The 113,391-nt window shown below is 61.7% G+C and carries 105 protein-coding genes and 4 pseudogenes (1 of these 109 cut by a window edge); 59 read left to right on the forward strand and 50 right to left on the reverse strand.

All coding sequences use genetic code 11. The annotated features are described in order from the left end of the window. From B0G74_RS36755 to B0G74_RS36765, 3 genes and pseudogenes are all read left to right on the forward strand, one after another. On the forward strand, positions 1–1,075 hold the 3' portion of the coding sequence (locus B0G74_RS36755) for a 3-oxoacyl-[acyl-carrier-protein] synthase III C-terminal domain-containing protein (protein ID WP_243658503.1). It extends 68 nt beyond the left edge of the window; 1,075 of the gene's 1,143 nt are visible here — the last part of the coding sequence; the start codon falls outside the window, past its left edge; the stop codon is at positions 1,073–1,075. 28 nt (positions 1,076–1,103) lie between these two features. Further along, positions 1,104–3,678: pseudogene (locus tag B0G74_RS36760) on the forward strand (hybrid sensor histidine kinase/response regulator). Between the two features lie 119 nt (positions 3,679–3,797). Next, positions 3,798–4,265 (forward strand): annotated as a pseudogene (locus B0G74_RS36765) (SDR family oxidoreductase); the annotation flags it as partial. A 26-nt stretch (positions 4,266–4,291) separates the two neighbouring features. Here the strand turns inward: B0G74_RS36765 and B0G74_RS36770 are convergent. The 5 genes and pseudogenes from B0G74_RS36770 to B0G74_RS36790 form a co-directional block, all read right to left on the reverse strand. After that, positions 4,292–5,368: a LacI family DNA-binding transcriptional regulator gene (locus B0G74_RS36770; RefSeq protein WP_207915763.1), complete on the reverse strand. Its 1,077-nt coding sequence runs from the start codon at positions 5,366–5,368 to the stop codon at positions 4,292–4,294. Positions 5,369–5,498: 130 nt separating this feature from the next. Continuing rightward, positions 5,499–6,466 (reverse strand): annotated as a pseudogene (locus B0G74_RS36775) (dihydrodipicolinate synthase family protein). Between the two features lie 49 nt (positions 6,467–6,515). Continuing rightward, the gene (locus B0G74_RS36780) at positions 6,516–7,835 is read right to left on the reverse strand and encodes an MFS transporter (protein WP_132381549.1); all 1,320 of its coding nucleotides are present in this window, start codon (positions 7,833–7,835) and stop codon (positions 6,516–6,518) included. Positions 7,836–8,296: 461 nt separating this feature from the next. Beyond that, complete coding sequence (locus B0G74_RS36785; RefSeq protein ID WP_132381551.1) at positions 8,297–8,722, reverse strand: hypothetical protein; 426 nt, start codon at positions 8,720–8,722, stop codon at positions 8,297–8,299. 305 nt (positions 8,723–9,027) lie between these two features. Then, a complete protein-coding gene (locus B0G74_RS36790) occupies positions 9,028–9,741 on the reverse strand; it encodes a hypothetical protein (protein WP_342960062.1) in 714 nt (237 codons plus the stop codon). 472 nt (positions 9,742–10,213) lie between these two features. Here B0G74_RS36790 and B0G74_RS36795 point away from each other — a divergent pair, with 472 nt between their 5' ends. The 6 genes from B0G74_RS36795 to B0G74_RS36820 all read left to right on the forward strand — a co-directional run bounded on the left by B0G74_RS36795 (position 10,214) and on the right by B0G74_RS36820 (position 15,791). Next, a complete protein-coding gene (locus B0G74_RS36795) occupies positions 10,214–10,555 on the forward strand; it encodes a hypothetical protein (protein ID WP_132381553.1) in 342 nt (113 codons plus the stop codon). A 198-nt stretch (positions 10,556–10,753) separates the two neighbouring features. Further along, on the forward strand, positions 10,754–12,916 hold the full coding sequence (locus B0G74_RS36800) for an ATP-binding protein (RefSeq protein WP_132381555.1): 2,163 nt from the start codon (positions 10,754–10,756) through the stop codon (positions 12,914–12,916). Then, positions 12,913–14,562 carry a response regulator gene (locus B0G74_RS36805; RefSeq protein WP_132381556.1) on the forward strand — a complete coding sequence of 550 codons (1,650 nt, stop codon included), beginning with the start codon at positions 12,913–12,915 and terminating at the stop codon, positions 14,560–14,562. The genes B0G74_RS36800 and B0G74_RS36805 overlap by 4 nt, the downstream gene beginning before the upstream one ends. Then, positions 14,540–15,172: a response regulator transcription factor gene (locus B0G74_RS36810; RefSeq protein WP_132381558.1), complete on the forward strand. Its 633-nt coding sequence runs from the start codon at positions 14,540–14,542 to the stop codon at positions 15,170–15,172. Before B0G74_RS36805 ends, B0G74_RS36810 begins: the two co-directional genes overlap by 23 nt. A gap of 129 nt (positions 15,173–15,301) precedes the next feature. After that, a complete protein-coding gene (locus tag B0G74_RS36815) occupies positions 15,302–15,550 on the forward strand; it encodes a hypothetical protein (protein ID WP_132381559.1) in 249 nt (82 codons plus the stop codon). Positions 15,551–15,581: 31 nt separating this feature from the next. Next, positions 15,582–15,791 (forward strand): hypothetical protein, encoded by a 210-nt coding sequence (locus B0G74_RS36820; protein WP_132381561.1) that lies wholly within the window; start codon positions 15,582–15,584, stop codon positions 15,789–15,791. A gap of 42 nt (positions 15,792–15,833) precedes the next feature. Here the strand turns inward: B0G74_RS36820 and B0G74_RS36825 are convergent, their stop codons facing one another. The 4 genes and pseudogenes from B0G74_RS36825 to B0G74_RS36835 all read right to left on the reverse strand — a co-directional run bounded on the left by B0G74_RS36825 (position 15,834) and on the right by B0G74_RS36835 (position 18,206). Then, positions 15,834–16,442: a hypothetical protein gene (locus tag B0G74_RS36825; RefSeq protein WP_243658568.1), complete on the reverse strand. Its 609-nt coding sequence runs from the start codon at positions 16,440–16,442 to the stop codon at positions 15,834–15,836. Between the two features lie 9 nt (positions 16,443–16,451). Next, positions 16,452–16,694, reverse strand: a pseudogene (locus B0G74_RS47155) (transposase); the annotation flags it as partial. A gap of 13 nt (positions 16,695–16,707) precedes the next feature. Continuing rightward, positions 16,708–17,016, reverse strand: coding sequence for a hypothetical protein (locus tag B0G74_RS36830; protein WP_132381562.1), 309 nt, complete (start codon positions 17,014–17,016; stop codon positions 16,708–16,710). Positions 17,017–17,201: 185 nt separating this feature from the next. Beyond that, on the reverse strand, positions 17,202–18,206 hold the full coding sequence (locus B0G74_RS36835) for an aldo/keto reductase (protein ID WP_132381564.1): 1,005 nt from the start codon (positions 18,204–18,206) through the stop codon (positions 17,202–17,204). Between the two features lie 302 nt (positions 18,207–18,508). Here B0G74_RS36835 and B0G74_RS36840 point away from each other — a divergent pair, with 302 nt between their 5' ends. Further along, positions 18,509–19,411 (forward strand): LysR family transcriptional regulator, encoded by a 903-nt coding sequence (locus B0G74_RS36840; protein ID WP_132381566.1) that lies wholly within the window; start codon positions 18,509–18,511, stop codon positions 19,409–19,411. Between the two features lie 117 nt (positions 19,412–19,528). Continuing rightward, positions 19,529–21,154 (forward strand): D-alanyl-D-alanine carboxypeptidase, encoded by a 1,626-nt coding sequence (locus B0G74_RS36845; protein ID WP_132381568.1) that lies wholly within the window; start codon positions 19,529–19,531, stop codon positions 21,152–21,154. A 28-nt stretch (positions 21,155–21,182) separates the two neighbouring features. Here B0G74_RS36845 and B0G74_RS36850 read toward each other — a convergent pair whose 3' ends face one another. After that, positions 21,183–22,817 (reverse strand): D-alanyl-D-alanine carboxypeptidase, encoded by a 1,635-nt coding sequence (locus B0G74_RS36850; protein WP_132381570.1) that lies wholly within the window; start codon positions 22,815–22,817, stop codon positions 21,183–21,185. 429 nt (positions 22,818–23,246) lie between these two features. On the opposite strand from B0G74_RS36850, the gene B0G74_RS36855 reads away from it, so the two are divergent. Together B0G74_RS36855 and B0G74_RS36860 are read left to right on the forward strand one after the other, a co-directional pair. Next, a complete protein-coding gene (locus B0G74_RS36855) occupies positions 23,247–23,873 on the forward strand; it encodes a chromate transporter (protein WP_132381572.1) in 627 nt (208 codons plus the stop codon). A gap of 34 nt (positions 23,874–23,907) precedes the next feature. After that, positions 23,908–24,444, forward strand: a complete 537-nt coding sequence (locus B0G74_RS36860) for a chromate transporter (RefSeq protein ID WP_132381574.1) — start codon at positions 23,908–23,910, stop codon at positions 24,442–24,444. Here the strand turns inward: B0G74_RS36860 and B0G74_RS36865 are convergent. Next, a complete protein-coding gene (locus B0G74_RS36865) occupies positions 24,441–25,355 on the reverse strand; it encodes a LysR family transcriptional regulator (RefSeq protein ID WP_132381576.1) in 915 nt (304 codons plus the stop codon). The genes B0G74_RS36860 and B0G74_RS36865 overlap by 4 nt on opposite strands. 166 nt (positions 25,356–25,521) lie before the next feature. Here B0G74_RS36865 and B0G74_RS36870 point away from each other — a divergent pair, with 166 nt between their 5' ends. Genes B0G74_RS36870 through B0G74_RS36885 form a run of 4 tightly spaced genes read left to right on the forward strand, consistent with a single transcriptional unit; the run spans position 25,522 to position 29,285 of the window. Then, a complete protein-coding gene (locus B0G74_RS36870) occupies positions 25,522–26,865 on the forward strand; it encodes an MFS transporter (protein WP_132381578.1) in 1,344 nt (447 codons plus the stop codon). Between the two features lie 7 nt (positions 26,866–26,872). After that, positions 26,873–27,613: an SDR family NAD(P)-dependent oxidoreductase gene (locus B0G74_RS36875; protein ID WP_132381580.1), complete on the forward strand. Its 741-nt coding sequence runs from the start codon at positions 26,873–26,875 to the stop codon at positions 27,611–27,613. After that, positions 27,610–28,458, forward strand: a complete 849-nt coding sequence (locus tag B0G74_RS36880; protein WP_132381582.1) for a sugar phosphate isomerase/epimerase family protein — start codon at positions 27,610–27,612, stop codon at positions 28,456–28,458. Before B0G74_RS36875 ends, B0G74_RS36880 begins: the two co-directional genes overlap by 4 nt. Continuing rightward, on the forward strand, positions 28,455–29,285 hold the full coding sequence (locus B0G74_RS36885) for an amidohydrolase family protein (RefSeq protein ID WP_132381584.1): 831 nt from the start codon (positions 28,455–28,457) through the stop codon (positions 29,283–29,285). The genes B0G74_RS36880 and B0G74_RS36885 overlap by 4 nt, the downstream gene beginning before the upstream one ends. Positions 29,286–29,345: 60 nt before the next feature. On the opposite strand, the gene B0G74_RS36890 is transcribed toward B0G74_RS36885, so the two are convergent. The 3 genes from B0G74_RS36890 to B0G74_RS36900 are packed head-to-tail and all read right to left on the reverse strand — an operon-like array spanning position 29,346 to position 32,202. Next, the gene (locus B0G74_RS36890; protein WP_132381586.1) at positions 29,346–30,116 is read right to left on the reverse strand and encodes an ATP-binding cassette domain-containing protein; all 771 of its coding nucleotides are present in this window, start codon (positions 30,114–30,116) and stop codon (positions 29,346–29,348) included. Then, complete coding sequence (locus B0G74_RS36895) at positions 30,116–31,105, reverse strand: ABC transporter permease (RefSeq protein WP_243658504.1); 990 nt, start codon at positions 31,103–31,105, stop codon at positions 30,116–30,118. The genes B0G74_RS36890 and B0G74_RS36895 overlap by 1 nt, the downstream gene beginning before the upstream one ends. Before the next feature lie 8 nt (positions 31,106–31,113). Then, positions 31,114–32,202, reverse strand: coding sequence for a sugar ABC transporter substrate-binding protein (locus B0G74_RS36900; protein ID WP_132381590.1), 1,089 nt, complete (start codon positions 32,200–32,202; stop codon positions 31,114–31,116). 362 nt (positions 32,203–32,564) lie between these two features. Between B0G74_RS36900 and B0G74_RS36905 the strand changes: the two genes are divergently transcribed. Both B0G74_RS36905 and B0G74_RS36910 read left to right on the forward strand, forming a co-directional pair. Further along, positions 32,565–34,307: an IlvD/Edd family dehydratase gene (locus B0G74_RS36905; protein WP_132381592.1), complete on the forward strand. Its 1,743-nt coding sequence runs from the start codon at positions 32,565–32,567 to the stop codon at positions 34,305–34,307. Between the two features lie 195 nt (positions 34,308–34,502). After that, complete coding sequence (locus B0G74_RS36910) at positions 34,503–35,276, forward strand: enoyl-CoA hydratase (protein WP_132381594.1); 774 nt, start codon at positions 34,503–34,505, stop codon at positions 35,274–35,276. A 64-nt stretch (positions 35,277–35,340) separates the two neighbouring features. On the opposite strand, the gene B0G74_RS36915 is transcribed toward B0G74_RS36910, so the two are convergent. Then, positions 35,341–35,775, reverse strand: coding sequence for a MarR family winged helix-turn-helix transcriptional regulator (locus tag B0G74_RS36915; RefSeq protein ID WP_132381596.1), 435 nt, complete (start codon positions 35,773–35,775; stop codon positions 35,341–35,343). 297 nt (positions 35,776–36,072) lie between these two features. Here B0G74_RS36915 and B0G74_RS36920 point away from each other — a divergent pair, with 297 nt between their 5' ends. Both B0G74_RS36920 and B0G74_RS36925 read left to right on the forward strand, forming a co-directional pair. Beyond that, positions 36,073–36,546, forward strand: a complete 474-nt coding sequence (locus B0G74_RS36920) for a VOC family protein (protein ID WP_132381598.1) — start codon at positions 36,073–36,075, stop codon at positions 36,544–36,546. 201 nt (positions 36,547–36,747) lie between these two features. Further along, positions 36,748–37,236, forward strand: a complete 489-nt coding sequence (locus B0G74_RS36925; protein ID WP_132381600.1) for an SRPBCC family protein — start codon at positions 36,748–36,750, stop codon at positions 37,234–37,236. A gap of 74 nt (positions 37,237–37,310) precedes the next feature. On the opposite strand, the gene B0G74_RS36930 is transcribed toward B0G74_RS36925, so the two are convergent. The 5 genes from B0G74_RS36930 to B0G74_RS36950 form a co-directional block, all read right to left on the reverse strand. Next, positions 37,311–38,102 carry a molybdopterin-dependent oxidoreductase gene (locus B0G74_RS36930; protein WP_132381602.1) on the reverse strand — a complete coding sequence of 264 codons (792 nt, stop codon included), beginning with the start codon at positions 38,100–38,102 and terminating at the stop codon, positions 37,311–37,313. 2 nt (positions 38,103–38,104) lie between these two features. Beyond that, entirely contained in the window at positions 38,105–38,728 is a 624-nt protein-coding gene (locus tag B0G74_RS36935; RefSeq protein ID WP_132381604.1) for a cytochrome b/b6 domain-containing protein, read from the reverse strand. A gap of 43 nt (positions 38,729–38,771) precedes the next feature. Further along, on the reverse strand, positions 38,772–39,530 hold the full coding sequence (locus tag B0G74_RS36940) for an alpha/beta hydrolase (protein ID WP_165924008.1): 759 nt from the start codon (positions 39,528–39,530) through the stop codon (positions 38,772–38,774). Positions 39,531–39,749: 219 nt separating this feature from the next. After that, on the reverse strand, positions 39,750–40,364 hold the full coding sequence (locus B0G74_RS36945; protein ID WP_132381606.1) for a hypothetical protein: 615 nt from the start codon (positions 40,362–40,364) through the stop codon (positions 39,750–39,752). Between the two features lie 181 nt (positions 40,365–40,545). Continuing rightward, complete coding sequence (locus B0G74_RS36950; protein ID WP_132381608.1) at positions 40,546–40,851, reverse strand: antibiotic biosynthesis monooxygenase; 306 nt, start codon at positions 40,849–40,851, stop codon at positions 40,546–40,548. A gap of 110 nt (positions 40,852–40,961) precedes the next feature. Between B0G74_RS36950 and B0G74_RS36955 the strand changes: the two genes are divergently transcribed. Together B0G74_RS36955 and B0G74_RS36960 are read left to right on the forward strand one after the other, a co-directional pair. Beyond that, a complete protein-coding gene (locus B0G74_RS36955) occupies positions 40,962–41,921 on the forward strand; it encodes a helix-turn-helix domain-containing protein (RefSeq protein WP_132381610.1) in 960 nt (319 codons plus the stop codon). A gap of 164 nt (positions 41,922–42,085) precedes the next feature. Further along, the gene (locus tag B0G74_RS36960; RefSeq protein ID WP_132381612.1) at positions 42,086–43,297 is read left to right on the forward strand and encodes a mechanosensitive ion channel domain-containing protein; all 1,212 of its coding nucleotides are present in this window, start codon (positions 42,086–42,088) and stop codon (positions 43,295–43,297) included. Between the two features lie 118 nt (positions 43,298–43,415). Here the strand turns inward: B0G74_RS36960 and B0G74_RS47580 are convergent, their stop codons facing one another. After that, positions 43,416–43,538, reverse strand: a complete 123-nt coding sequence (locus tag B0G74_RS47580) for a hypothetical protein (RefSeq protein ID WP_279388640.1) — start codon at positions 43,536–43,538, stop codon at positions 43,416–43,418. On the opposite strand from B0G74_RS47580, the gene B0G74_RS36965 reads away from it, so the two are divergent. Then, positions 43,537–43,875: a DUF190 domain-containing protein gene (locus B0G74_RS36965; protein WP_132381614.1), complete on the forward strand. Its 339-nt coding sequence runs from the start codon at positions 43,537–43,539 to the stop codon at positions 43,873–43,875. The two genes, B0G74_RS47580 and B0G74_RS36965, sit on opposite strands and share 2 nt — an antisense overlap. Positions 43,876–43,957: 82 nt before the next feature. Here the strand turns inward: B0G74_RS36965 and B0G74_RS36970 are convergent, their stop codons facing one another. Together B0G74_RS36970 and B0G74_RS36975 are read right to left on the reverse strand one after the other, a co-directional pair. Then, the gene (locus tag B0G74_RS36970) at positions 43,958–45,271 is read right to left on the reverse strand and encodes an MFS transporter (protein ID WP_132381616.1); all 1,314 of its coding nucleotides are present in this window, start codon (positions 45,269–45,271) and stop codon (positions 43,958–43,960) included. 144 nt (positions 45,272–45,415) lie between these two features. After that, a complete protein-coding gene (locus tag B0G74_RS36975; protein ID WP_132381618.1) occupies positions 45,416–45,847 on the reverse strand; it encodes a VOC family protein in 432 nt (143 codons plus the stop codon). A gap of 333 nt (positions 45,848–46,180) precedes the next feature. Here B0G74_RS36975 and B0G74_RS36980 point away from each other — a divergent pair, with 333 nt between their 5' ends. Further along, complete coding sequence (locus tag B0G74_RS36980) at positions 46,181–46,921, forward strand: GntR family transcriptional regulator (RefSeq protein ID WP_132381620.1); 741 nt, start codon at positions 46,181–46,183, stop codon at positions 46,919–46,921. 143 nt (positions 46,922–47,064) lie between these two features. On the opposite strand, the gene B0G74_RS36985 is transcribed toward B0G74_RS36980, so the two are convergent. Further along, complete coding sequence (locus B0G74_RS36985) at positions 47,065–48,450, reverse strand: MmgE/PrpD family protein (protein ID WP_132381622.1); 1,386 nt, start codon at positions 48,448–48,450, stop codon at positions 47,065–47,067. Between the two features lie 84 nt (positions 48,451–48,534). Further along, a complete protein-coding gene (locus B0G74_RS36990; RefSeq protein WP_132381624.1) occupies positions 48,535–49,284 on the reverse strand; it encodes an FCD domain-containing protein in 750 nt (249 codons plus the stop codon). Between the two features lie 194 nt (positions 49,285–49,478). Between B0G74_RS36990 and B0G74_RS36995 the strand changes: the two genes are divergently transcribed. The 5 genes from B0G74_RS36995 (at position 49,479) to B0G74_RS37015 (ending at position 55,774) form a co-directional block, all read left to right on the forward strand. Further along, on the forward strand, positions 49,479–50,840 hold the full coding sequence (locus B0G74_RS36995) for an MmgE/PrpD family protein (RefSeq protein WP_132381626.1): 1,362 nt from the start codon (positions 49,479–49,481) through the stop codon (positions 50,838–50,840). Positions 50,841–50,971: 131 nt separating this feature from the next. Beyond that, positions 50,972–52,255 carry an MFS transporter gene (locus B0G74_RS37000; protein WP_132381628.1) on the forward strand — a complete coding sequence of 428 codons (1,284 nt, stop codon included), beginning with the start codon at positions 50,972–50,974 and terminating at the stop codon, positions 52,253–52,255. A gap of 117 nt (positions 52,256–52,372) precedes the next feature. Continuing rightward, a complete protein-coding gene (locus B0G74_RS37005) occupies positions 52,373–53,674 on the forward strand; it encodes an MFS transporter (protein WP_132381630.1) in 1,302 nt (433 codons plus the stop codon). Then, on the forward strand, positions 53,671–54,423 hold the full coding sequence (locus B0G74_RS37010) for an SDR family NAD(P)-dependent oxidoreductase (RefSeq protein WP_132381632.1): 753 nt from the start codon (positions 53,671–53,673) through the stop codon (positions 54,421–54,423). The genes B0G74_RS37005 and B0G74_RS37010 overlap by 4 nt, the downstream gene beginning before the upstream one ends. A gap of 181 nt (positions 54,424–54,604) precedes the next feature. Further along, a complete protein-coding gene (locus B0G74_RS37015; RefSeq protein ID WP_132381634.1) occupies positions 54,605–55,774 on the forward strand; it encodes a porin in 1,170 nt (389 codons plus the stop codon). 103 nt (positions 55,775–55,877) lie between these two features. On the opposite strand, the gene B0G74_RS37020 is transcribed toward B0G74_RS37015, so the two are convergent. The 7 genes from B0G74_RS37020 to B0G74_RS37050 all read right to left on the reverse strand — a co-directional run bounded on the left by B0G74_RS37020 (position 55,878) and on the right by B0G74_RS37050 (position 64,094). Beyond that, positions 55,878–57,224 carry a cytochrome c gene (locus B0G74_RS37020; RefSeq protein WP_132381636.1) on the reverse strand — a complete coding sequence of 449 codons (1,347 nt, stop codon included), beginning with the start codon at positions 57,222–57,224 and terminating at the stop codon, positions 55,878–55,880. Between the two features lie 9 nt (positions 57,225–57,233). Beyond that, positions 57,234–59,018 carry a GMC family oxidoreductase gene (locus tag B0G74_RS37025; RefSeq protein ID WP_132381638.1) on the reverse strand — a complete coding sequence of 595 codons (1,785 nt, stop codon included), beginning with the start codon at positions 59,016–59,018 and terminating at the stop codon, positions 57,234–57,236. 64 nt (positions 59,019–59,082) lie between these two features. Beyond that, positions 59,083–59,853 carry a gluconate 2-dehydrogenase subunit 3 family protein gene (locus B0G74_RS37030; protein WP_132381640.1) on the reverse strand — a complete coding sequence of 257 codons (771 nt, stop codon included), beginning with the start codon at positions 59,851–59,853 and terminating at the stop codon, positions 59,083–59,085. A gap of 99 nt (positions 59,854–59,952) precedes the next feature. Continuing rightward, positions 59,953–60,498 carry a heme-binding protein gene (locus B0G74_RS37035; RefSeq protein WP_132381642.1) on the reverse strand — a complete coding sequence of 182 codons (546 nt, stop codon included), beginning with the start codon at positions 60,496–60,498 and terminating at the stop codon, positions 59,953–59,955. 98 nt (positions 60,499–60,596) lie between these two features. Further along, positions 60,597–61,334, reverse strand: a complete 738-nt coding sequence (locus B0G74_RS37040) for an MmgE/PrpD family protein (protein WP_132381644.1) — start codon at positions 61,332–61,334, stop codon at positions 60,597–60,599. Further along, positions 61,327–62,682 carry an MmgE/PrpD family protein gene (locus B0G74_RS37045; RefSeq protein WP_132381646.1) on the reverse strand — a complete coding sequence of 452 codons (1,356 nt, stop codon included), beginning with the start codon at positions 62,680–62,682 and terminating at the stop codon, positions 61,327–61,329. The genes B0G74_RS37040 and B0G74_RS37045 overlap by 8 nt, the downstream gene beginning before the upstream one ends. After that, a complete protein-coding gene (locus B0G74_RS37050) occupies positions 62,679–64,094 on the reverse strand; it encodes an MFS transporter (protein WP_132381648.1) in 1,416 nt (471 codons plus the stop codon). Before B0G74_RS37050 ends, B0G74_RS37045 begins: the two co-directional genes overlap by 4 nt. Positions 64,095–64,312: 218 nt before the next feature. Here B0G74_RS37050 and B0G74_RS37055 point away from each other — a divergent pair, with 218 nt between their 5' ends. Continuing rightward, positions 64,313–65,005: a GntR family transcriptional regulator gene (locus B0G74_RS37055; RefSeq protein ID WP_132381650.1), complete on the forward strand. Its 693-nt coding sequence runs from the start codon at positions 64,313–64,315 to the stop codon at positions 65,003–65,005. A 153-nt stretch (positions 65,006–65,158) separates the two neighbouring features. Here the strand turns inward: B0G74_RS37055 and B0G74_RS37060 are convergent, their stop codons facing one another. Further along, the gene (locus B0G74_RS37060) at positions 65,159–65,506 is read right to left on the reverse strand and encodes a DUF4148 domain-containing protein (protein ID WP_132381652.1); all 348 of its coding nucleotides are present in this window, start codon (positions 65,504–65,506) and stop codon (positions 65,159–65,161) included. Positions 65,507–65,710: 204 nt separating this feature from the next. Beyond that, complete coding sequence (locus B0G74_RS37065; RefSeq protein ID WP_132381654.1) at positions 65,711–67,261, reverse strand: acetolactate synthase large subunit; 1,551 nt, start codon at positions 67,259–67,261, stop codon at positions 65,711–65,713. 131 nt (positions 67,262–67,392) lie between these two features. Here B0G74_RS37065 and B0G74_RS37070 point away from each other — a divergent pair, with 131 nt between their 5' ends. Next, positions 67,393–68,328, forward strand: coding sequence for a LysR family transcriptional regulator (locus B0G74_RS37070; RefSeq protein WP_132381656.1), 936 nt, complete (start codon positions 67,393–67,395; stop codon positions 68,326–68,328). 214 nt (positions 68,329–68,542) lie between these two features. Next, positions 68,543–69,529 (forward strand): zinc-dependent alcohol dehydrogenase family protein, encoded by a 987-nt coding sequence (locus B0G74_RS37075; protein ID WP_132381658.1) that lies wholly within the window; start codon positions 68,543–68,545, stop codon positions 69,527–69,529. A gap of 54 nt (positions 69,530–69,583) precedes the next feature. Here B0G74_RS37075 and B0G74_RS37080 read toward each other — a convergent pair whose 3' ends face one another. Continuing rightward, positions 69,584–70,453 carry a LysR family transcriptional regulator gene (locus B0G74_RS37080; RefSeq protein WP_132381659.1) on the reverse strand — a complete coding sequence of 290 codons (870 nt, stop codon included), beginning with the start codon at positions 70,451–70,453 and terminating at the stop codon, positions 69,584–69,586. Positions 70,454–70,554: 101 nt separating this feature from the next. Here B0G74_RS37080 and B0G74_RS37085 point away from each other — a divergent pair, with 101 nt between their 5' ends. Continuing rightward, positions 70,555–71,073, forward strand: a complete 519-nt coding sequence (locus B0G74_RS37085) for a cupin domain-containing protein (RefSeq protein WP_243658505.1) — start codon at positions 70,555–70,557, stop codon at positions 71,071–71,073. Between the two features lie 22 nt (positions 71,074–71,095). On the opposite strand, the gene B0G74_RS37090 is transcribed toward B0G74_RS37085, so the two are convergent. Beyond that, positions 71,096–72,322: an MFS transporter gene (locus tag B0G74_RS37090; RefSeq protein WP_132381660.1), complete on the reverse strand. Its 1,227-nt coding sequence runs from the start codon at positions 72,320–72,322 to the stop codon at positions 71,096–71,098. A gap of 94 nt (positions 72,323–72,416) precedes the next feature. Here B0G74_RS37090 and B0G74_RS37095 point away from each other — a divergent pair, with 94 nt between their 5' ends. Beyond that, positions 72,417–73,373 (forward strand): LysR family transcriptional regulator, encoded by a 957-nt coding sequence (locus B0G74_RS37095; RefSeq protein WP_243658506.1) that lies wholly within the window; start codon positions 72,417–72,419, stop codon positions 73,371–73,373. Positions 73,374–73,547: 174 nt separating this feature from the next. Beyond that, entirely contained in the window at positions 73,548–73,907 is a 360-nt protein-coding gene (locus tag B0G74_RS37100) for a host attachment protein (protein WP_243658507.1), read from the forward strand. Positions 73,908–73,967: 60 nt separating this feature from the next. On the opposite strand, the gene B0G74_RS37105 is transcribed toward B0G74_RS37100, so the two are convergent. Next, positions 73,968–74,285, reverse strand: coding sequence for a DUF6566 family protein (locus tag B0G74_RS37105; RefSeq protein ID WP_132381662.1), 318 nt, complete (start codon positions 74,283–74,285; stop codon positions 73,968–73,970). A gap of 247 nt (positions 74,286–74,532) precedes the next feature. Here B0G74_RS37105 and B0G74_RS37110 point away from each other — a divergent pair, with 247 nt between their 5' ends. Continuing rightward, positions 74,533–74,781 carry a hypothetical protein gene (locus B0G74_RS37110; protein WP_132381663.1) on the forward strand — a complete coding sequence of 83 codons (249 nt, stop codon included), beginning with the start codon at positions 74,533–74,535 and terminating at the stop codon, positions 74,779–74,781. Between the two features lie 49 nt (positions 74,782–74,830). On the opposite strand, the gene B0G74_RS37115 is transcribed toward B0G74_RS37110, so the two are convergent. Continuing rightward, positions 74,831–75,487: a DUF1345 domain-containing protein gene (locus B0G74_RS37115; RefSeq protein ID WP_132381665.1), complete on the reverse strand. Its 657-nt coding sequence runs from the start codon at positions 75,485–75,487 to the stop codon at positions 74,831–74,833. 77 nt (positions 75,488–75,564) lie between these two features. Here B0G74_RS37115 and B0G74_RS37120 point away from each other — a divergent pair, with 77 nt between their 5' ends. The 6 genes from B0G74_RS37120 to cydB all read left to right on the forward strand — a co-directional run bounded on the left by B0G74_RS37120 (position 75,565) and on the right by cydB (position 84,302). After that, positions 75,565–75,762, forward strand: a complete 198-nt coding sequence (locus tag B0G74_RS37120) for a hypothetical protein (protein WP_106313048.1) — start codon at positions 75,565–75,567, stop codon at positions 75,760–75,762. A gap of 48 nt (positions 75,763–75,810) precedes the next feature. Further along, the gene (locus B0G74_RS37125; RefSeq protein WP_132381667.1) at positions 75,811–76,191 is read left to right on the forward strand and encodes a TraR/DksA family transcriptional regulator; all 381 of its coding nucleotides are present in this window, start codon (positions 75,811–75,813) and stop codon (positions 76,189–76,191) included. Between the two features lie 393 nt (positions 76,192–76,584). Then, the gene (locus B0G74_RS37130) at positions 76,585–79,359 is read left to right on the forward strand and encodes an ATP-dependent Clp protease ATP-binding subunit (RefSeq protein ID WP_132381669.1); all 2,775 of its coding nucleotides are present in this window, start codon (positions 76,585–76,587) and stop codon (positions 79,357–79,359) included. A 157-nt stretch (positions 79,360–79,516) separates the two neighbouring features. Then, positions 79,517–81,796, forward strand: coding sequence for an FdhF/YdeP family oxidoreductase (locus tag B0G74_RS37135; RefSeq protein ID WP_132381671.1), 2,280 nt, complete (start codon positions 79,517–79,519; stop codon positions 81,794–81,796). A 105-nt stretch (positions 81,797–81,901) separates the two neighbouring features. Next, on the forward strand, positions 81,902–83,290 hold the full coding sequence (locus B0G74_RS37140) for a cytochrome ubiquinol oxidase subunit I (protein WP_132381673.1): 1,389 nt from the start codon (positions 81,902–81,904) through the stop codon (positions 83,288–83,290). A gap of 4 nt (positions 83,291–83,294) precedes the next feature. After that, positions 83,295–84,302, forward strand: coding sequence for a cytochrome d ubiquinol oxidase subunit II (cydB, locus tag B0G74_RS37145; RefSeq protein WP_132381675.1), 1,008 nt, complete (start codon positions 83,295–83,297; stop codon positions 84,300–84,302). 28 nt (positions 84,303–84,330) lie between these two features. Here cydB and B0G74_RS37150 read toward each other — a convergent pair whose 3' ends face one another. Next, entirely contained in the window at positions 84,331–85,758 is a 1,428-nt protein-coding gene (locus tag B0G74_RS37150; protein WP_132381677.1) for a PLP-dependent aminotransferase family protein, read from the reverse strand. A gap of 346 nt (positions 85,759–86,104) precedes the next feature. Here B0G74_RS37150 and B0G74_RS37155 point away from each other — a divergent pair, with 346 nt between their 5' ends. Beyond that, entirely contained in the window at positions 86,105–87,094 is a 990-nt protein-coding gene (locus tag B0G74_RS37155; protein ID WP_132383216.1) for a LysR family transcriptional regulator, read from the forward strand. A gap of 18 nt (positions 87,095–87,112) precedes the next feature. Here B0G74_RS37155 and B0G74_RS37160 read toward each other — a convergent pair whose 3' ends face one another. Beyond that, positions 87,113–87,916, reverse strand: a complete 804-nt coding sequence (locus B0G74_RS37160) for a family 1 encapsulin nanocompartment shell protein (protein ID WP_132381679.1) — start codon at positions 87,914–87,916, stop codon at positions 87,113–87,115. After that, positions 87,909–88,964: a Dyp-type peroxidase gene (locus tag B0G74_RS37165; RefSeq protein ID WP_132383218.1), complete on the reverse strand. Its 1,056-nt coding sequence runs from the start codon at positions 88,962–88,964 to the stop codon at positions 87,909–87,911. Before B0G74_RS37165 ends, B0G74_RS37160 begins: the two co-directional genes overlap by 8 nt. Before the next feature lie 522 nt (positions 88,965–89,486). Between B0G74_RS37165 and B0G74_RS47725 the strand changes: the two genes are divergently transcribed. Further along, entirely contained in the window at positions 89,487–90,734 is a 1,248-nt protein-coding gene (locus tag B0G74_RS47725) for a LysR substrate-binding domain-containing protein (protein WP_342960058.1), read from the forward strand. Positions 90,735–90,813: 79 nt separating this feature from the next. Further along, positions 90,814–91,278, forward strand: coding sequence for an ester cyclase (locus B0G74_RS37180; RefSeq protein WP_342960057.1), 465 nt, complete (start codon positions 90,814–90,816; stop codon positions 91,276–91,278). Positions 91,279–91,304: 26 nt separating this feature from the next. Here the strand turns inward: B0G74_RS37180 and B0G74_RS46020 are convergent, their stop codons facing one another. Continuing rightward, positions 91,305–91,454 (reverse strand): hypothetical protein, encoded by a 150-nt coding sequence (locus tag B0G74_RS46020; protein ID WP_165924002.1) that lies wholly within the window; start codon positions 91,452–91,454, stop codon positions 91,305–91,307. A gap of 129 nt (positions 91,455–91,583) precedes the next feature. On the opposite strand from B0G74_RS46020, the gene B0G74_RS37185 reads away from it, so the two are divergent. Together B0G74_RS37185 and B0G74_RS37190 are read left to right on the forward strand one after the other, a co-directional pair. Then, positions 91,584–92,444, forward strand: coding sequence for a class I SAM-dependent methyltransferase (locus tag B0G74_RS37185; RefSeq protein WP_132381681.1), 861 nt, complete (start codon positions 91,584–91,586; stop codon positions 92,442–92,444). Between the two features lie 334 nt (positions 92,445–92,778). Continuing rightward, a complete protein-coding gene (locus tag B0G74_RS37190) occupies positions 92,779–94,236 on the forward strand; it encodes an MEDS domain-containing protein (protein WP_132381683.1) in 1,458 nt (485 codons plus the stop codon). A gap of 68 nt (positions 94,237–94,304) precedes the next feature. Here the strand turns inward: B0G74_RS37190 and B0G74_RS37195 are convergent, their stop codons facing one another. Continuing rightward, a complete protein-coding gene (locus B0G74_RS37195) occupies positions 94,305–96,203 on the reverse strand; it encodes a diguanylate cyclase (RefSeq protein ID WP_165924010.1) in 1,899 nt (632 codons plus the stop codon). A gap of 155 nt (positions 96,204–96,358) precedes the next feature. Further along, complete coding sequence (locus tag B0G74_RS37200) at positions 96,359–97,072, reverse strand: hypothetical protein (RefSeq protein WP_132383224.1); 714 nt, start codon at positions 97,070–97,072, stop codon at positions 96,359–96,361. 229 nt (positions 97,073–97,301) lie between these two features. Between B0G74_RS37200 and B0G74_RS37205 the strand changes: the two genes are divergently transcribed. The 3 genes from B0G74_RS37205 to B0G74_RS37215 all read left to right on the forward strand — a co-directional run bounded on the left by B0G74_RS37205 (position 97,302) and on the right by B0G74_RS37215 (position 99,195). Further along, the gene (locus B0G74_RS37205) at positions 97,302–97,472 is read left to right on the forward strand and encodes a LuxR C-terminal-related transcriptional regulator (RefSeq protein ID WP_243658558.1); all 171 of its coding nucleotides are present in this window, start codon (positions 97,302–97,304) and stop codon (positions 97,470–97,472) included. 250 nt (positions 97,473–97,722) lie between these two features. Continuing rightward, on the forward strand, positions 97,723–98,037 hold the full coding sequence (locus tag B0G74_RS37210) for a DUF4148 domain-containing protein (RefSeq protein ID WP_132381687.1): 315 nt from the start codon (positions 97,723–97,725) through the stop codon (positions 98,035–98,037). A 126-nt stretch (positions 98,038–98,163) separates the two neighbouring features. Next, complete coding sequence (locus tag B0G74_RS37215) at positions 98,164–99,195, forward strand: alpha/beta hydrolase (RefSeq protein WP_132381689.1); 1,032 nt, start codon at positions 98,164–98,166, stop codon at positions 99,193–99,195. A gap of 118 nt (positions 99,196–99,313) precedes the next feature. Here the strand turns inward: B0G74_RS37215 and B0G74_RS37220 are convergent, their stop codons facing one another. Continuing rightward, complete coding sequence (locus B0G74_RS37220; RefSeq protein WP_132381691.1) at positions 99,314–100,276, reverse strand: LysR family transcriptional regulator; 963 nt, start codon at positions 100,274–100,276, stop codon at positions 99,314–99,316. A 141-nt stretch (positions 100,277–100,417) separates the two neighbouring features. On the opposite strand from B0G74_RS37220, the gene B0G74_RS37225 reads away from it, so the two are divergent. The 3 genes from B0G74_RS37225 (at position 100,418) to B0G74_RS37235 (ending at position 104,377) form a co-directional block, all read left to right on the forward strand. Beyond that, complete coding sequence (locus B0G74_RS37225; protein WP_132381693.1) at positions 100,418–101,707, forward strand: MFS transporter; 1,290 nt, start codon at positions 100,418–100,420, stop codon at positions 101,705–101,707. Positions 101,708–101,810: 103 nt separating this feature from the next. Beyond that, complete coding sequence (locus B0G74_RS37230; protein ID WP_132381695.1) at positions 101,811–103,328, forward strand: M81 family metallopeptidase; 1,518 nt, start codon at positions 101,811–101,813, stop codon at positions 103,326–103,328. 17 nt (positions 103,329–103,345) lie between these two features. After that, entirely contained in the window at positions 103,346–104,377 is a 1,032-nt protein-coding gene (locus B0G74_RS37235; RefSeq protein ID WP_132381697.1) for an alpha/beta hydrolase, read from the forward strand. A 30-nt stretch (positions 104,378–104,407) separates the two neighbouring features. Here the strand turns inward: B0G74_RS37235 and B0G74_RS37240 are convergent, their stop codons facing one another. The 4 genes from B0G74_RS37240 to B0G74_RS37255 form a co-directional block, all read right to left on the reverse strand. Next, entirely contained in the window at positions 104,408–104,887 is a 480-nt protein-coding gene (locus tag B0G74_RS37240) for a low affinity iron permease family protein (RefSeq protein WP_207915764.1), read from the reverse strand. Positions 104,888–104,967: 80 nt separating this feature from the next. Then, positions 104,968–106,527: an MlaD family protein gene (locus B0G74_RS37245; protein ID WP_132381701.1), complete on the reverse strand. Its 1,560-nt coding sequence runs from the start codon at positions 106,525–106,527 to the stop codon at positions 104,968–104,970. A gap of 227 nt (positions 106,528–106,754) precedes the next feature. Then, entirely contained in the window at positions 106,755–106,976 is a 222-nt protein-coding gene (locus tag B0G74_RS37250; RefSeq protein ID WP_132381703.1) for a hypothetical protein, read from the reverse strand. A 136-nt stretch (positions 106,977–107,112) separates the two neighbouring features. Further along, positions 107,113–107,775, reverse strand: coding sequence for a DUF3313 domain-containing protein (locus tag B0G74_RS37255; RefSeq protein ID WP_132381705.1), 663 nt, complete (start codon positions 107,773–107,775; stop codon positions 107,113–107,115). A 303-nt stretch (positions 107,776–108,078) separates the two neighbouring features. Between B0G74_RS37255 and B0G74_RS37260 the strand changes: the two genes are divergently transcribed. Next, positions 108,079–108,675, forward strand: a complete 597-nt coding sequence (locus B0G74_RS37260; protein ID WP_132383226.1) for a TetR/AcrR family transcriptional regulator — start codon at positions 108,079–108,081, stop codon at positions 108,673–108,675. Between the two features lie 11 nt (positions 108,676–108,686). On the opposite strand, the gene B0G74_RS37265 is transcribed toward B0G74_RS37260, so the two are convergent. Further along, positions 108,687–110,222, reverse strand: a complete 1,536-nt coding sequence (locus tag B0G74_RS37265; protein ID WP_132381707.1) for a PLP-dependent aminotransferase family protein — start codon at positions 110,220–110,222, stop codon at positions 108,687–108,689. 136 nt (positions 110,223–110,358) lie between these two features. Here B0G74_RS37265 and B0G74_RS37270 point away from each other — a divergent pair, with 136 nt between their 5' ends. The 4 genes from B0G74_RS37270 to B0G74_RS37285 all read left to right on the forward strand — a co-directional run bounded on the left by B0G74_RS37270 (position 110,359) and on the right by B0G74_RS37285 (position 113,360). Then, positions 110,359–111,096, forward strand: coding sequence for an NAD(P)-dependent oxidoreductase (locus tag B0G74_RS37270; RefSeq protein ID WP_132381709.1), 738 nt, complete (start codon positions 110,359–110,361; stop codon positions 111,094–111,096). Continuing rightward, the gene (locus tag B0G74_RS37275) at positions 111,093–111,611 is read left to right on the forward strand and encodes a cupin domain-containing protein (protein ID WP_132381711.1); all 519 of its coding nucleotides are present in this window, start codon (positions 111,093–111,095) and stop codon (positions 111,609–111,611) included. The genes B0G74_RS37270 and B0G74_RS37275 overlap by 4 nt, the downstream gene beginning before the upstream one ends. A 309-nt stretch (positions 111,612–111,920) precedes the next feature. Beyond that, positions 111,921–112,583 (forward strand): phasin family protein, encoded by a 663-nt coding sequence (locus B0G74_RS37280; RefSeq protein WP_243658509.1) that lies wholly within the window; start codon positions 111,921–111,923, stop codon positions 112,581–112,583. Positions 112,584–113,072: 489 nt separating this feature from the next. Next, on the forward strand, positions 113,073–113,360 hold the full coding sequence (locus tag B0G74_RS37285; protein WP_132381713.1) for a hypothetical protein: 288 nt from the start codon (positions 113,073–113,075) through the stop codon (positions 113,358–113,360). Positions 113,361–113,391 lie beyond the last annotated feature (31 nt).

Genomic DNA, 113,391 nt, shown 5'->3' on the forward strand with positions numbered 1-113,391 from the left:
TTCTACCCACCGCGTTAATTTTTTTCATGGATTCTTTATGCTTATTAAAAACGTAGCAGTCAGCTTGCCCTCCAGGATCGTTACGAACGAGGAAGTGATCGATATGATTCGATTCCATTCCAAGGAGTACGAGGGCGACATCGACAGGGGGATGCGCACCATCAAGACGTTGCTCGACAGAAGCGGACTGGTCAACCGGCGCTGGTGTGAAAGCCATGAGTCGCCTATCGATCATGTCGCGATGGCGACGCGCAAGGCGCTATCGGAAACATATCTGAAGCCCGAACATATCGAGCTGTTTATTTATGTCGGCATTGGAAGAGGGTTCCTCGAACCCGGCAACAGCCACATGATGGCCAGCACGCTTGGCTTCGTCAATGCGGAATGTTTCGATGTGGTCGACGCCTGCATGAGCTGGACCCGAGCCATGGCGATTATCGACAGCCTTTTCAAGTCGGGCCAGTACAGAAACGCTATGATTGTGAATGCCGAGTTCAATATGCTTGCAGGCGGTCCACTCTATCCGGGGAATTTTGCGTTGAAGAACCAGGCTCAGATTGAATACACCTTGCCGTCGTTCACGATAGGCGAGGCGGCGACCGCTACCTTGCTCGTCGCAAAAGAGCCGGATAACTTCAGCTTCGCTTTCCGCGCGAAGCCGGAAGTGTCGGACCTGTGCACCATCCCGATCCCCGGCTACGAAGGGTATTGCCACCCAACCGAGCGGATCGGGAAAAACGGCGACATGCGTTTCACATCATTCGGCCATGAGCTTCACAAGAATTCGGACGAACTGTCCGCGGTATTGACTAAACTGCCTGTTCCGAAGAAAGACATCGACATCGTCTTCACCCACGCATCCTCCAAGGCGGCGTGGCAGGGTTATGGCGCAAAGGTCGGAATCGACGACAAGATGTATCACATCTATCCGGAAACCGGAAACCTCGTGTCGGCTTCGATCCCGGCTGCGATTTCACTGGCAAAGGACGACGGGCAGTTGAAGAGAGGCGACCGGGTGCTGTGCTGGGTCGGCAGTGCCGGCATGTCATTCAACGTCAGCAGCTTCAAATTCTGAGGCTGGATAGATAAACATAAAGCACGACATGAGAGCCATTTCAGGGAGCATCCGTTACCTCAACCGAGTGGTTTACGACTCGGCCAAGGTGTCGGACTATAGCGTGTTGGCTGTTGGCGTAATCGGTACGATCGGACATCCGCTGTACTGGCTGTGGTGGACGTATATCGATCCTCAACCCAACGAAAGCCTGCAAATGCGCGCTTTCGGCACAGCCGCCTGTGCGCTGCTGCTCTTGCGCGGTTTCTGGCCCGCTTCGGCCGTGCGCTTCCTGCCGTGGTATTACTTCGTAACGGTAGCCTATACGCTACCGTTCTTTTTCACTTATTACCTGATTGCCGGTCACTATTCGATGCTCTGGTCAATGGCCGAGCTGGGCATGGTGTTTTTCCTGATCGCCATATTTCCGTCTTTCGTTGCGTTAGCACTCAATCTGATTCTGGGTATCGGCCTTGCCGTCCTGTGTGCCAGGATCGTGATTCCGCAATCCCTCCACGTGGATGGGCAGCTATTTCTCTACACGTATCTGCCAGTTTTTACATTCGGCATTTTCGCCGGCCTTACGTTCAGTTACAGCAACCTGAAGGGCATCGTCGCGCAGGCAAAAAATGTCGCGTTTCGCGCGCTCGCCGGCTCGATCGCTCATGAAATGCGCAATCCTCTCAGCCAACTGAGGCACGTACTGGATCGCATGGAAGAGGCGCTGCCCGCGGTGACGGATGCCAACCCGTCGCCGGCTTTGTCGCATGACAGGGCGGCGTTGCTTTATCGGCATCTCGCCCACGGCCAATTGTCGATTGATCGGGGCCTGCGCATTATTGCCATGACGCTGGACGAAGTCAGTGCGAAACCGATCCGCTCGGATCACTTCACCTATCTGAGCGCGGCGGCCACCACGCGTAAAGCGCTGGACGAATACGGCTTCGGCGATCAGAAGGAGCGCGCCAAAGTTCGACTTGCGGTGCTGGAAGATTTCATCTTCAAGGTCGACGAAAACCGTCTATCTGTTCACGCTATTCAATCTGATCAAGAACGCACTCCATCACATTGCCACGCATCCTTTGGCGACGCTTACGCTTACAGTCGACCGGCAAACGGTGCTGGTTCATGACACCGGCCCCGGCATTGCGCCCGACCTCCTGCCGCATCTGTTCGAGCCTTTCCGTACCGCGGGCAATTCGGCGGGTACGGGGCTCGGCCTTGCCTATTGCCAGCGCGCGATGCGCGCCTTCGGCGGCACGATTGCCTGCCGCTCGGAAGTCGGGAAATTTACTCAGTTCACGCTGCAATTCCCCGTCGTCTCCAGCAGAGAAGTTGGAGAGCATGAGCAGAAGATTTTCGAGCGCGCCACGCCGTTTTTCACCGGCAAACGCGTTCTCGTCGTGGACGACGATGCCACTCAGCGGGCGCGAAGCCGCCGTGCGTTGTCGAAGGTGGGTGCGGACGTGAACGAAGCGGAAAACGGCGAGGTGGCGTTGAGCGCGCTTCGGCTGTCAGCGCCGTACGACCTCGTGCTGATGGACATCAATATGCCGGTCATGGACGGCTACACCACCGCCGAGAAGATCCGCGCCGACCATCAAGACCCGAACTGGAACGTGCTGATCGCCGCCTATACGGCGGAGCCGGCCAATGTGACGCGTGTGCTCGCCCGCCGCGCCGGCATGGACGACATGATCAGCAAATCCGCCAGCGCGGTGGAACTGATCACCGCGCTTCAGACGCTCTTCGAAAGCGGCAATCGGCATGTTCACAGCCATCCGTTCGACGGCTTTGCCGGCAAAACGATTCTGGTGGCGGACGACGACACCTACAGCAGGCGGATTGCCAAAGGTTATCTGGAGCGATGCGGCGCACGCGTCGTCGAGGCCGAGCATGGGCCGGACGTGCTGGCGAGGTTGGAGGAGAAGGGCCCCATCGATGCCATCGTGATGGACATGAACATGCCAGGAATGGGCGGCGTGGAAACGACTGCGTCGATTCGCGCCCGTGCTGATTCATATGCCCAGGTTCCCATCATTGCATTGACCGGGCAATCCGATATGAAAGCCGTGCAGGCCTGTCTCGCCGCGGGCATGAACGAGGTCATGATCAAGCCCGTGCAGATCGGCGCTCTCTATGCTTCCCTTGCAAGACAGTTTGCCCAGCAACGTGCGTCGCATGCGCCGATCAAAGCGGAGCCGTTACAAAGGCCCGCCGTGCAAGCGGGCAGGCCTGCGCCGATCAAGGAAGGCCCCCTGCTCGACGAGAAACACCTCGAAGAACTGGTGGCGCTCGATTTGCTGGACCAGACGTTCCTCAACGGCATCGAGCAGATTCGCTCGACCGTGGCGCAACTCGCCGCCAGCGTGGCGGCCCGCGACCTCGAATCGACGCACGGAGCCTTACACGTCCTTCTTGGCATCAGCGGCAATATCGGCGCGAAGGCGCTGCATCAGTTCGTGCGGCAGATCTATCCGCGCGTGGTCGAAGGCGAATGGCCCGCCGAGGCCGACTGGCTGGCGCGAATCTGCTCGTTGAGCGACGACTCGGCGCCTGCCTTACAGACCTATTTCGCTTTGGCCAAAGCGCGTGGCGATCATGGGGACGCGCTGAGCGATTGATGGGCGTCGGAGTGCTCTCGTGTTGCCCATTGAAGCGGCATTACCGCGAACACTTTCCGCGTCGCAAGACAGCGCTCGCAACCTGCGAGAGGTCATGCAATGGTCGAGCACAGCCGCCGGCGCCGCTCGAACAGTTCTCCCATGAACAATGACATGAACTGATGAAGACCGACGTCGACAGCGTGTTCCTAGTCGGACAAGCGGTGGCGCGGCATATGATCGAGCGGCAACGCGGGAGGATCATCAACATCTGTTCGGTGCAAAGCGAGGTGGGCCGTCCCAACGTTGCCGCCTACACCGCGAGCAAGGGCGCCGTGAAGATGCTGACGAAGGGCATGGCGATCGAGTGGGGCCAGCACGGCATCCAGGTCAATGGTCTCGGGCTGGGCTACTTCAAGACCGAATTGACCGAGGCGCTCGTCAAGGACGAGACCTTCTGCAAGTGGCTGATCGGACGCACGCCGTCGCGGCGTTGGGGCGATGTCGAAGATCTCGTCGGTGCTGCGGTCTTCCTGGCGAGCAACGCTTTGAACTTCGTCAATGGCAACATTCTCTACGTGAATGGCGGCGTGACCGCCACGCTGTAATCCGTCGATAAAGCGCCGCCGCAGGACTATCTCGCGGCCGGTCCCGTCGAGTGCCTGAGTTGGAAGAGGGCATGCACCTCGTGTCCGTGCTGCGGACGCTTGCCGTCGAGTGTGTCGAGCAAATATTGCGCGGCGAGTCGCCCGATTTCGTAGGTGTCGACGCGCATCGTGGTCAGCGCGGGGCGAATCTCCTGCGCCATCTCCAGATCGTCGAAGCCGGTGACGGACAATTCGCCGGGAATCGCGATGCCCAGTTCTTCCGCCTCGCGCAGCACGCCCAGCGCGATATGGTCGTTGCCGCAGATGATCGCGGTGGGACGCTCGCCCGGCGCCTGCCAGATCGTGCGCAGGCTGCGCCGCCCGAATCCCATGGTCGATTCGCCTTCGAACATATGTTCCGGCCGCACGGCGAGGCCGTGCCGTTCGAGCGTCGCGCGAATGCCCGCGACGCGTGCCTGCACGCGGTCGTTATCGCGCGTCGGCTGGATGCAGACCGCGAACGAGCGGTGCCCGAGGCCGATCAGATGTTCGGTGATCTCCGCATAGGCCGCGTGATTGTCGAAGCCGATGCAGGTGTGCGGACTGTCCTTGCGATACGCGTACGTGACGGCATACGGCACGCGGTAGAGCCGCAACGCATCGAACAGTTCGGGCGGATGAGCTTCGCTCACCACTGCCATCGCTTCCACGCCGCGCGCCAGCATCGCGCGCACCTGCGTGAGCGCCTGCGCGGGATCGTAGTTCGAACAGCCGAGCACCAGTGTGATGCCGCGTGCCGCGAACGCCGCCTGCATCCCGCTCACCTGTGAAGCGAACACGCGATCATCCAGTGTCGGAATGATGATGCCGGCAATGTGGCTGCGCGTGGAGGCGAGGGCGCGGCCCGCCGCATTCGGAAACCAGTTGAGTGTGAGCGCGGCATGCTCGACTCGCTCACGCACGTTCGCGGAGACCTTGTCCGGCTCGTTGTAGACCCGTGATACGGTCGCCGTGGAGACACCCGCGAGCTTGGCGACATCGGAAAGCACGCTGCGGCCCGTGCTGCGGCGAGCGCGGTTCGTCGTGGTGCGGGCGGCGGCCGGCGGGTCGAGGGAGTCAGGCATCAGGTTGGAAAGCGCACAGTGAATCGGGGAACGCCCGCCATCTTACCGCCGCCTGCGCGCGCGGGAAGCGTGAGCGCGCGTGACAGTTTCAGCGGACGTTGCTGTGATCCGGAAATCCTCCCGGCAAACGCTAGCGAACGGAGCGGCTTGCGCCGAGTGCCGCGATACGGCCACGAAAATGCTCAGTGCCGGCGACGATCTTGTCGAGCACCGCGTCGAGCGCCCAGAACCGTTCACGCACGTCGTAGTCGATCACGCGCAGCGAATCGAACTGAATGTGCCGATCCGTTGATGGTAAATCTTCGCGAGCGCCGGATAGCCGAGCGATTCGCAGACGGCGGCGAGCACGAGGAACGTGGCGAGTTCCTCTGCGAGAGCCGGGTCTTGCGCCGCATCGTTGCGCAGCCAGTTGTACAGATCCGGGTGGAAGTTCGTGAACACGCCGTTGAAGCCGGCGGAACCCGCCTTCATCGCGTCCCACGCAATGGCCGCGTTGGCGTTGAGGATTTTCAGCGGCGAACCTTCGGCGAGCGCGACGCGCCGTTTGACCGTGGCGAGATCGCAGCTTACGTCCTTCAGCATGATGAAGCGGCCGGTGTCGATACACAGCTTCAATTCGTCGTCGGAGAGAAGGCGGCGGTAGGGCGCGGGGCATTCGTACAAACCGAGCGGAATGTCGGACGGCAGGCGCGCGAGGAGTCGTTTGAGATTCGCCGCGAACGTCTCCGTGCCCTGCTGCTTCGGGTCGAGCCGGTTCGTCACCAGCACGATGCCTTGCGCGCCCGTGGCCGCGGCCACGTTGAGTTCTTCGGCCTGCGCCTCGGGGTCGTCGCTGATATGGCCGGAGACGACGACCGGAATGCGGCCCGCCACCTTGTCGACGACGAAGCGTCCCAGCGCGCCACGCTCGGCGAGCGTCAGGAACTGCATTTCACTCGACTGCGCGACGGCAAAGAGCGCGTCCGATCCATGCGCGATATACCACTCGATCAGGCGTTCGAGTCCGGCGTAGTCGATTGCGCCGGACTCGTCGAACGGCGTCAGCATTACGGGGACGATGCCTTCGATCGACGTGGCGGCTTGTTTGGAAGTGGTCATGCTCGTGATCTCCCGGAGAGGGTTCGTTGAGTCGGGGCGGCGCGCGCGTTCACGCAGGCGCTCGCACGGGTTCGGTTGGCGCGGACGGGTCTTCGATCGGCTTGCGCACCAGCAGGAGGTAGCTCATCGCGCCAATGAACGCGATGCCGGCGGCCGTCAGCAGCGCCGGGACGAACGACCAGCTCTGCGCGATGTAGCCCGTCAGGATCGGGGCGAGGGCGCCGCCCAGAAAACCGCCGAAGTTCTGAATAGCGCCGAGCGAGCCCACGCGGTTCGGCGGCGCGGCGGCGGTAGCGAGCGCCCATGAACTGGCGGATGCGGCATTCGCCAGAAAGATCACCACCGAGATGCACACGATCGCGATCGTGTTGCTCTCGACGAGCGCCGCCGGAATCGTGAAGGCGACCATGCCGAGCATCGCGATCACCACCGCATTGCGGCGGCTCGCGACCGGGCTCGTGCTGCGGCTCGTGATGAGATCGGAAAACCAGCCGGCCGTCAGCGAGCCCAGGAAGCCGCAGAAGAACGGAATCGATGCCGCGACGCCCGTATGCATCAGGCTCATGTGACGTTCCATCGTCAGATAGCCGGGCAGCCACGTGAGGTACACCCAGTTCAAATAGACCGAGCCGAAGAAGCCGATCAGCATGCCCCACGTCGTGCCGTGCGAAAACAGCGAGCGCCATTCGGCGAAGGTGACCGTGGGTGCCGGCTTGCGGTCGGCTTCGTCGCCTTCGAGATAGTGCCGCTCGGCTTCGGTCATGGTGGCCTTGACGGGGTCGCGGTACACCGCGAGCCACACCAGCGCCACGACGAGGCCGACCACGCCCGTCACGATGAATGCCCAGCGCCAGTGAAACTGCACGACGAGAACCGACAGGCAGAGTGGCGCGAGCGCCGTGCCGAGTGGCGACGCCGAGTTGAAAATGCCGGTCGGCTTGCCGCGCGCGCGCAGCGGAAACCAGTTGCTGACCACACGGGCCGCCGACGGAAACTGCGGCGCCTCGCCGATGCCCAGCACGATCCGCGCGAGGATGAACCAGCCAAAGGTCGAGACGAATCCGCCCGCCGCCTGCGCGAGCGACCAGACGATCAGGCCAATGCCCAGCAACTTGCGCGGTCCGATCCGGTCGACGAGGCCGCCTACCGGCAACTGGAAGAGCGCGTAGCTCCACGAGAACGCCGAGAGCAGCAGCCCCATCTGTCCGAGCGACAGCCCGAGATCATGGCGGATCAACGGATTGGCGACCGCGAGCGTGCCGCGGTCCAGATAGTTGACGATGCCGCTCACCATCAGCAGCGTGAGCGCCACGATCTGGGCGCGGCGGATTCTCGGTGGCGCCTGCTCGAGGCCCGGTGTTGCACTCATGATCGTTGTCTCCGTTTCATGTCTTCGGTTGCTGTGAGCAAGCCGCGCCAATGCGATGTCGGGCGGCCGGAAATTGCGCATCCACCGTCGGCGAAGGCGTCGTTCAGTGGTAAATGTTAGCGCTTACATTTTGAGATGCTTTTGAGCTGTTCATCGGATTTTCTTGGCAATTTCGCTTCAGTAATCTAAATGATAGCGCTTACATTTTGAGCTTCATTTCGAGGATATTGCAAGCGCTAACGCTATTTTGGAGGGTAAACCCCCAGCCACTTGCGGACGAATGCCATGTTGTCGAAGGCGCAAACGCGGCTAGCCGCCACTTCGCCTGGAGCCAAGCCGAATATGTCGCGGAAGCTGGGCGGCGAGATCTCGTTGGTCAGCGCGACGGGCAGCGGCACGTCGATCGCCGTGCGCATTCCGATCGACCACGCTTCGTAGCAGCCGAGAACCCGATCGAATCGTCAAGACGATTTTCGCAAGCGGGCGACAATCGCGTTGATCTGCATGTCGAAGTGTTCGAACCATGAGCGCGCCACTTCCAATTGCGCGTCAACTTCCTGAAAGTGGGCCTCGTGTACTTCGATAGCGCGCCCGGCAGCGGCAATCGCTTCAGGAGTGGTCTGCGAGCGAAACGCGTGGGCCGCGAGCGACTCGATCTCGCCACGGTTACTCTGATCCATGAGTTCAGTGAGCAGCGCCTGCAACATCTGCAATTGACTCTGCCAGTCACTCTCTGCCCGATACAGCGCCTCTATAAAAGGTCCGGCATCGTCCGCCAAAGAGACGTTTGCCGCGGTGGACGTGCCCTGCCGCAGGTGATCCAGCACCGCGAGACAACCCTCCGCGCGGCAGGCCAATTCCTTCGCTTTGTCATGCGCTTCGGCCATGCGCGTCGTGAGCGCCGTGGCGCGATCGCAAAGCCGCGCCTGTAGGACGAACGTTTGCGGCTTCACCGGTTAGTGTCCATGTGCGGGCGTTCGTGGGTCGCGATGAATGATCTTGAGCCTGACGATGTGGACGAATTTGCTCACTTCTTTTCCTTAGGGCCGCTTGCGTTTGAAATGGAGTTGCGTCGCGGGACTGGCGCCGCCTTTCCATGTATACGGCGACGCCGCAGACGGCTTGATGTCAGGATTTCCTGATTTTGGCCCAGGCATTTCCCTTTCAACCGCGTGGCGCGCTGCGGACTGCGTCAGCTTATCCAGTACTCGTCTGGAATCCTGCGGTCCGGTTCGGAGAGGAAGGGATTGTCGAGCGTGAAGGTCAGCCTCGACGCGATCCTGGCGCGTGACAGCGCGTCCTGAACGTAGTGATGGGAGTTGAACAATCTCATGTAGCTGCCATTGCGATACGCAGCGATGAACCCGTCTTCGATCGTCTCCGCCAGTGCTTCGTGGCCCGAGGCGACATAGAAAATGAAATCCGATCGATACTTCAGCAGGAGCCTGTTCTCGACGACGAGATCCGGCTCCTGATGCTGGCGTCCATCGATCTCAGTAAATGCTTCAACTAAGCCGCGTGGAAAATAGTCGATCCGGCCGCCTTGGGTCATCTCGAACAGCGTGTCATAGGTCGAGGTCTGGATGTTCAGGCCGGCTGCTCTCAGGATCTCCGTATCGATCCACCCAATTCCTTGCCCGCCAATGAATGCCTTCAGATCGGAGAAGCGTTCGACCTTGTCGAAATCGGCTTGCCGGTCCTTTCGGATGACGAACACCCGGTGCCCGATCAGTCCACGATGTATCGGAATCCGCACTACATTCCTGCCGCGTTCCGCTCGCGCCTCCATGCTCGTCCAGTGCAGATTGATCATATTGTTAGTGCCGGCCAGTTCCGCCAGCGCGCGACCCCGCTCCATTTCGATGTCGGCTGAGCGCAATGTGTACGAGGCGTTGGCCGTTTTCATGGCCAGATCGAGAACCGCGAGCGCAAACGCGGCGTGCACGTCGCGGGCAGGCCGAATGCGAGGATAGACGATGTCGAAGTGAACGGGAGGGTCGGCAGGTGCGGCACGCGCGCGAAGCGTGACGCTCGCCGCGCTCAGCGCTGCCAGTACAAAGCGCCTGCGATGCATGAATGGATAGTTTCTCGAAACAGGAGTGGCGCGCTCGACCGGGCGCTCGTCCGCGCAGATTGTCGCCTGATCGGTTTTTCATCGTGCCACGTCCGGACCGTGCTGACAAACCGCGTAATCCCTTTGTCAGGAAGTCAGCCATGCTGTCTTCGCACCGGCCGAAATACCGATGCGCAGGCGTTAAGGATTTCCTGACGGCAGATTCAGCAGATCGGAAGTGCATTTTTCCGGGCTTCCTGACTGTGTGACTCACTAGGCCTCCCTAGGATGTTTTATCGAAATCGTCTATATCAGCGGACCCGTTATGAACGGTCATTCAGAAAGCCGCGAAGTCGCGGTTGAATTCCTCAACACCACATGCGAGCGCCTGTTCGACATCTGGTGCGAAAGCAGAAGCGTCATACCGCTCAGCTATCTGTTGCACTGCTGGCCGTTGCCGGATTGGGGATACGCGTCCGTGAAGCGACTATCGGACGGAATGCGCGAACTGAGGATGTCGAACCCCGACGCCCTCGGCGGCCGCGTCCGGCCGATCCTCGGCGAGCTGACGTCATGCATCGATGAGATTCTGTTGTATCCGCGGATCTGCCTGCCACGGGCGATCACCGATTCGCCGTCCGTCGAACCGATCATGTACGTCATGTAGATTCTCGTCAGATTAATCAGGGCGCGTTTCACCCGGAATGAGCGCCGGCGCAGACCAGGAAATGAGAGTGACTGGCTGGCCGGGGCAGGCAAACATTAAATCGCCACCCTGCCGACGCGGCGGCCGATTGGTCTGGGCCGCGCAGCGGCAACGAGTGCAGAATAGACGAAACAAGAACCGTAGCACTCGCGGGGATGTATGAAGCACAACCTGTTCGATGCATGGTGGAGTTTGATCGGCGGCTTCAGGAGTAGCCTTGTGTCGCGGCTTCTCGTGACGGTGCTGCTCGTCAGCTGCGTAGTCACTGTGTTGTTGACCGGGTTACAGCTTTACCGCGACTACTACCGCGGCGTAGAGCAGATTGAAAATCGCCTTGTGGACATTGATCGCAGCAGTCGCGACAGTCTCGCGGAAGCGCTCTGGCGCCTCGACGGCGCCCAACTGCAACTGGAGTTGAACGGCATTCTGCGTCTCGCTGACATTCGCGCCGTGGAAATCCGCGAGGCGGGGAAAGACGGTCAATCGGCCTACCTGAGCGCGGGTCAGCGCTCAGCCGGTCCCGTGATTGCCCGCGAGTTTCCGCTCCTCTATAACGTGCAGGGCAAGGACCGCGAGATCGGCAAGCTGTACGTCGAGGCGACGCTGCTCGACCTTTACCATGAGCTGATGCGAACCGCTGCGATGATTCTCGTCACTCAGGCCGCCAACACTTTTCTCGTTTCGCTGTTCATCGTCTACATCTTGTCCCGTCTTGTGATGCGGCACGTCGCGGCCATCGCGCGCACGGTGGAGGATTACGATTTCCGTGAACCGCCCCAGCCGTTCAGTCTCCAGCGACGCAGACGGCGCGATCCGGATGAATTGGACCGCGTGGCGGCCGCATTCAATGCAATGGGCGCGCGGCTGTACTGCGCGTATCGCGACGAGCAGGACACGGCGGCTGAACGCGAAGCACGCAATCTGGCGGAAGCGGCTAACCGGGCCAAAGGCGAATTCCTGGCGAATATGAGTCATGAACTGCGGACGCCGCTGAACGGCATTCTCGGCTACGCCCAGATCCTCGAGCGCGATGCCACGCTGAGCGAGCGGCAGCGCGAACGCGTGGCGGCCATCCGCAATAGTGGCGAACATCTGCTGACGTTGATCGAAGACACGCTCGATTTCGCGAGGATCGAAGCGGGCAAGCTGCGCGTCGAAATCGGTGACGTGCCGCTGGCAGGGTTTGTCGATGTCATTCGCGACATCATCGATGTGAAAGCGGAGCAGAAGCGCCTCGACTTCATCTGCGAAATCGCCGGGGATGCGCCCGTCGGCGTGCGTGCCGATGAGCGACGGTTACGGCAGGTCATGCTCAACCTGCTTGCCAACGCCGTGAAGTTTACCGATTCGGGTTGCGTCAGCTTGCATATCTCGAGGTCCGAATCGAACCGCGTCCGTTTCGAAGTGCGCGACACGGGCATCGGCATTGGTCACGATCAGTTGAACACGATCTTCGAGCCGTTCGAGCAACTGGGCGCGGCCGAGCGGCGAGCAGGCGGCGCCGGCCTTGGTCTGGCCATCAGCCGCGAGTTCGTGCGCGCGATGGGCGGCGAGATCGAGGTGGAAAGCGAAATCGGACGAAGGAGTACTTTCCGCTTCGAACTGCCGGCAGCGACCGTGACGCCGGTGTTGCGCAAGGCGACGGGCCCTGCGCCGCTCCCGTTCACGGCGACGGGTTATGAGGGGCCGCGCAGGAAGGTGCTGGTCGTCGATGACGTCGAGGTCAATCGCGCGATCGTTGTGGATCTGCTAGGCCGTCTTGGCTTCGATACCGTCGAGGCGGAAAACGGTCGCGACGGGCTCGAGAAGGCGCAGCGCGAGCGACCGGCGCTGATTCTCACGGACATCGTAATGCCCGAAATGGACGGCTTCGAACTGACACGCAACCTGCGCCAATTACAGGCGTTCGCCGATGTTCCGATCGTTGCCATGTCCGCCAGCCCATCCGGAGTCAACAAGGCGAGGAGCATTGAAGCGGGGGTGAACGCATTCCTGTCCAAACCGGTCGACCTCGAAGCGCTGCTGGCCCAGATCGCTACACTGCTTGGGCTGAAATGGACCCATGCATCGCCGCCGTTCAATCGCACTGCTACACCCGAAATCAGTCTCGCGGCCGTGCCTCGTCAACAGATGGAAGAACTGCATCATCTTGCCCGCCTTGGCGATATGCATGAAATCATCGCGTGGGCCGAGAGCGTGGCGGCCCGCGATTCGCGTTATTGCTCGTTCACGGCGCAACTCTGCGCGCTCGCTCGCGACTATCAGTCGAAAGCCATACTCCATCTCGTCGAGCGGCATCTGAATGTCGAGCCCAAGTCATGAACGAGCCCAACGTGGAGGCCGGCGAACGGCCGACGATCCTCATTGCGGACGACACGCCGGCGAATTTCGGCGTGGTCGTGGAGAGTTTGACGGACCGCGGCTTTCGGGTACTCGTTGCGCTCGACGGCGAAGAGGCGCTCGAACGCGCGCTGTTTTCCCAGCCCGACCTGATCCTGCTCGATGTGAAGATGCCAGGCATCGACGGCTTCGAGACCTGCCGGCGACTCAAGGCGGACGCGCGCACGCGCGACATCGCGGTGATTTTCATGACGTCGTTGACGGGCGCGGAAGACATGGTCGAGGGTTTCTCGGCTGGCGGCGTCGACTACGTGGCGAAGCCCGTCCGCGTCAATGAAATGATGGCGCGCATCGAGACCCATCTCGCCTTGCGCGTGATGCACCGGCAGCTTGTCGTGCAGAACCGCCAGCTCCTGAACGAGGTGGCGGTGCGCCACCAGGCCGAGGCCGAATTGTCGCGCGCGCGCGATGCACTGGAGCAGCAGGTCGAGCAGCGCACGCGGCAACTCGCGGAGTCGAATGCGAGGCTTTCCGCTCAGGTCGACGAGCGCCGCCGGGCGGAGGCGAAATTGCAGGCGAGCGAAGCGCGTTTTCGCACGATTGTCGAAACCAGCCCGATTCCGCTGTGCATCACGTCGATGCCCGAAGGCGTGATCCTGTACGCGAATGAACCGCTGCGAGAACTGTTCGGTATCGATACGCGCATCGGCACGCTGACCAACATCGTCGATTTCTATGTGGATCCCGGCGACCGTGACCGGCTCGTGTCGCATCTGCGCACGGAGGGCAGTTTCAACAATAGCGAAGTCCAGATGCGGCGCATGAACGGCTCGGCGTTCTGGGCCATGGCGACCGCGCGCGTGGCGACGTTCGGCGACGCGCCGGCGATCTACGTGGGTCTGAGCGATATTACGTCGCGCAAGCGTATCGAGCAGGAGCTGTTCGAATCGCGCAATCAATTGCGCGAGTTGTCCGCCTATATGGAAGCGATTCGCGAGGAAGAGCGCAAGCGCATCGCCATGGAGATTCACGATGAACTCGGCCAATTGCTGACCGCCCTGAAGATGGACGTCTCGCTGCTGAAAATGCGCCTCGGCAAGGATCCGGACGCCATGCGCAAAGCCGAGGACATGCGGGAACTCGTCGAAAAGACGATCTGGATGGTCCGCAATGTGGCGAACCATTTGCGGCCGGTGGCGCTGAACTTCGGGGTCGTGTCGGCGCTGGAGTGGCTCGTGGAGGACTTCATGCGACGCCACGGCATTCCTTGCCAGTTGCATATCAACGGCGGCGAACCGGTGCTGCCGGAGGCTTGTGCCACAGCCGTATTTCGTATCGTTCAGGCTTCGCTGACCAATGTCGGGCGCCACGCGCACGCGACGCGGGCCGACGTGACGCTGACCAGCACGGCGGCGGCGCTCGAACTCCACGTGAGCGACGACGGCTGCGGTTTTGATCCCAACATGGCGCGCACGGGTTACTCCTACGGACTGCTCGGCATGCAGGAGCGCGCCCGCCTGATCGGCGGCGCGATGACTATCGACAGTGCGCAGAGCATGGGCACCGCCATCTCCATTCACATTCCGCTTACAGGCGGGGCAGAAAATGATCGACGTCCTGATTGCTGATGACCACGCCGTGGTGCGTGGCGGCCTGAAACAGATTATCGCGACGACCACGGATATCGTCGTCGCCGCCGAGGCCGCGCAGGGTTCGGAAGTGCTCGATCGGCTGCGCGCGAGGCGGTTCGATCTCGTGCTGCTGGACATGACGATGCCCGGCATCAGCGGAGTCGATCTGATCCGGCGCGTACGTGCCGAGCAGCCGCCTTTGCCGATTCTCGTGCTCAGCATCCACAACGAGGCGCAGGTCGTGTCGCGCGCGTTGCGCGCCGGCGCGACGGGTTATGTGACGAAAGACAGCGATCCCGACGTGCTGCTCGCGGCGATCCGTAAACTGGCGGCAGGCGGGCGGTTCATCGACCCGAAACTGGTCGATGCGATGGTCTTCGAAACGCATTCCGGCGACGCGCCACCGCACGAGGTGTTGTCCGACCGTGAATTTCAGGTATTGCGGATGCTGGCCGCCGGTCAAAGCATCAACGAGATTGCCGAGTCGTGTTCGCTCAGCGCCAAGACCATCAGCACCCATAAGATGCGTCTCATGCAAAAACTCGGCCTGAACAACAACGCCGAGTTGATCCGATATGCGATCAGACACGGTCTGGTAACCGAGTGACGGAGCCGTTAGGGAAATCCTGAGGCTCGAAGCAGCGTTTCCCGAATCAACAATCCGGCGCTGCTGACTGAAGAATCCCCGCCGTTGTCCCACGATTGTCAAATGGGAACCTGAGGTGCGGGGGCAGATGTGGATGCGACGAAAGGCTCACTACGCGGACTGCGCGAGAAATTATTGGCAACGGCAGGCACGCTGCCGGTCCGTGTGCTCACGCTGCATGGTTCGCAGGACGGTCTGACTTGCCGGGTTTGCGTCGAAATCAGGCGTCCCGATGGTCCGATCCTGCTGTTCTTCTTCCGGCACGACGACGGTACCTGGCACGTCTTCCCGCCGGCAAAGAACCTGTGCAGAATGAGCTTCGAGCCGCTCGTCGGGTGACCTGAACGAGGCCGGACAAAGGAGATCATCGATGAATGCAGACAACCTGAGGACACTGTCGGGGCACGAAACGAAATTGCGCGCGTGGTTGAGCGAATGGTACGACCATGCGTTTGCGACTGGCTTCATCAGGCCGCCTTTCATACTCGACGACGCGACCGCTTTGAGGCTGGAAGGTTATTTCGATGTGGGTCTGACGCCGGCGGAGGGCGTCAACGCGATCTTCGGCGTGGTGCATTGACTCGTCAGACGCGCCGTGGCATCCGCCGCGTCGACGCGTTGCTCACCGGGAGCGGGCTTTTTGTTGCGGGACGCCGCAGTCCAGTTCGGCGGCGTCGCTGTCGTCACTGCTTTCCTCGTCGATCCAGCGCCGCGCCCATTCGAGCGCGTATTGCTGTGCCGTCTCGCAGTTCTTGAAGCTCGGACCGATCAGCCCGGAACGCGCGATTCGCCTTTCGTCACGCACGATCTCGCCCCATCCTCGGAAGCGGGTGTTTGCCAGCCGGTCGGCGGCAATGTAGATGACGTAGCCGCGCGGGTCGGATTCGGTTTGGCCTTTCGACGCGAGGCCCATCCACGGTGAGGCAGTTCGATGAATCGAATGTAAGGGTGTCACCGGCGCGCGGGATTCGACGCGCTCGGGTACGGCATGCGCGGAATTGTCGGGATTGGGGAGTTGCCGCGCGATATCCTTGAATGTGTCCGCCGTTTCGCCTGACTGCCATGTCTCGCGCGATGTCTGCCACGACGCCTGATCTCGCCAGAACACCCGGCGAAAACCTGCGTCTCGAGTCTGACGGTCGATTCCGCGCGTCAGGGCGTCGCGGCGTTCCAGTGTCAGTTGCGGACCGCACCGAAACTTGCGTCCGGTGCTTGAAAGAATCCGGTACATCTCCGCGAGAGCGCCGCTCGAACGCCACGCCTCGAAGCGGTGCCGGCACGTCGGCGCCGAAGGATAGTGGCCCGGCAACATCGACCAGGAATCGCCGGTTGTCAGTACCCACAGCACGGCATTCGCCACGACACGAACCGCCGCGCGCGGCCGGCCGCGCTGCCGGTGAACAATCGGGGGATCCGCCAGAATGGGCGCGAGCAGCAGCCACTCTTCGTCACTGATCTCGTTGAAATGCACGCTGTCCTCCACGTCGCCGTTCGCGCTACCAGCCGCTCGTCAGCCACGTTGGCAGGGACGACAGGATCAGCAGATCCTCGACACAATCCGATAGCTCGCAGACTTCCTGAAAGGCGGCATCGTTGGAGTCGTGCAGATGTTGCCGTCTGAGCTCCCGTAACGCAGTTCCGAGACGCCGAAGGGTCTCGGGGTCGCTGTTCATCATCGGCCAGCCTCTTAACAGATACGTCAGCGGCACGACGGTTCTGGTTTCGCACCACCGGTCGAAGAGATGCAAGCACATTGCGTTGACGTGCTCGATCGAGTTTTCTCTTTCGGACAGATAGGGAACCATGGCAGCACTCGGATGAAGGACGATCGGCGTGCGTTCATCGTATGTGGCCAGTTTTCGCGGTGCTGTCAGGAGATCAAGAAAATAAGAGTGGCCGATGCTGAACTTTGGGTCAGGGAATCCTTAGAGGCTCGTTTTTATATCAGCGACCGGCATTCGCCGTGTGGAAGAGCTTGCGTCTTGATGCGTCAGAAAGCTCGCCGGCCTTCAATCGGATATCCGGGATCCGAATAGCCCGGCGTCGATGCGTGACCGGGAGGCACCAAGTTGTCCACAAACTCTTCGTCGTCGGCCCCCAGTTGCACATTCAGCGCCTGAACGTAACTGTCCCAATGAGCCTCGGTGCGAGGACCGACGATAGTCGAGCTGACGATTTTGTTCTTGAGCACCCAGGCCAATGCGAAGGCGATCGAATTGGTACCGCGTGCCGCGGCGTGCGCCGCAACCTTCTGCGCGATCGCCAGCGACTCAGGCCGCCATTCGGTCTGCTGGATGCGCTTGTCACCGCGCCCTACGCGCGAATCAGCGGGCGGCGCGCCATTCAGCGTGTATTTGCCGGTCAGCACGCCGCGGGCGAGCGGGCTATAAGGCACAACGCCGATGCCATAGTGCGCCGCTGCGGGCAACTGCTCGACTTCGGCAGTGCGGTCCACGATGTTGTAAAGCGGCTCGCTGGCGACTGGGCGCTCGATGCCGAGCTGGTCGGCAAGACGCACAATCTCGGCAATGCGCCAGCCGCGGAAGTTGGACAAGCCGAAGTAGCGAACCTTTCCTTGGCGGATCAGATCGCCAATCGCGCGGACACCTTCTTCGAGCGGTGCATCGAGCAGTGCGCGGTGAAAGTAGAGGATGTCGATATAGTCCGTGCCGAGGCGCTTGAGACTGGCTTCCACCGACTGAATGATCCACTTGCGCGACTGGCCCTGTTCGTTCGGACCCTGCGTCGCCGGATAGCCGAACTTCGTGGCGATCACCCAGCTGTCGCGGCGCTCGGCAATCGCACGGCCGACGATTTCCTCGGAACGGCCAGCGTGGTAGACATCCGCTGTGTCAATGAAGTTGACGCCCTGATCGAACGCTTTATCGATGATGCGCTTCGACGTGGCTTCATCCGTTTCACCACCGAACATCATCGCGCCCAGACACAAGGGTGAAACCTTGAGGGCGCTACGGCCCAGATACCGATAATCCATTAGCTTTCTCCATGCAGGCTACGCCTGCTGTCTGCGACTCTTCCGGACCACGCTATAAACAGCGGCTAAGTTCAGATGATAGGCATTCGCCGTCTAGAGATTAAGTCCATGAAACTGCAAGAGGTTATGAAATGCATTCATGAATATTCCTGTATGCCTGTGCAAACGCGGCTAGCTTTAGTTGAGGTGGCGTGTCTCAACCGACGCGAATACAAACTGGCATTGGCCCGACGAATTTAACGACTGCGCACCTGTGTGACTAGTGGTTAAATTCGGCAATCACCCATGAGGATGGTTCATCAATGCCACGCGAAAATTTCAACGATCTGCTCGCTTTCATCGCCGTCGCGCGCGAACGCAGCTTTACTCGCGCCGCCGCCCAACTCGGTGTATCGCAATCGGCTTTGAGCCACACGATCCGCGCGCTCGAAACCAGGCTCGGCCTGCGGCTGTTGACGCGAACCACGCGCAGCGTATCGCCGACCGAGGCAGGTGAGCGCATCCTGCGGACGGTTGCGCCGCGCTTCGAGGAGATCGAAACCGAACTGACGGCCGTCACTGAGCTTCGCGACAAACCCGCCGGCACGATTCGCATCACCGCGACCGATTACGCGACCAACACGGTGCTCTGGCCCAGGTTGTCGAAGGTGCTCCGTAAATATCCGGAGATCAAGGTCGAGATCATCACGGACTACGGCTTAACTGACATCGTGGCGGACCGCTACGACATCGGCATTCGTAACGGAGATCAGGTCGCGAAGGACATGATTGCGGTGCGCGTTGCCGCGGATATGAAGATGTCGATCGTCGGCACCCCGGCCTATTTGGAAAAGCAGCCGTTGCCGAAAAAGCCACAGGATCTGATGGCGCACAACTGCATCAACCTGCGCTTGCCGACACTCGGAGTGTTTTACGCGTGGGAATTGAGAAAGGGCAGTCGAGAAATCCAGGTTCGTGTGGAGGGCCAGTTCTCGTTCAACGGTACCTATCACATGCTCGACGCGGCACTGGCCGGTTACGGCCTTGCGTACATACCGTCCGACCTGGCGCAACCTCACGTTACGGCGGGGCGTCTCATTCGCGTGCTCGACGACTGGTGTCCGACATTTCCGGGCCTGCACGCGTATTACGCCAGCCGATCCGAGTCGTCGCGAGCGATGGCGCTGATTATCGATTCGCTGCGTTATCGTCAGAAGACGAACTAGCGTTAGCGAATCCCCCTCTCGTACGAGACAAATCCGCGCGTTGCAGCAGAGCATTTTGTGTTCCTGCCGCCGGCATACTATGCTGAAACTCTCCCATGGCGATCGGCGGGAATTCCCATGCGCATGCAATTCCTGGCTGTTCTGGCGTTGATCGCCTCAAGTTCGTTCGTCGCCGGTTGCGGCAGTGAACTCTCGCAAGATCCTATTGCGCAGATCATGGAGAAGCCGCGCTATACGAGTGCGAAGTCGCAATGGTCGATGATCGTCATGGACGCGAGCACCGGCGAAGTGCTGTACTCGCTGCAGCCTGACGTGCTGTCATTGACCGGCTCGGTGCGCAAGCTCTTCTCGGTGGGGACGGCACTCAACGCCATCGGTCCGGATTATCGTTTTGAAACTCCGGTCTATCGTAATGGCACCGTCGACGCATCCGGCAAACTGACTGGTGATCTCATCGTCAAGGCATCCGGCGATCTGACTTTCGGCGGCCGGATGAAGGCCGACGGCACGATCGATTTCACCGACTTCGATCATAACGAGGCGCGTGCCTTCAATGGTGCGATCCTGACACCCGAAGATCCATTGACGGCCGTGAACCAGTTGGCGGCGCAGGTCAGGGCGGCGGGCATTACGTCGATCAGCGGCGACGTGATCATCGACGACAGGCTCTTTGACGCGTTCCGCGTGCCGAATGGCAACGTGCTCATTTCGCCGATTCTCATCAACGAGAACGTGATCGATGTGACGCTCGCGCCGGGTGCGAACGCGGGGCAACCTGGCCAGCTCGACTGGCGGCCGCGCACGAGCGCGATGACCGTGCAGGGAACGTCGATTACGACTGCGGCCAACAGCGCACCGGACATCGTGATATCCGGCGACGCGCTCGACGAAGGGCCGCTCAGTTGTCTTGCCACGCCCGGCTGCAAAGGAACCATCTCCGGCGAAGCCAGCCTCAACACGCCGGCTTCGATCCCTGCCGGCTATCAGGCGGCTTTGATCGGCAACGACCTGTACGTCAGCAACCTGCGTGTCGAGGATCCGCCGTCCTTTGCGCGGACCGCCTTCATCGACGCATTGGCACGCGCCGGCGTGACGGTGTCGGCGCCCGCTGTCCAGCCAAATGCTTCAGACAAATTGCCCGCGCCGCAAACGTATACGAGCGCGACGCAGGTCGCGAGTTTTACGTCGTTGCCGTATTCGGAGTTCGCGAAGCTGATCCTCAAGGTCAGCCTGAATACGGGCGCTAATCTGAGCCTGATGTACCAGGGTTTGACGAAAGGCGCGCGGACCGTCGGCGACGCGCTGGCCACCGAGCGTCAATCCTTGACCGGCGATTTGGGCCTCGATGGAGCGGGCTTCAATTTTCCGACCAATGGCAGCGGCACGCCCGACAGCCGCGCGACGGCACGCACCACCGCGACGCTGCTCAGCGTAATGAGCCGCCGGCCGAACTACACGGTGTATCGGAACGCACTCTCAATTCTCGGTGTCGATGGCTCGCTTGCCGCAATCGGTAAAAACGTGGCGGGCAAGGAGCATATCGCCGTGAAGAGTGGCGCGACCGTCACGGGCGGCCTGATGATCGCCATGAACATGGCCGGCTATATCGACGCAAAGAGCGGACGGCGGCTCGCCTACGCGCTGTTCGTCAACAACGCCGGTCCGGTGGCCGCGCTCACCGATACGCTCGATGTATTCGACGACGAGGCAGAAATACTTGGCATCGTCTACGCACGGTATTGACGAAACGCAGGCAGGCTGCGCCGCCGCGTTACTGCAGTTTCCAGAGCATCGCTGAAATCGTGCCTTCGTCCTGGAAGACCGATAGCACGTCGATGATGCCTGAAATAGGAACGTTGTTCACCGTCAGCACGAACGCGATCCGGTGGCCGCTTTTCGCGTCGATATAGCCGGCGAGGGATTGTCCTCTCAGGAACGGTAACGTCGGCGCGTTTGGGTTCTCCGTGACGTAAGTGCCGGTCTTCGCGTGCACCTGGCCTTTCGCTCCCGCAAGCGTCGCATCGGATTCGAAGGCGGTGATGGTGGCCAGCGATCCGTCTACGCCCAGCACCGGCAACGCGTCGAAGTAGGGCGAAAAGACCGGCGTCGTGCTCATGCCTCTCAGCATGGCAATGACGGCAGTGCCGCTCGCAGTCGAGTCGCCGCCGCCGCTGCCGTCGATGAAGTGATACTGGCTCGACGGGATCTTGAACGTGGTGGTCAGCACGCTCTGTTCCGCCGCCAACGCGTCGGTCAGCGTCTTGGCGTTGTTGTTCGCAAGACCGAACAGCATGAGGCTCGTATCGGCGCCGATGTTATAGCTGACCTTCATGACGTATTTAGCGTATTGCTCATACGGTTGCGAAGTGAGTTGCGCAACCTGCGTCGCGCTCGAATACGAGCCTTGCGCGGGCAGCAACTGAACCGGATTGGCGGCGACGGGCGTCGCCGTGACCGTGACACCTGCGCGGGCCAGGGCTTCGATAAAGACCGTCCGGGCGTAATTGGATGGCTCGGTCACGCGGAACGTGCGGATGAGCGGGTAGGCGTTCGTCAGTGGCGGCACGAACCCGGCCGGCACGTTACCGGTTACGTTGCCGACACAACCCGATGAGCCGATGCACAACGGCGGTTCCGGTGCGAGCTCGATATCCAGACCCGAGGTCGCGCTGCCCGTCGCGAGCGTGGATTGCACGCTAAACGCGGCCGTTTTGGGCCGCCAGTCGAATGGAACGGCCGAGCCTTCGGCGCTCTGGTTCAGGGTGACGTCGACGACGTCGTCGTTGACGAAGATCGGCCGCACATTGAACTCACCGCGGAAGTTGAAAGGCTCGAAAAGCCGGTCGTCGATCACGACATCGCCGTTGATTGTCTTGATGCCCGCAGCCGCGACCTGCGCCGCGAGGGAATTGAAGCCGGCGAGCGGATCGGGCGTGGCGAGTATCGCGTTGCCCAACGAGTCGGCCTCGTTGTGATCGAAGTTCGTGATGGCGATCGTGCCGTCCGGGTTGGCTCGGCCGCCCATTGTCAGATCGCCGCTTGCCAGCAGAACCAGATTGCCGGTGAGGGTGCCGCTAGCATTGACCGTACCCTGCCGGTAGACCGGCGTGACGAATTGATGCTGCGCACCCAGTTGATTCAACGCGGAGCCGACCGAAAAGAGCTTGCGCACCGAACCGATCAGCATTTGGGCGCTCGAGTTCATATCGTAGATCACATCGCCCGAGTCGAGGTCGACCACTCGCATCGACCAGGTCGCGCTCTTGTAGATCGGCTTTTGCATCACCTGCATGATCGAATCGGGGACGGTCGGATTCGAATTGATCGAATCGCCGCACGACACCAGCAGAATGGCACTCGCGATTGCGGCCCAACGTTTCCACTGTCGATCGATGGTCGGGCTCATGGCATGTCTCCAGCGTTGACTGCACGGTAAGCGGCTCGATTCGCAGCGGATGCATCCCGTCACGGCGAGATTGCGGCATCAGAAAGTTCGGCGCTCAGGCGAACGACAACGCCGCATGAAGTGAAAATCACGCACGGTGCGAAATTCGATCTCCGGCAACAGCAGGTAATGTACTTCTACTTTGTGACCCGGCCGGCAGATAGTGGAATTAAATACCGTCCTGAACGGGTGTCAAGGAGACCGTATGCATTGACGCGCAGGCGGCGAAGCTTTGGCGTTGTTGCATGATGAGTAAAATAGGCCGGCTTATTGCAGCTATCATTTAGCACTCGGGGCAAACCGGGGTAAACAGCGTCGTTGTGGCCGCAACGACGCCAACGAAGCGCTGGGATTCACCGGCTTTGCCACACAGTTCGTAAGGAGGGAGCATTGGTCAAAGGCACCAACGGGCAAGAAGTTCTCGATCCGGCATCGACGCGTGAAGACATCGGGCAAGGCGGCGGAGGTGCGCCGGGCGAGGTGACCGCGCTAGGGCTGTTCCTTATTTTTTCCCGCATCGGTCTCACGAGTTTTGGCGGGGGATTGAGTGGCTGGTTTCTGCGCGAGTTCGTGCACGACCGGCGCTGGCTGAGCGAGGACGAGTTCCTCAACGGACTGGCGTTGTCGCAGGCGCTGCCGGGCGTCAACATCAAGAATCTGGCCATCTGGATCGGTTATCGTTTGCTTGGCTGGCGCGGCGCGCTGGCCGGATTTTGCGGAATCATCTTCCCGCCGGCCGTCCTGATCGTGCTGCTCGGCGCATTCTTCTCGGCCATCGCCTATCTGCCACTCACGCATACCGCGCTGGCCGGTGCGGCGGCAGGTGCAATCGGCCTATCCGCGGCGATGGCGATCACCGCCGCGCGCAGGCTGCCGCGGCGGCTCTTTTCGTACCTCATGCTGATCGCGACCTTCGTGGCGGTGGCGTTATTCAGGGCGTCGCTCGTGTGGACAGTGTTGATAGCCGGCGTCCTGAGCGTCGGCTACGAATACGTCCGTTCGCCGCGGCAGCAATAACGACAGTCGGGCAACTTTCAGAAAGCCACATCACGTGTCCAGAAATCTCATCGCACTGTTTTCGGTTTTTGCGCCGCTTTCGATCGTGACGGTCGGCGGCGGGCAAGGGATCATCGCCGAGGTCCAACGGCAAGTCGTCGACGTGCATCATTGGATGACGCACGCCCAATTCCTGAGCGACTTCGCGATTGCTCGGCTCGCGCCGGGTCCGGGGTCGCTGCTCGCGACATTGATCGGCTGGCAGGTGGGCGGCTTTGGCGGAGCCCTCGTGGCGACGCTGGCTTTGTTCGGGCCAACGGCGTTCCTGATGTGCGGTGTGGTGCACGTGTGGAACAGACATGAAGGCGCCCGCTGGCTGAACGCGTTGCAGGCGGGTCTGCGGCCCGTCGCCGCCGGTCTTATTCTGGCCGCCGTCTACGTGTTGATGAAACAACTCGATGGCGGCTGGATAGCATGGCTTACCGCGGCAATCGCGACCGTGCTGGTGATGACGACCCGAATCAACGCTTTGGTGTTGATAGCGGGCGGCGCCGGGTCGTTCGTCGTGCTGCATCTCGCGGGTTTGCTTTAGTCCGGCAGCGACGCACCCGCAATCTGCCGGTCGATGCGTTGCGCCTGCTTGTAGACCGCATGCATCAGCAGCGCCGTGTTGCGGGAAGGCGGAGAGAACTTCGAATAGACAAAGGTGGAGACGAGTTCGAGTTCCTCGATCAGCGGACGGACGATAAAGCCCTGACCTTCGGCGGCGAACTCGTCGACGATAGCGAGCCCGAGTCCGCCTTTCACCAGTGCCAGCGCCTGGTCCGCGCGCGTGACGTCCACCACGGATTGCAGTTCGACATTGGCTTGCTGGCATGCGCGCGCGATCATCGTGCCGAACGGAATGTCGCGCCTGAAGAGAATCATGGGTTCGCCAATCAGCTCGGCCAGCGCAATCGGCTCGGGCGCGGCGAGACGATGAAGCGGCGGCACGACGCAGACCATCCTGCCGCGCATGAATGGCACCACGTCGAGGTGCTCATGTTCGATCGGCATCGATGTGACCGCCACGTCGACGGCCTTGCTCAAGACTTCGAGCGGCATGTCGGCCATCAGGGTGGTGTGCCAGTCCACGCTGAGCGCCGGCAACTGCCGTTTCAACTCGACGATGGCAGGCGCGACGATCGACGTCGCCAACGACGGACTGCACGACACCCGCAACAGGCTCGCCGGCCCAAGCGCCAGCGCCCGCGCGAATTCATCGACGCTCAGCGCCGCCTGATAGACCTGCTCCACCTCCCTGAATAGCGCCTGCGCTTCCGCTGTCGGTATCAGCCGGCCTTTCGTGCGTTCAAAGAGGCGCAGCCCCAAGGTGGTCTCAGTGTGGGAGATGAGCTTGCTGACAGCCGGTTGGGACACGTAGAGCATCTTCGCCGCTGCGTTGATCGAGCCGGTCAGCATGACCGCACGAAACACTTCCATCTGCCTGAGCTTGAACCGCATGCATCCTCCAGAACGCGTATCCGGGGATATTAACCAAAAGTTATAGGGTAGCTGAAACTCGGCATACGACAAGCTTGCGGCAACTATCTAGTATCTGCTCAACGGGAGCCCGTCTCCCGCGTTGCATAGTGCACTCAAGACAAAGAGCAGACAGGATGGAGACAAGATGAATCAGGCAACTCAGTCTGGAGTCGCGGCAATCGACGTTGCCACGACCGCGCGGCGGACCCGCGCCCGCTTCGGCATACTCGCGCTGCTGGCGGTCGGCACGATGATCAATTATCTGGATCGCAGCGTCGCCGGCATTGCCGCACCGAGCATGAGTCACGAACTCGGCTTGAATCCGGCGCTGATGGGCGTGATCTTCTCAGCGTTTTCGTGGACGTACACGGCTTCGCAGATTCCCGGCGGCGTGATGCTGGACCGCATCGGAACCCGCTGGACGTATTTCTTCGCACTCACGCTGTGGTCTCTTTTCACCGGATTGCAGGGGCTGGCGACAGGTTTCGTCTCGCTGCTGATCATGCGTTTGCTGATCGGCATTGCCGAGGCACCCTGTTTTCCGACTAACAGCCGCGTGGTCGCGATCTGGTTTCCACAGAGCGAGCGCGCCCGCGCAACCGGCATCTACACGTTCGCGGAATACGTCGGCCTCGCTTTCCTGAGCCCGTTCCTGTTCTGGCTGGAACAACGCTATGGATGGCGTGCGTTGTTCGGCATCGTCGGTACAGTCGGGGTCGTGTTCGGCGGCATCTGGCTCATGCGCTTTCACGAGCCGCATCAGTCCAAGCGCGCGAATCGCGCCGAACTCGATTACATCGCGGATGGCGGCGGCGTGGTCGACGGAAGCCAGCAGGCCACGCACTTTCGCTGGTCCGACATCGGCGCGCTTCTCAAGCGGCGCAGCATGCTCGGCATCTGTCTCGGCCAGTTCGCCGGCAATTCGACCAACGTGTTCTTTCTGACGTGGTTCCCGACTTACCTCGTCACCGAGCGTCATATGCCGTGGTTGAAGGTCGGGCTGATCGCGGTGCTGCCGTTCATCGCCGCGTCGGTGGGTACGCTTGCCGGAGGCTGGATCTCCGACGCCATGCTGCGCCGGGGCATCTCCCTGAACTGGTCGCGCAAGCTGCCGGTGATCGTGGGCCTGCTCGCGGCGTCGAGCATTGTCCTTGCGAACTATGTCGAGTCCACTGCAACCGTCATCGCGATTCTTTGCGTTGCGTACTTTGCTCAGGGGATGTCGGCGCTTGCATGGATGATCGTCTCGGACATCGCACCAAAGGGTCTGCTCGGTTTGAGCGGCGGCATCTTCAATCTGTTCGCCAATGCAGCGGGGATCGTCACGCCGCTGGTGATCGGCCTGATCGTCAACGCGACGGGCTCGTTCGTCTATGCGTTGGCCTTCATCTCGGCGGTCACGCTGGTCGGCGCGCTTTCATACATCTTCGTCGTTGGCGATATCAGGCGCATCGAACTGCAAAACGACATTTTTCAAGCAAAGGAATAAATCGAATATGACTCGCTCTCTCGACGGGAAAGTGGCCATCGTCACGGGCGCCGCGCGTGGCATCGGTCTGGGCATCGCGCAAAAACTGAAAGCGGACGGCGCACGCGTCGCGGTGTGGGACCTGAACGTGGACGACTGCGGCGCGCAACGTCTGGGCTTCGCGCCCGACCACGTTCAGCAGGTGGACGTCGCTTCCATGAACTCGGTCGAACAGGCCTTCGCGGCTACGCTCGACCATCTCGGGCAAGTGGATATTCTCGTGAACAACGCGGGGATCAATGGACCGGTGGCGCCGTGCTGGGAATATCCGGTGGACGCATGGCAACGTGTGATCGCGGTGGATCTGAACAGCGTGTTTTACTGCTGCCGCGTCGCCATTCCGCATATGCGCGCGCGCGGTGGCGGCCGCATCGTCAACGTGGCGTCGATCGCGGGCAAGGAAGGCGTTCAGTTCATCTCGGGGTACTCGGCGGCGAAGGCGGGTGTCATCGCGTTCACCAAGGCCGCGGCGAAGGAACTGGCGAAGGACAACGTGCTCATCAACTGTGTCGCGCCGGCAATGGTCGAAACCGAACTGTTCAGCGAGATGTCCGACGCGCATATCGAGGCGAGCAAGGCCAAGATTCCGATGGGCCGCTTTCTGCAGATCGAGGAAGTCGGTGCGATGGTTAGCTGGATCGCGAGTCCCGAATGCAGCTTTACGAGCGGCTTCACGTTCGATCTGACCGGCGGGAGGGCCACATATTGAGCGCGCCGACAAAAGCGCCGAAGCTTGCGGTCGCGCATCTCACCGCGCTGGAGCTGACACCGCTGGAATGGGTCACGCAAGCGGCGCGCGCGGGGTTCGATGCGGTGGGGCTGAGGCTGAACCCGACCTCAGCGGATGCGATCGCGTACCCGTCCATCGTGGGCAGCGAAGCGCATCGCGTACTGCGGCGCGTGCTTGCCGACGAGGGCATGACGGTGCACGACGTCGAGTTCATTCCGATGCTGCCCGATATCGACGTCGCGTCCTATGCGCCGATGTTCGACGCGGCGGCCGATCTGGGCGCCCGTTGCGTGACAGTCTCGGGCGACGATCCCGACGCCGGGCGGCTTGCCGCCAACCTCGCGGCCTTGTGCGAATTGGCCGCGCAATATGGCTTGCGTGTCGATCTGGAGTTCATGCGCTGGCGCCATGTCGGCACGCTGAAGCAGGCCCGGTCGATGGTCGAGCGGGTGGCCAGCGCCAACCTCGCGATTCTCGTCGACGCGTTGCATCTCGCGCGCTCGGGCGGTAGTCCGGCCGACGTTCGGGCGTTATCGGTGGGGATGGTGCGTGCCGTGCAGCTTTGCGACGCGTCGCAGCACGCGCCGGTCGGTGACGATGCGACGATCCTCGAAGCGCGCACCGGCCGTTTGCCGCCGGGCGAAGGGGTGTTACCGCTCATCGACTTGCTGGACGCGCTGCCTGCCGGCACGGCTTTGGGCGTGGAGATGCCGTTGCCGTCGCTGCCTGCGAAGGACCGGCTCGAACTTGCGTACCGAAGCACGCGCGCTATGCTTGAAGTGGCATGCCGCCGACACGAATCTCTCGGAGAGTCGCAGCAATGAATATCTTCGATGAAGAGAAAATCGACTGTCACAACCATATTTTCGATCCCGCACGCTTTCCCTATCGCGCGGACACCGCGTACCGGCCATCGATGCAGGAGATCGGCACCGCTGCGCAGTTTGTCCACGTCATGGACGCATGCGGCGTGCGACATGCGTTGCTGGTCGGGCCGACGAGCGGCTATCGCACCGACAATCGCTGCATGCTCGATGCCATCGCATGCTTTGGCGATCGCTTCAAAGGCATCGCCGTGGTGGACAACGGGGTGAGCCGGGAAGCGTTGCTGGAGATGAGGCGCGCGGGCGTGGTCGGCGTCGCCTTCAATCCGGCGATGGAAGGCGTCGAAGCGCTCAGCGACGCCGACGCGCTTTTCCATACGCTGGCCGACCTCGATATGTTCGCGCAGATACAGGTTACGGGCGATCAGTTGGTCGCGCTCGAGCCGCTGATCGGGCGGACTGCGACGCGGGTGCTGATCGACCACTGCGGTCGACCCGATGTCGCGGCCGGCTTGAATCAGCCCGGCTTCCAGGCGCTCCTGCGTCTTGCCGACACCGCGCGCACGGTCGTCAAGCTTTCCGGCTTGCAAAAATTCTCACAGCTTGAATATCCATACGAAGACGCGCAGATTTTCGCCCGGCAGATTCTTCGCACGTTCGGGCCGGATCGCTGTGTGTGGGGTTCGGATTGGCCGTTCCTGCGCTCGCCGGTGCGAATGGACTATGCGCCCTTGCTGACGTTGGTCCAGCGTCTGATTCCCGATCCGGACGCACGCCGGCGTGTCTTGTGGGCTACGCCTCGCAACTTGTTTGGCTTCGACGCTTGAAGGTGCAGTCGCTGTGCTGCCACTGCGATTGACCCGAGGGGCACGACTTGCCGCTGCGTATCAATGCGTCGTTGTCCGCATTGCCCGATATTCGCGTCGCACGATCTCCATGAGCTCCTCGACCGACGTGCTGGCTGCCTCCCGCTGGTAGGTCACCCGTCCGCGTTGCATGAGCATCACGCGATCCGCGATGTCGAGCGTCTGCGCATAGTTGTGCATGATCATGACGATAGACAGACCCCCTTTCGCCTTCAGCCGAAGGATCAGGTCGATGATCAGTCCAGCCTCGCGGGCGCCCATCGCGGCCAGCGGTTCGTCGAGCAGCAGTATCTTCGCATTCGAATTGACCGCGCGAGCGACCGCGATAGCCTGTCGCTGCCCGCCCGAAAGCTGCTCGACCGGCAGGTCGACCGAGGGCACGTGCACGCCGATTTCTTCGAGACACTCCGCCGCGCGCTCACGCATTGCGCGATTGTTCAGCAGGCGAAACGGCCCTCGACGGATGATCTCCCGATTCAGGAACATGTTGTGATAGATGCTCAGGGAATTGGCGAGCGCGAGATCCTGATAGACACATTCAATGCCGAGCGAACGGGCGTGATCGACCGACCGAAGCATGGTTTCCTCGCCGCCGACGAAAAGCTTGCCGCTTGTCTGCTGATGAAAGCCGGTCAGAATCTTGATCAGCGTCGATTTGCCTGCGCCGTTGTCGCCGAGTACGCCGAGAATCTCGCCCCGTCTTAGCGTGAGCGTCACGCCATCGAGTGCGGTGACCGCGCCAAAGCGCTTGACAATGTCTTCACCGCGCAGCGCCTCCAGCACTTCGGACATTACAGCTCCCCTTTGCGTGCGAGACGAACCACGTGGATGTTGAAGATCATGGCCCCGAGAATCGCCGCGCCGAGAATCATGTTGAAGGTGAAGGCGTTGATGCCGATCAGCGTGAAGCCGTCGTTGAGAATGCCAAGCACCGCCGCGCCGATCAGTCCGCCGATGATCGTGCCCGAGCCACCGGCGAGCGGCGTGCCGCCAATCACGGCAGCGGCGACGGCAAGAAACATGATCTGGTTGCCGCCTGCTTGCGGATCGATCGACGTGATGCGGAAACCCTCGAGGATCCCGGTCAGGCCGGCGAGGAACGCGGCAAGAATGAAGTTGCCGAGCTTCAGCCGTCTGACCTGTATCCCCGCCTCGCTCGCACCCAATGGATTCGCTCCCGAGGCGATCGTATGCAAACCCCAACGTGTGTGACGTAGCAGCACATGCATGATGGCGGCAATGACAAGCGTCCAGATGATTTCGCTATACCCCCATCCGCCCATGAATGCCGCAAACGCTGAGTTTTCCGGCGGCGAAACTGGCGTGCCTCGTGAAATCGTCAACGTGAGGCCGTTCACGAAGAACAACGTGCCGAGCGTCGTCACGAACGAGGGGATGCGCAGGTACACCGTGACGGCGCCGTTGATCAGACCGACGAGGCCCGCGGCAACCACGCCGGTGAGCATTCCGAGCCACGGCGGCAAGCCCGCCTCGATGGCGAAGTGCATGATGAAAGGCGCAAATGCAAAGACCATCCCTGCGGAGAGATCGATCTCCCCGCCGATCATCAGCATGATTTCGCCAAAGGCAATGATCGCGACTGGCGCGATGAACTGCGACAGATTCTGCAGACTCGCGCTGGTCAGCAGAAAGTCATGGTTAACCGTCTCGAAGTAGATGCAGAGGATGAGCGCTACCGCGAAGATGCGGATCTCGCTGGAACGCCCGAGCGCGCCTGACCAGCGCCTCGGACGTTGGGCGGCTTTCTGGGCGTCCGTCACAGAAGACGTCACCCTTTGATCGCACCGGTGCGTGGCACGATCTGGGCTTTCGTGCTCTTGCCTTCATAGCGCGTCGATGTGTTCAGGTACGGATCCACCGTACCCTTAGTAACGAACTTCAGACCCGTGTTGACATTGGCCGGTCCGACGAGCCCGCCGGAGGCGAGGAAGGTGAACGCCTCGACCACGGTATAGAAACCCTGCACGTACGGCTGCTGGTCGATCGTAAAGTCGAGGAAGCCTTCGTGAATCAGATCGACCGTGCGCGGCAAGAGATCAAAGCCGCCGCCGTGAACGCCCTTGGACGGCAGGTTGGATTCCTTCATGACCACGGCGACGCCCTGGGTGCTGCCCGCGTCCACCGCGAACATGCCTTTGAGATCCTGGTGGCCGAGATAGAACGATTTGATCTTCGAAAGTTCTTCGTTGACGGTCGCGCCGGTTGCGATGGTCTGCACGTCGATCTTCTTGCCCGATTTCTTGATTGCAGCCACCGCGCCATCGAGGCGGGGCTGAATGTTGAGCTGGCCGGGCGTGGCAATAAAGAGCGCGACGAGGCCGCTATCGATGAGGCTCACGATCCGCTCGCCCATCTGATAACCGGACAGATAAAGATCCTGGCCGATATACGCAAGGCGCGGATTCGTGGAATCCGAGGGCGCGTCGGCGTTATAGGCGAACACGGGAATGCCGGCGTCGAGCGCGGCCTGGATGGGTTTGTCGAACGCCTTGGGGTCGACGATCGGTACTGCGATCGCGTCGGCTTTCGAGGCGATCGCCGCGTTGACCGCATTCACCATTTCGGCGATGTCGGCATTGGCCGAGCCGGTCCATTGATAGTCCATACCCAGCAAAGCGGTCGCGTCCTGAATGCCGTATTGCGTCGGCACGAAGAACGGATTCGTCGTGACATGGTTGACGAATACGATTCTCCACCGTTTGTGCGCCGGGAACGAACCCGCTTCCGCCGCCTGGGCCTGCGAGATCATTCCACCCATTCCACCCATTAGCGCCAGTGCTGCGGACAGGCCTGCGCCCTGCAGCAATCCCCGACGCATGCCTTGCACTTCGTCCTTGTCTTCCTTTTCTTGCGCCATCTCAGTCTCCCGTCTCTCAGTTGTTGAACACTTCACTGTTTATAACGGCGCAAGCAGGAAAAGCTCCGGCAAGACAGGTACCGGAGCCGGGCATCACTCCTTTCGGAAAGCCCACGTGCACGCGCGTACGCATGACTACCCCTCAGAAAATGCTATATCACGCACTTTTGCCCACTAATCGATGTATACCCTTAACTAGTCTGACTAATTAACTACTGTCGCGCAGCTTTTGCCTTTTTCATTTGCAGCTCGGGGTGCGGCGCAACACGATGACGGACCTGGTCTGGTGTCGCCGGAATGATGTGCACGATACACCGATTTAATAGTATTACTATCGAGTTGGCACCTGGAAGGAGAGGGACATGAAGAACGGAAAGCGCCCGCTACGCTCTGCCCAATGGTTCGGGTCGGCCGACAAGAACGGTTTCATGTATCGAAGCTGGATGAAAAACCAGGGCATTCCCGATCACGAATTTCACGGGAAACCAATTATTGGGATCTGCAACACGTGGTCCGAGTTGACCCCGTGCAATGCCCATTTTCGAAAGCTTGCTGAACACGTGAAGCGCGGCGTGCTGGAAGCGGGCGGTTTCCCGGTGGAATTCCCGGTGTTTTCCAACGGCGAGTCGAATTTGCGTCCCACGGCGATGCTCACACGCAATCTTGCGAGCATGGATGTCGAGGAGTCGATTCGCGGCAATCCGATCGACGCTGTCGTGCTGCTGGCCGGTTGCGACAAGACGACCCCCGCGCTTCTGATGGGCGCGGCAAGCTGCGATGTGCCGGCGATCCTCGTCACCGGTGGTCCGATGCTCAACGGCAAGCATCAAGGCCGCGATATCGGTTCGGGCACGATCGTCTGGCAACTGAGCGAACAGGTGAAGGCGGGCAAAATCTCGCTGCACGACTTCATGTCCGCCGAAGCCGGGATGTCACGCTCGGCGGGTACCTGCAATACGATGGGCACCGCCTCGACGATGGCCTGCATGGCGGAAGCGCTCGGCGTCACGCTGCCTCACAATGCGGCGATTCCCGCGGTGGACGCGCGCCGCTACGTGCTGGCGCATATGTCGGGCATGCGCATCGTGCAGATGGCGCTGGAGGATCTACGTCTGTCGGCACTGCTCACGCGTGAGGCATTCGAAAATGCGATTCGCGTCAATGCAGCGATCGGCGGCTCGACGAATGCGGCGATTCATCTGAAGGCTATTGCGGGACGCATCGGCGTGAGCCTTGAACTCGACGACTGGACGCGAATTGGACGCGGTACCCCGACGGTAGTCGACCTGCAGCCGTCGGGCCGCTACCTGATGGAAGAGTTTTATTACGCAGGTGGCCTGCCTGCGGTCTTGCGCCGGCTCGGCGAAGGCGGCCTGCTGCCGCATCCGGGTGCGTTGACTGCGAATGGTCAGTCGCTGTGGGACAACTGCAAGGATGCCCCGCTTTACAACGAGGAAGTCATCCGCACGCTCGATAAGCCGATTTTTCCGGACGGCGGCTTATACGTACTGCGCGGCAACCTTGCGCCCAACGGGGCGGTGCTCAAACCTTCCGCGTCCACACCCGCGCTCCTCAGACATCGTGGACGGGCGGTGGTTTTTGAAAGCTTCGAAGACTACAAGGCACGCATCGGTGCACCCGACCTGGACGTGACCGCGGATTCGGTGCTGGTCTTGAAGAATTGTGGACCCAAGGGCTATCCGGGCATGGCCGAAGTCGGCAACATGGGTCTGCCGCCAAAACTGCTGGCTCAAGGCGTGACGGACATGGTGCGGATATCCGATGCGCGGATGAGCGGCACCGCGTACGGAACGGTGGTGCTGCACGTAGCGCCCGAGGCTCGCGCGGGCGGCCCGCTTGCGGTGGTCCACGACGGGGACTGGATCGAAGTGGACTGCGATGCCGGACGCCTGCATCTCGACGTCAGCGATGCCGAACTCGCCGCGCGTCTCGCCGCATGGACTCAAGCACGCCAGGACGATCCCGCCGACGCGAGCGGCTACCGGCATCTGTACGTTCAGCACGTATTGCAGGCCGATCAGGGATGTGACTTCGACTTTCTGGTGGGCTGCCGGGGCGCGGAAGTGCCGCGCCATTCGCATTGAGCGGCGGAGAGCGGGCGATCGGCAGCGCAACCTGCGCGTCGCTGAGGCTTCCTGTACGCATGTCCAGTCGATGACAAAGACGTTTACTTCGCATGCGAATGTTATATACTTCGCATGCGAACGGTTAGACACGTTCCAGTGTGCCCAGGCGTGCATACCCGTAGATAGCCTGAGCAAATCTTTGGAGACGAAGCAATGAATGCGGAAGTGAATGTAGAACTTGCAAATGGCGTGCTGGTCGTAACGATCTCGCGACCAGGAAAAATTAACGCCATTACAAACGTGATGTATGGCGCGCTTGCGGATGCAGTCGAGCGGGCCAATGTCGATGAGGACGTTCGCGCATTATTGATCCAGTCAGATGGGGACATGTTCACAGCCGGTAACGATCTCTCGGAATTCGCCATGCAGGCTGCGGGCAACGGTCCACAGGAACGTCAGGTGGTCCGCTTTCTTCGCGGCCTGGCTAAGGCGACAGTGCCTATCGTGGCCGCTGTTCAGGGCAAGGCGGTCGGAATCGGTACGACGATGTTGCTCCATTGCGACTACGTGCTTTTGTCCGAAGAGGCGCAATTGATGACCCCCTTCGTGAATCTGGCCTTGGTTCCCGAGGCCGCCTCGAGCTACCTTATGCCGCTACAGATTGGGCACGTCAGGGCATTCGAAATGTTCGCGCTCGGCGACCCGGTTTCGGCTGATTCCGCCGTTGCCTGGGGTATTGCAAATCGGCTTGTCCCCGTTGCGGAACTGCGTACAGAAGCACGCCGGATTGCCGAGAAAATTGCCACCAGGCCCTACGGATCTCTGACGGCAACGAAACGGCTCATGCGGGACGCAGAGCGGCTGACGGCCCAGATGGATCGGGAAACCACGATATTCGTGGAGCGGCTCGCAAGTGCCGAGGCGAAAGAAGCATTCCTGGCGTTTGCCGAAAAGCGCCGGCCAGACTTCACGAAGATTCCGCGATGATATGAGCGGCGTACACCGCCGAGCAAGACGGCGGCACGGCGGTGCCGCCGCATTCAGTGTCACCCTATGCCGCTTCCTCGTCGACGTCGGGAAACTTGTCCTGCAAACTCGTTAGCCAGCGCGCAACCACGTCGATCTCTGACGACGTAAATCCCTCCGTCAATCGTGCATTCAACTCAGCGAGACCCGATTTCGACCGCTTGAGTGCGGCGCGTCCTGCGGCGGTCAGCCAAAGCCGCGACGCGCGTCGATCGAGTTCGTCCGAATGGCGTTCCACAAGACCGGCCCGCTCAACTCTATCGACCAACCCGCTCATTCCCGGTGCCTTGAGATCGAGTGCCGCGGCCGCCTCGCTCGTGAGGGCGCCGTCGTTTTTCCCGAGAAAGAAAAGCAGTCCCGCCTGCGCTGCGGTGACGCCACCTGCGGCTGTGCGGGTCTGCGACCATCGATTCAGGCGCTTTTGGCCCACATTGAGCAGATATACGAGCCGATGATCCATATTTCAACCTCGCCTGTTGCGCTCCAGAGTTCGGCGCTTTTTTGTTGGAAGTTAGTTCGTGTACGAACTTTTATCTTAGCATAAGTCATATCGCACGACAGACGGCGGGAGTCGGCAAATGAGGCCGAGTGCGGCCACAAACAATTGCTCAACCGGGGTCATACCCGCATCGCTGAAGCCAATAAAAAAGTGAACTTTTTCTTCCCGCCGTGTCAATTTTGATGGTCTTCCTTCGTCGTCTCAATGGCAGCATGCGGCTTACCTGCGCATTCAGCCACCACTGACAGGAGATTTGCCATGACGATTCAAAAGATCACGCCTTTTCTTTGGTATTCCACGGAAGCTGAGGAGGCGGCTGCTTTCTACGCGAGTATTTTTCCAGACTCGCGCGTCACTCGGGTCACCGCGGTGCCGAGCGCCGGGTCCACAAAGGTTGTCGAGTTTGTTCTCTTTGGGCAGCCTTTCATCGCCATGAGCGCGGGGCGGCTCGACGCGTTCAATCACTCGATATCCTTGATGGTCAACTGTGCCGACCAGGCAGAACTTGACCGCTATTGGAACGCTCTTCTCGAGGGCGGCGGTGCGCCCGAGGAGTGCGGCTGGCTGAAAGACCGCTTCGGCGTCTCGTGGCAGATCGTTCCGACCGATATCCTCGACATGATGGCTGACCCCGATCCCGCCAGGGCCACGCGTGCTGCCGACGCCATGTTAAAAATGGTGAAGTTCGACATCGCCACGCTGAAAGCCGCCTATGCGGGGACGACGGATTAACAAAAGGCCCGTATATCATGTGTGCCATAGAGCGTCGGTCGGGTTTGTCCGCTTCCGGCTGACGCTCATCTCATACGTTTCTGGAACCCTAACGCCAGGCGAGATCCCGAGAGCGGGAAACGCGGCGCTGTTTCGCCGGTGATGGCAAGTGCAGTGAGCATCTGACAAAATCTCTAGAAGAATACTAAGAACGGAGGCAGCTTGCGGACGGTCGAATACCGCTTTTCCACCATCTGGCGCATCGATGCGCCAGTGCAGGACGTGTGGGCGGCAATCCAGGATTCGGCGCGCTGGCCCGAGTGGTGGCATAACGTCGAGAGCGTGGACCAGTTGCAGGCAGGTTCCGATCAGGGCGTGGGCGTCGTTCAACGCTATACGTGGAAAGGCTGGTTGCCCTATCGCCTCGTGTTCGATATGCGGGTGACGCGCGTCGACCCGTTGGTCGCGCTGGAGGGGGAAGCCAGTGGCGATGTCGAAGGCGCCGGCCGGTGGAGCTTTTCGACCGATGGACGCGCTCTGACTGTAGTCCGCTATGACTGGTGCGTGCATACGAAGCGCCCATGGATGAATGCCTTGGCGCCGCTGTTGCGACCGGTTTTCCAATGGAACCACGATGCGGTGATGCGCGAAGGCGGCGCGGCGCTGGCGCGGCGGCTGGACGCGCGGCTGCTCGGCATCGAGCAGGGATGAATCTATCCCGGCTGCAGCAGGGTTCAATCAGCGCAAGCACGAATTCGCCCCGGCCGTTCGATGAAGTGTGCCGTTCAGGAGCCGCCGAACCAGTTGTAGCCTTGGTTTTCCCAGTAACCACCGGGGTATTCGTTCGTCACAGTGATCGCCACGATATGTTTTGGATTCTTGTAGCCGAGCTTGGTCGGCATGCGTAGTTTCATCGGGAAGCCGTATTTCGGTGGCAGCACCTGACCGTCGTAGGTCAGCGTAAGCAGCGTCTGTGCATGCAACGCGGTTGGCATGTCGATACTGGTCCAGTAGTTGTCCGCACAGTGCAGTGACACGTACTTCGCTGTGGTGTCCGCGCCCGAATGCTTCAGGAAACTAGAGAAGCGCACGCCGCCCCATCGGCCGATCGCACTCCATCCTTCAATGCAGATATGACGCGTAATCTGGCTTTCCTGCGGCATTGCGCGCAGTTCATCGAGCGTCCAGACGCGTTTGCCAGTCGCAAGACCACCCACCTGGAGCCGGTAGGTAGCGGCGTCGACTTCGGGCACATCGTCGACCTCGTAGAACGCGTTGAACGGAAACGGTCGCGTGATCATCGACTCCGGATAGGTCGGGGCCATCTCGTTCGGATTGAACAACAGGGCTTGCACCTCGTCGTTGAAGAACGACATTCTGCGCAGCATGGTGTTCACCGACTTGTCATTGGTCAGATCGCAGCCGGACAGCAAAGCTAAGCCGCCGAGCGTGAGAACTCGCTTGCCAAGCAGCCGGCGGGCCGGATTTTTCAGTTCGTTGCGCGCATCCTTGATGATGGATTTAGCGTGAGACCGAAGAAACGTATCAGGCTCCACAGCCTTTTTTCGAAAACTCATGGTCACCGTCCGCGAATCATCAGAAGCAGCGAGCGCGGCACCAGTGCGACCATGACGACATGCACGACGAAGAACGCAACCAGCACGCTCATTGCAACGAAATGCACGACACGCGCATTGTCGTACCCGCCCATCAGCGTGCGCAGCAGCGGGAACTGCACCGACTTCCATATCGCCAGCCCCGACAGGATCACGAGCGCAATATCGACGATGGCGACCAGATAGGCGAATTTCTGTACCGCGTTGTAGCGTGTGAGGTCCTCATGCGCGAGCGTGCCGCGCAGTGCGGCGACGAGATCGGTTGCAAGTGACTTGAAGCTGACCGGCAGCAGTTTCCGGCGCAGACGTCCCGACGCGATATTCAGCCCGACGTAGATGAGGAAATTCGCGACCAGCATCCACATGATCGCAAAATGCCATTGCAAGGCCCCGCCGAGCCAGCCGCCCAATGTGATTGCGGAAGGAAACTGTAAAGCTGGAAAGATCGGCGAGGCGTCATAGATCTGCCAGCCGCTTGTCACCATCAATACGACAGCGAGCGCATTAATCCAGTGTGTGATGCGGACCCAGGCGGGTTGAATCGTTGCGTGGCTCAAAGCGATCTCGTGATTGATGAGGTTGCGCATCGTCGGAAATGTCAAGCCACCGGCTTGCTCGGAATATCAATCGTTACTGGCCGGAATGCTGCGCTGCCTGTTCGATCAGCGCAGCGACTTCCCGCGGATGAGATTCGAACACCGCATGGCTCGCACCGGCGATCTCGACCGTATTGGCGTGAGCGCGCGCCGCGTACATGCGCTCGAGGTCCGGATTGATGATCTTGTCGGCCTTCGCGACCATGTACCAGCTCGGCTTTGTCTTCCATGCGGGATCGGAAATTTGCGCGGAGAACTCGGACGCCGCAAGCGGTATCTGCGCATGGGCTTCGAACTCTGCCTGCGCACGAGGCAGGTCGGGTGCGAACTGCAACGGATAGTCGGCGGGTTTCAGGTAGACAAAATTATCCGGCGTGCCGACGATGGAGATGGGTGAACCCGGGTACTTCTTGCCGTTGGCCGCCATGGTTTCGCCGGCGTCGAGCGCATGCGCGGCGATGTAAACCAGCGAGCTCACGTGATCGTCGTTCCCGGCTTCACTGATAATCGCGCCGGCATAGCTGTGACCGACGAGTACACACGGACCGTCGAGGCTGCTGAGCACGCGTTTCGTGGCAGTCACGTCGTCGTTAAACGATGTCAGCGGTTGTTGCACCAGTGTCACGTGGTAGCCATCCTTCGTCAGAATGTTGTAGACGGGGCGCCAACCCGCGGCATCGGCGAAGGCGCCGTGGACCACCACGATATTCTTAACAGGCGCGGCAAAAGCCGGCGCGACGGCAGTGGTAAGCAGGCAGAGTACGGCGGCGGCTCGTAAGGCGGAAAAACGCATGGTGAATCCTTGAATATTAGAAGCGCAACAATGGATTGGGATTGTTGAATGAATGGAAAAGAAAATCGGAATGTCGACGGCATGAGATGACGCGTAGCCGCTGTCGTGGTCATCTATGATTTCCAACACGATTCAGGCCGCTACCGGGGTCGGCCGCGCTTGCTGCCATCAGGGAAGATCATCGCCACTAGCGGCCACAGCGGAGACCGGCATCATGCGTTAGAACTGCGGCACCACGCCGTCCTTTTCGACGAACAGCACGTGCGCGTCGTAAACGCCGTTCGCGCCTGGGGTCACCACGGCGAAGACTTTCTTTCCCGCGATTAGATCGGCTTTGCTGACCGGAACCGGCGTCACGACGGGCACGTTTGTCGGCACGGTCACCGTGCTGGAGCCGCCCTTGTACGACAGATTCAGTTCACGGCCACTGGTGCCGGTGACAACCGATACTACGTTTGCATTCGTCATTGTGCTGTTAGGACCGAAGTCATAGGCGAAATGCCCTTCGGCCGTACCGCGTGCCGCCTCAGGAAAAACGATCATCGAAGTGGCCGTCAATTTTCCATCGCTTCCCGTGAGCGCCGGCGTCCCGACGTACGAACCGACTTTGGCGTCGGCAAGTCTGGCGGCCTTGAACGCCGACACGCCGACGTCCGGCTTGACGTCGATTGACACCGTATCGCCGCTGTTCCGGTGTACGGTCAGCATTTCGCCTTTGAACGACACGATATCGCCACGAATCCGTTCCGGTTTGACGTCGGGCGTTTGCGCGAAAGACACGCTGGAAAACGCAATGGCAGCGAATACAACGCCTACTTTGTAATGAATCGACACGAGCTACTCCATCTACATGAATGCGATTGGATCGGGGCGCCGCGGTTGCAGCAACCCTGTTGCAGGGGACCAGAGCAGGGCGCTCGAGCGCGAAGTCTGGTCGACAACTAAAGCGCTAACGCCGATCGACAGGAGGCAGACCTCCCGCGGCGGGTTTGTGCGCTGCCGAGGCGCTAACGGGTCAGGGCAGTTGATTTTTCATGGCCAGAACGTCGATCGGTTCGATGGAAGGAGGGCTTGCCAGCATCTCGTCGGCGCGCGCCATCAGGGCGTTGGCCATTCTACCGAGCAGGTGTGCCTGACGATCCTCTTCACTCGCAAAGGCGTCGAAGACGCCGAACGTCGTCGGCGAGAACTTGAGGGCGAACCAGATCGGCGTGGTCGCCTCGCGATTGGTCATTTGAAGGCCACTGGTAAGGAAGTCCGCTACCGCCTGCTCCTTTCCCGGTTTGGCTTCAAGTCGGACAAAAAAAGCGTGCTTGATCATCTTCGTTTCTCCAGTGTCCGCGTGATGGGTTCATGCGGTGAGTGACACTGTACAAACAGAGTGCGCAGGGGAATACTGTCCCAATCGACAATTTTGGTACCAATTCTGCCATGCGAATTTTTGTCCTCGCGCTCGAGGGCGTGTTCGACACGGGTCTCACCACTGTGCTCGATAGCCTGACGATGGCCAACGGTCTTGCGCAAGCGACAGGGATGACCACGCCGGGCTTCGACATTACCGTGGTGGGGCTGCGGCCCGAGGTGCGTACCGCGCTCGGGATGCAGGTACCCGTTTGCGATATGTCCGACGCTCCCGCGCCGGATTGGGTCGTCTTGCCGGCGCTCAACCGCATAACAGCCGATGCGCTTGTGCCTTTGCTCGGCCGCGATGATGTGATCGATGCGTCGAGTGCCTTGCGTGCGTGGCGCAGCGGCGGCGCCCGGGTTGCGGCCGCCTGTACGGGCACGTTCGTGCTGGCTGAAAGCGGCTTGCTCGACGGTGGCGAAGCCACGACCACCTGGTGGCTCTCACCATTATTCCGGCAGCGTTATCCGCACGTGCATCTGGATGCACATCGGATCGTCGTTTCCAGCGGCGGCGCGCTGACGGCGGGGGCGGCCCTGAGCCACGTCGACCTTGCGCTATGGTTGATCCGCAACAACAGTCCTGAGCTTGCGGCGCTCGTAGCCCGTTACCTCGTCTTCGATTCGCGGCTGTCGCAGTCGGCGTATGCGATCTCCGATCACCTTTCCCATTCGGACCCGCTCGTCGAGCGTTTCGACCGTTGGGTGCGTGAGCGTCTCGACACGGCAATCTCGCTCGACGCCGTCGCCGATGCATTGGCGACCAGCACGCGGACGTTGACTCGACGTCTGAACGCGGTGCTCGGTAAAACGCCCGTCGAGTACATACAGGATCTGCGGATCGAGCGTGCCGTTCAATTGCTCAAGACGACCAAGCTCACGGTCGATCGCATTGCTGAACAAGTCGGGTATGCGGACGGTCACACTTTGCGAACGTTGCTGCGGCGGCGGTTGGGTAAGGGAGTGCGTGAGTTGCGGGGATCTTGAGTCACAATAGCCGTCGTGCGATGCGCCTGCCGTCCGGTCCGGCCGAGTTCGCACAGTAGCGACGCCGGCAGCATCGTGCGCCACGCTCGCCGTCACAGCGCGCCGCTCAAACAGCCAGACCAGATCTGCCCGGCGAAACAGGTTCGCCGGAAATGGGAGAGTCTATGTTCGACAAGATGCTGCGTATCGAAGACGGACCGGACTGGCACCACTTCCACGTCTATACCGACAGCGAATTCGTCGCAGTACTGCTCGTCATAGCGCTGCTGCTCGCGATTCTGCTGGCGAGCGCGGTCTGCTACTACCTGACGCGCTCGATCATGCTGTTGATTGTCGGCCGCCTCGCGCGCCAGGAGCGGCACAAGTGGCTGCGAGCCGCCGAGCGTCACAAGGTCTTCCACCGGCTCGCGCCGCTCGTGCCCGCCGCGATCGTCTACGCGGCCGGCCCGCTGCTTTCAGGCATCACGTTCCCGATGATCGCGGCGCTCGGGCATCCGCTGTCGGTGCTGGCGGCCTGCTACATGGTGTACACGCTGCTGCGCGCCGCGCTCGCGTTCCTCGACAGTGTCAGCGAGCGCTACAGCCACTTCCCATCCTCGAGCGAGCGGCCGATCAAAAGTTTCCTGCAGATCGCCACCATCGTGCTCTACGTGATCGCGCTGATCGCTGTGATTTCCGTGTTGCTGGAGCGTTCGCCCGCCTACTTCCTCACTGGCCTCAGCGCGATGACGGCGCTGCTCATCATCATCTTCCGCGATTCGCTGCTCGGCTTCGTGGCGAGCATCCAGCTCGCCGCCTACGACATGCTGCGAGTGGGCGACTGGATCGAGGTGCCCGGCTACGTCGCCGACGGCACGGTGATCGACATCGCGCTGAACACGATCAAGGTGCAGAACTTCGACAACTCGATCGTCATGCTGCCGAGCTACGTCCTCCTGACAAACGGCGTGAAGAACTGGCGTGGCATGACGGAGTCGGGCGGCAGGCGCGTCAAGCATTCGATTCATTTCGACGCCGACACGGTCCGCTTTCCCGACGAAGCGCTGCTCGCCCGGCTGCACAGCGATATCGACCCGCCGCTCGCGGCACTTGCGCCCGACGACGCACGGCGCACGAACCTCGGCCTGTACCGTCTCTATCTGACCGCGCATTTTCGCGACCATCCGGCCGTCCGCCGCGACATGCCTGTCGTGATTCGCCAGGTGCAATCAAGTCAGCCCGTCGTCGCGCTGGAGATCTTTCTCTACCTCGACGAAACCAACTGGGAGCCGTACGAAAACCTGCAGTCGGACATGCTGGACCATGCTTATGGGCTCGTGCCGCTGTTCGGCTTGCGCTGCTGGCAGCAGCAGTGCCAGTCAGCGCGGCAACCTTAGCGGCGGGTGCATCGCGGGCATAGCGTCTCGGGGCGTTCCAACCCGCGGCTGGACCACGGGAATGTCGGCTTGAGGAAAGCCGCCTCGGACTGGCACTAGTTCAGCCCGGCATCTACACTTATTCCATACCTTGGCTGATGATGCCAACGACTGCGCCGAACAGACGACGCAGGTATTGCCGCGCTTCTCCACCGACAAGAATAATCAACAGCGATCCGGCGCGGACAGGAGACACCGACATGAACGGCTATCAGGTCACCTTCTTCACCCAACAGGATCGCCGCCATCACGGCAAGCCGCTGGCCGATTGGCTCGTCCATCTTGCGGGGGAACTCGGTCTGCGCGGTGCGACCGTGATACCGGGCTGCGAAGGCGTCGGCCAGCATCACCGCATTCACTCGGCGCACTTCTTCGAGTTGGCGGACCAGCCATTGTCCGTCGTGATGGCGATGACGAGCGACGAAGCCGATCGATTATTCGACCGGCTGCGCGCCGATGGTGTGCATCTGTTCTACGTCAAGACGCCTGTCGAGTTCGGGGTCATCGGGAACGACAACGGGAACACTGCGAAGTCTTAGCACGCAATTGCGTACGCGAACTCCGCGAAGTTCGACGCGCCCAACTCGTTGCCGACCCGACGTGCATCGCCGGGCGGCGCGTTCAATAAGCGTCCATCGGCGCCGCAAAGCCTCCGGCTTCGTTCGTCTTTGCTTCCGGCTCGCCGAGATACGGGCGATCGGGGCGAATCCAGTGCGCGGCAATCGGCCCAAGCACGAGAAAGAACATCGACAGTGCAAACACCGGCTGCCATGAATGCATCGTATCGACCAGCCAACCGACGAGCGGCGGCGATACCGATGCCGCAATGCCGAGCCCCGTGTTCATGATGCTGCTCGAAGTCGCCGCGTGATTGGGCGCGAGATCCATCGCGACGGCCCACAGCGGCGCGGTCACCAGTTCCGACAGAAACAGCGCGGCAGCCAGCGAGAGGGCGGCGAGCGTCGACGACGTGTGCAGGAACATCGGCACGAAGAACACGATCGGCGCGAGAAAACCAATGGTAATCAGCGTTTGACGTGAGCGGCGAATGTTGCCGGTCTTCTTGAGCATCAGATCGCTGAGTGAACCACCGAGCGTGGTGCCGACCACACCGCTCAAGAAAATCCCCGAGCTGAAGATGGCCGAATGCCGGATATTCAGGTGATACGCCTGCGCGAAGAACGACGGCATCCAGTTCAGAAAGAACCACAGAATCCAGCCGTGACAGAAGCTCACGACGGTAGCCGGCCACAGTGCGCGCAGCAGCGGCGGCCAGCGCATCGGCACGCGTGTCTTGCCGAGTTTCGCGGGGAGTCGCGCGATGTCCTGGGGCGTGATGCCCGGATGATCGGCGGGATTGTCGCGGTAATACCAGACCCACAGTACGACCCACGCCAGACTCGCCGCACCGAGCACGATAAACGCGATGTGCCACGAAAATGCGGTGATCAGGCCGGCGACGAGAATCGGCGTCGAGGCGTTGCCGAGCCGCGCGCAGGCATGCGTAATGCCCTGTGAAAAGCCGCGCCGCTCGGGTTCCATCCATGCAGTCAGCGCTCGCGCCGATGCAGGCACGATCGGGCTTTCACCCAACCCGACGACGAAGCGCGCGAGCAGCAACGTCCCCAGCCCGCCGGCAAAGCCGGTGAGGAGTGTGCCGAGCCCCCACAGCACGCCGCATACCGCGAGCATCTTGCGGGCGCCGAGACGGTCGCCGATAAAGCCGCCTGGAATCATCGCGAGCGCGTAGGTCAGCGCAAAGGCGGAGAACACGATGCCAAGCTGCGAGTTGCTCAGATGCAGATCGCGACGGATCGCGAGAGCCGCGGTCGAAATATTGGTGCGGTCCACATACATCAGGAACGACATGATGCACAGGACAATCAGTACGCCTGTCGTCGCGGAAAAGCGGTTGCGGCGGCGGATCGATTCCATCGTGTCTCCTCCTTGCGACCACGCAACGGCACGTGCCGTTGCGTCTCGTGTCGCGGCGTCGCGGGAATCGCCCCACGTCGCCGTACGTCGAACAGTTCGCTATGAATTGGTGTGATGCGAACTGAAACGCGAACTTGAACCTACTTATTCGAGTACTTCGCCGTGTACGCCGGCGGCGAGCGTCTGCTTTTCCCAGCGTTGCATCGGCACGACTTCGGCGACCGGACCGTTCGGCGAACGGAACTTGACCGGCAGATGACCCGGCGCCGTCAGGATTTCGCCGCCGTTTTCCTTGATCTGCGCGATGAATGCGTCGAGGTCTTCCACTTCCATGCCGATGTGGTGAATGCACGGCGCCGGGCCGGCGAAATCAGCTTCATCGGAGTCCGACTTCTCATAGTGAATCAGCGTCAGGTCCATGTAACCGTCGGTCAGGTGATGCGAAATGTGATCGCCGTTCTTGCCCTTGCGACGCACCGTGTTCACGTGCTTGTAGCCGAACACGTTCTCATAGAACGCGCGTTCCTTCTCGACGTCTTCAACCTTGAATGCAATGTGCTTGATGAAATTCGGCATGGGTCATCTCCTCTGATGTAAGCGCGCGTGGTTGCGCGATGAAGATCAGTCTAAGACGACATGCCGGCTCAGTCAATCGAATCATTCGAATGATTCGAATTAATGGATAGGTTCGGGTCGATGCCGATTGTCTCCGGTTATCGGGCTCGGTAGCGGCATGGCGCCGATCACGGTCACGCACGCGGGTGTCGATCCTGTATCCTTCCGGAATTCGCCGTGCAGGCCGCGAATCGGACCGGAGGCAGCGCATGAAATGTGTGCGTCTCGCGGCCATCTCAGCGCGGAACGGGCGGCTTTTTCCGATTCCTTTTCTTCACTCTGACACTGACCTGAATGCCAGGACTTCGTACTCCGGGAGAGCAACCGCTCTATGAAATCGTCCGCGCCCGTATTCTCGAGCGCCTTCGTACCGGCCAATGGACGGCCGGCGACAAGATCCCGACGGAGCCGCAACTGGCCGAGGAATTCGGCGTCGGCATCGGCACGATCCGCCGCGCGGTCGAAGAACTGGTGGCCGAGCGCCTGCTGATTCGCCGGGCAGGGCGTGGCACGATCGTCGCGAAGTTCGCCGACGAACATGCGTTCGACCACTACTTCAGCTTCGTCGATACAGACGGCGAATTAATGAAGGTCACCGCGCGCCTGCTGCGCTTCGGCAAGGAGCGCGCGAGCCCGGCGCTTGCGGCGACGCTCAAGCTCGCGCGCGGCGCACGGCTGGCCACCGCCGACAATCTTCGGTTGCATGACGACGTGCCTGTCATGCTGGATCGTTTGTGGTTTCCGCTCGACGTGTTCCCGGATCTCGAACCCGGCATTTTCGAAGCACGGCGCGGTTCCATTTATGGCTTTTACCAGGAGCACTTCGGGATTTCGGTGGTGCGCGTGGTGGAAGATCTGGGCGGCGCAATTGCCGACGAAGAGGTGGCGCGCGCGCTGAATATCGAAGTCGGTGCGCCGGTGTTGCGTATCGAGCGCACGGCTTACACGTTCAAGGACCAGCCGGTCGAATTTCGCGTGCGCTATGTCGATTCGAGCCGTTGTTCGTATCGGAACGTGCGCGGCTTGCAGGATTGAGCGGTGTGCATCGACGGCGGAGAGGGCGGTGCGCCTGAGCAACTGCTCGGAAGCGGCAACGACGTCCGCCGCGCGCCTGAAAAACGCGGCACGTCATCAACGAACGACGCCCATAAATCAGGACGTTGTTCGCATCGATCAGTCTATTGCCGGAACTGCGCGATCGCGCCGAGCGCCGGCTCATTGAATACCGTCTCGCACCACACGCGCGCCTCGTCGGCGAGTGCGATGCTCCAGCCGCCGTGCTGCGCGTTGTCGGTGAATTTGGCCGCGAGTTCGGCGCGCGACAGCGGCTCACGCGCGCCGCCGCGCATATGCGGCTGGCGCACTTCCTGAAAGGTACCGTCGTTGAGCGTCGCGCGCAGATGGCCGGTGAAATTGGTCGGGTACTCGTTGTCCGGATCGATCACATAGCGGATCTTGCCGGCCAGCGCGAGCACCGCCGGATCGTGAATGCGCGCTTCGGTGAACTGGCTGAAGCCCGCCTTGCGATCGAAGAAACCCACGGCCATGCAGAACGGTGTGCTGAACTTGGCGGCGTAAGCAGTCGGCGGCCGATGCTTGACCGCGAGGTCTTCCCACAGCCGATGCACCGTGCCTTCGCCCACTTCACACACGATGTCGCGAATCTGATCCGCCTGCACGCCGCGCTCCGCGAGGGCGATCGCGCAATCGATATACGGTTGGGTCATCGTGCCGCACGCGTAGGGCTTGAACGCGATCGTCTCCATGATCCACGACTTGCCGAGCGTATCGAGCACCGGCGAGAAATCCGGCGCGCGAGACGGTGCGAACGCCTTGAAGAAACCGTGCTTGCCTTCGAGTACCGTACGCGGGCCGTCGAAGCCGCCACGCGCCATCAGCGCCGCGCGAATGCCCGACTGCGCGGCCCATCCGGCGTGCATCCGCTTGGTCGAGGTGCCTTCGGCCAGATACTCGATGATCCCCGCCGCCATGCTGCCCGCGATACCGAGCGCCGAGGTGGCCTGCTGCGGATTCAGGCGTAACGCACTTGCGACGCCGCCCGCTGCCGCGAGTGCACCGATCACGGCTGTCGGATGAAAGCCTGCCGTATGAATAGCGCGCGGCGCGACGAGACTCAAGCGGCACATCAACTCCGTGCCGACCGCGATGCCACGCAGCAACGCTTCGCCACCGAGACCTTCACGTTCGCACGCTGCCAGCACCGCGGGCACGACCACTGCGCCCGAGTGCACCGGACCGCCCTCGAACGTATCGTCGTAATCTTCGCCGTGCGCGGCGGTGCCGTTGATCAGCGCCGCGTCGAATGCACTGAAGCTGCCTGCGTGGCCGAGCGCTGTGCAGGCGCCGCCTGCATCGGTGGCTTGCAGCGTCGCGCGGATATACGACTCGTCGCGCCCGGCGATGCACAGACCCGTCACATCGAGCAGCAACAGACGGGCGATTTCGACAGTCTGTGCAGGCAGTGCCGACGCGTGCACGTCCGCAATCCATGCGCCGAGTTTTTCGCCAACGATTCCGTGTCCTTCTGGTTTTTCAACGCTCATACGGGTGACCACTCCGAGTCGGTAATGAAATGCGTGCGCCGCCGTGTTGCGCGCGTGCCGGGCGTTTCGGGCGCGCGCTGAGGCTTAGTGCGGACCTTCTGCGACGGTGGCTCGCGCCGTCTTGCCGGCGGCGTCACCTGCCGCGGCTGTGGGCGCTGCGTCTTCCGCGCTATGCGCGGCGATCGCGCGCTGGAAGCCCGCCTGCACGTGCTGGCGCATCGCCGTCGCGACGGCTTCGGGATCGCGGCTCGCGAGCGCGTCGAGAATCAGGCGATGTTCGGTGTGCGACGCCTGCGAGCTGCCCGCAATCGAAAAACCGCGCCGGCGCAGCAGGTGCATACGGTTGATCGTTTGCCGGTACAGACCGAGCATCGTCGCGTTGCCCGACAGTTCGACCAGCCGGTCGTGAAAGGCGATATTCAGCGTGAAGTAATTGTTCAGCTCGCCGTGGATGGAACTGGCTTCGAGCTGATCGAGCATTGCGTGCAGTTCCTGCAACTGCGTGTCGGTGATCTTCGATGCGAGCCGGCGACCGGCCATCTCGTCGAGGCCGGCGCGCACTTCATAGAGTTCGGCGGCTTCGTCGTCGGAAATCTCGCGGATGTAGACGCCGCGATTCTTTTCGAGCCACACGAGACCCGCTTCCTCGAGCGCGCGAAACGCTTCGCGCACCGGACTGCGGCTGATCTTCAGATGGTCGGCGAGATCCATCTCATTGAGTTTCATGCCGGCCTCGAGCTCACCCGTCTTGATGCGACGGAGAATTTCCTCTTGCACGAGACCGGACAGCGTGACGGAGCGAAGCAACTCGAGCGAAGTGGTGGGGCGGGGCATAGACAGACCTGTGTTGGGGAAAGCTGGCAGTGTACAACGCACATTGCGTCTTGAAGATTGTCGACAACATACTATCCACAACGCAGGCGCGCAACTAGAATTTGCCATGATTTGCGTATTGTCGACAATATGTACAATGCGATCTCGTACCCTGGCGATTCCCTTTTCATGGCCTGACTACCCTTTACGATCCGATGACCCAAGCCGATCGCGTCACCCAAACTCTCGCGCGCTACCTCGTCGACGCGCGTGCCGACAGCCTGCCGCAAGCCGTGCGCGACCATGCGGTGCGTACTTTCGTCAACTGGATGGGCTGTGCGGTCGGCGCGTCGCGGCATGAAGCGGTCGAGATCGCGATGGCGGCGCTCGCACCGTTCGGCGGCCCGGCGCAGGCGACGGTGTTCGGCCGCACGGAAAAGGTCGACGTGCTGAGCGCCGCGCTCTTCAACGGCATCAGCTCGCACGTGTTCGACTTCGACGACACGCATCTGAAGACCGTGATCCATCCGGCGGGCCCGGTGGCGTCGGCGATTCTTGCGCTGGCCGAGTATCGGCCGGTCAGCGGCAAGGAGTTCATTCTCGCGCTGACGCTCGGCATCGAGACCGAATGCCGGATCGGCAATGCGGTCTACCCGAACCACTACGACATCGGCTGGCACATCACGGGCACGGCGGGTGTGTTCGGCGCGGCGGCCGCCGCGGGCAAGCTGCTCGGGCTTGACGAACAGCAGATGATCTGGGCGCTCGGTCTCGCGGCGACGCAGCCGGTCGGCCTGCGTGAGATGTTCGGCACGATGACCAAGAGCTTCCATCCGGGACGCGCGGCGCAGAACGGCCTCGTGTCGGCGTTGCTGGCGGCGCGCGGCTACACGAGTTCGCAGCAGGGCATCGAAGCAAAACGCGGCTGGGCGAACGTGACGAGCACGCATCGCAACTACGCGGAAATCACGGACGGGCTCGGCGAACGTCATGAAAGTCTGCTGAACTCGTATAAGCCGTTTGCGTGCGGCATCGTGATCCATCCGGCAATTGACGGCTGTATCCAGTTGCGCAACGAACATGGGTTGAAGGCGGACGCGATTGCGTCGGTGCAGTTGAAGGTGCATCCGCTGGTGCTCGAACTGACCGGCAAACGCACGCCGCAGACCGGGCTCGACGGCAAGTTCAGCGTCTATCACTCCGCGGCGGTGGCGATCATCGACGGTCGCGCCGGCGAGCATCAGTACAGCGACGCGGCCGTTCATGACGCCGCGACGGTGCGGCTGCGCGACAAGGTCACCGCCGAGATCGATCCCGCGATGCCGGCCGACGCCGTTCACATCACGGTCACGCTGACCAATGGCGAGCGGCTCGAGAAACATGTGGAGCACGCCATCGGCAGCATCGATCGGCCGATGAGCAATGCCGAGCTGGCCGCCAAGTTTACCGATCTGGTCGAACCGATTCTGGGCGGCGCGCACGCCGCGAAGCTGCTGGAAGCGGGATGGCAGATGGAGTCGCTGGACAACATCGCAACGCTGGCGGAGCTGGCGCGTCCGGTCGAGAAGACGTCGTAAAACGGCGCTCACGTGCAGTACCGATGAGGTGCGCCTCGTGCAAGCAGGGGTGCGCGTCATCGATAACATTGTCGACATAACACAAGCCGCGATACCCAAGAACGCGGCGGACCGTGGATTCAGGAGACGAGATGTCGAGTTCCGTCGGTGTGGCAGTCGCAGTAGCGCGTCCGTATCGCGTCTTTATCGCCACATGGGCGGGCTGGATGCTGGACGGCTTCGACAACGCCATCTACATCTACGTGATCGTGCCGGCCTTGACCGAGTTGCTGCCGAAAAGCGGCTTCGTGGCCGATCACGCGCATATCGCGCGGCTCGGCGGGTTGATGTTCAGCCTCTTCATGCTCGGCTGGGCCTGCTCGATGTTCTGGGGCTGGTGCGCGGATCGCTTCGGCCGCGTGCCGACCATGTGCGCGACCATTCTCATCTATTCGATCTTTACCGGCGCCTGCGGGCTCGCGCCGGGCATCGTGTCGTTCGCGATCTTCCGTTTTCTGACGGGCTTCGGCATCGGCGGCGAGTGGGCCGCGGGAGCGCCGTTGTTGCAGGAGTCGGTGCCGGAGCATTTGCGTGAACGCCTATCGGGATGGCTGCATACCGGCACGCCGATCGGTTTTCTGTTGGCGTCCGCCGCCGCGCTGGTGATTCTGCCGCTGGGCGGCTGGCGCGTTCTGTTTCTGATCGGCAGCGCACCCGCGTTGCTGACGATCTGGCTGCGCCTCGGCGTGCCGGAGTCGCGCCGTTGGCAAGAGCAGCGGCGCGCACAGGGGCCGCGTGCGCGCGTCAGCGATCTGTTCGCTTCCGGCATGGCGCGCACCACCTGGTCCGCAGCATTGATGATGACGTGCCTGATCTTCGGGCTGTGGTCGTCCACATTCTGGATTCCGACGCTCGTGATTACCTGGCAGCGCGCGGGCGGCGCATCCGTTGCCGATGCGCAGTATCTCGGCTCGCTGAGTGGCCTGATCCTGAGCGTCGGCACGCTCGCGGGATGCGTCGCGATGCCGTGGATCGTGCGCTGGATTCCGCGCCGCAAATCGGTCGCCAGCGTGTTCTTCTCCGGCGCCCTGATCTGCAATGTCACGTCGTACTTCGGCATTGTGGTGTTGCTGAAAAGTCTGCCGCTATTCCTGATCACGCTGCCGCTGCTCGGCTTCTTCACGAGCGGCGTGTTTTCGCTGTTCACGATCTGGCTGCCCGAAATGTTTCCGACGATGCAGCGCGCGCTCGGTTCCGGATTCGCCTTCAGCTTCGGCCGCGTGCTTGGGGCGGCGGGGCCGTCGATTGTCGGCGCGCTCGCGGCGATGTTCGGTTCCTATCCGCTCGCGATCACGGCAGTCTCGCTGATCTATCTGGTCGGTCTGTTCTGCGTGAAGTGGGCGCCGGAAACCGCGCATCGGGCACTGCAGAGATGATCAAACGTATTCCGAATGATGTGCGTCGCGCGCCGCAGGGCGTCGGCGGCAATCGAAACTGAAGGAGCAAACCATGCATCACGGTCACAGTCGCGGTCACGGGCAGGGCGGTTCAAGATGAAAGCGAAAGCAGGCATGTTTACCGGCACCACAGGCAGAGTGTTCATGCTCATCTGCGCGATGTATTTCATCGAATACGTCGACCGAGTCAATCTTTCCATCGCGGCGCCGCTGCTGAAGTCGGAGATGCATCTGTCGAACACGCAGCTCGGCATTGCACTCTCGGCGTTCGGCTATTGCTATGCGATCTTCCAGGTCATCAACGGTTATCTGGGCGACAAGATCGGACCTCGCCGGATGCTGGCGTTTTCGGGCATCCTATGGACGCTCGGCACGCTCGCGACCGGTGTGACCGGCGGCCTCGCGACGCTGGTGCTCTCGCGCGCACTGGTCGGTCTCGGCGAAGCCGGCACGATTCCGAACGCCACGCGCGCGATGGCCAACTGGGTTCCGCTGGTCAAACGTGGCTTCGCACAGGGCTTCACGCACTCGGCCGCGCGCCTCGCGGCCACCGTCACGCCGCCGTTGCTCGTGCTGATGATTCCGCTGCTCGGCTGGCGAGGCGCGTTTGTCGCGCTGGGCTGCGTCAGCGCGATCTGGGTGGTCGTATGGGCGCTGTATTTCCGCGACGATCCGCGCACGCATCCGTCGATCACCGCCGCCGAAGTCGATACGCTGCCGCCGTATGCCGGCCCGCGCCATCGCACGGCGGTGCCGTGGTGGCCGCTGATCCGGCGCATCATGCCGGTCACGCTGGTGTTCTTCTGCCACGCATGGACGCTGTGGCTGTATCTGAGCTGGCTGCCGAGTTTCTTCGTCGGCGTGTACGGCATCGACTTGAAGAGCACGGCGCTGTTTACGTCGGGCGTGTTTCTCGCCGGCGTGGTCGGCGATACGGCGGGCGGCCTGCTGACCGACGCGATTTATCGACGCACCGGCAATCTGAATACGGCGCGGCGCAACGTGATCATCATCGGTTTCGCGGGCTCGCTGCTGTTTCTCTCGTGCGTGCTGTTCGTGCGGGACCGGACCCTGATCGCGCTGTGTCTGGCCGCGGCACTGTTCTGCCTTGAATCGACCGAAGGCCCGATCTGGGCCGTGCCGATGGATGTCGCGCCGGCCTTTGCGGGCGTCGCTAGCGGCTTCATCAGCACGGCGGCCGGTCTTGCGGCGGTGGTGTCGCCGGTCGCGTTCGGCCTCATTACCGACATGACGGGCAGCTATCGACTGCCGTTCGTGATGTCCATTGCGTTGTTGCTGGTCGGCATTGCGTTGTCGTTCTGGATTCGTCCCGACCGGCCGCTGCAAGCCAGCGCGCAACCCACGCTATCAACGAAATCACTGGGAGTGCATTCATGAAAGGAGAAGTCAACGGCGTCGCGGTCGTCACCGGGGCGGCGCGCAATATCGGCCGCGAGATCGCACTGCAACTCGCGGCAGCGGGCAATGCGGTGCTCGTCAACGCGCGCAGTTCCGCCGCCGAGGCCGCCGAAGTCGTGCGCGCGATCGAGGCCGCGGGCGGCCGCGCGGCCGCGCATCTGGCCGACGTCAGCGAACCTGCGGGTGCGCAAAGTCTGATGGAAGCGGCGATTCACCATTTCGGGCAGATCGACATTCTCGTCAACAACGCCGCGGTGCGTCGCGAAGTGCCGTTCGCGGAGCTGGATTACGCACGTTGGCGCGAGGTGATGTCGGTGATTCTCGACGGCGCGTATCTGTGCGCGCACGCGGCGTTGCCCTATTTGCGGCAATCGAAGGCCGGCGCGATCGTCAATATCGGCGGCATGTCCGCGCATGGGGGCTCGGCGGGGCGCGCGCACGTGATCGCCGCGAAAGCGGGCCTCGTCGGTTTGACGCGCGCGCTGGCGCACGATCTGGGTCCGGACGGCATCACCGTCAATTGCGTGGTGCCCGGCTTGATCGCGACCGTGCGCGGCGGCGCGGCGGGCAATACCGAACCCGCGCATCACGCTGAGCGCACTACCTTGCTTGGCCGGCGCGGCCAGCCCGACGAGGTCGCAAGCCTCGTGCAGTTTCTGTGCGGCCCGACAGCACGCTATCTCACGGGCCAGGCGATTCATGCGAACGGCGGCGCTTTTCTAGGCTGATCGTAGCCGCGGCGGCGCGGCAGACAACATCTGCGCGCCGCTGTCGAACAGTTTCAAGTCGGACTCGCTATTGCGGGTTTCGCAGGAGGATTGCTTATGCGGTGAAGACATCAAATTAGTTAGTATTACAGAGTGAAATGTTTAAGGCACAAATAAATTATGACTTGGAGGAGATGACAGAATGAGAAAGTCGCTTTTTGCATTATCGATATTGGGAACCTTTGCTGGAACCGTTCACGCGCAGAGCTCGGTCACGCTGTACGGCATTGTCGACGAAGGCGTGATGATCAACACCAACGCGAAGAACGTGGTGAACGGCAAGAACGTGGGCGGCCGGCAATTTTCGGTCGATTCCAACGCGGGCACGCAGGGCAGCCGCTGGGGCATCCGCGGCGCCGAAGATCTGGGCGGCGGCCTGAGGGCGATCTTCGTGCTGGAGTCGGGTATCAACGTCAGCACGGGCGCGTTCGGACAAGGCGGTACCGCATTCGGCCGGCAAGCCTACGTGGGCCTCGCCAGCAGTTCGTTCGGCTCCGTGACGTTGGGCCGTCAGTACGACAGCATCAACGACTACGTCGGCAACTACGGCTTTGCCGCGGCGTATGGCGGATCGACGACGGAACATCCGGGCGACCTCGACAACGTCAACCACACGTTCCGCGCGAACAACACGATCAAATACGCGAGCCCCAATTTCAATGGCCTGACGTTCGGCGGCACGGTGAGTCTGGGCGGCGTAGCGGGCGAGATTTCGCAGTCGAGCGGGTACAGCCTCGGTGCGAATTATGGACACGGCCCGTTCGGGATTGCGGTCGCCTATGAACTGTTCAAGAATCCATCCGCGCTGGGCTCGATTCTGAACAGCAACGCTAGCCCCACGACGTTCAACTCGCTAAATTCGGGCTATCTCGGCACGAAGCCTGCCAACTCGCTGCAAATCATCACCACGGGCGGCTCGTATGATTTCGGCCCGGCCAAAATCGGCGCGGTGTATTCGAATACCAAGTACATGAACATCGGCGCATTCGGTGGCGCGACCGCGACGTTCAACAGCTACGAGTTGAACGCGCTCTATCGCGTCACGCCGGCGCTGTTCTTGTCGGGCGAGTACAACTATACGAAGGGCAACGCGGTGAAGGGCGACATCGGCGACCAGAAGTACAACCAGTTCTCGTTGCTGCTCGACTACGTGCTCTCCAAGCGTACCGATGTCTATCTCCTCGGCACCTTCCAGACCGCGAGCGGCACGAGCTCCACTGGCGCTGCGGCGGTTGCGGATATCGGCAGTCTCGGCGATTCGTCGAATAATCATCAGGCCGTGGCGCGCGTCGCGATTCATCACAAGTTCTAGGAGCTGTTTTACATGCGCAAAGCCCAGGGCATCGAGCGACGCCCTGGGCTTCATTCATGCATTCAAGCCTCGCGCGCTAACACTTCACGTCAACGCTGCCAGGTTATTTCGCGCTGATCGCGACGCCGCGAACCTTGGCAACTTCACCAGCAGTGACAGCGGCTGCGCGATTTCCCCAACTGCTTCGCACAAAGCTCAACAGATCCGCGATCTGCTGATCGGTCAAACGCCAGCCGAAGTCGGGCATGGCAAGCGGCGTCGGCGCGGCTGCGGTGGACGGCATATGCGAGCCGCTTAATACGATATGAATCAGCGACGCCGGATCGCCGCTCAGCACCGATGCATTGCCCCTGAGGCTGGGGAAGGCCGGCATCGCGCCGGTGCCATCCGTGCGGTGACAGGCCGCACAATTGTCCAGATAGAGATGCGCGCCGGTCGAATCGATGTGACCGGCTCTGAGCGCGACAGCCGTCTGATCCGCGCGACCGCTTTGCTGCGCGGCCGGCGGCGTCGCGCCCGTTTGCAATGACGGCGACGTCAGATAAGTTGCAATCGCGTTCAAATCTTCGTCGTGCAGATATTGCGTGCTGTCGTTGATGACCTCCGTCATCGGACCGAATGCCGCGCCGTCGTGCATACGCCCACTGCGTAGATAGGCGACAAGATCGGCCTTGCTCCATACCTTATCGCTGGCCGATGTTTGCGCCATATGGCCACGCAGGTTCGGCGCATACCAGCCAGCCAGCGTATTGCCGGACAGGAACGCGGTATTGTCCTTGTCGTCGAGTACGCTCTCCTGCCCGAGCATGCCGTGCGGCGTGTGACATGCGCCGCAGTGCGCGAGACCTTGCACCAGATACGCGCCGCGATTCCATTCGACACTCTGGTGCGGATCGGTTTGATAAGGCAGTGGGTCATGCGCATACAAACGATCCCACACTGTCATCAGCGTGCGAACGTTGAATGGAAAGCGCAGTTCGGATGCGCGATTCGGCTGCGCGACGGGTTTGACGCCTTGCGTGAAGTAGCGATAGAGCGCATGCATATCGCTGTCGTCGATCTTCGCGTACGACGGATACGGCATTGCCGGATACAGACGATGACCGTCTTTGGCTATGCCTTGGCGCAACGCCTTGGCGAAGTCGTCATAGCTATAGCCGCCGATGCCAGTCGATGCGTCCGGTGTGATGTTGGTCGAATAGAGCGTGCCGAAGGGCGTCGCGAGCGGCAGACCGCCTGCGAACGGTTGCGCCTTGTTCGCCGTGTGGCAGGCCGCACAATCTCCGACTTTCGCGAGATAAGCGCCTTTGGCTAGCTGCGCGTCGACGGTTACTGGCGTGGGCGTGGCATTCAAAGTTTGCGCGTTCGCACCGCTGCCGGGCGCGCCACTGCACATCAGCGCAAACACGGGGATCAGGTACTGCCTCAAGCGATCGAAAGTGATTTTCATGACGGTCGCTCACGCCTGAACCAGAGGGCCGGGATTCTTCAGATACGTCTCGCGTATTGCCTTCGCCGCGTAGTACGTCATGGCGCCGATGGTGCCGGTTGGATTGATGCCGAGATTTTGCGGGAACGAACAGGCGCCGGTCACGAACACATTCGGAACGTCCCACGACTGAAGGTATTTATTCACCACGCTGTTGTCCGGCCGGTCGCCCGCGATCGCCCCACCGGTCGTATGCGTGCTCTGATACGGCCCGACGTCGAAGTGATCGCCCGGCTTGCCCGCGTTGATCGCAACCGATTGCGGTTTCGGATTCATCGCGCGCGCGACATCGGCGGCTTTGTGGCTGACGAACTGCGTCATGCGGCCTTCGTTGTCTTTCCAGTCGAACGTCATGCGCAATAGCGGCAGGCCGTATGCATCCTTGTAAGTCGGATCGAGATCGAGATAGTTGTCGCGGTACGACATCACCGAGCCTTGCGTGGAGATGGCGAACGAATGCAGATAGTGGTCCTTCACGGCCTTTTTCCAGCCGGAGCCCCACTTCGGCGTGCCGGGCGGCACCAGTGCCTGCGCGATCGGGCGGCCGCCCGTCACCGTCGCAAAGGTAATCGCGCCACCGACGAAGTTCAGCGGACCGTGATCGAAGTTGTCGGCATTGAAATCGTCGTAGACGACGCCGCCCGCTCCCGAACCGATGAACGGATTGATCGCCACGTCCTTGTCGAAGAAGACTTGAATCTTGCTGTTCTTCTGGTACGCGTAGTTCTTGCCGACAGTGCCTTCGCCGGTGGCGGGATCGTATGGCTTGCCGATCCCCGACAGCAACAGCAGACGCACGTTGTGCATCTGGTACGCACACAGCGCGACGATATCCGCGGGCTGCTCGACGGTACGACCTTGAGCGTCGATATAGGTGACGCCCGTCGCGCGCTTGCCGGTCGCATCGAGATTGACCTTGACGACCGCCGAGCGGTCGCGCAATTCGAAGTTCGGCTTTCTCGCAAGCGCCGGGAGAATGCAGGTCTGCGGCGATGCTTTGGAAAACATGTAGCAGCCGAACAGTTCGCAATAGCCGCAGAAGTTGCACGGGCCTAGCTGCATGCCATACGGGTTCGTGTACGCCCTGGAAGCAATCGACGCAGGCGTCGGATACGGGTGGAAGCCCACTTCGCGCGCGGCCTGCTCGAACAGCATCGACGGATAGGCAGTGGGCAAGGGCGGCAATGCGTAATCGCGTGAACGCGATGCTTCGAATGGATTGCCGCCACCGATCGGCTGACCGTTGACGTTACCCGCCCTGCCCGAAGTGCCGGCGACATATTCGAAGCGGTCGTAGAACGGCTCGAGTTCGGCGGCGCTGACGGGCCAGTCCTGAATCGTCATGTCGTTGGGTATGAAGCTCTTGCCGTAGCGCTGTTCGTAGTGGCTGCGCAGTTTCAGTTCGGCATCGGTTGCACGATAGGTGAAGCCGTTCCAGTGCACGCCCGAGCCGCCGACGCCGTCGCCGAACAGAAAGGCGCCGTACTGGCGCAGCGGCAACGCGACTTCCTGCGCCTGGCGGCGGATCGTGACGGTCTCGTGCGCGAGGCTTTGCATCAGCTTGAAGCGCTGCACGTAGGTCAGTTCGTCGGCGACCTTCGGATACGCGAAGTCGGGATAGGTATCGCGGTTTTCGCCGCGTTCCAGGCCGACCACGGTGAGGCCGGCGTCCGCCAGTTCGATCGCCATGATCGAACCCGACCAGCCCATGCCGACGACCACCGCGTCCACTTTGGGTTTACTGATGTTCGCCATGTGTCTCCTCCTGGCGTGTGTTTTATCTAATGCTGCTGTGCGCGTTGCTGGATGAAGGCGGTGGCTATGCCTTGCCTTCGATCGTTACGGTTCCGAGCGGATACACTTTGCCGGGTTGCGCGACCCAGTCGAGATAGTCGGCGCGCGCGCCGGGAAAACCGATCATGGTCCAGCTCGCGGCGTGCTTGTTGCCGCCATGAATCGGATCGGAGAAATAGCCTTCTTTGGTGTTCTGCCACAGCAACGCGATGAAATGACCGGCCGAGGTTTGCTCGAATTTGACCTTGCGGCTATCCATGCCATGCAGCAACGTGTCCTGTTGCGCGGTCGTCAATTGCACAAACGGCTTGCCGCCGAAGTGCGCCTTGCAATAGGCGTCGAGCGCCGCGATTCCGGTGCGGTACAGGTCGCGAGGGGTCATGGGACTTTGATAGCCGGCGAGCGGCGTGGCATCGGGATGAAACGGGCCATGCATATACCACGCTGCCGCATGACCGAACGCGCCTTCCATCTGCCGGTCGATGAACGCCGCGACGTCGAGTTCGAGCGCGCCCGGACCTTCGGCATCGGCGGGAATCAGGCGGTCGATCGCGGCTTGCAGCACGCTCCACTCGTCGGGCTTGAAGAACTTCGGCTGGTACGGTTTCGCGCTAGAACCGTCGGTTCCAGCGGTGGCTGACGTTGACGCCGATGCCGATGCCGTCACGCCGCCGGGCCGATCACACGCAGCAAGGCCGCCCGCCACCGGCAACACCGCGACGCTTTTGATCAGGAACCGGCGCCGCGATGATGCTTTGGGAGGCACTGCTGACGCGGCGGCGGGTTTATCGTCCATGATGAACTTCTCCGTGCATTAAAAAGGCATCCTGATCGATCTGGCTTGAGAGCAAGATGGTCGACCAGCGTAAGCGCCGCGAAACGGCGCCCCCCGTCTTTACTTCAACGCGTCCGCGCCTGCCTTGCAGATATCCGCATCCTGGTCGCCGCTGCCGCCGCTGCATCCGATCGCGCCCACGATCTTGCCGCCCATCACGAGCGGATAGCCACCGGGAGAAGCGGCCAATGAAGGATCGAGTGTCGCGGAATAGGTGTGGCCGGTTTCGAAGGCGTTATAGAACGTGCGCGTATCGCGACGAAAGCGCGCGGCGGTCGCGGCTTTGCGCAGCGCGATTTTCGGCGACGCGTTCTGCGTGTTGTCCATCTTGGCGAACGCCACCAGTTCTCCGCTCGGATCGGTCACGGCAATGGCTTCCGGCCAGCCGTGCCGCGCGGCCTCGGCTTCGGCGGCTTCGAGCGCCTGGTTGGCGTTTTGCAGGCTGATCGGCATGCCGTATGGAATATCGAACGGCGAGTGCGCCGGCAGGCCACCAGCCGACGGTTGCGACGCGGGCGTCTGCGCGATGGCGTTCGTGCCGCTCAGTGCCGCGCACAGCGAGAACAGCGCGGACAACGAGGCTTGGATGATTCGCTTGCTGGTCATATTGGATTCCCCTGTGTGGCCGATAAAAGGCGTCGAGCATTGGCGGTCGGTGACAGCTTCGCCCGATGCGTCAAACACATCGGGCGAAGCGCGTCACGTCAGTCGACCGAAGTCCAGCGCGTACCCAGCGCTTCCGTGATGGCGGCGGTGTCGAAGCGATACGCCATCAGCGCAGCGAAGCCGCGCCGTCCGTCGATCGACGCAGCCGCACTCGTGAAGCCATGCTTCGCGATCATCGCGGCTTCGAGCGCGTCCGCTGCGGCCTTGCCAATCTCGATCGCTTCCATCGCGTGGTCCGCGTTGTGCGCGAGTCCCGCGGCCTGGGTTGCGGCGACGCCGAGCGCATGACGTGTATGCACTTCGTCCAGATGCAGCAGGCGCGAGACCGCCAGCACCGCGCCCAGCAAGCCCACTGAGGACGCCACGTTCCAGCGCACACGGAATTCAGCGCTATCGACCGCGCTGAGAATGCGCGCGGCGGCTTCGATACCGATCGCGGCGGCGGCGATCGCGTCGCTCTCTGATGAGCCGAGCGTGTCCCCGGCTACGATCACGGCGGCGAGCACCGGCATCGCCGGCGACGCGGCGGCTTGCGTCGCCAGCGACGTGCCGAGAATCCATGCGCGGGTGCGCGAGTCGGTCGCCGCGCTGCCTTGCGATTGCAGCAGGGCGCTGATCTGCTCGGTGGAACGCGTCGCCGGATCGGTGATCAGGCGCGCGTGGGTGAGCGCGTCGCGCGCGGCGTCGAGTGCGGCGTCGGCCGAAGCGGGCAGCGCGGCGATGGCGAAGCCGACGAGCGCGTCGGACACGACGGAATGTTGAGCGGCGTTATGCATGATTCAATTCTCCGGCGGGAGCGCACAGTGCGAAGAGCGCGTCGAGGTTGGCGGCGCTGTCGAGTGTCGCCACGGCGGATGCGAGTTGCGCGGCGGTGCCGTCGCCAAGCAGCGGATCCACGAGCAGACGGACCTTGTTCATCAGCTCGTCGTCGGTCAGCGGACGCGCGAGGCTGCCGCGCGCATGTTCGACGTGATGTTCGACGACCGTGCCGTCCTTCAGCGTCGCCGCGATAAAGACTTCGTCGCGATTGACCGATGCGTCGGGCGCGAGCTTGGTGAGCGCGCGCACGGCTGTAACGTCGTCCTGCACCACGCGCGCGTCTTCGTATTGCGCGAGGCCGACCTGACCGTCGCACAGTGCGGCCGCCACGCCGTGAATCGCGCTGAAGCGCGCCTGCAGGCCGTCCTTCGGCTGCGGGTTGCCCATCAGTTCGGGCACGAGCGGGTGGCAGCGCAGCGTGATCGATTCGATCGACTGCACGTCGTCGATTTGCGGCGCGAGCGCGAGTCCCGCGTCGATCGCCGGATGCGCGACGATGCCGCACGGGTACGGCTTGTACGTGTTGAAAAGCAGTTCCCAGCGCTCGCCGAACGCGCCGTTCATCAGCTCGAAATCAACCTTGGTCGACATCGAATGCGAGTAGCCGCCGGCGGCTTCGAAAATATCGGCGGCGGCGCGCTGGCCGTGCTGCGCGAGACGCGCGGCCGCAATGCCGTTCGCAGCCGCCTTGCCGGGGTGATAGGGCTTGGTCATCGTGCCGAACGCTTCGCGCTGACCGACGAACATCGAGGCGGCGATCGACACTGCTTGCGTCAACCCCGCTTCGTCGAGACCGAGCAGCAGCGCGGCCGTCACCGCGCAGCCGATCACGCCGCACGTGCCGGTGATGTGCCAACCGCGGTCGTAGTGTTCCGGCGAGATCGAGACGCCGACCCGCAACTGCGCTTCGCAGCCGAGCGTGAAGGCCGTCAGCGCGGCGGCGCCGGTGGGCCGCGTGTCGGGTACAAGCGCCGTCAGCACGGCGAGCACCGAAGCGGCCGGGTGAATGACGGTCGCGAGATGGGTATCGTCGAAATCGTCGAGATGGCCCGCAAAGCCGGTCGCGAGTGCGGAAAAATGCAGATCGACTTTTTCGCTGCGGCCCGGCACCGGCGCGATTTGCGCCACGCCTAGCTCATGGGCGGCGGCGAGGATCGCGTCGACACCAGGATGCCGCGATGCGCCGATCGAAGTGCCGATCACATTGATCAAAGAACGCCTGGCTTCCTCTGCGACCGGGACCGGCAGCGGACGCTGCGCCAGTGCGAAAAGGCCGTGCGCGAATGCGGCGGCGATGGAACTCATTGAGACAACTCCTCCAGACGAATGCCGTTGGTCTTCGGCCCTAGCAGCCCGACCATCACGACGATCACAAACATGGCTGACGAAATCAGCACGAACACGGCGGGCACGCCCGAATGCTTCAGCAATGCCGCCACCCAGAAACCGACGAAGATCGAACTCAGACGGCTCCAGCTAAAAACGAAACCCACGGCGCGGGCGCGAATCCGGGTCGGATACAGCTCGGCCTGATAGGTGTGAAAGATGCCGATCAGCCAGTTGTTCGCGATGGTCACGGCGCTGCCGAACAGCAGGATCAGCACCGGTTCGCGCACCATGCCGAACAGCACGCCGGCCACCGCGACGACGATCGCGCAGCCGACCAGTTGCCACTTGCGCTGGACGCGCTCGGCGCACGCCATCGCGCCGAGCGCGCCAAGCGGCGTCGCGAACGCGATCACCATTGTGTAGAGCAGCGAATGCGTGATCGTGATGCCCTTCGTGTAGAGCAGCACCGGCACCCACGCACCGAATCCGTACACGCCGAAGGTCTGGAAGAAGTTGAAGAACGACAGCATCACCGTGCGGCTGAAGTAGCGGCCCTTCCACATCTCCGACCATGAACCGCTGTGCTCGCCGGCGGGCGGTTCCGGCGTGTGTTGCGCGGGTGCCTGCAACGCGCGGCCGGTTTCGGCGACCACGCGGGCCTCGATCGCATCGACGATGGCGCGCGCCTCGTCGACACGGCCTTTGCTTTCGAGCCAGCGCGGCGATTCCGGCAACCCGCGCCGCATGAACCAGATCAGCACGGCGCCCGCCGAGCCGATGATCATCACCCAGCGCCAGCCTTCGAGACCGAGAATGGTGTGCGGCACGAGCAGAAACGACAGCACCGCGACGGTCGGCACGGACGTCAGGATCACGAGGATGCTGAACGCGCTGTAGCGGCCGCGCGTGTGATTCGGCGTCAGCTCGGAAATATAAGTGTCGACAGTAATGAGCTGCACGCCGATTCCGAGGCCCGCGACGAAGCGCCAGAGATCCATGGATTCCGGTGAATGCTGGAACGCGGCGGCGAAGGTCGCGACCGAATAGATCAGCATCGCGCAGGTGAACACGGCGCGTCGTCCGAAGCGGTCGGTGAAGCCGCCGAGCGCCACCGTGCCGACGAACATCCCGGCGAAAAACGAGCCGAGAAAGCTGGCGAAGCCGTTGACATCGAACAGGCCCGCCGTGGTGGCGCGGTACAGACCACTGCCGATGAGTCCCAGTGAGATATAGGCCGCCATGAACATTTCATAAAACTCGAACCAGCCGCCGATCGCGATGCGCGCGACGAGGCCGCTGAAATAACGCGTCGGCGGCAGGCGGTCGAGCCGCGCTGAAACGCTGGCTTCGACGCCGGTCCTTCCGGCGATCTCCTTTTCCATGTACATCGCGTCTGTCTCCTGATGGACTGATGTCCTATATTGGTAGTGTCGACACTTTCGCCAAGTGTATGGTGAATCTCGGGTGAATTTCAAGAGATATTCGATAAACTGTGCACACTTGTGGAAATCGGGCAGGGTGCCGTACCGGGCTGGCCGGGCGTCGGTTTGCTAGAATCCGTCCACGCAGCCGGGCGCCACGCCAAGAGATATCGAGGAAGAAAGGGATGGACGAAACTGTCGACACACACGACGAAGAGGAGCAGGGCGACGCATCGCCGGTCGGGGAGATCGTCGACTGGGTGGCGCGCGGCATCATCGAAGGCCGGCTGCAACCGGGCGACGACCTGAATTCGGTCGATCTCGCCAAGCGCTTCAACGTCAGCCGCACGCCGGTGCGCGAAGCGCTGTTCGTGCTGAACCGCGAACGGCTGGTCGACTGGTCGCCGCGGCGGCGCCCGCGCGTGTCGTCGATGAGCCTCACGGAAGTGCGTGAGATCTATCAACTGCGCGTGTTGCTATATGGGCAGGTGTCGCTCGCGATCGTCGAGCACGCCACGGCCGAGGACATCGATTCGTTGTGGCGCGCGCACGCGCGTCTCGCCGACGCGGCCGCGCGCGCCGACGTCGACGGTTATTTCTGGGCCAATGTGGCGTTTCGCGATGAGGAACTGCGGGTGAGCCGCAACGGCATCTTCAAGGAAGTGCTCGATTCGATGCGGATGCGCACCAACCGGCTGCGGCATCTCAGCACGTCGTTGCCCGGACGGATGCAGCGCTCGTGCGCCGACCACCAACGGCTGTGCGAGGCGTATGCCGAGCGCGACGGCACGCTCGCGGCGGCGCTCAACCGGTCGATCGTGTTGACTGCGCTGCAGGCCATCGAGCAGGTGTGGGACACGGATTTCGGTAAGGGTTGACGCGCGTCTTCTGTGCGTCTAAAGGCAAGCCGGGGTTCATTCAGCCAGACGTTGTCAACGGTGAAGACTGGTTCTGCTGCCTGGGGGGACCTTCAGGATGAAGTTCGGTCCCGTGCGTTTAGCGACAAGCACGGGACCTGCACAGCATGTCATTCATTTGCCGAAGTACGGCGTGCAGAAGCTGGCCGGACCGACACAGGTCGATTGCATCGCCGTGTGCGCCGGACCACCCGACGACGTGCTGTTGGCCGGCACACCGCCGTAGCCTTGGGGCGCCTGCTGGTCAACGGATTGCGCTGCGACTTTCGCTTCGGCGGCCTGGATGTCGGCCGGATAGTTCGCGTCGTCGGATCGCGCCGGGTTATAGCCGGCCCGTTCCACCTGCACGAGATCGTTGCGGACCTCGGCACGTGTCACCGGACCGTTGGATTGCGCGAAGCTGAGCACTGGAGCGGACAAGGCGGCGGCAGCGAGGGCGAGGCAAGCAAGAGCTTTCTTCATGATCTAGACTCCGAAATAAATACAATGGGTGACTGATGGAAATTCGCTGAATAGCAGCAGCTACTTCGACGCTACTGGTATTGCGCGGGTCTTTCTTCCCTGAGCGTCTGGAAGCCATATTGCGCTTCTGCAAATGGCGCGATCCCCACCGGTTCATTACGAAATTGACATGTAGAGCCTGCCCCTGGTCCGGGTTGCGGGCGCTTACTCGAGCACCGCCTCGATCAGGCGTGGGCCACGCTGCGCTATCGCCGAGACGAACGCCTGCTCGAACGCCCGACGGGAATTCGCGCGCACGGCGTCGACACCCAGGCCTTGCCCAATCGAAACCCAGTCCAGCGTCGGTGTGCCCAGATCGAGCATGGCGCCCGAGTTCGGTCCATTCGAAGACGCGCCCACGCGGACTAGTTCGTTGTTCAGCACCTTGTAACCGCGATTGGCGAACACGACGGTCACGATGTCGAGGTTCTCGCGCGCCTGAGTCCAGAGCGACTGGACGGTGTACATCGCGCTGCCGTCGCCGACCAGCGTCACAACCTTGCGGTCCGGACGCGCAATAGCCGCGCCGGTCGACACTGGCATCATGCTGCCGATCGCACCGCCGGTCAGGTTCAGAAAATCATGCGGTGCTGCGTTGTTCAGGAGGTCGTAGTAAGGCAGGGTCGACGAAACGCCCTCATCGGCCACGATCGCGTTCGCGGGCAGGTGCATGGCGACGACCTGCGCAATGCTTTTCGCGTCGAGTGCGCCGTCGAGCGACAACGGGATCGCTTGCCGCGTGATGATGCGGCCCTCGGCGCCTCGTGCATCCACGGCATCCATGAGCGCGGCGAGTGCGGCTGCGCCGTCTTCGTGCGGATGGCTTAGCACGGCGATCTCGCAACCGTCGGGCGTCAGCCAGCTGGGTTTGTCGGGATACGCGAAGAAACTGACCGGAGGACGTGCGCCGACCAGAATCAGCAGCTCTGTCCCGGCCAGGAATTCGGCGGCGTGCTCGCCGAAGTAGGGAAGCCGCTCGACCTGCACGCGACCCGCGCCGCGTTCCAAACGAGGTGCAAACGTATCGGACACCAGCCGCGCGCCGGTCTTCGCCGCGATTTTGCCCGCTGCGACCAGACCTTCGCCGAGAAGCGCGTCGCCTCTAACCAGGAGCACTGCTTTTGACCCTGCCTGCAGTTTGCTGGCTACGCGATCGATAGTCGAACCGGCTGCGTGTGTGCGCGGCTGAAGCGGCAGCGGAGCTGCAACTTCAACGGCGGGATCCCAGGCGGTGTCGGCCGGGAGAATCAGCGTTGCGATCTTCCCCGGCGCCTCCCGCGCGGCGCGGACGGCGCGTGCCGCATCCGCGCCGACGGAACGGGCGCTCGTGGACGAATGCACCCAGTCCGACACCGGGCGTGCAAATCCGGCGATGTCCGACGCGAGCGGCGCGTCGTACCTTGCGTGCGACGACGCGTGGTCGCCGACGATATTCACGATCGGACTGGAGGCGCGGCGCGCGTTGTGGAGATTGCTCAGACCGTTTGCCAGCCCCGGTCCCAGATGCAGGAGCGTGGCGGCCGGCTTGCCGGCCATGCGTGCGTAGCCGTCGGCGGCGCCCGTGACGACGTTTTCCTGAAGCCCCAACACGGGTCGCATTTCTTTCACCGCATCGAGCGCTGCGACGAAATGCATTTCCGATGTGCCCGGGTTTCCAAAACAGACTTCCACGTCGCTGGCAACCAGCGACTTCAGCAGACTTTCTGCACCGTTCATGGTGTTGCTCCAAAGATGTCGAAAAGGGGCGCCGCTGTCTGATGGATTCGGACGCAGTGCCGGCTTGACGATCATTCTCGACAGTCCTACTGTGAGTAACAATCGAGTCCAATTGGAAACTTAGTTACATCATGCGTAAGAATCTGGATTACGGACTGCTTCACGCGATGACGGCGTTTGTGAGGGTGGTGGATGCCGGAACCTTCACATCCGCTGCCGAGCAGATGGACCTCACGACCGCGCAGATCTCGCGGCTCGTATCCGGACTGGAGGAGCGCCTGCGCACCAAGCTGCTGCAGAGAACGACCCGCCGGATTGCGCTCACCAGCGCCGGCGAGACGTATGTGATCCAGTGCCGGGATATCCTCGAGCGCGTGAATGTGGCGGAGGCATACGCATCAGGGGCGACGGTCGAGCCGGCGGGGCGGCTCAGGGTTCAATGCATGGGTAGCTTCGGGAATTACTATGTGGTCCCGCTTATCGCCGAATTTTGCGCAGCGTTTCCCAAAGTGAGCATCGAGTACGCGACTTCGCAGTACGCGCCGGCGCTGCTTGCGGAGGGAATCGACGTGGGCATCTACCTGTCGCGACAGCTGTCCGATTCGGGATTGGTGGCGCTGTCGCTGGGTACGGTGTTCGGTGTGATGTGCGCGGCGCCTGCCTACATGGAACAGCACGGTGCGCCCCGGCATCCGCGCGACCTGGCCAATCATGCCTGCATTCGGCTGATCAATCCTTCCGTCGCCTCGGAGTGGGAACTGATCTCGGGCAAGCGGTCCTATCAGGCGCAAGCCGTCGGCCCCATCATCGCGGACAATCCCGACGTTCTTCTGAAGACCGCGGAGCAAGCTAGCGGCATAGCATTGTTGCCGTGGTTCACCGCCAAGGATTCGATTCGCGAAGGGCGCCTGGTTCGCGTTCTTCCGTCGTGGCGGTCGCCTGATGTCACGGTCTCCGCGTTGTATCCCTCCAGACACTTTCTCGATGCCAAAACCAAGGCGTGGCTCGATCTGCTCAAGGCCCGAGTGACGCCCGCGCTGATCGACGATGGCTCAATGTTTCGGTGACGCGGAAGGTTGCCGGCCGCAATCCGCGCTGAGGCGCCATGCCGTATGACCCATTCAACCGCTAACCGGCCGGCCGCGCGCCTGGCGAAAAATCATGTCATGCGTTAATGCATGACAGGCGTGCATATTTGTAAGTTTTCAGACTGATTTGCATGGACCATCATTCGCTCCATCTGCTTTTTCCCCTTACCGGTATTTGCAAGGAGCGTTCACCATGACTATGCAAGCCCTCGTTCTCTCCCAGTACAACGGACCGCTCGAACTCACCACCTTGGCGCGCCCCGAGCCGTTGCCCGGCCAGGTGCTGGTGCGCATCGCGGCGGCCGGTCTGAATCCGCTCGACACCAAAATCCGGGCAGGCGGCGCGGCCCATGCAAAACATCCGCTGCCGCTGGTGCTCGGCATCGACATGGCCGGCGTGGTCGAGGCGGTGGGCGCGGGCGTGACCCGCTTCAAAGCAGGCGACGAGGTCTACGGCATGACGGGCGGCGTGGGTGGCATCCAGGGTTCGCTCGCGCAATATGCCGCCGTCGACGCGAATCTGCTCGCACTGAAGCCCTCCAATCTGTCGATGCGCGAAGCCGCCGCGCTGCCGCTGGTGTTCATCACCGCCTACATGGGGATCGTGGATCGCGCGAAGCTTCAGGCTGGGCAGACCGTGCTCGTGCAGGGCGGTGCGGGTGGCGTGGGTCATGTGTCGGTGCAACTCGCGCGAGCGCTCGGAGCGCACGTGTTCGCCACGGCGAGTTCGCGCGATCACGACGCGCTCATGCGCCTCGGCGCCACGCCGATCGATTACGTCGCTCAGAACGTCGAGCAATACGTCGCGCAGCATACGGGCGGCGCGGGTTTCGATCTGGTCGCCGACACGGTGGGCGGCGCGACGCTCGATGCCTCGTTCGCGGCGGTCAAGCATTTCGGCCATGTCGTCAGCGCGCTCGGCTGGGGTACGCATGCACTCGCGCCGCTGTCGTTTCGCGAGGCGACCTACTCCGGCGTTTTCACCCTGCATGCGTTGCTGACCGGCGAGAATCGGGCGCACCACGGCGAGATGCTTGGCGAGGCGACCCGTCTCGCAGAAGCGGGTCATTTGACGCCACGGCTCGATCCGCGCCGCTTCGATCTGCGCTCGGCTGAGCAAGGTTACGACGCAATCACCGATCGCAGCGCGCGCGGCAAGATCGTCGTCGATATCGAATGACGCTGGCCGCGCCGGTCGGCGACCGCGAACGATTCAGCGGCGACCGGATGCCTGTCAAGCGCTGGCGAGTCTGTCGACGACAACGTCGATCAGCGCCCGCAACCGCCCAAGCCGCCGAAGGTCGCGATGGTAGCCGAGCCAAACTTCGCGCCCCGGCGGCGTTTCGCCGAGGTCGATGCGCCGCAGGCCCGGCGTGTTGTCGCCGAGCGCGCACGGCAGGACCGCGAAGCCGCCGCCCTCGGCGCACATGCGCGCCTGGACGCCACGATTGTTGCTGGCGTAAGCGACCCGCGCATTCGGCAGCATGCGGCGGATCCACGTCACATCGGGCAAGGCCTCGAAGGCGCTGTCCATTGTGATGAGCGCTTGCCCCGCGCCATCGCCGGCCTGCGGCGCAACCAGATCGACGTGTCCGTACAGCGCGTAGTTCAAATCCATGATCTTTCGCTGGATCACGTCGGGTTCGTCGAACGGCGTGATGCGAAACACGAGGTCTGCTTCACGGCGCGAGAGGCTGTAGCGTCGCGAATCGGTGATCAGTTCGATCGACAGTTGCGGATGCCGTGAGAGAAAGCCGGCGAACACCGGCGTCAACACGTGAATGCCGAACCAGTCGGATGACGACACGCGCAGCGACCCCGTCAACTGCTGCGTTGTGCCTGCAAGCGAACGTGTGAACGCGAGCGCTTCTTCCTCCATTCGCTCCGCGAAACTCAGCACCGCGTTGCCTTCATCGGTCAGTACGAAGCCTTCGGCGGTGCGCTGGAACAGCGCCTGGCCGACCGCGTTTTCGAGCGCACGCAACCGGCGGCCCATAGTGGGCTGGGTCTGTCCCAGTTGGCGCGCGGCTGCGCCGAGTGTGCCGCAACGGGCAATCGCGAGAAACACGCGGACATCGCCCCAGTCCATGGTCATTTCGTTCATAGCAGGATGTGCTCGTGCGACAGGCGGGCTTATCGTACCGAACTTCGAGCTTTGGCGGTGGACGATGCCGACCACCGCGTCATCTTCGGAATGGTCTTTGCTTGACGGGCAAGTACATCGGCAAGCGTGCGGCCACCGGCGAATCTCGCTCACATACTGACGAAAATTTCTGCCTTAGCGACCAGGTGATACCGGACTACGCTGAACCTGCTCGGCGTACTAATAGCTCAATCCTGCCTGCAACGTTAAACGGAGACGACATGATCCAGATGATCGATATTGGCGCGGTCGCCGGCGACACGCCTGAAGGATATTCAAACAAGGTGCTGACGAGCGTGAATGACCACGACGTCCATTTGAGCGTGATGGACGCGCCATTTTTCTGGCATTTTCATCCGGATTCGGACGAAACATTTTTCGTCGTCGAAGGTGCTCTTACCATCGAATTCGAAGACGGGTCGATTGACCTGCAAGCCGGCCAATTGCTGACCGTGCCTGCGGGCACGCGCCATCGAACGCGGCCGGTCGGCGCGCGCTCCGTCAATCTCACCGTTGAAAAGAAGGATGCGACTACGGTCCAGTGCGATGCGCCGCCGCATCGGACAGCGCGTCTTGATTGATGGCACGGGCGATGATCGGCGCCTATCCGCGCTCCGCCTGGCAAGGCGCGTTCACCACGGCGGGCCGGCCGACGATCGCCAGCGTCAGCAGCACAGCAGCCAGTTCGCAAGCCGCCGCGACCCATCCGAGGCCGGCCACGCCGCCGTGAGCCAGGGTCAGCGCGCCGAGCGCGGCGCCCATCGAGAAGCCGATGTACATGAAGGAAGCATTGAGCGACAGCACGATCGACGCGACCTTCAGGCCGGCGATGTCGATGAGCCGCGCCTGCTGCGCCGGATAGAACGCCCAGTGCGCGACGCCCCACAACGCGATGGCCACGAGCACGGGTATGAGTGCAGCGGTGGGTGGCAGCAAGCGTGCGCTGATCGACAGCGTGGCGAAGGCGAGGCCCGACAACGCGATTGTCGGCACGATCACAGCCAAAGGCCCGAACCGGTCGCTGGCGTTGCCGCCGGTCACGACGCCGGCCGCGGCCGCGAGACCCCACATGAACATCACCATGCCGATCTGCGCACCCGCCAAACCGGTGACGCTGGCGAGAAATGGCGAAAGGTACGTGTAGACCGTGTAGGCGCCGGTGGCCCAGAGCGTGGTGGTCAGCAGCGTTGCCAGCACGAGCGTATTGCGCGCCACCGCGATGCGCTCGTGCAGCGTCGCGATCGGGACGCCCGCTCCAATGTCGCGCGGCAGGCCGATGACCAGCCCGGCCGCGGCGAGCGTCGCCAGGCCGGCGACGCCGGCAAACGTCATGCGCCAGCCGAGCGCATGGCCGACGACCGCGCCGAGCGGCACGCCGAGTGCGATGGCGATCGTGATGCCGCCGTTCACCACCGCGATTGCTCGGCCACGGCGTTCGGGCGGCACGATCACGCTCGCCAGCGCATTCGCGCCCGGCACATACAGACCGGCGGACAGCGCCAACAGCACGCGCGCGCCCATCAGCGCCCAGAAGTTCGGCGCGACCATGGCGAGCACGTTCGAGAGCGCGAAGGCGATCATGCTTGCGAGCAACAAGGTGCGGCGATTCAGGCTGCCGCTTAGCGCCGTCAATACCGGCGAACTGAGGCCATAGGCCAGAGCGAAAACGGTGACCAGCTGGCCCGCGGTTTCGATCTTCACCGAGAGGTCGGCGGCGAGTCCGGGCAAGAGAGGCGAAATCATGAAGCCTTCGGTGCCGATCGCGAAAGCGCCGAGCGCGAGCCAGTAGACCGGAGCGGGGAGAGCGGAAGTAACGTGTGCGGATTTCATGCAATGCCTCGAGGCGAAAGTGATGCGTTGCATGATTCTGGAGGCGGCGTTCGCGGCCATCAATATGCTAGAGTTCCCGACTTATCGGACACCAATGTCCGCAATCGTGGGGACGCGCGTGGACAGTCTCAACGCACTGAAAGTCTTTTCCCGCGCGGCTGAGCTCCGCAGTTTCACGGATGCCGGCCAGCAGCTCGGCCTGTCCTCGTCCGCGGTCGGCAAAGCGGTGGCCCGGCTCGAGAAGCGGCTCGGCGTGCGCCTTTTCCACCGCAGCACGCGCAGCATCACGCTGACGCAGGAAGGTCAGCAATTCCTCAAGAGCTGTCGCCGCATCTTTTCCGAAATCGACGCGATCGAATCCGGCTTCGCGCAATCCAAAGGCGCGCCCAAGGGCCGGCTTCGCGTGAGCCTGCCGATGGTCGGCATGCTGATGATGCCGACCCTGAGCGGTTTCATGCGCGCCTATCCCGAGATCGAACTGGATCTGGACTTCAGCGACCACCTGGTCGATGTCGTCAACGATGGGTTCGATGTCGTCGTGCGCACCGGCGACGCGAGCGACTCGCGGCTGATCGCGCGCACGCTCGGCGCTTACCGGCTTCAACTCGTCGGTGCGCCGTCTTACTTCGCTCGCGCCGGCACGCCTGCGAAGCCCGAAGACCTGTTGAACCATGCCTGCCTGCATCACCGCTATCCGACCAGCGGCAAGTTGCAGCGCTGGCCTTTGGTGACGCCCGCCTCCGGCAATGACGTGGCGTTGCCCGTGACGGCTTCGGCGAGCACGGTCGAGCCGCTGATCGCGCTCGCCGAAGAAGGGCTCGGCGTGACCTGCGTGCCGAACTTTGCAATCCGCCGACAACTTGCCGACGGCAGCCTCGTGACGGTACTGGATGAGTACGTCGAACACAGTGGCGTGTTCCGCGCGGTGTGGCCGTCGAGTCCGTACGTGTCGCCCAAGCTGAGGGTCTTTGTCGATTTCCTCGCGGCGAATCTGCTGCCTGCTGCCGATGCGAAACGGCTCAGGACTCCGGAAAAAGGCAAGCGCTCGTAGCGCTCGAAGCTGTTGTACAGAAGCCGGGCGAGTGGTGAACTTCAGACCGATACGATGAATCGGTGAATTGACCTTGGGCGTATCCGGTCCGAACTGCTATCTTGAGTGAGTGTCGCCGGCACAGTCGGCGATCGAGCGCCGCATGGGTGCTGATAAATACCTGCCTAGAGGTGCATGATGGTCGACGTTACCTGGCTTGTCGTGGCTGACGGAGGTCGCGCGCGTGTCTTCAAGATGCCTGGGCTCACGCTCGACTTGCAGGAGGTCGAAGTTCTCGTCAACGATGAATACACCGGTACGGTCTTGACCGAAAAAGATCGGGAGAAGTTTGCAAAGCGCGTGTCCGACTATCTGGAGAAGGGGCGGCTCCATCAACGCTACAATCGGCTGCGCCTCGCCATCGAGGCGAAATTCCTCGGCATGGTGCGTTCGAATCTGAGCGAGGACACGCGTCGACTGATATTCGAGCAGATCAGCGAGGATCTGCTGGCGCTCAGTACCCAGGAAATCGAGGCGCGTCTGCGCAAGCAGTGATCGGCTGGGGGCCAATTGCATCGAGCCCGCAAGGATTTTGCAGGCTTGGCCTTGCAACGTTTAGGAACTGATTTCCGGCCCGTGCGATTTTTCTTCCGCATCACGGAACCAGACCTCCGCGCGAGACCGGGCGCTCACCCAGGAGTGCGGTTGCGGCGTTTCGAACTCACGATCAATGAACCGGCGGCCCCATTCGACCGCGTCTCTAATCGCTTCTTCTTCGGTCAGCCATTCGGGTTGAACGGTCATCGGGCGGATATCGACGACTTTTCCCGCGTTATTCTTCAGGCTCACGCTCGCAATCCATGCGCCGAACTTGTTCGTCTCGGGGCGCACGACCATCTCAAACTCGCCGTAAAAAACAGTGGATGCTGGCATCGTTCTCTCCTTTAGCGAGCGGGCCTCTGCTCAGCGTCATCATGCCGTAATCTCAGCATTCCGACACAAAGAAAATTGCGCCTGAATGGCGCAAGCCCATCGTATTTCGCCGATAGTTGGCATTGGCGAAACCCGCGTGCACCGGGTCGTGACTTGCTCATAGAATTCCGTGTGGCGTGCCGCGCGCGAAGACGCGTACTCGTATGAAGAAATCGGGGGCTCAACTCATCTTTCGTAAGGAGGTGTTATGGCACAAGAATTCTCGTATCGACGATTCCTGTTTTCGGCAACGATCTCTCCACTGCAAGGGAGCCGCGGGATCGTCACTGTCGATGTCACGACCTCGGACGCTGAGCGCGTCGCCGATCTCGGCACGCAGCGTTTCCTTCACGTGGAGCGATGGGTGGAGAGAAACGATCCCGCTTTCCTTCAGGTCGTGGTCGACGAATGCAAGGTGGCTGTCGACCATTACGCGGACAACGTCGACGATAGTTGACACTCTTTCCGGAACACCGGCGACGCATGAGGGCCCGATCCGATCAGGGTCAGTTGCCCAGCATGCTCGCGGCGATATTCACGCACAAACCCAGCACGGCCACGTTGAAATAGAAAGACAGGATCGATTGCGCAAGCACGCCGCGCCGCGCGCTGCGCCCACGCAGGCTGATGTCCGCGGTCTGCGACGCAACCGCGATCGTGAACGAGAAGTACAGAAAATCCCAGTAGTCCGGTTCGAGCGTGCTGTCTGGAAAGGCGAGCGCGGGCGCATTCGGATCGGAGCCATAGTAGAGCCGCGCGTAGTGCATCGTGAAGATGGTCGGGATCAGAAACCAGGCGCCAAACAAGGTCAGTCCTGTCAGCAGCGAATGCAGCACCTTCGATTCGAAGGTCAGATCTTTGGTGGTGCCGAGTTCCAGCACGATCGCGAGAATGCTGGCAACGGTCGCCGCGCATATCACCGTCAGCACGGTGACCGCATTCTGGTCCTCGCGCCGGGCGTGGGTTCGCACGTCGCTCTCGCTGGCGAAGGCCATGTGGAACCAGATCATGACGAGATACGCCCAGATCGCGATGTCCCAGCCGAGCAGCAGCCGCGCCGTGATCCGTAGCGAGGCTGGCGCGAGCACACAGGCGCTCAAACCGGCGAGCAGACCGATCATCATGTGCGGCCGGTTGCGAAGCACCTGGGGATATAGACTCATTGTATGAAAGGAGTGCCGCGGATATCTGTTCTGGTGATTCTAGTCATTGAGACCTTAACTTGCATGAGGGGGCGAAAATGCAGGAATTCGATTTCTACATTAACCTGAAGAAGCCGACACTCGGGCTCTATGTGCGCAATGGCGCGGGCCTGCCCGATCTCGCCGACAAGAGCGACTGGCAATTCGAAGGGCATGTCTGGCAAAGCGAACTGACACCCGAACTCCTGAAAGGACTCGAGGCCAACGGCCACGTGTTTCAGGAACTGGGTGCGTGACGCCCGGCTCTACGGCGAGTAGAGCGAATCAAGCTGAGGGAGAAGACCATGCCGGAGCAACAGGGTGACCTGAGTGACGAGTTCATCGCGCAGCAGAAGAAGCGCCTGGAGGCGCTGCGTCGGGAGCTGCTGGGCGGAGAGGAAGATACGATCGCGGACGAGAGAACGGCTCAGGAGGAGTATGGCGACGAGGCCGAGGAGTATGAGGACGAAGCGCAGGGAATGGCACAGAATGAGATCAACCAGTCGCTGCATGACGTGAACGACCAGCGCGTTGCGGATATCCAGCGCGCGCTGCGCAAGATCGACGAAGGCACCTACGGTCTCTCCGATGAAAGCGGCCAGCCGATTCCCAAAGAGCGGCTCGAAGTCATGCCTGAGGCTATCCTTACCGTTGCGGAGCAGAGCCGACGAGAGACCGGCAGGTAGAGACATTCACGCACGTTCAAGCGCGTCGTCTCGCAGCCTGATAGCGTCGGGCATGTCGGCCAATGCCTATCATCGGAAAAACCAATGTTCCCTTACTAACGATCCACTCATAGAATTCAAAGGCGGTTTTTAGGTTCGTTATGCCAATCATGTGGTGATCAGGCGCGCAGCGAGAACACGCGAGCGCATGCCAGGTTGCCGGAAGCCGCTCGCGCGTCTCTTTCTGTCCGAAAGAGACGCCGGCATTTTGAACATCGACCCGCGAAGCATCGGTCCCTGGCGCACAACAAATCGAAAGGCTGGCGACAGGTTTCGAGCATTCGCCCCTCACATGAACGCGTCCCATAACCTCTAACAACATCGGATGCCTTAACTGATAAAGGTGAATTTACGATGCCCGCCCTTTGCGAAATCTGTAACGCCCGTCCCGCTGTTGCCCGTGTGACCGTTGTGCAGAACGGCGAGCGGAAAACTTTATCGATCTGCGACTACGATTACCGGCAATTAATGCGGCATCAGAGCATGGCGAACCCGTTCGACTCGCTGCTCGGAGGTGGCGGTTTGTCCCGCTTCTTCGGGGGTCTTGGCGGCGCGGGCGAGGAAGATGACGAGGAGTTCGCCGCGGAGCTGCCGCGCGAATCGGTCGACGCAACCGACGCCTTCAGCGAACAGACACTCGAATTGTTGCAGCGTGCGGCGGAAAAAGCCCATGAGCTTCAACGCACCGAACTCGACACCGAGCACCTGCTTTACGTGCTGGCGGACACGGACGTGTGTGCGGCGCTGCTCAAGGAACTCAAGTTGTCGCCGCAGGACATCAAAGGTTATATCGATCAGCATGCCCAGAAGGGCACCGCGAATCCCGATGCGCCGATCGAGAAGATGACCATCTCGCCTCGCATGAAGAAAGTGTTCCAGAACGCGTTCCAGGCATCGCGGGATCTGGGGCATTCGTATGTCGGCCCGGAGCACTTGCTCATCGGGCTTGCGGCGGTGCCGGACAGTATCGCGGGCACCTTGCTGAAGAAGTACGGCGTGACGCCGGAAGCGCTGCGGCAGAAGGTGGTGAAAGTGGTCGGCAAAGGCGCCGAGGACGGCCGCGTCGACGCGCCGACCGGCACGCCCACGCTCGACAAGTTCGGCCGCGACCTCACGGCCCTCGCGCGGCAGGGCAAGCTCGACCCCGTGCTGGGTCGCGCGCAGGAAATCGAAAGTACGATCGAGGTGCTCGCGCGGCGCAGGAAGAACAATCCGGTGTTGATCGGCGAGCCCGGGGTCGGCAAGACCGCGATCGTCGAAGGCCTGGCGCAACGTATCGTCAACGACGACGTCCCCGAAAATCTGCGCGGCAAGCGGCTCGTCGAGGTCAACATCAATTCGATGGTGGCGGGCGCGAAGTATCGCGGCGAGTTCGAAGAACGTGCAAAAACGCTGATCGACGAAGTGACAGCGAAGAAGGACGAACTGGTTCTGTTCATCGACGAATTGCACATGATTGTCGGCGCCGGCCAGGGCGGCGGAGAAGGCGGCCTCGACATCGCGAACGTGCTCAAGCCGGCGCTGGCCCGTGGCGAACTCAGTCTGATCGGCGCGACGACGCTCAACGAATACCAGAAGTACATTGAAAAGGATGCCGCGCTCGAGCGGCGCTTTCAGCCGGTGCTGGTACCCGAGCCGACCGTCGAGCAGACCATCGTCATTCTGCGCGGTCTGCGCGACAAGCTCGAAGCGCATCATCAGGTGACCTTTGCGGACGATGCGTTCGTCGCCGCCGCCGAAATGTCGGACCGTTACATCACGTCGCGCTTTTTGCCCGACAAGGCCATCGACCTGATCGACCAGGCTGCCGCGCGCGTGCGCATCGGCGCGACCTCGCGTCCGGCGGACATCCAGGAACTGGAAGCCGAAATCGCCCAGCTCAAGCGCGAGCAGGATTATGCGTCCTCGCGCAAGCGCTATGACGAGGCGAAGAAGTTCGAGGAACGTATCGGCGATAAGCAGACGAAACTCGACGAGCAGATGGAGGCATGGCAGCGCAAGACCGGTTCGGAAACGCTCGAAGTGACCGTGGCGGCGATCGCCGAAGTGGTGTCGCGTCTGACAGGCATTCCGGTCACGGAGTTGACACAGGAAGAGCGCCAGAAGCTGCTGGACATGGAGAACAAGCTGCGCGAGCGCGTGGTCGGGCAGGACGACGCGGTGGTTGCCGTGAGCGACGCGGTGCGCCTTTCGCGTGCGGGACTCGGGCAGGCGAACCGGCCGATCGCGACCTTCCTGTTCCTCGGACCGACCGGCGTCGGCAAGACCGAACTCGCGAAAGCGCTGGCGGAAACGGTGTTCGGCGATGAACAGGCCGTCATCCGTATCGACATGTCCGAGTATATGGAACGTCACGCGGTGGCGCGCTTGATCGGCGCGCCGCCGGGCTATGTCGGTTATGACGAGGGCGGCCAGTTGACCGAGCGTGTCCGGCGCCGTCCGTATAGCGTGATTCTGCTTGACGAGATCGAGAAGGCGCACGCGGACGTGAGCAACGTGCTGCTCCAGGTGTTCGACGATGGCCGCCTGACCGACGGGAAGGGCCGCGTCGTGGACTTCAGCAACACGATCATCATCGCGACGAGCAATCTCGGTGCGCACATCATCATGGACAACCTCGAGAAACCCGAGGGAGAACGCCTCGCCGACAAGGCGATGCGCGAAGAATTGATGGGCGTGCTGAAAGGTCACTTCCGTCCGGAATTCCTCAACCGGATCGACGAAGTGATCATTTTCGACGGACTCTCTCGCGAGAATATCCGCTCGATCGTGCAGATCCAGCTCGAACGGGTCACGCGCACCGCGGCGGCGCAAGACATCACGCTCAAGATGGACGAGTCGATTGTCGATCACCTGGCCGACGCCGGCTATCGGCCGGAATTCGGCGCCCGCGAGTTGAAACGCCAGATCCGCCAGGAACTGGAAACGCGACTTGCCAAGGAGATTCTCAACAGCGACCTGAAGTCGGGCGACAGTGTCGTGGTCAGCTACGACAAGGACAGCGGCGAAGTGAAGTTCACTCGCAGCGAGGCGCCGCCGCCCAAGGCGAAACGCGCCAATAGCCGCGGAAAGAAAAAATCGTCCGACGAAGTCAGCAGCACCGAGTCCACGGAAGGAGCCCGCTCCTGACGGCATGGCGTGAATAGCGAGCAGGCAAGATCACTGCGCTCCTGGCGGCAGTGCGGCGGCGCTCGGCCTGGCGGATATGAACGGTTGAGCGCAACACGATGGCGTAACCCTCGACAGGACCGTTCCCGGATTCCTGGGACGGTTCACGGAGTCTCATATGACCACGCGACGCGAAGTGCCGGGAATCCGGCCGTATGACGGACCCGCTGGAGGTTGGGGCGCGCTGCGGGCGACAGCTCAAGCCATCAGGCAACAGATGGAGAGCATCGAAGCGCCGATTACGCTGATGCGGACCAATCAGCCCGACGGTTTCGATTGTCCGGGCTGTGCCTGGCCGGACAAGGAGCATAAGTCCACCTTCCAGTTCTGTGAGAACGGCGCCAAAGCGGTCACATGGGAAGCCACGACCAAGCGCGTGGGCCCGGAGTTTTTCCAGAACAACACGGTGTCGTCGCTGCTGCAACGATCCGATTTCGAACTCGAAGATCTTGGCCGGCTCACGCATCCGCTTGTCTACGATCGCGACACGGACAAGTTTCGCGCCGTCGAATGGGATGACGCCTTCGCTCGTATCGGGCAAGTGCTTCAAGGGCTGTCCTCTCCCGATCAGGCCGAGTTCTACACGTCGGGCAGGGCGTCGAACGAGGCCGCCTACCTTTTTCAGCTGTTGGCGCGAGAGTACGGGACCAACAATTTCCCGGATTGCTCCAACATGTGCCACGAACCCACCAGCGTGGGATTGCCGCAGTCGATCGGGATCGGCAAAGGCACGGTGTCGCTGGAAGACTTCGACGAGACCGAACTCATCATCTCGATCGGCCACAATCCCGGCACCAATCATCCACGGATGATGGGCACGTTGCATGAAGCCTCGCGGCGCGATGTGCCCATCATCGTCTTCAATCCGCTGCGCGAGCGCGCACTCGAACGATTTGCGGACCCGCAGAACTTGCTTGAAATGGCCACGTACGGCTCGACCCGAATCGCCTCGACGTATTTTCAGGTCGACGCCGGCGGTGACGCCGCCGCGCTCAAGGGCATCATGAAGGCGCTGCTGGCGATGGAGGCCGAGGAAGGCAACGTTCTGGACCATGAATTCATCGCCGCGCACACGGAAAATTTCGACGCGTTCGCCGCTGATCTGGAAGTTACGGCGTGGGACGATATTGAAACGGCAAGCGGACTGAGCCGGTCCGATCTCGAACAGGTTGCGATTGCCTACGCCAAATCGAATGCGACCATCGTCACCTACGGAATGGGCGTGACCCAGCACAATAAAGGCACGGCCAACGTCCGCCTGATCGCCGATCTGTTGCTATTGCGCGGCAACTTTGGCAAACCCGGTGCGGGCATCTGTCCTTTGCGCGGACATTCGAACGTGCAAGGAAACCGGACCGTAGGCATAACCGAAAAGCCCTCCAGCACTTTCCTGAAACAGATCGAGGATGTGCTCGGTTTCAAGCCTCCCGAGGCACACGGACACGATGCCGTTCAGGCGATGCAGGCGATGATCGACGGCTCGGCCAAGGCGCTGCTTTGCCTGGGCGGAAACTTCGCGGTCGCGCTGCCCGATTCGGAGCAGTCTTTTGCCGCCATGGCTAAACTCGATCTGAGCGTTCACCTCGGGACCAAGCTCAATCGTTCGCATCTGTTAGTGGCGAAGGAAACCTATGTGCTGCCGTGCCTGGGCCGCACGGAACTCGATATCCAGGCAAGCGGCCGCCAATCCATCACGGTCGAAGATTCCATGTCGATGGTCCATGCTTCGTCCGGGAAACTCAAGCCCGCCTCCGAATTCCTGTTGTCCGAGCCGGCGATCATCGCGGGTATTGCGCGGGCGACATTGCCGCACAGCAAGGTCGCCTGGCAGGAACTGGTTGCCGATTACGACAAGGTTCGCGATCTGATCGAACAGACCGTGCCGGGTTTCGAGGCATTCAATGCGCGCATCAGAACGCCGGGCGGATTCCGTCTGCCGCTCCCTCCAACCGAACGCGTGTGGCATACGCCGTCGGGAAAAGCGATGTTCTCGGTCTACGGCGGCGTGAAGGAAGACGCCGACGTATACGGCGCCGAAAATGTGCTGCGCCTCATCACGATCCGCAGTCACGACCAGTACAACACCACGATCTATGCTCTCGACGATCGTTACCGGGGCGTGTTCGGCCGGCGCGACGTGGTGTTCATGAATGAAGCCGATCTCGCGGCGCGCGGACTCGAACATGGCGATCTGGTCGATATCGAAACTATTTCATCGGGCAGGAAGCTTTGCCTGAAGAACATCACGGCAATTGTTTATGGCATCGCACAAGGATCGGTGGCGGCGTATTATCCGGAAGCAAACGTGCTGGTGCCGCTCGACTTCATCGACAAGGAAAGCGGCACGCCGTCGTACAAGTCGGTTCCTGTTCATGTTTCGCGCGCGGCGCAAGCCTGAATGCCGGCGAGTTTGACGGGTCGATCTACTGGACATGCGCGTCCAGTAGATCGACACACGGAGAGACCAGCAAATGCCGCTATCACCTGGAGCCGCTGATCAATCATGGAAATCTTCGACGCCTTCCACCTCGCCAGGTTGCAGTTTGCGTTCACGGTTTCATTTCACATTATTTTCCCCGCGATCAGTATAGGAATGGCCAGTTTCCTCGCCGTGCTGGAGTGGCGCTGGCTGCTGACCGGCGACGTGGTCTACAAGGACATGTTCCTGTTCTGGTCGAAGATCTTCGCGGTCGGCTTCGGCATGGGCGTGGTGTCGGGCGTGGTGATGGCCTACGAGTTCGGCACCAACTGGAGCGGATTTTCCACCATTGCCGGCAACGTCACGGGACCGCTCCTGACTTATGAAGTATTGACGGCATTCTTTCTCGAAGCCGGCTTTCTCGGCGTCATGCTGTTCGGCTGGCAGCGGGTGAGTCCACGCGCGCACTTTTTCGCCACGCTGATGGTGGCGGTCGGCACGTTGATCTCCACGTTCTGGATTCTCGCCTCGAATAGCTTCATGCAGACGCCGCAAGGATTCGCCATGGAGAACGGCCGGATCGTGCCGGTCGACTGGATGAAGGTGATTTTCAACCCATCGTTCCCGTACCGGCTCGCGCACATGACCATCGCCGCGTTTATTGTCGCGGGCTTCATCGTCGCCGCGTGCGGGGCGTGGCATCTGCTGCATGGCCGGCGCGATGGCCCCATCAAGCGCAGTTTTTCGATGGCGCTGTGGATTCTGCTTTTGCTGACGCCGATCCAGATTTTCGTCGGAGATGCGCACGGCCTCAACACCCGCGAATATCAGCCCGCCAAGATCGCGGCCATAGAGGGCCTGTGGGAAACCGAGAAAGGCGGCACGGCGCTCAATCTGGTCGGTCTGCCCGACATGACAGCGGAAGTCACGCGCTACGCGGTGCAAATACCGCATTTAGGCAGCCTCATACTGACCCATAGCTGGGACGGCGAAATCCGCGGGCTCAAGGAGTTTCCCGCCAGAGATCGCCCGTATTCGCCAATCATCTTCTGGACTTTTCGGATCATGGCGGGCCTCGGCATGTTGATGCTGTTGACCGCGTTGCTAGGGTTGCTGCTCAGGCTAAAAGGCCGTCTCTACGAGACGCGGTGGTATCAGGTTTTCGTGCTGTGCATGGGCCCGTCGGGAATCGTCGCGCTGTTGGCCGGGTGGGTCACGACGGAGGTCGGCCGCCAGCCCTGGACGGTCTACGGTGTGCTGCGCACTGAAGACTCACTCTCGCCGATCAGTGCCCAGCAAGCGGGCGTTTCACTGCTGATCTTTGTGCTGGTGTACTTCCTGGTATTCGGTATGGGGGTCTACTACATGCTCAAGATGATGAAGCGCGGACCAGAGGAACATGTCGGCGCCCGCCAGTCCGTCAAGCACCCGGTGTTGCGCAATCGTCCGCTGGACGCACTGGAAGGGGAGTGACGCCATGCAAATCGATCTTCCGGTTGTGTGGGCTGCGATCATCGGACTCGGCGTTTTCATCTATGTGATGCTGGATGGCTTCGATCTTGGTATCGGCCTGCTGTTTCCGTTCTTCGAGGAAAAAGCCGATCGGCAAGTGATGCTCAATACCATCGCGCCGGTCTGGGACGGCAACGAGACATTCCTCGTGCTCGGTGGCGCGGGGCTATACGGCGCGTTCCCGGTCGTCTATTCGACGCTGCTGCCGGCGAACTATCTGCCGCTGATCCTGATGGTGGTCGGCCTGATCTTCCGCGGGGCGGCTTTCGAATTGCGCGCGAAGGCCACGCGGACCCAGCATGCGTGGGATCTTGCCTTCATTGCCGGATCCGCGCTCGCGGGACTCTGCCAGGGCATCGTGCTGGGGTCCCTGCTGCAAGGCATCAAGATCGTTGATGACCGTTTCGCCGGCGACCCGTTCGACTGGCTGTCACCGTTCAGCCTGTTCTGCGGAATCGGGGTGCTCTTTACGTACGCGACGCTCGGCTGCGGCTGGCTCATCCTGAAGACGGAAGGCGAACTGCAGCGCAAGATTCGCGAGGTCATGCGGCCGCTGGTGACCGTGCTGCTGGGGATAATCTTCGTGGTGAGTCTCTGGACCGTGATCGGATTGCCGGCGGTCGAGCATCGCTGGTTCGGGAGCGGCTATCTCGGCTGGTTCATGCCGGTGCCGATTCTCGTTGTCGCGTGTGTGTGGGGTATTTTTCGGTCGCTTCGCCTTCAGCATGAAGCGCTGCCGTTCCTGCTCACCCTTGGGCTGTGCTTTCTCGGATATAGCGGCTTGCTCATCAGTATCTGGCCGAATATCGTCCCGCCTTCGCTGACGATCTGGGAAGCATCGTCGAGTCATTCGAGCCAGCTCTTTACGCTGGTCGGCACGGTGATCGTGCTGCCGATCATTCTCGTCTACAACGCCATGCAGTACCGTGTGTTTCGCGGCAAGGTGCGGGAAGGGGATGCCGGCTATCACTGAGGGTAGAAAGGTTGCACGGGCACGGCGGTTAGCGGGCGCACAGGACAACAAGCTTGCCGACCGTAATCACGGCCTGTTCGATCTCGCTCGACCAGGGGCTGCTGTAATTCAGGCGGATGAAATTCCGGTAGGTCGTCTCCGAGATCGAGAACATATAGCCCGGTCCGATCGTGATGCCCTGTTCGAGCGCCAGCTTATAAAGCCGCATCGCGTCGACCTTGGGCGGCAATTCGATCCACAGCACGTAGCCGCCCGCGGGATTGGACATGCGCGTACCTTCAGGGAAGAAACGCGACACGGTCGCCTTCATCAGCTTCGCCTGCTGCGCATACATTTTCCGAAGCCGCCGCAGATGATGCTCGTAACCATCGCGCTCCAGGAATTCCGCGATCGCCAGTTGCGGAATGGCCGGTGTGGTCAACGTGTTCAGAAACTTGAGCTTCTCGACCTGATCGCGATAGCGGCCCGGCATCGCCCAACCAATCCGGTACGCTGCCGTGAGGGTCTTCGAAAATGACGCGCAGTGAAGCACCAATCCCTTCGTGTCGTAGGACTTCAACGTGCTCGGATACGTGCTAGCGAAGTGCAACTCGTTGTAGACACCGTTCTCGATGACCGGTATGTCGCGCTTCGTCAAGTATGCGACGAGCTCGCGCTTGCGCTCGTCGGGCATCAGAAACCCCAGCGGGTTCTGGAAATTCGGCATGACCATGCAGGCGGTGACCGTGTGCGATTCCACGATCGCCGCAAGCGCTTCGATGTCGATACCGTGTTCGGGATGTGTGGACACCTCGATCGCCTTCATGCCCATCCGTTCGATCGCGTGCAGCATCGCGTAGAACGTGGGTGACTCGACGGCGATCGTATCGCCTGGCTTGGCGACGGCCTGCAGGCACAGATTGATCGCCTCGGTTGCGCCGACCGTGACGATGATCTCGTTGGGATCGACGGCCATACCGTTTTCGAGGTAGCGACGCGCAATCTGGCGCACCAGTGCCGCATTGCCCGGCGGCAGCGCGTCGGTCACGCCCCACCGTGTCTTGCCTCGCCCCGCATCGTAAGCGTAACGGTTCAGTCTCTCGAAGGGAAACAGGCTCGCATCAGGGTAGGGCGAGCCGAGCGGCAACGCGTCGTCGACGCCGATCGAGCGCAGCGTGGAAAGCACCAACCGGCTGACGTCGACCGGCGACGAAATCGGAATCGGTTTCGATGGGCGCAGTTCGAGTGTCTTCCGCTCGCCTCCGTCGCCGCGGAAATTGACGAAATAGCCCGATTGCGGCCGGCTCGTGAGCAGCCCCTGGCTTTCAAGCAATAAGTAGGCGCGGATGACCGTGGTTACGCTGATCCGATGCTGCTGGCTGGTCTGGCGGACCGACGGCAGGCGTTCACCGTGGCTGTAGACGCCTTGCCGGATCAGCTTTTCGATGTCGTCTGCAAGCTTCTCATAGAGATTCATCGGACGATTTCCCTGGCGTTTCGCAACGGCAAGTTGCACCGGCCACTCCGCTGGCTGACACGCGCTCGCGCGGACGTGCCGCCGTTCGGTGCGCAAATCCTAGCAGAACTGTACTGATGCCAGCCGGGCCGATTTGTGCACTCTGCGGTCGACCGCCCGGCTTTACTCTGTTCTCCATCGAACGCATGTTCGCGAGGCCCTTAAACAGGGGTCTGTCGATGCGTGAAGACTGGAGCCAACACATGCAAGACGTCAATCTGAAGGGAAACCGCCACGCACGCCATCAGCGTTCCGACGCTTCGCCGTTGGCGTCACGCAGGACCGGCGCAAAGGGAGGCGGGGGATGATGAATCTGCTCGAAGCCATGCGCATTTACGTGAGGGTGGTGGAGCGCGAGAGCATTTCCAGCGCGGCCAGGGATCTGAATATCGGGCAGCCCGCCGCGAGCGAACGCATCGAGCGGCTTGAGGCGTATCTCGGCTGCCGGCTCCTGCTGCGTAGTGCACGTGCGTTCAATTGCACGCCCGAAGGCGTCACCTTCTATGAGCGTAGCAAGAGGATTCTCTGGGCCGTCGAGCAGGCGGTCGCGGACGTGTCGAACGACGAGCAGGCGCTCAGAGGCACGGTTCGCGTCGCGGCGCCTCACTGCTTCGGCGAGACGGTCGTGCCGGAAGCGTTGACGCTCGTACGGGCGGCCTATCCGCAACTGGATCTGGAACTGGTGCTGAACGACAGGATCGTCGATCTCGTGACGGAGGGCGTGGATATTTCCTTTCGTCTCGGACAACTCGGAGAAGGGGCGTTCATTGCCCGCCAACTCGGGCAGGTCGGGCGTGTGCTCGTTGCAGCGCCGGCCTATCTGAGCCAGCATGGTCCGATCACCGAGCCCTGCGACCTGGTAAAGCATCCGTTCATTCGCGTGCAGGGCATGTTCGGCACGGACCAGTTGCCGCTCAGACATCAGGCGAGCGTCGTCGAGAGCGCTCCCATCCGTACCGCGGTGAAGACCAGTCATTGGCGGCCCATGTATGAAATGATCGTCGCCGGTGCGGGCATTGGCGTGCTGGAAGAGCCGGCGTGCGTCGAGGCGCTCGCGGAGGGACGGCTGATTCGTCTGCTGCCGCAATTCGACGCGCTGCCTTTCGACGTCAATGTGCTGATTCAGGCGCAACGTCCGGTGCCGCCGCGGGTACGCCTGATTGTGACGATGTTGAAACAGTGCACGCCGGAAATCCTCCAGAGAGTGCACGTCGAGTGCGGAAAATTGGCCCGTGGTCTTGAAGCATTGGCCGACGCCGCCGACTCCGCGCTGCTGAAACAGTCGTTGCGAGCCTGAGCCCGCAACGACCCGCGCTTATTCAGCGAGCGTCAACGACACCGACGCTTCGCTCGTCAACATCAGGAACGTCAGCGTCTCGCGCAGATAGAGGCGCACTACCGTGTCGGTATGGCTGAGATAGCCGATCGAGAGATCTTCACCGAGGTGCAACTCGAAGTCGCCGCCTCGCGTGGAGAGCACGCTGCCGCCCGTCAGCGCCGGTGCCCAGATGATGTCGCCGTTCACGATCCGCTTGATGTGCTCGATCACCGGATAGCCCTGATCGCGCGCCTCGCTGAGCGCTGTGTAGGCGTCGGCGCCGAGCAGCACGGAATACGGACCGTCCACGCCGGCAAGCCGCAATTCTTCCAGCGCGTTGCTGATCGCGTCCGGATAGTCGCCGACGTCGGCGGGCAGCGCGAGCGGCTGATTCGACGAGCCTTCGCGAATCCCGCCGATCCCCGCAGCCTGATATCCGTCGAAGATCGCGCGATCTTCGGCATAGGCGAGCTCTTTCGCTGCGTCTTTCGCGGGCTGCCAGTCGGCGTCGTTCGCGCCGCGTAACACGCTGTCGATCGCATCGCGCTGCAACTCGAACGGCACGGTGAACTGGACGAGACTCTTGACCTCCGCCAGCTTCGCCGCGACGCCCTGTTGGGGCGCGGTAATCGCGATCTGATGCCCCGTGCCGACGCCGGACAGCTCGGTTCCGCCGGGACCCTTGACGTCGACCACGCGACGGCCGGCAACACTGCGTTTGAACGTGCGCGCCACTTCGTTTTCGATCTGCGACCAGGCGGCACTGGAGATGGGGGCGAGCTCGCGATGCAGGTTATTCATGTTGGGAGATTCCCTTGAGAGAGCCAATATTCAGCGAGCCATCGTGGCGCGGCTCGGCGGGCGAAGAGGGTGCAGCCTGTGATTCGATGGCGGCCGTGACGCTCGGCGGATCGCGGTCCGCGAGCTCCTCGAGCAAGGTGGCCGACGGCACGAAGAAGAGGCCGCCCGTGACTGCGCGGCTATAGTCGAGCAGCCGGTCGTAATTGCCCGGCGGCCGCCCGATGAACATGTTCTCCAGCATCTGCTCGATCGGCGCGGGGGAACGTGCGTAGCCGATGAAGTAGGTGCCGAACTCGCCCGCGCCGAGGCGGCCGAATGGCATGTTGTCGCGCAAGATCTTCACTTCCTTGCCGTTCTCGGTAATCGTGGTCAGCGAGCTGTGCGACGACGACGGTTTGACCGCTGCGTCGAGCTCGACGTCGGACAGTTTCTTGCGACCGATGATGCGCTCCTGCGTCTCGACGGAGAGCGCGTTCCAGCCGTCCATGTCGTGCAGGTACTTCTGCACCAGCACATAGCTGCCGCCTTCGAATCCCGGATCCCCGGTGATGAGCGTGTATTCGTCGGCGGCGCGGCCTGCCGGGTTCTCGGTGCCGTCGACGAACCCCACCATGTCGCGCATATCGAAGTAGCGAAAACCGTGAACTTCATCGACCACGGTGACCGCGTCGCCGAGTGCGCCGAGCAACTGCGTGGCGAGCTCGAAGCAGAGATCCATGTGATCGGCGCGGATGTGCAGCAGGAAATCGCCCGGCGTTCCCAGCGCGCGCCGTTCGCCTTCGCCGATGTCCCGGAACGGGTGCAGCAGGGCGGGCCGGGGTGCGCCGAACAGCCTGTCCCACGCGTGGGAGCCGAAGGAGCAGACGCACGACAGATTGCCGGAAGGCACCCGCTTGCCGACCGCGCGCACGAGGGCGGCAATGTCGCCGCACCATTCGCGCACCTTGGCCTCCTGATCGCGGTCGTTCGCAACGGTCGCGACAATGAAGATCGCGCTGCGGGAGACGTCATTACAAATTGCTTGCGGTTCCGGGATTTCGTTGGGCATCGGCTTGAGTGTTGAGAGACCGTTACGGGTTCCGACAGCAGTAGAACCCATGTCGTTCCGCCTACGCGTTTCACATGCCGGAGGCGGGCGCGAGTTTCGTTTGAATGATTGAAGCGGGTTAGCTGTTGCGCGCCGCCTCGGGCATGCGTACCGCCTTGCCTCGTCACCGGGAGGGCGCAACACGCGTGACACGGTTGACGTCCATCACGCCCACAGATGTTATACCGAGCGGGTACTTTGTGGAAACTGCGCGCCGTCTTCGGCATGCGATAAATTCTACGTTGATCCGGCGCCAGCACCCGCTGCTCCCTTCGATACTTCATATCGGGTCGAGCGGCTTTTCATTCCACTGTCACATCGCTAATATCCGCCGGTAGGAAGGCAATCCATCGAGCCTGTCTATCGGATTGGCAAAAGGACGGGGGTAATTCGTTCGCATTGCAAATAGATATGGATGCAATGAGCGGCCACCGAGCGACGTCGGATACGGGTCGATTGCATGCTACGGATTTGAGCGACAGCATGAGCGAGTCCAAACCGAAGAGAAAACCCGACGCATACCAGCGGCCTCGCACGGTTCGCATCGCGGCGCCTCACTGCTTCGGCGAGACGGTCGTGCCGAAGGCATTGGCGCTTGTGTGTGCAACCTATCCGCAACTGGATCTGGAACTCGTGCTGAACGACAGGATCGCAGATCCTGGGTCGGAAGACGCGGAGATTTCCTTTCGTCTCGGGCAACTCGGAGAAGGGACGTTCATTGCCCGCCAACTCGGGCAGGTCGGGCGTGTGCTCGTTGCAGCGCCGGCCTATCTGAGCCAGCATGGTCCGATCACCGAGCCCTCCGATCTGGCAAAGCATCCGTTCATTCGCGTGCAGGGCATGTTTGGCACGGACCAGTTGCCGCTAAGGAGGAGGGCGAGTGCCGTGGAGAGTGCTCCGATCCATACCGCGGTGAAGAGCAGTCATTGGCGGCCCATGTATGAAATGATCGTCGCGGGTGCGGGCATTGGCGTGCTGGAAGAGCCAGCCTGCGTCGACGCGCGCGCGGCCGGCCGGCTCGTTCGTCTGTTGCCGGATTTCGACCTACCGCCTTTCGAACTGCATCTGTTGACTCAAACACAACGCAATGTGCCGACGCCGGTACGGCTAATCGTGGCGCTGCTGCTGAAGTACGTGCCGGTACTTCTCCGGGGAGCGCGCACGGCAACCCACTCCCATTTCGACCGATGCCAGGAATCGGAAACAAAAAAGTGGCGCGCTTTTCGAAAGTCGCTATCTTTGACAGATAACGTTTGCGATCTGAGGAGCTATCAAATGGCACAACAGTTGATCGTCGCGGTTTTCGACAGCGTTGACGTAGCCGAAAGAGCGGGGCGGGATTTCAGGAACTTCGAGGAAAAAGACCTCGGTTTCAAGATCGAGAGCGGCGTGTTGGTACAAAAAGACGCCATAGGTCAACTGAACGTGCTCGGCAAGTACACGCGGCCGTTTTGGGGGACCGTGATCGGCGCGCTGACTGGTGGCCTGATCGGCATGCTCGGTGGACCGGCCGGCGCGATAGTGGGCTTCACTGTCGGGGCGAGCGGCGGCCTCGCTGGGCATGCGATCAAGGAGACGCTCGATAATGAACTGGTCGCATCGATAGCGAGCAAGCTCACCGCCGGCAGCGTTGCGTTCATCCTCGAGGCGCAGGAAGCGTCACCGTTTGAAGTCGACAATATCGTGCTCGGCTATGGCGGAAGTGTTTTCCGCAAATCGCTCGGCCGATAATGAACGTGGCGCGCCGGGATGCCTGCTTGTCACGCGAATGCCTGAAGCTGCCGGAGATGATTCGGTCTAACATGGTGACTTGCATCTTCAGGAGCAACGGATCATGACCTCAGGTACCGACGAAGTGGCGGCTCGTGAAGCGGTTGAAGGCTTCTATCGAGCGTTCGAGCAAAAAAGCGTCGAGTTGTTGGCGAAGGTCGTCACCCCCGACTGGCAGTACATTCCGGAGCCCCGCGGCGCCACTCACGGACCCGGTCAAATGGTTCAGGTATTCCATGACATTGCGACCGCGCTTCCGGACATGAAAGTCGAAATACTCGACTTGCTGGTGCATGGAGACCGGATTGGTGTTCGCGCGGAGATCAGCGGCACGCAAACAGGAAAACTGCTCGGCATTGACGCGAGTTCCAAGCACGTGAAATTCGCGATTCATTCTTTCCATCAGATGCGTGGAAATCTGATCGAGAAAACCTGGCACCTCGAGGACTGGCTATCGCTGTTTCGACAGCTTGGACAGTTGCCGAAAATGCTCGAACGACCTTGATGCAGGCACCGTGTATCGACAGCGTCTCAGTGCTGATAATGCATTGCCGCGGCGATCAGAAGACGAAACGGCAACGCGAGCAACACTGCCCCGGCGACGCCGAGCAGCCACAATCCAATGAACCATAAGAGGCGTTTGCTAAACGTCGTCTTGCGATCAGGGCTTGTCTGTGACACGCTGTCCCTCGTCATCGGCTCGTCATACCCACTTCTCCATCATAGCCTGTTGTGGGCGACAGGAGCGCGGCAGGTGGTTCTGCGCGATGGCGAATCGGGGCCGAGAACGAACAAACGGGATTGAAAGTCATGAACGACATGCGAGATGTGGCGCCAGACAGCACAGCGGCGCGCGTCGCCTTGTGGCGTGCGTTGCACGTCGAGGCCGACCCGCCGCCGCATGTACTGGAAGACGAAATCGGCCTCGAGCTGCTGGCTCCGGATGAGGACTGGCGTGCCCGCGGCGACATGGACCCGCAGTTCACGCGGCCCTTTCGCGCCTCGATCGTGGCGCGGGCCCGCTTCATCGAAGACCTGGTCGTGGACCAGGCCGGGCGAGGGCTGAGTCAGTATGTCATTCTCGGTGCCGGCCTCGACAGCTTCGCACAGCGCAGGCCGGAGATCGCCTCGCGCCTCAAGGTGTTCGAGATCGACCAGCCAGGTCCTCAAGCGTGGAAGCGTCAGCGCCTGATCGAACTCGGCTTCGGCGTCCCGGACTGGTTGCGCTTCGTGCCGGTCGATTTCGAGGCGGGCCGGGACTGGCGGGACGAGTTGATGACTGCCGGCTTCGATGAAAGCAAGCCGGCAATCGTGGTCTCCACAGGTGTCAGTATGTATCTCACCAGGGACGCGAACGCGGCCGCGCTGCGCCAGGTTGCGACGCTCGCCTCAGGGTCGACGCTCGCCATGACGTTCCTGCTCCCGCTGGAACTGGCGGACCCCGAGGTACGTCCCGGGCTCGAGATGGCGGAGAAGGGCGCGCGAGCAAGCGGCACACCTTTTCTCAGCTTCTTCACTCCGCCGGAGATGCTGGCGCTGGCCCATGAAGCCGGCTTTAGAGAGGCACGGCACGTTTCGGCGGCCGATCTTACCCAGCGCTACTTCGCGGGCAGGACGGACGGTCTGCGTCCGCCGAACAATGCGGAGGAATTGCTTGTGGCAAGCACATAGCTGCGCTCGCATTTCCGACGCGACACGAGTGCGCGGCTGACCACGCGTCCCCAAGTCGTATGCCAATCGAGATTGACGCGTGTATGACCAGACGCACTTTCGCGTCAAAAAACATGCCTATGGAAAATATCTATTCATTCAAAATCTCCCCTCGCGTAATTTTAAATCCTGCTGAATCCCACATATCGAGCACCGACGCGGCAGTTCCGCTTCCTGTCCTTCAGGATCGCCGGACCGACGCGGGAGGTGCCGTGACATTTATATTCGAGCGCGCGGGCCATCGTTAAAACCTAGCGCGACTGTGGTTCTTGACCCACGCACTTTCAGGGAAACGATGACCACCGGAACGCGCAAAAGCGGTTTTCCCGCGCTTGGAGCCCTCTCTTGGGGCTCACATCTGTGTCACTTCTACGAATCGCGGAGCGAATTGCTCAGCGTCACCGCGGACTTCCTCCATGCCGGACTCGCCAATCGCGAAGCGGGCGTGTGGGTCGCGCCCGCGTTGCTGGGACCCGACAAAGCCCGCTATATGCTCACGCGAACCGCGCCTGCACTCGCTGAATATATCGACGCGGGCCAATTGCAGATTCTCGACGGCGCACAGATCTACTCCTCGCCTAAAACGGGCTTCAACGGCGGCGCTACCGTGGGCTTGTGGTCGAAGGCGATCAACGACGCGCTGGGGCGAGGCTTCGAAGGACTGCGAGTGGCCGGCGACGCCGTCTGCAACGAAACCACCGATTGGGTCGCGTTGCTCGACTACGAAGCCTCGCTGAAGGAGAAGCTTGCCGCGCGGCCGATCATCGGTTTGTGCACGTACTGCGTGGAAAAGCTTCGCACTGCGCAGATGCGGGAAATCGAACGCCTGCACGATGCGAAGATCGAGCCGCCGCGTGTCGGGACCTCCGGGCATTCGCGTGCGCAGACCATGCACCGTTCGGAGAACGTCTTCACGCTTGGCGAGCGTAGCGATGAAACGAAAGAAGCATCGATCGGCGCAACGATAGGCCACGAAATCCGCAACGCGATCACGCCGCTTGGCCTGCTCGCGCGTCTGTTGGACGCCCAGTACGGCCATGACGAACAGTTGACGCGGTACGCGCTTCTGCTCTCCCGGCAAGCAAGCCTGCTCGGGCAGTTGGCCCAGCAATTGATGGCGCCGGATGATGCGGAGTTCGCCGGTTCGCTTGAACCGGCGTCGGGCGCTTTGGCATGCTCGTCGCGCGAGAGAACGGTCGCGCGTCCCGCGCCGGTCGACCTCGGTGATCTGCTCGCGCATTGTGTTCAGGTAGCAGAAGCGGGCGCACCGGATCACGCGCCCATTCGACTGACCGCGAGCGATGCGCCGTTGCGAGTGCAAGGCGACTTCGGCAAGCTGACCCAGGTGTTCGTCAATCTGCTGGTCAACGCGCTCAAATATTCGGCGGCTGCGGATGCGATCAAGGTGACGGCGTCCCGCGCCGGGCGTTACTGTTATATCAGCGTGAGCGACGAAGGCATCGGCATCGCGCCGGGCGAGCTTGCGACCATCTTCAAGCCTTACGAGCGCGGACTTGCGGGCTGCGCATTGGGTGCCAAGGGTCATGGACTCGGGTTGGCGGTGGTTCGCGATATCGTCGCGAGCCATGGCGGTACCGTCGAGGCGTTTTCCGGGGGACTCGGCCGTGGCTCGGAATTCGTGGTGCGCTTGCCGCTGGCAAGCATGGTCACGCCAGTCAATTCGATCGCGCCCGAAGCACAAGAGTGCAAAGCGGTTTGCGTTGCACCCGTGACGCAAGGCATTGCCGCATAGCAATCACGCGCTATCTCAATGTCGAACGCCTGCCTGATCCGCACGCAATTGATGAACGCGTCGCGTCGTCAGGCCACACACGTGCGGTTGCGGCCGAGCCGCTTCGCCGAATACAGCGCCATGTCCGCTGCAGCGACCACAGTGCTGCCATCGCCGCACTTGTCACTGCGCTGCGCGCAGACGCCGAGGCTGATCGTGACGACGCCCGAGACGCTCGGCGGATGGGGAAGCCGTAGCTTTTCCACGTCCTCGCGAATTTGCTCCGCCACGGCGAGTGCCCGATCCGGTTCGGCGTGCGCCAGAATCAAGGCGAATTCCTCGCCGCCATAGCGCGCGACCAGGTCGGTGTACTTTGCTGAAGATGCCGCTATCGAGCGGGCGATGGTGCGCAGGCATTCATCGCCTGTCTGATGACCGAAGTGATCGTTGTAGCTCTTGTAGTTGTCGACGTCGATCATCACGACAGCCAGATAAGTCTCCGTATGCGAACCCTGCTGGCAGCGTTGCTTGAGTTCGCGATCGAAGTAGCGGCGATTGAATAGTCCCGTGAGACTGTCGCGGAACGCGAGGCCTTCCAGTTCGCGGCGCTCATCGGCGTGGCGCTGTTCGATGGCTTTTTGTTCCGTCACGTCGCGCGCCATCGCCGTGAGGCCGTTCAATGTGCCGGACAACGGATCGATCACCGGACGCACGTGAGTTTCTATCCAGCGCAAGCCGCCGTCGCGCGGGAAACGGCTGATCTGCGAGGCTTCGCCTCGGCCGGTCGCGACCTGCTCGATCATCGCCGCCAAGGTATTGCGGTCGGCGGCATCGACCAGATCCGCGTAATGCACGCCGATCAGCTGTTCAGGCGCGCGACCCCACGCCTCGAACGCACGCGGTGACACGTAGGTCAGCCTGCCGTCGAGTTGCATGCTCATCACGACATCCGTGGCGTTTTCCGCCAGCGTGCGGAAGCGTTTTTCGCCGTCACGCAGGAGCCCGATCATGCGATTGCGCTGCATCTGGATCGCGCTGATCGGCAGCGCCACGCCGAGGGCGGCGACGAAAAACAGCTGCAAAGCGAAAACGCGATGCTGCATGCCCTCGAACGGATAAGCCCAGAGCGGCCCCGAACCGTGCGCGGTGAACCAGAGCGCGATCGCGAGACACAGGAGTAAGCCAAGCAGAACGCCCGCAATTTCGGCCTGAAACGCGAGCAGCACAATGGGCGGAAGTACCCAGTACAACAACGGTGCGCTGATCTGCAAACCGAATATGCAACTCGTCACGACGCCCACCAACGCCACTAGTGCGCAGGTCTTGAAGCGATTGCCGCTACGTAGAACCCCGGCAAGCTCGCCGCTCCAGAACACCATCGCGACCGGCGTGATGATGATGAGGCTCAAACCATCCGAGATGAACCAGGGCGCCAGCGTGGGCAAAAGAAGATGGCCGATTTTGCCCTCGAGCAAAAGCGTGGCCCACATGCCTGACGCGACCGACGCAAGCAGCACGCCGCCGAAGAGGAATTTGAGGAGCGCTTTGGGCCGGATAAACTCGGCCACAGTCGTCACGCGTGGAGCAAACGCAAACGCGATCACGACCTGAAGCATATCCGCCGACGTGAACGAGACCGACGTGTGCAGGCTGCGTCCTATCAGCAGATTGGCGGTGAAGTCGCCTAGCGTGCCACCGCACAAGACCCAGCGCCGCTGTTCCCGCCGGGCGACGATCATCTGAGCGAGCAGCACGGCGTTGCTCAGCCACATCGGCGCAACCTGCCCGGTCATGGCCCGCAGGCCGCGGCTTGCAAGGAACGCCAGTGCGGTCACCACCAGCGCGGCGAGCAAGGCCATGCCCTTTTGCCAATACGTCGGCGAGGACAACGGTTCGACGATGAGCGCTTGAGGCAGTGATGTCCGCGCTTCGGACCCATCGGTTACGGCAATGTCGGGCGTCCGTGTCCCGGTTCGCGGGCGTGTCATAACCATTCTCGTTGTGCAACGACTGTCGCGGACCGTCAACCGCGGGCAGCATATCGAACTACCGCTATGTTAACGGCCGCCTGGAGGCCAATCTTGAGGCCGTTGCCTGTGGGAGGCAAGGCTCAGTTACACCAACCCGCCGCAAACGCCGACGATCATTCAACCCGACGCCAACGACCGGACTCCGGGCACACGATGGCCGGTTCACCATTCACGCAGACCTGCTCTTCGTCCGCTTGCAACGGGGTCGAGGGGGCGATGTCGAAGACAACGTTAAGCGCGCGCGCAACGTGAACATCTTCGATCGGAAGCTCCCAAGTCAGGAATATTTGCGTGCAATCCTGATCCGGCGCGAAGTCGGCCGCACTAAAGCCGCTGCTGCCGCGCCGGATCACACCATGCGGCTGGCCGGTGTCGAATATCAACGCCGTTCCGCGAGTCAGAGGAATGCGATGACCTGTACCGGGGAAATGCACGTCCAGCCCCTTGTCCTCGCTGAGGAATAGATTGCAAAAAGCCGCACCGCCGTATTGCGCGCCGTCATGGTGATACCTTGCGCCGCGGCACGCCATGAGGGCTATGTCACTGGCCGCAAGCACTGCGGGCAGGCCGAGCGCGCTCGTCCACTCGGATATTGCCCGCACGCAGCGTGGGTAGTCCGGCCAGCGCACCTGCGTTCGCGCCAACGGCATGACCTCGACGTCACCGGGTTCGAGGACCATGCGCGACGACGTCTCCCTGTCCCAATCCGCGAGCACTCGAGCCGGGGGCGCAGGCACGTCGAGCGTGCCTGACAGCACGATGTCACTCACGTTTCGACTGCGAATGGCGTCGCCACTCCAGAAATAGGAAGTCAGTACGTCTCGCATCGATGCTGTGGATGAGGGCTCATCTGCAGCATTGTAAGTTACCGTCCCGCTTTGAGTTGTGTCCACAGCCTGTTTTGCGGGAGAAGGATTTCGGTCGGCAAAGGCAATGACGGAGTGAGTGATTGCATCTTCTCACCGCGAGGATAGACCGCTTCATTGTCGAGGATGGCCGGCTTCACATAAGCACGCACGGCGGCATTAGCGTTCGGGTAACAAACAAGCCTGATTGGTGATCGCCGCGCCGACGCTGTCGCTGTCGATGGGCAGTGAGCGGCGCAACATGGCCAGGCAACTGGATGTGTCACCCGCCACTGCCAAGGTTCACCGGCGCAATCTCTACTGGAAACTGACTATTTCCTCCCCGGCAACACTCTTTCTGCTCATCATGGGCGAAGAGTGAGAGGCAAGTTGAATCGGCCCGATTCGGCTCGGCAATCTCAGGAAGGCGAGCGACTTTGCGTCGGCCTGCTTCTTTGTATCGCAATGTATCTGCGCCGTGGCAGGGTACATAACGTTTCACCAACGGGCATTGCCGACATAAGCCAGATACGTCCACGGGGTCTAATGGTTCCAAGCCAGCCGAACTGGCCTTGCTAACCGAAAACGCAAACGGGCGTTTGCGTAGAAGACATTTTCTCGAGGTGAAAGTCATGAAAGTTATTCAATCGCTTATCGTCGCTGCTGCTGTCGCTCTGCCTGCCCTGTCGTTCGCGCAATCGAATCAGCCGCTTACGCGGGCAGAGGTCCGCGCGGAACTCGCCCAGTTGGAGAAGGCCGGTTACAACCCCGCGAGCGATGAAACCCAGTATCCCAGGAATATCCAGGCTGCCGAAGCTCGCGTGAGCGCACAAAACGGACTGTCGGCATCGTCATACGGCCCGGCGACGGCTGGCACCTCGGCATCGGGCTCGCGTGCGTCGGACACTGACGTGATCGGTCTCGGCGCGATTTACGCCAAGCCATAACGGAAGGTCAGCTTCGATGACGCGGGTTCTTGCCAGCCACGCCTCGCGATGTTTTGACTCTGCATACGGTGCGTCCTGCGGGCGCACAGTCCAACTCAGCGCTGTCGTACATAAGGAGAATTAGCCATGTCTGACCAGATCAATACCCGGCGCCGTCGTCTGCTCGGAACTACGGTTGCGGGCCTGAGCCTGATGGAACTGGGACTGAGCGGGCTTGCCAACGCGCAATCCAATAGCACGAAGGCGGGATCTAGCGTCGCCTCGTTCGACAACCTGAAACAGATCAATGCCGGCACGCTCAGCATCGGCTACGCCGAAGCGGGTCCGCAAAACGGACCGGTTGTGATCCTGCTGCACGGCTGGCCGTACGATATCTATGCCTTTGCCGAAGTCATGCCGTTGCTCGCGGCATCCGGCTACCGGGTCATCGCGCCGTATCTGCGTGGCTATGGCACGACACGGTTCCTGTCCGCTGATACGCCGCGCAACGGGCAACAGGCTGTGGTGGCCGTCGACATCATTGCGTTGATGGACGCATTGAAGATCGACAAGGCGATTTTCGGCGGCTTCGACTGGGGCGCGCGTACGGTGAATATCATCGCCGCGCTGTGGCCGGAACGATGCAAGGCGATGGTGTCGGTGAGCGGCTATCTGATCGGCAGCCAGGAAGCGAACCGCACGCCGTTGCCGCCGAAGGCGGAGCTGGCCTGGTGGTATCAGTTCTACTTCGCGACGGAGCGCGGCTATGCAGGCTATGACGCGAACCGCCACGACTTCAACAAGCTGATCTGGCACACGGCATCGCCGAAATGGAATTTCGACGATCCGACGTACGAGCGTTCGGCGCAGTCGTTCAATAACCCGGATCATGTTGCGGTGGTGATTCACAACTATCGCTGGCGACTGGGGCTGGTCAAGGGCGAGGTGCAGTACGACGATCTGGAGAAGCGTCTGGCAGCGGCGCCGACGATTTCCGTACCGACGATCACGATGGAAGGCGACGCGAACGGTGCGCCGCATCCCGAACCGGCAGCGTACGCGAAGAAGTTCACCGGCAAGTACGCGCACCGGAATATCGGCGGCGGTGTCGGACATAATCTGCCGCAGGAAGCGCCGAAAGCGTTTGCCGATGCCGTGATCGACGTCGCACGTTTCTAGCATTACTTGCGCGTTCACGAAGACGGGCCGCAACGACAGACGAGATCGCTGCGGCCCGTTTGCATATCGCGCATATCGCGCGGCCGACTCTTCGGCCACTAGTGCACGCAATGTACCGCTAACTGTTCCGCCGCCCACCAGCCTTTCGCCGTGGGCTTTCTTTCGCTTTGGGCGTAGAGAACATCGGCATGCGTTCCTGAATCCACTTGAGCAGTTCGAGCGGCCCCGCTGCAAGCGGTCGGCCGGTTTTGACCAGCACTCTGGCCTGCGCACTTTCAAACAACGGATGCGCAATCGGGACCGTGGTCAGTTCGCCGCTGGCGAGCTCCCGGTATGCAGCGAACTCTCCGATGAGCGTCACAAAGTTTTCCGCCGTCACGAAGCGCTTCAATGCGCTCAGCGAGTTCGTCGTCAACGTCGGGCGGATCACCACGTTCTCCGCCAACTCCAACATCGAAACGACATGGCCGATGCCGAACGTGGAAGGCATCAGCGCGAGCGGGTAGGCGCGCAGATCATCGACACCCGCCGGCCCTTTCCGTTTGACGAGCGGATGGTCTTTTCTCAGCAGCAGCACGACGGGCTGATGCGAACTGGCTCGATATTCGATACGCGGATGGGGCGGCGGATTGTACGCCAGCCCGATATGTGCCCGGCTTTCCGCGACGTCGTCCAGCAGTGCGTCTACCGCCTGCGTCGTCATGCTGATGTCCAGGTGCGGATAGCGCGTGCAAAACGGCGCCAGCACGTCGTCGACGAGCGTGTCGACGAAACCTTCGCTGATGGACAACTGGATGCGTCCCTTCTGAAGCCCCCGCAACGCGTGCAACTGGTCCTCGAGTTTTTCCTGCTGCGACCGGTAGCCCTGCCAGAACTCGAGCAGATGCGCCGCGGCTTCCGTCGGCCTGACCCCGCGCGCCTGGCGTTCGAACAGCACGGTGCCCAACTCGTCTTCGAGCAACTTGATCTGCCGCGTGATGACCGACGGCGACGTATTGATGTGGTCGGCGGCGCCGCGGATGGTGCCGTGGGTCAGCACTTCGTGGAAATACCGAAGACGCTGCTGGTTGATTTCTCGCATTTGATCGCTCCAGCGCCCAATTGTCGTTGTCTACAGAGCAACGATATGTGAACTTAGTTGCTCTTGCTAGTGGGGTTTTGCCCTGCCACCATCAAGTTAACCCGCACGACGGGCCCACGGACGCAAAACCGGGAGACACGCATGTCAGCAATCCATCCATCGGCCGCCGGCGATCCTGCCTCAGCGCTGTACAGCAAGCTCAACTGGCGGCTTCTGCCGTTTCTCGTGACCTGCTACATGTTTGCGTATCTGGACCGGGTCAATGTCGGCTTCGCCAAGCTGCAGATGCAGACCGACCTGGGTTTTTCGGACGCTGCATACGGAGTGGGCGCGGGCATCTTCTTCATCGGCTACGTGCTGTTCGAACTGCCGAGCAATCTCATGCTGCCGAGAGTCGGCGCGCGGCGCACGTTCAGCCGCATTCTCGTGCTGTGGGGCATCACGTCGGCCTGCATGCTGTTCGTGCGCAGCGTGCCGGCCTTTTATGCCATGCGATTTCTCCTCGGCGTGTTCGAGGCGGGTTTCGCGCCGGGCATGATCTATTACCTGTCGTGCTGGTACGGGCCCGCGCGGATGGCACGCGCCATTGCGCTCGTGTTCGTCGCCGGGCCGCTTGGCGGGATTGTCGGCGGGCCTGTATCGGCGTGGCTCATGACGAGTCTGTCCGGCGTCGGCGGGCTGGCCGGCTGGCAGTGGATGTTTCTCGTGGAGGGCCTGCCTTGCATCGCACTCGGCCTCTTGACGCTGCGCGTGTTGTCCGACCGGCCCGAGCAGGCACGCTGGCTGAACGATGACGAAAAGTTGCTGCTGGGACGCGAAACCGCGCCGACCGAGCATCGCGCGGACTCGTTCAAGGCCGTGTTGAAGAGCCCGAGAGTCTATGTGCTCGCGCTCGCTTACTTCAGCATCATCTTTCCGATCTATGCGATCAGCTTCTGGTTGCCGACGCTGCTCAAAGAGCAGGGCGTGAGCGACACGATCCGCCTCGGCTGGTACACCGCGATTCCCTATGTCGCGGCCGCCGTCTGCATGTACCTCGCGGGCCGCAGTTCGGACCGGGTAGGCGAGCGCCGCTTCCACTGCGCGATTCCGGCGCTTGGCGCGGCGCTGTGTCTCGTCGCGGCCGTCTTTGCCGACGGGAGTGTGATGCTCACACTCGTGGCATTGACGCTGGGAACGGCTTGCCTCTGGATGGCCTATACGGTTTTTTGGGCCATTCCGTCCCAACTGGTCGAGGGAACGGCGGCGGCGGGCGGCATCGCGCTAATCAATACCGTAGGACTGTCCGGCGGATTCTGGGGTCCCGCTGTAGTCGGTTGGGCCAAAGCATCGACGGGCAGCGTGCATACCGGGCTCTTCGTCATGGCTGGCGCTGCCGCATTGGCCGCGATTCTGATATTGACGGGCAAGCTGACGCTCAAGCAGGACTGAGGACTGTCGAGTCTACTTTCCGAAGTCCTTCGAAATCAAAAATATAGGCATCCATATCATCTCGCCGATGGTTCGCGAGATCGTTTGAGAAAAGGTGAAACACATGAAAATCCTGATCGCCGGTTTCCAGCATGAAACCAATACTTTTGCGCCCACCAGGGCGTCTTATTCGAGCTTCGTTCAGGGCGAGGGCTTTCCGCCCATGGTCCGCGGTAACGACGTGTTCGGGCTTCGCGACGTCAATGTGCCGATTGGCGGATTCATCAAGGTCATGGAAGCGAATGGGCACGAACTGAAGCCGGTGATCTGGGCGGGCGCCAGCGCATCGGCACACGTCACGACGGATGCATTCGAGCGGATCGGCGGCGAGATCATCGCCGCTGTCGAGGCAGGCGGCTTCGACGCGATCTATCTCGACCTGCACGGTGCGATGGTGACCGAGCAACACGACGACGGCGAGGGCGAACTTCTCGAACGTGTGCGGCGGATCGTCGGCGATCGGATGCCGGTGGTCGTTTCGCTGGATCTGCATGCCAACGTGACCGCTCGCATGTTCGAACACGCGAGTGCGCTCGTGGCGTATCGAACCTATCCGCATGTGGATATGGCTGAAACCGGCGAGCGTGCCGCGCGGCTTCTCGAAGATCTGATGCGGGAGGGGCGACCGTTGCATCGGGCGGTGCGTCGCGTGCCGTTCCTGATTCCCGTGAACGGCATGTGCACGCTGGTCGAGCCCGCACGCGGGATGTACCAGTTGCTGGAGGATCTCGAAGAGCGGCCTGTCGTGACCGTGTCGTTTGCGCCGGGCTTTCCGGCGGCCGATTTTCCCGAGTGCGGCCCGACGATCTGGGCTTATGCATTCGACGAAGCTGCGGCAGAACATGCAGCGGACGCACTGTTCGCGAAGATCGCAGGCGATGAAGCGCGTTGGGATGTGCCCTTCCTGACGCCCGACGAAGCGGCGCTCGAAGCAATCCGGGTGAGCAGGACGGCGGCCAAACCGGTCATCATCGCGGACACGCAGGACAACCCGGGCGTGGGCGGCGATTCGAACACGATGGGGATGGTGCGCGCGTTGTTGCGCAATGGCGCCACCGACGCGGCGGTGGGCGTGATCTGGGATGCCCAGGCGGCGGCAGCGGCGCATCGCGCGGGTGTGGGCGCGCGCATTTCACTCGCGCTGGGCGGCCGTTCCGGTGTGCAGGGCGATGCGCCGCTGGAAGGTGTGTTCGAAGTCGAGCACGTGTCGGACGGCCGCTTCCGTTTCGATGGCCCGATGCTCAACGGCATGCAAGGCGAGTTGGGGCCGGTCGCCTGTTTGCGGATCGAAGGCGTCAGGATTGCGGTGAGCTCCGTCAAGATGCAGGTGTTCGATCGCAACCTGTTCCGCGTGGCGGGCATCGAACCCGAGCAGATGAAGATTCTGGTGAACAAGAGTTCGGTGCATTTTCGCGCGGATTTCGAAGCTATCGCCGAGGCGATTCTCGTCGCGAAAGCGCCGGGACCGATGGCTGCCGATCCCGTCGACCTACCGTGGACGCGTCTCGATCCGGCAATCCGGTTGCGGCCGTTGGGGCCGTCTTTCAGTGAGAGCGATCCGGCACGGCTCGCGAGCGCTTAACTTTTAAGGGAGTCACCATGTCTGACCAGATCAATATTCGGCGCCGTCGTCTGCTCGGAACTACGGTTGCGGGCCTGAGCCTGATGGAACTGGGACTGAGCGGGCTTGCCAACGCGCAATCCAACAGCACGAAGGCGGGATCTAGCGTCGCCTCGTTCGACAACCTGAAACAGATCAATGCCGGCACGCTCAGCATTGGCTACGCCGAAGCGGGTCCGCAAAACGGACCGGTTGTGATCCTGCTGCACGGCTGGCCGTACGATATCTATGCCTTTGCCGAAGTCATGCCGTTGCTCGCGGCATCCGGCTACCGGGTCATCGCGCCGTATCTGCGCGGCTATGGCACGACGCGCTTCCTGTCCGCGGACACGCCGCGCAACGGCCAGCAGGCTGTGGTGGCCGTCGACATCATTGCGTTGATGGACGCATTGAAGATCGACAAGGCGATTTTCGGCGGCTTCGACTGGGGTGCGCGTACGGTGAATATCATCGCAGCGCTTTGGCCGGAACGATGCAAGGCGATGGTGTCGGTGAGCGGCTATCTGATCGGCAGCCAGGAGGCGAACCGCACGCCGTTGCCGCCGAAAGCGGAACTGGCCTGGTGGTATCAGTTCTACTTCGCGACGGAGCGCGGCTATGCGGGTTATGACGCGAACCGCCACGACTTCAACAAGCTGATCTGGCACACCGCATCGCCGAAATGGAATTTCGACGATGCGACGTACGAGCGTTCGGCGCAGTCGTTCAATAACCCGGATCATGTTGCGGTGGTGATTCACAACTATCGCTGGCGTCTGGGGCTGGTCAAGGGCGAGGCGCAGTACGACGATCTGGAGAAGCGTCTGGCAGCGGCGCCGACGATTTCCGTACCGACCATCACGATGGAAGGCGACGCGAACGGTGCGCCGCATCCCGAACCGGCAGCGTACGCGAAGAAGTTCACCGGCAAGTACGCGCACCGGAATATCGGCGGCGGTGTCGGACATAACCTGCCGCAGGAAGCGCCGAAAGCGTTTGCCGATGCCGTGATCGACGTCGCACGTTTCTAGCAATACTTGCGAACGCATTGGCTAGTCGCGTTACACCGCCGCTCCCGTTTTGCCATCGCGACCCTTACCGCTGCGCCGGTCTTCGTCGCCGTCATCGCGATTGTCGACGAAGGGCGAATCGGTGTCGCTGCCGCCGGCGCGCAGCGCAGTGCGCGCTTCTTGAGCCAGCTTTTCGTAGTGTTTGCGGAAGCGGGTCAAGTCCTTTTCCTCGAGCTCTTCAAGATCGAGCAGCGCGTTGTGAGCCCCTTCCAGTGCGCGGATCAACTCGTCGAGCTTGATCTGCATCGCGGCCGTATCGCGGTTCTGGGTGTTCTGGATCAGGAAGACCATCAGGAACGTGACAATCGTGGTCGACGTGTTGATCACGAGTTGCCACGTATCGCTGTAGTGAAAGAGCGGGCCGGTGAGGGCCCAGACGATCACCATGACGACGGCCAGAACAAAGGTGACCGGCCTGCCGGTCATCGTGGAAAGGAAGCTTGAGAACTTCGAAAACCATTTGCCGCTCATCATGATCTCCGCGAGTCGGGTCGACGTAAGGCATCATCGCACAGACGCCGCCTCGGCTAGTCGGCAAGCCTCGAAGCACCTCAGTGGTCCGCCGCTTTACCCCACACAATCGATTCAGGATGCTGTTCCAGATAGTCCGACAGCGCCTTCAGCGCGGCAAGTGTGCGGCGCAACTCGGTCAACGCCTGGCGAATATCGGTGTGCATCGGCGAGTCCTGCTGCAGCGTGGCGTTTGCGGCATTGAACGAGCGCTCGGCAGCCGCCAACGTCGTGTGCGCCTGCGGCACCAGTTCCGTGTCGATTCGCTGGAACAGGGAATTGGCGTTCACGAGCGCCTGGTTCAGATTGAAGCCGATCGCGTCGAAGGGGACGTGGTCGAGCCTCTTCACGATGTTGGCGAGTTGGTCCTGAAGTTCCTCGACGGTATTGGGCACGGTCGGCAGTTCGACCGGCATGCGGCGCGTGTCGATGCTGACAGCGGGGACGTTCGGGAAGAAGTCCAGCGCCACATAGCGCTGGCCGGTCAGCACGCTGCCCATACGCAACTGCCCGCGCAAGCCCTGGGCGACCAGTTGATGCAGCAGCGCTTTGGCCGCCGCGCCGGAGCCTTTTCCGAGTGCCTCCCTGTAGCGTCGTCCGAGACGATAGGGGTAGAGGTTGAGCGTCACCATCATGTCGAAGCGATTGCACGCCGGCGTGAAGTCGAGATCGATGGCGGTCACTTCGCCCAGTTCGACACCGTCGAAGTCGACCGGCGCGCCGACTGAGAGCCCGCGCACGCTCCCGTCGAACCGCATACGCACCGACGCGGCGGGTCCGTCGTCGGCACGACGCATCGCCTCGGTTCTGTTCGCGGCTAGAGCGAACGCGGCGCCGTCGGCGGCGCGAGGTTCGGGCGTCTGTGATTCGGGCAGATCGAATACGACGCCTCCGGAGAGCAACGCGGCAACGGATTGGGTGTCCAGCGTCAAGCCGCTCGAATCGAATCGCAGGTCGATGCCGCTTGCGTGCCACCATCGCGTGCCTGATGTGACATAGCGATCGTAAGGCGCTTTCACGAATACATCGACATCGACGGCGGAGCCACCGCGAGCCAACGCATAGTTGAGGACTTGCCCCACCTGCACGCGCCGGAAATAGACTGGCGAGCCCACGTTGAGCGATTCGAGGGAAGAAGCGTGCAGAACGAACCGCCCGCCGTTCTGCTCGCTGGTCACGGACGGCGGCGTTTCCAGACCGGCAAACTGCCGGCATATCGTGGACGCGCGTCCAACATCCACCGCGATGTACGGACCGGAGATAAATGTCGTCAGCCCGGAGACACCAGCGGTGCCGACGCGCGGACGAACCACCCAGAGGCGCGTGCCGCACAGTGCAAACCGTTCGGCGGACGTGTCGAGTTCCACGACGGCGAGCACGCGTGTGCGGTCGTGCGAGAGCCGCAGTTCCATCAATCTGCCTATTTCGACGTCCTTATAGCGCACGCGGGTTTTGCCGGCTTCGAGTCCTTCGGCTGTGGCGAAGCTGACGGTGACTTCGGCCCCCGATCGTTCGAGCCAGGGCGCGAGAAGCGCGAGACAGATCAATGCGGCGGCAAGCGGCGCGAGCCAGATGACGGCGAGTCGTGGGCGAAGACGCATTTACAGCTTTCCGCGGACGACGTCGCCCATGTCTTTCGCCAACCGGCAAAGATAGCGCAGCGTTCGCTTAATGCTGTGCCTGATGCCTGCGCGGATCGACCTGGCTCGCGTGCCGTTGCCCGAGTTCGATGCTTGCGGGCCGGAAGCCTCGCGCTGGTCTCGCGTACGCGGACTACGTGGATGCCGCGAGCGCATGGTGTCTGAACCTTCTGGAGAGACCTGCCGGGTTAGCGAGGAGCAGCGTGAACATCCGGATAGAAACTCATGGCCAGTGTGATGTAGACGAGCGCGGCGAAGACGCCGGCCAGGGTGCCGAACGCATCTCTCGCGGCCGGGCCACGCGTAAATTGAACCGGAATCCCCACCAGCAGATACGCCACAAAGAACACGAAGGCGACCATCAAAGGCGGAGGGGCCAGTGAGACGACCATGTCAGCGAATGCGCGCATACGCGTACCTTGGAATAGTCCGGAACAGCGGCCTTGTCGTTGCGTCGGCTTGCCGTGGCCGATGCACCGTGGCGCTTGCGCGCCGCGGGTCAACTACGCGCAGCGCGCAAAGCGATGGACAGCGAAAGCGGACCGATCAATGAAGCTGCGCCACCAGCGCATCCGCACCCTTGTCGAGTCCCGTCTTCGCAGCGCCCAGGGAGCCGAAAGCGGCCGGCAGATTCATGGCGTTCGGATATTGCTTCGACACGTAGGCCTTCAGCAGTTGGCCGCTCGCGCCGTCATAGACTTCCACGGCGTAGGACACCGAGCCGCTGAATGCCCCCTGACCGCCGCGGATCGACTGCACGCCGTTGTAGAGATTGCCCGCAAGGTCGAAATGCATGAACTGCCCGACCAGCAACGTCGTGCTTTCGGCGCCGGTCAAGGTCAGCTTGATCCGCAAGGTGTTGGGGCCAGGCTGCGTGGCCACGTCGAACCGTTTCGCCAGTTTTTCCGAGAACGTCTTTTGCATGTAGTCGGCAAGCGCGGCCCTGTCGGCGGCCTTTAATTCGCCGAATTGATTGTCACTGCCCTGATAGACGGCCACGGGGTCCAGCACCACCTGCGTGTAGCGCGCCCAGACCACGGTCGCCGCGTACTTGTAGGGCACTTTGCCCGCATCGTCGTCGCGGTTCTGCTTCAACTGCGGCGAGGACGCGATGCCCGTGTACGCGACGGGTTGCACACCCGCGCAGGCCGCGAGGGCCAGTGCCGCTGCGCCGGCGAAAAGAAGCGGGACGAGTTTGTTCGTGAACATTGCATGTTCCTTGATGGGCAATTTGAGTGCCGGTGAATGCCGGGCGGCGTGCAGTTCAGGCGAGAACCGATGAGGCCGAACAGTAGCACCGTCTTTATTGAATGTAAACCGTCTATCCGGTTTGTTTGTTGGGTGGCTTGAGCGGTACAATTCCAACCCTCAGAGCGAGCGCTGCTTGTGCCGACGGATGGCGCGACTGCTCGCCGACACTGATTCACCGCGCCGAATCACTTGCTCAATACCATCACGACGCGGCAGCACCGGGCCGGCACGGCCAGCGTGGCGACGTCATCACTATCGACAATGGATAACCAGACCCGTTCGGAGATTTCCCGCAAGAAGGCAATCGATGCCGCTCTTACCATCCTGACTCGCGAAGGCGTCGGTGGACTGACGTTCGATTCGTTGTCGCGTGAAAGCGGCATCAGCAAGGGTGGACTGCTGCATCAGTTTCGCACCAAGCAGGGGGTACTGTGCGCGTTGCTGGAGCATCAGAAGCAGCAGTTCGAGCAGATCGCGCGCGACTATATGGCGAAAGAGGGCGCGTCCAAAGCGGAGCCCAACCTCGCGGCGCAGATTGCGATTTATCGGGAGTCCATCAATCAGCCGAATTCCGTGGCACGAGCCGTTCTCGCCGCGCTGGTCGAGAACCCCAACTTGCTCGACGAAATGAAGACGTCCGACGCCGAGAAAATGAAGGCCTTGCAGGACGAAGCGACCGACCTCGATCTGTCGCTGTTGCGCTACTTCGCCGCCAGCGGTCTCGCGTTTCACTCTCTGCTGGGACTGTCGCCGCTGGACGATTCGGCCCGCAACCGGCTGTTCGATCGTCTTCTCGATGAAGCGAGCTGGCAAGGTCAGCACTCGCAGACAAAACGTCGCAAACGGTCCGCGGGCTGAGCCGCGCTGGTTCATCGCGAACGGCGCGTCAACACTCGAGCAAGAGCGATCACCCCCGACTCTATTTCCTCGACACCGATCGACGCAAAACCGAGCACGAGCCCCGGCGGCGCGGGATGGTCGATCGCGTACAGCGATAGCGGGCGCGTCTCGATGCCTTCGCGTGCCGCACGCCGCGCCGCGTCGGCGTCGTCCGCGCCTCTGGGCAGAAAGGCGGGCGCATCGAGTCCCGCCACGATCGGCGCAAGCGCGAGCAAGCCCGAGAGATGCCGCTCGACCGCCGACGTCAGCGCCTCGGCCCGCTCGCCATAGAGCATGCGCATGCGTCGTATGTGCCGGCCGAAATGACCGTCGGCGATGAAGTCGTGCAACACGGATTGTTGATCGGTTGGAACATGCCGCGCCGTCGAGGACAGCGCGGCCACGAATGGCTCGACCAACCGGTCGGGCAGAATCGCATACGCCGTCCTCAAAGCGGGAAACAGCAGCTTGCTGAAGGTGCCGCAGTAGACCACGTGTCCGTGATCGTCGAGGCTCTTCATCGCGGCAAGCGGGTGGCCTTCGAAGCGGTACTCGCTGTCGTAGTCGTCTTCGATGATGACGGAGCCTCGATCCCGTGCCCACTCGAGCAACGATAGACGCCGTTCGAGCGCGAGCGGCGGACCCAGCGGCGCCTGGCGCCCGGCGGTGACATAAGCCAGACGCGCAGTTGCGGCGTGCTGACGGGCCCATGACACATCGACGCCGGCCGTGTCGACCGGCACGCCGATCACCCGGGCGCCCGCCGCTTCGAGTACGAAACGGGCGCCGGGGTAACCTGGGTCTTCCATCCACGCGCTGTCTCCCGGATCGAGCAGGAGGCGCGCGGTCAGATCGATTGCCTGCTGAACGCTGCCCAACACGACGACGTTGTCCGCCGAACATCGAATACCGCGCGACGGACCGACATAAGCGGCGATCACTTCACGCAGCGGCCGATACCCTTGCGCCTCGCCATCGCCGAGCAGATCCCGCTGCGCGCGACGCACCCGGTTGGCCGCGAGCCGCGCCCACAATTCGAATGGAAACGCATCGAGATCGGGCTGGCTGGCGCGAAACGCGCGCGCAGGGCGCGTGCGGCCGCTGAGTTGAAACGCGCTCCGCGCGAGCAAACGGCCACGCGCCGATAACTCGACAACTGGCGGCTGCGTGCCGCTGTCGCCGTCATGATGACGCTCGCGGGCGAGCGGCCGGCCATCGCGCTTTCTGGGCGACGTCCGCTCGCCGCTGTCGATGCGCCGGTCCGGCAGTTCAGCCGCAACAAAACTGCCGCGTCCCACGGCGCCCGACAGATACCCTTCCGCGTCGAGTTGCGCGAAAACGCCCAGCACCGTTCCGCGCGACAGTCGAAATCGTGTTGCGAGATCGCGCGTGGAAGGCAGGCGCGCGCCCGGCGGCAACGACCCCGACAAGATCGCCTTGCGCAACTCGTCATAGAGCCAGCGGTGAAGCGGCGCGCCTTCCGGCCTGGGCGCTAGCGCAAGTTCAATCTGTTCAGCTCGCCGCACACTCTTCCTCGTCAAATTGGCTCAATCAATTTCCGAATAATGGACCTTTTTTATGACCATTCACAGCCTTATGCTGGGGTCATTGGAAACGCGGCATGTCGCCGACTTTCGCGTAATGACTGATGGGAGAAAGGAAATGGCACACAAGGTGTTCGTCGCCGGCGTAACGGGCGCCATTGGAAGCGCGCTTGCGCCGCTGCTGATCGACGCCGGCTATACGGTATTCGGCGGCACGCGGCGCGCGGACCGCGCGAGAGAACTTGAGGCCGCGGGCGTGGTGCCGGTCATCGTCGATGTATTCGATGCGGCCGCGCTGCGTGACGCGCTCGTGCGCATCGCGCCGGCCAGCGTGATTCATCAATTGACCGATTTGCCGCCCGGGCTCGACCCTGCTCGAATGGCTCAGGCGGTGACGGCCAACGCGCGGATACGCGACGAGGGTACGCGCAACCTGGTGGCCGCGGCGATCGCGGCGGGCAGCAGCCGGATGATTGCGCAAAGCATTGCATGGGCGTACCGGCCGGGACCGACGCCTTACGACGAAAGCTGCCCGCTCGACATCGATGCGCAGGGCGCGCGCGGCACGAGCGTGCGTGGCGTCGCGGCGCTCGAACGGCACGTGCTGGAAGCGGCGTCGCTGAACGGCACAGTGCTTCGCTATGGACAGATTTACGGACCCGGCACAGGCGCCGACGCCCCGGCGGGTTCAAGTCCATTGCATGTGGAAGCGGCGGCGTATGCGGCGTTGCTTGCGCTTCAGCGGGGCAACGCCGGCGTGTACAACGTCGCGCAAGACGTAGCCGAAGTGACCAGCGCGAAGGCGCGCCGTGAGTTGGATTGGTCGCCGGATATGCGATCGGCGGCGCGCGTATGAATCCGCTGACGCTGACTCTGCCGCGCCTCGCGTGCAAGCCCGCCATGCTCGCGCTGGCCACGACGACGATGCTGGCGCTCGGCCCGTCGGCGCCTCGTTCGGCCATCGACTGGTTCGCTGGCATCTGCGGCGTCGATCCGTTGATGTCCAACGCATCGACGCATACCGGCGCAGCGAGCCGGCCTGCATCGACCGTGAAAGTGCTGTCGTGCGAAGCGCTGCCCAACGTGCCGGGCAAGTCGGTGACGACGGCCATCGTCGACTTTCCGCCGCTCGGCTTTACGCCCGCGCATCGTCACCCTGGTTCAGTGACGGCGGTCGTGCTGGAAGGGACGATCCGCTCGCAACTGCAAGGTGGGCCGCCCGTCGACTACGCGGTTGCACAGACCTGGTTCGAGCCGCCGCGCGCGCTCCATCTATTCGCCGAGAATCCTGATGCGGTGCATCCGGCGAAGTTGCTGGCGACATTCATCGCTGATACCAATTGCGGTCCGCTGGTATTGCCACCGGACTAAGTCCGGCGATCTCTCATTGCCGATTGGTTGTAAATCCACATCACATTTCTGTTTTTCTCTAAGCGATAGACGGTCGCATACACATGCATTTGACCGTCTATCGCACATCTGCTCATGCACTCCGTAGCGCGCTTACGGACAGTGCTTCCCAAGTTGTGTCCCATAGATCGGCGTGTTCGCCGAAATCGCGAATATTCCACTGATCTTTCGACGATCAGAGCCGCGCCTTTATTCAGTCAAAACCATACCGTCACCCGAGGGTAATTACTTACAAAAGAGTGCGCCAGATGCAGATTTAACAAAGTTAGAATGTTTCATCTAATGCTGCATCGCAGAACGATTCGAGCCGGTTGGTGCAAGCCAACGAGTCAACTAACTGCGTGCGTCTCGACTGGTTTCGCATACCTCTTGTCTGAGCAATGTGAACGTTTAAAGAAGGAGTGCAGAGTGTATTTTTCGACGCCAGAGCAATTCGTCTCCATCCAAAGTGCCAATGTCGCTGTCGCGTTTTCGTTGGCGCAGCAAACATTCCAGTATTTTGAAGAGCTGGCTAAGTTGAACCTGCAGGCGGCCAAGGCCACGTTCGCGGAGAGCGAACAGGCATGGCAGATGGCGGTGTCGGGTAAGACGCCGGTCGAACTGTTTATTCATCAGGCCAGCAACGCGCAACCCGTCGCGCAGAAAGTACTGTCTTATAACAGTCACGCGCTTGAAATCACCAACGCCGCACAGGCCGAATTTCTGAAGATTTTCGAAGACCGGTTTGCACAGTCCAACACGAAAATGCAGACGGTTTTCGACGACTTCGCGCGCAATGCGCCCACAGGCTCCGAACTCGCGGTCACCGCGTTCAAGTCGGCGGTTTCCAGTGCGGGCGCTGCCTACGACGCGATGCGCAAAGCCACCGCGCAAGCCATTGCCTTGGCGCAGGCCAGTCAGTTGACGGCACCTGACTCGGCGCGGGCCAAATAAGGCAATTCAGCCCAACAGCAATGCTCAGGCAGCCTGGAGCAAACGCTCCAGGGCTGTTGTTTCGCTTTCCTCCAAGCAGGACGGATCGGTCGATTCGGAAACGAAATGGGTATCGCATTGCTTGCCAACTCGTTCGAAGGGCGATCCGAAGGCGCTTAAAAAAAGTCAGCCGGGAATGTAATGGGAAGTCACGCTTCTTATAAGAACGATCTCTCGCACATTGAAACGATAGTCACAACGCTGGAGAGATTGCTTTCAAAAGGTGATTCGATGGCGTGCACGTCGGTAGTCAATGAGCCGGATTATTGGCGTCAGCGCATCGAGACGATACTGAATCAGCGCGAGATTTCAAGGGTCGATCGGGAGCATGCTGACGCCTTGCTCAGACGCTTGAGCGGGATCATCAAGATGCCTTAATAAGGCGGCAGAATCGAATAAACATCTGAAGGCCGCGAGCAACGCGGCTCAGTCAATATAAAAGGGTACGACATGACCAGTGAATCTTCTGAGAGCGGTTTGCAGGTGCTGTCGTCGCAAACCTCGGGCCGTCATCGACTCGTGGTGCGCGCGGCGCTTCACGGTATGCGCATTGCCGCAATCTGGCAGGTGCTATTTCCCTTCTCCCGCAACGTCGAGACCGTCGCTGTGACGACGCCTCCCGGCAGCGGGTTTGAAGAAGTCACGATCGCGCTGGCTCAAGCGCAACGCGAGTTGGTGGATGCCATGATCGCGCGCTTCAAGAGCATGTCCTGGGTGACGAGCGCAACGCTTTGCTGAGGGCGTGAGTAACTTCAACGCGACCGACAGT

This window comes from Paraburkholderia sp. BL9I2N2 (genome assembly GCF_004339745.1).
GTDB lineage: Bacteria > Pseudomonadota > Gammaproteobacteria > Burkholderiales > Burkholderiaceae > Paraburkholderia.

Excerpts from the sequence above, each read along its gene's own strand:
- B0G74_RS36770 (WP_207915763.1), bottom strand. The coding sequence starts at position 5,368 with ATGCCTGACTCCCTCGACCCGCCGGCCGCCGCCCGCACCACGACGAAC.
- B0G74_RS36780 (WP_132381549.1), bottom strand. The coding sequence starts at position 7,835 with ATGAGTGCAACACCGGGCCTCGAGCAGGCGCCACCGAGAATCCGCCGC.
- B0G74_RS36785 (WP_132381551.1), bottom strand. The coding sequence starts at position 8,722 with ATGGCCGAAGCGCATGACAAAGCGAAGGAATTGGCCTGCCGCGCGGAG.
- B0G74_RS36790 (WP_342960062.1), bottom strand. The coding sequence starts at position 9,741 with ATGAAAACGGCCAACGCCTCGTACACATTGCGCTCAGCCGACATCGAA.
- B0G74_RS36795 (WP_132381553.1), top strand. The coding sequence starts at position 10,214 with ATGAACGGTCATTCAGAAAGCCGCGAAGTCGCGGTTGAATTCCTCAAC.
- B0G74_RS36800 (WP_132381555.1), top strand. The coding sequence starts at position 10,754 with ATGAAGCACAACCTGTTCGATGCATGGTGGAGTTTGATCGGCGGCTTC.
- B0G74_RS36805 (WP_132381556.1), top strand. The coding sequence starts at position 12,913 with ATGAACGAGCCCAACGTGGAGGCCGGCGAACGGCCGACGATCCTCATT.
- B0G74_RS36810 (WP_132381558.1), top strand. The coding sequence starts at position 14,540 with ATGATCGACGTCCTGATTGCTGATGACCACGCCGTGGTGCGTGGCGGC.
- B0G74_RS36820 (WP_132381561.1), top strand. The coding sequence starts at position 15,582 with ATGAATGCAGACAACCTGAGGACACTGTCGGGGCACGAAACGAAATTG.
- B0G74_RS36825 (WP_243658568.1), bottom strand. The coding sequence starts at position 16,442 with ATGTACCGGATTCTTTCAAGCACCGGACGCAAGTTTCGGTGCGGTCCG.
- B0G74_RS36830 (WP_132381562.1), bottom strand. The coding sequence starts at position 17,016 with ATGGTTCCCTATCTGTCCGAAAGAGAAAACTCGATCGAGCACGTCAAC.
- B0G74_RS36835 (WP_132381564.1), bottom strand. The coding sequence starts at position 18,206 with ATGGATTATCGGTATCTGGGCCGTAGCGCCCTCAAGGTTTCACCCTTG.
- B0G74_RS36840 (WP_132381566.1), top strand. The coding sequence starts at position 18,509 with ATGCCACGCGAAAATTTCAACGATCTGCTCGCTTTCATCGCCGTCGCG.
- B0G74_RS36845 (WP_132381568.1), top strand. The coding sequence starts at position 19,529 with ATGCGCATGCAATTCCTGGCTGTTCTGGCGTTGATCGCCTCAAGTTCG.
- B0G74_RS36850 (WP_132381570.1), bottom strand. The coding sequence starts at position 22,817 with ATGAGCCCGACCATCGATCGACAGTGGAAACGTTGGGCCGCAATCGCG.
- B0G74_RS36865 (WP_132381576.1), bottom strand. The coding sequence starts at position 25,355 with ATGCGGTTCAAGCTCAGGCAGATGGAAGTGTTTCGTGCGGTCATGCTG.
- B0G74_RS36870 (WP_132381578.1), top strand. The coding sequence starts at position 25,522 with ATGAATCAGGCAACTCAGTCTGGAGTCGCGGCAATCGACGTTGCCACG.
- B0G74_RS36875 (WP_132381580.1), top strand. The coding sequence starts at position 26,873 with ATGACTCGCTCTCTCGACGGGAAAGTGGCCATCGTCACGGGCGCCGCG.
- B0G74_RS36885 (WP_132381584.1), top strand. The coding sequence starts at position 28,455 with ATGAATATCTTCGATGAAGAGAAAATCGACTGTCACAACCATATTTTC.
- B0G74_RS36890 (WP_132381586.1), bottom strand. The coding sequence starts at position 30,116 with ATGTCCGAAGTGCTGGAGGCGCTGCGCGGTGAAGACATTGTCAAGCGC.
- B0G74_RS36900 (WP_132381590.1), bottom strand. The coding sequence starts at position 32,202 with ATGGCGCAAGAAAAGGAAGACAAGGACGAAGTGCAAGGCATGCGTCGG.
- B0G74_RS36905 (WP_132381592.1), top strand. The coding sequence starts at position 32,565 with ATGAAGAACGGAAAGCGCCCGCTACGCTCTGCCCAATGGTTCGGGTCG.
- B0G74_RS36910 (WP_132381594.1), top strand. The coding sequence starts at position 34,503 with ATGAATGCGGAAGTGAATGTAGAACTTGCAAATGGCGTGCTGGTCGTA.
- B0G74_RS36915 (WP_132381596.1), bottom strand. The coding sequence starts at position 35,775 with ATGGATCATCGGCTCGTATATCTGCTCAATGTGGGCCAAAAGCGCCTG.
- B0G74_RS36920 (WP_132381598.1), top strand. The coding sequence starts at position 36,073 with ATGACGATTCAAAAGATCACGCCTTTTCTTTGGTATTCCACGGAAGCT.
- B0G74_RS36930 (WP_132381602.1), bottom strand. The coding sequence starts at position 38,102 with ATGAGTTTTCGAAAAAAGGCTGTGGAGCCTGATACGTTTCTTCGGTCT.
- B0G74_RS36935 (WP_132381604.1), bottom strand. The coding sequence starts at position 38,728 with ATGCGCAACCTCATCAATCACGAGATCGCTTTGAGCCACGCAACGATT.
- B0G74_RS36940 (WP_165924008.1), bottom strand. The coding sequence starts at position 39,530 with ATGCGTTTTTCCGCCTTACGAGCCGCCGCCGTACTCTGCCTGCTTACC.
- B0G74_RS36950 (WP_132381608.1), bottom strand. The coding sequence starts at position 40,851 with ATGATCAAGCACGCTTTTTTTGTCCGACTTGAAGCCAAACCGGGAAAG.
- B0G74_RS36955 (WP_132381610.1), top strand. The coding sequence starts at position 40,962 with ATGCGAATTTTTGTCCTCGCGCTCGAGGGCGTGTTCGACACGGGTCTC.
- B0G74_RS36960 (WP_132381612.1), top strand. The coding sequence starts at position 42,086 with ATGTTCGACAAGATGCTGCGTATCGAAGACGGACCGGACTGGCACCAC.
- B0G74_RS36965 (WP_132381614.1), top strand. The coding sequence starts at position 43,537 with ATGAACGGCTATCAGGTCACCTTCTTCACCCAACAGGATCGCCGCCAT.
- B0G74_RS47580 (WP_279388640.1), bottom strand. The coding sequence starts at position 43,538 with ATGTCGGTGTCTCCTGTCCGCGCCGGATCGCTGTTGATTATTCTTGTC.
- B0G74_RS36970 (WP_132381616.1), bottom strand. The coding sequence starts at position 45,271 with ATGGAATCGATCCGCCGCCGCAACCGCTTTTCCGCGACGACAGGCGTA.
- B0G74_RS36975 (WP_132381618.1), bottom strand. The coding sequence starts at position 45,847 with ATGCCGAATTTCATCAAGCACATTGCATTCAAGGTTGAAGACGTCGAG.
- B0G74_RS36980 (WP_132381620.1), top strand. The coding sequence starts at position 46,181 with ATGCCAGGACTTCGTACTCCGGGAGAGCAACCGCTCTATGAAATCGTC.
- B0G74_RS36985 (WP_132381622.1), bottom strand. The coding sequence starts at position 48,450 with ATGAGCGTTGAAAAACCAGAAGGACACGGAATCGTTGGCGAAAAACTC.
- B0G74_RS36990 (WP_132381624.1), bottom strand. The coding sequence starts at position 49,284 with ATGCCCCGCCCCACCACTTCGCTCGAGTTGCTTCGCTCCGTCACGCTG.
- B0G74_RS36995 (WP_132381626.1), top strand. The coding sequence starts at position 49,479 with ATGACCCAAGCCGATCGCGTCACCCAAACTCTCGCGCGCTACCTCGTC.
- B0G74_RS37000 (WP_132381628.1), top strand. The coding sequence starts at position 50,972 with ATGTCGAGTTCCGTCGGTGTGGCAGTCGCAGTAGCGCGTCCGTATCGC.
- B0G74_RS37005 (WP_132381630.1), top strand. The coding sequence starts at position 52,373 with ATGAAAGCGAAAGCAGGCATGTTTACCGGCACCACAGGCAGAGTGTTC.
- B0G74_RS37010 (WP_132381632.1), top strand. The coding sequence starts at position 53,671 with ATGAAAGGAGAAGTCAACGGCGTCGCGGTCGTCACCGGGGCGGCGCGC.
- B0G74_RS37015 (WP_132381634.1), top strand. The coding sequence starts at position 54,605 with ATGAGAAAGTCGCTTTTTGCATTATCGATATTGGGAACCTTTGCTGGA.
- B0G74_RS37020 (WP_132381636.1), bottom strand. The coding sequence starts at position 57,224 with ATGAAAATCACTTTCGATCGCTTGAGGCAGTACCTGATCCCCGTGTTT.
- B0G74_RS37025 (WP_132381638.1), bottom strand. The coding sequence starts at position 59,018 with ATGGCGAACATCAGTAAACCCAAAGTGGACGCGGTGGTCGTCGGCATG.
- B0G74_RS37030 (WP_132381640.1), bottom strand. The coding sequence starts at position 59,853 with ATGGACGATAAACCCGCCGCCGCGTCAGCAGTGCCTCCCAAAGCATCA.
- B0G74_RS37035 (WP_132381642.1), bottom strand. The coding sequence starts at position 60,498 with ATGACCAGCAAGCGAATCATCCAAGCCTCGTTGTCCGCGCTGTTCTCG.
- B0G74_RS37040 (WP_132381644.1), bottom strand. The coding sequence starts at position 61,334 with ATGCATAACGCCGCTCAACATTCCGTCGTGTCCGACGCGCTCGTCGGC.
- B0G74_RS37045 (WP_132381646.1), bottom strand. The coding sequence starts at position 62,682 with ATGAGTTCCATCGCCGCCGCATTCGCGCACGGCCTTTTCGCACTGGCG.
- B0G74_RS37050 (WP_132381648.1), bottom strand. The coding sequence starts at position 64,094 with ATGTACATGGAAAAGGAGATCGCCGGAAGGACCGGCGTCGAAGCCAGC.
- B0G74_RS37055 (WP_132381650.1), top strand. The coding sequence starts at position 64,313 with ATGGACGAAACTGTCGACACACACGACGAAGAGGAGCAGGGCGACGCA.
- B0G74_RS37060 (WP_132381652.1), bottom strand. The coding sequence starts at position 65,506 with ATGAAGAAAGCTCTTGCTTGCCTCGCCCTCGCTGCCGCCGCCTTGTCC.
- B0G74_RS37065 (WP_132381654.1), bottom strand. The coding sequence starts at position 67,261 with ATGAACGGTGCAGAAAGTCTGCTGAAGTCGCTGGTTGCCAGCGACGTG.
- B0G74_RS37070 (WP_132381656.1), top strand. The coding sequence starts at position 67,393 with ATGCGTAAGAATCTGGATTACGGACTGCTTCACGCGATGACGGCGTTT.
- B0G74_RS37075 (WP_132381658.1), top strand. The coding sequence starts at position 68,543 with ATGACTATGCAAGCCCTCGTTCTCTCCCAGTACAACGGACCGCTCGAA.
- B0G74_RS37080 (WP_132381659.1), bottom strand. The coding sequence starts at position 70,453 with ATGAACGAAATGACCATGGACTGGGGCGATGTCCGCGTGTTTCTCGCG.
- B0G74_RS37090 (WP_132381660.1), bottom strand. The coding sequence starts at position 72,322 with ATGAAATCCGCACACGTTACTTCCGCTCTCCCCGCTCCGGTCTACTGG.
- B0G74_RS37095 (WP_243658506.1), top strand. The coding sequence starts at position 72,417 with ATGTCCGCAATCGTGGGGACGCGCGTGGACAGTCTCAACGCACTGAAA.
- B0G74_RS37100 (WP_243658507.1), top strand. The coding sequence starts at position 73,548 with ATGATGGTCGACGTTACCTGGCTTGTCGTGGCTGACGGAGGTCGCGCG.
- B0G74_RS37105 (WP_132381662.1), bottom strand. The coding sequence starts at position 74,285 with ATGCCAGCATCCACTGTTTTTTACGGCGAGTTTGAGATGGTCGTGCGC.
- B0G74_RS37110 (WP_132381663.1), top strand. The coding sequence starts at position 74,533 with ATGGCACAAGAATTCTCGTATCGACGATTCCTGTTTTCGGCAACGATC.
- B0G74_RS37115 (WP_132381665.1), bottom strand. The coding sequence starts at position 75,487 with ATGAGTCTATATCCCCAGGTGCTTCGCAACCGGCCGCACATGATGATC.
- B0G74_RS37120 (WP_106313048.1), top strand. The coding sequence starts at position 75,565 with ATGCAGGAATTCGATTTCTACATTAACCTGAAGAAGCCGACACTCGGG.
- B0G74_RS37125 (WP_132381667.1), top strand. The coding sequence starts at position 75,811 with ATGCCGGAGCAACAGGGTGACCTGAGTGACGAGTTCATCGCGCAGCAG.
- B0G74_RS37130 (WP_132381669.1), top strand. The coding sequence starts at position 76,585 with ATGCCCGCCCTTTGCGAAATCTGTAACGCCCGTCCCGCTGTTGCCCGT.
- B0G74_RS37135 (WP_132381671.1), top strand. The coding sequence starts at position 79,517 with ATGACCACGCGACGCGAAGTGCCGGGAATCCGGCCGTATGACGGACCC.
- B0G74_RS37140 (WP_132381673.1), top strand. The coding sequence starts at position 81,902 with ATGGAAATCTTCGACGCCTTCCACCTCGCCAGGTTGCAGTTTGCGTTC.
- cydB (WP_132381675.1), top strand. The coding sequence starts at position 83,295 with ATGCAAATCGATCTTCCGGTTGTGTGGGCTGCGATCATCGGACTCGGC.
- B0G74_RS37150 (WP_132381677.1), bottom strand. The coding sequence starts at position 85,758 with ATGAATCTCTATGAGAAGCTTGCAGACGACATCGAAAAGCTGATCCGG.
- B0G74_RS37155 (WP_132383216.1), top strand. The coding sequence starts at position 86,105 with ATGAATCTGCTCGAAGCCATGCGCATTTACGTGAGGGTGGTGGAGCGC.
- B0G74_RS37160 (WP_132381679.1), bottom strand. The coding sequence starts at position 87,916 with ATGAATAACCTGCATCGCGAGCTCGCCCCCATCTCCAGTGCCGCCTGG.
- B0G74_RS37165 (WP_132383218.1), bottom strand. The coding sequence starts at position 88,964 with ATGCCCAACGAAATCCCGGAACCGCAAGCAATTTGTAATGACGTCTCC.
- B0G74_RS47725 (WP_342960058.1), top strand. The coding sequence starts at position 89,487 with ATGAGCGAGTCCAAACCGAAGAGAAAACCCGACGCATACCAGCGGCCT.
- B0G74_RS37185 (WP_132381681.1), top strand. The coding sequence starts at position 91,584 with ATGAACGACATGCGAGATGTGGCGCCAGACAGCACAGCGGCGCGCGTC.
- B0G74_RS37190 (WP_132381683.1), top strand. The coding sequence starts at position 92,779 with ATGACCACCGGAACGCGCAAAAGCGGTTTTCCCGCGCTTGGAGCCCTC.
- B0G74_RS37195 (WP_165924010.1), bottom strand. The coding sequence starts at position 96,203 with ATGACACGCCCGCGAACCGGGACACGGACGCCCGACATTGCCGTAACC.
- B0G74_RS37200 (WP_132383224.1), bottom strand. The coding sequence starts at position 97,072 with ATGCGAGACGTACTGACTTCCTATTTCTGGAGTGGCGACGCCATTCGC.
- B0G74_RS37210 (WP_132381687.1), top strand. The coding sequence starts at position 97,723 with ATGAAAGTTATTCAATCGCTTATCGTCGCTGCTGCTGTCGCTCTGCCT.
- B0G74_RS37215 (WP_132381689.1), top strand. The coding sequence starts at position 98,164 with ATGTCTGACCAGATCAATACCCGGCGCCGTCGTCTGCTCGGAACTACG.
- B0G74_RS37220 (WP_132381691.1), bottom strand. The coding sequence starts at position 100,276 with ATGCGAGAAATCAACCAGCAGCGTCTTCGGTATTTCCACGAAGTGCTG.
- B0G74_RS37225 (WP_132381693.1), top strand. The coding sequence starts at position 100,418 with ATGTCAGCAATCCATCCATCGGCCGCCGGCGATCCTGCCTCAGCGCTG.
- B0G74_RS37230 (WP_132381695.1), top strand. The coding sequence starts at position 101,811 with ATGAAAATCCTGATCGCCGGTTTCCAGCATGAAACCAATACTTTTGCG.
- B0G74_RS37235 (WP_132381697.1), top strand. The coding sequence starts at position 103,346 with ATGTCTGACCAGATCAATATTCGGCGCCGTCGTCTGCTCGGAACTACG.
- B0G74_RS37240 (WP_207915764.1), bottom strand. The coding sequence starts at position 104,887 with ATGAGCGGCAAATGGTTTTCGAAGTTCTCAAGCTTCCTTTCCACGATG.
- B0G74_RS37245 (WP_132381701.1), bottom strand. The coding sequence starts at position 106,527 with ATGCGTCTTCGCCCACGACTCGCCGTCATCTGGCTCGCGCCGCTTGCC.
- B0G74_RS37250 (WP_132381703.1), bottom strand. The coding sequence starts at position 106,976 with ATGCGCGCATTCGCTGACATGGTCGTCTCACTGGCCCCTCCGCCTTTG.
- B0G74_RS37255 (WP_132381705.1), bottom strand. The coding sequence starts at position 107,775 with ATGTTCACGAACAAACTCGTCCCGCTTCTTTTCGCCGGCGCAGCGGCA.
- B0G74_RS37260 (WP_132383226.1), top strand. The coding sequence starts at position 108,079 with ATGGATAACCAGACCCGTTCGGAGATTTCCCGCAAGAAGGCAATCGAT.
- B0G74_RS37270 (WP_132381709.1), top strand. The coding sequence starts at position 110,359 with ATGGCACACAAGGTGTTCGTCGCCGGCGTAACGGGCGCCATTGGAAGC.
- B0G74_RS37275 (WP_132381711.1), top strand. The coding sequence starts at position 111,093 with ATGAATCCGCTGACGCTGACTCTGCCGCGCCTCGCGTGCAAGCCCGCC.
- B0G74_RS37280 (WP_243658509.1), top strand. The coding sequence starts at position 111,921 with ATGTTTCATCTAATGCTGCATCGCAGAACGATTCGAGCCGGTTGGTGC.
- B0G74_RS37285 (WP_132381713.1), top strand. The coding sequence starts at position 113,073 with ATGACCAGTGAATCTTCTGAGAGCGGTTTGCAGGTGCTGTCGTCGCAA.